We start from the raw sequence: 115343 nt of genomic DNA, 5'->3' as shown, positions 1-115343 counted from the left end.
TAAAATTTGCTACCCTCATGCTATTACGTATGGGGGTAGTATGAAGTTGTCTATATCTAGCACTAAGTCTGTTTTGTTCTCGTTGTTGTTTGGGGCTTCGAGTATTGCGTATGCTGATGATAAATGTGACGTAGAGTTAGGGCATGGTTTAATTATCACTGATTCGGTGATCCGCATTTTAGACAATGGCCAAACACGTGTTCAAATCAACAATGACAACCAGCTTCTCGTCCGTGGGCTTTGGGTGCAGCTCAATGCGCAGGAAACTCAAGTATTACAAGAGTATGCAAAGGGGATCCGGGATACTGTACCCGAGCTAGTTAACCTTGCTACCGATGGGGTAAACCTTGGCCTGAGCGCCATTGAGCAAGTGGTCGAGGGGATGTCAGATAGCAACCCTGAGGTACTAAAAACACAACTTCAATACGTTGAACGTGCGTTGATGGACAAATTCAAGCGCGGAGAAGACTTCTATTATATTGCTCCTCAATCACTCTCCAAAATTGACGACTTCTTTACCAAGGAGATCAGCGGAAAAATTCACTCCGCAGTGCATGGCTCACTAGGCGCTATTTTGGTATCAGTGGGTGATGCGTTCAAATCTCGAGAAGGTAATATTGAAAGTCGATTCTCGGATATGGGACAGCGCATGGAGATCATCTCTAAAGAAATTGACAAATCTTTACAGCAAAAAGCCGCCCAGCTTGAAGTTAAGGCCAATGAATACTGCGAGTGCCTCAATACACTGGACGAAACAGAAAAGCGCTTACAGGTCATTGTGCCAAGTTTAGCCGCATTTGATTTGGTCCAGATCCGCTCTTAAAGTGTAAATCCATAAATGCGTTTGGCATTGTCAAAGCTTAGCGCTTGCCAAAGCGTCGGATCAATTTGTTGTACCAGTTCGTAATAGTGCGCCCACTGCCTTTGATAGTCATGCTCGATTAAGCACACCGGGTGATTTGATGCAAGCATCACGCGTGTCGGTCCAAACTGCGTTAACAAAACGTCGAGTTGTTGTTGTGGGTTCATTGGTGCATCAAGCAGCTCTTGACCTGAAAATTTAATAAAGCAGTTGTTCAGCTTTGCGAGCTTTTCAATATTGTCCTGCCAATTGTCACGGCAAGTCATAAATCCGGCGTGGTTGATGACTAAACGGCTATTTTTATGCGTTTGATGTATCTCGAACAAGTGTTCACTGACCGCACTATTATGAACTTCAAATTGTGCTTCGAAGTGCAAACCTAACTCGCTTAAATGCTGTATGTTTCGGATCACATTAGGAGACAGTAGGCGCTCGGCATCCTCTCCCTCTGTAATATCTCGTATTGCCGCCAAACTGGGATGGTGTAGTTTTTTAAGCGCCGCGTTAAACAGCTCTGGAGGGTTATCTATTTTAGCGTAAGCGACCGCTTTATAGGGTAATGGTGGAACGACACTTTCCAGCCATTGGAGCTCGTTAATCGGATTGCTATTATCGAACCCAGCTTCAACATGAACACATGCTGCCACTGAAACCGAAGACATATCCTGCAGGTCCGATGGTAAGTGATTTTGTTTTATCTGTTCAATATTATTCCAAGCAGGTGGATTGTGCTTGAGCCATTGGTATTGGCCTTTTTCAAGGTCAAAAAAATGCAAATGTGGGTCGATAATCTTCATTAGCGTGCCGTATAACCGCCATCTATGGTTTGTAAGCTGCCAGTAATGAAGGCAGCATCGTCACTCAGTAAAAATGCAACCAGAGCGGCAATTTCCTGTGGTTGACCGAGTCGTCCTAAAGGTTGTAGTGCCGCCTCTTCCGCGATAATCTCGGCCTTATCAGCACCACTTTTAGCACAATACTTATCAATGGCATTGTGAAAAAGAGGCGTTTCTATGGTGCCTGGGCAAACAGCATTTGCGCGAATATTATACTGCGCGTAATCTAATGCCGTTGTTTTAGCCATAGAAGCCAGCGCGTGCTTAGTTAAGTTGTATGCAAATGAATTTGGCTTGCCAACATGTGCTTGATCTGAAGAAATCAACACTATTTTGCCACTGTGTTGTGTTTTCATACTCGGTAATACAGCTTGTACCGCCGCATATGCGCCTTTTACGTTAAGTGCAAAAAGTGCATCCAGTGTTGCTTCGTCAGTTTGTTCTATGGTGGCACTGAGGTGTTTACCTGCATTTGAAACGAGCGCATCAATGTGGCCTGTTTCGGCGGCAATTTCAGCAATTGTCTGTTTAACTTGCTCAACTTGACTGACGTCACAGTGACGAAATTCACCTGTTTCGCTGTGGGCAATGTCGAGGTTAAACACTCGGTAGTTTTGGCTTTGCAGCTTCTCAACAATGGCTTTACCAATGCCGAAGCTGCCACCAGTGATGATGGCAACAGGTTGCATATATTTTCCTTAGTGATCGTGTCCGCAGCCGCCCGCACCATGAACGTGGCCGTGGGAAAGTTCTTCGGCTGTTGCAGCTCTAACATTCACAACTTCTACATCAAATGTCAAAGTTTTACCTGCGAATGGGTGGTTCAGATCGCAATCAGCATTAAAACGACCGACTTTTACGATAGTTACTTGGTGTCTGCCCTGATTCGAGTCGACAATGGCTGTCATGCCAGGTTTCCAAACTTTACTGTTGCCAAGACCTTGCAAATGCTTGATTGGAATTCGCTGTACTAGACCTTCTTGATATTCGCCGTAGCTGTCTTTAGGCTCAAGAGTCACAGTGAACTTGTCACCAGCTGTTTTACCTTCTAACGCTTGTTCTAAGCCTGGTAACATGCCTTCTTGGCCGTGCAGGTAGCTCAGTGGTTCTCCACTCGTGCTTGACTCAATTTGCTCAGTGCCTTCTGTCAGCGTGTAGTGAAACTCTACCGCGGTATCTTTTGCTATTTGCATATGTGCTCTTTATATCTCTTTGATGTGAGCCCGTATTCTACGCTAGCCCCTAGTCAGGGGGCAAGTTAGGTTGGTTTGTCTTAGGCACTTCTTTGAGCTGTAGAGCACCTTCCAAGACGTCTAAATAACTCGGTTCGTTGGTGTGCGCCTTTGGTTGTGGATTGGCTTGACTTGGTAGATGTAATATCAGCACTTTGCCTGGAGATAAAATACTAGCAGCTTGCAAGTTATTCCAATCAAGTAAGTCTTTTAATGGCACTTGATAATGCTGGCTTAAATCCCACAGTGAGTCGCCGGAAACAATTGTATGATGATGTTCAATGGTGGGCTTTTTAGGTATGGCTTGCTGTTCTAAGTACGGGCTTATTTGGTAGTCAACAGTCAGAGAACGGTTTAAGTTTGCCCGGTTAATCAACAGTGTTTCGCCAACTCGAATGAGGTTACTTTGTTTATTATTTAGCTGCTTTATTTTTTTTACCGAGGTGCCGAACTGGCGTGCAATACCATAGAGTGTGTCGTTTAATTTCACACTGTAGCTGCGACTAAACTGCTCACGATAAAACGGGCTTTGCATCAGCGCTTTTTCTGAGAGTGGAACGAGTATTTTATGGGGGCCTTGCTCTGGGCTTTGGTGTCGCAAAAAGCCGGTATTCAGGTCGTGAAGCTTTTGTTTATCAATGTCGAGTAACTGCGCGAGTACACCAAAATTAAAGGCTTGGCCAACATCCAACATTGTTGTACTAGGTGTGTTATTTAAATTTGGGCGCTTGAACCCTGTTTGGGGGTGCTTGAGCAAATAACTCAGTGCCAGCAGCTTTGGAATATAATCAGCTGTTTCTTTGGGCAGTTTTAGGTGCCAATAATGCGTACTTTTACCAGCTGCTCGATTGCGCTTTATCGCCGCTTTTACACGTCCTTCACCAGTATTGTAAGCAGCAATGGCATGTAGCCAATTACCTTTAAAGGTTTTATGCAGATACTGTAGGTAAGATAATGCTGCATCTGTGGATGCCAGTACGTCGCGGCGTCCATCGTACCAATCATTACTTTGCAAACCAAAATGGTAGGCAGTAGCATCAACTAATTGCCAAACGCCAACAGCGCTTTGCTGTGATACTGCAAGAGGGCGGAAATCACTTTCAACAAAAGGTAAAAGAGCGAGATCAAGCGGTAAGTTGCGCTGCTCTATTTTTTTTACGATATGGTATAGATAAGGTGAAGCTCGGCGATTCACCGTTAGTAAATACTCAGGTTGAGAGAGGTACCATTCTACTCTGGTTTTAAGGCGTGGGTGTGGAGTCTGCTCAAAGCTGAGATTTTGCGCGATGTGCTGCCAAATATCAGGCGCTTTATACGGTTTTGGTGGTTCAGGCTCCGGTTCAACAGTATTTTCAATAGCTTCAGGTACAGACTTAAATGTTTTTTGCGTCAATAAATCTTTCAGCACATCTTGATGGGATGCACTTTGGGTAGGTGTTTGCTTGCATCCTATTACGCTCATTAAAGTGACGCAAAAACAAAATATTACACATAGATTTTTATACTTCATAAAAGTAACGCACAAGAAACCACAATGGGTATTCGATAGTTGAAGTAGCATAGCTCATGATCAGTACTATACCTGTTGATGGTTATTTGTTCAAAAACTAGCGTGTTATTTTTGTTTCAGTGCCTGTTTAAAATATGCATCAAACTGTTCTGAGGAGACGTTATGCTTTAGATAAACTTGGCGTAACTCATTGAGTTGTTGTGGGGTATGAGCCGAGTTAAGTAGCTCTAAAAAAGCAATCGGTAGATGAAGTTGTGACTTTTTATAGGGTTTGCCAAAACTGGGTAATATCCAGTTGAACGAATCGGATTGTTCAATTGAACGCAGTGTGTTGTACCATGCTAGGGTGTTCGACTGTGCAACGTAGGGTAAGGGGTTGACAGTATGCCCTCCGTAAAGGGCCCCATTTTTTGGAGCCTGGATGTATAACCCGCGGCCTTTGTATCCATGCAAAGGTTTTGCGTGCAGTGCAAAGTTTCCTAGTTCTAAATGGAGTGGTTTGTCAATTTCTGTAATTTTAGGGGACTTTAGTGTGCGCCAGCGCACCAATCTCTGTTTGGCTTGTTGTAATTTTGCATGCCAATCGAGTTGTGCAGACTCAGGTGCAGAAGTAATGCGTTTCTCACTCAGTTTTAAACTTTGTTCAAACCCCTGTAATTTTTGTGCAATTTCTTGTTTTAGAGCACTATTGAGTTGGGTGTTTTCATGTGTGTACTTGGCTGTATAAATAACCGCTTCGGGAAACGCGCCTTGCAGTAACATCACACCAGACAATTGCTTTAGGTCTAAATTGGTGGCAAGTACGTAACAAAGTGGCACCGTGAGCTTCGAGCGAATTTGCGCAACAAGCAACTCAATCGCAACGAAGTCCCCATGACTGTCGACTAACGCAGCACATTTGTCTCCTTGGATAAGTGCTTGATTGGGCAGTAAATAACTGGCTTGTTTAGCCGGTTCAATTAAGGTGGTATGTTTGTCTATTTGATGCCATGTGGCAGCGAGTGATTGGATAGGAAGGAGCAGCAGAATAAAGAGGCCAACGCCGATTCTTGATGGCATGTTACTTAGCCCCTAAATGGGCGCCTAATCGCTCAACTAGCTGGTTGCTTTTTGTTCTCGCCGATTGTTGCTCTTGTTCCAGTGCCTGAAAATCGTGACATAGGTGCAGAGCAGCCATTAGTAGGGCGTTTTGATCTGTGCGAACTGTATCTTTGCGTTTCATTTCATCGACACGTGAATTGAGCAGCTCAACAGCATCGACAAGCGCTTGCTCTTGACCTTCAGGACACGAAAACTGGTGACTTTTACCAAGTAAGGTAACAGCCACCTGGCTTACTTTATCTGTCATTAGCTCGCCTGATGAGCACTCTGAAGTTTATCAAGTAGGCTGCTGAGTGTTGTGCTGGTTTCTTTTTGCTTTTCTTCGCGTTCAAGTAACTCTAGCTGCAACGTCTCATTTTCATCAACTAATTTGCTGTTTTGCTCTTTCAATTGATTGATTTGCTGCTCTAGTTGCTCATTTTTGCCAATAAGCTGATCTACCAGTTGTTCGAGTTGTGGAAGAATATCGTTCATTTTAAATGCGCTCTTATCACTGTGTTTTGTCATGCAAATGTAAAGCAAAGTGGGCTTTATTACCAGTATTTGCGTAGCTTTATACTGATTTTTGCGCCGTTTTGAGAGATAATTCCGATAACTTCGTATTTTGTTCATTTGTTATTCATTAAAGTGGTCAGATTTCGGCCGCACGGATTTGAGACGAATTTTCAAAAAACCACTTATAGTCAGTGAATAAGGCATATTATGCTCAGTTATAGACACTCTTTTCATGCTGGTAATCCGGCAGACGTAATCAAGCACTTAGTATTGGCTGAAGTGCTTTCATACATGACACGCAAAGATAAGCCATTTGACTATATAGACACACATTCTGGGGCTGGGTTATTTGAGTTGGCTTCCAGTGATGCACAAAAGACCCAGGAGTTTGAAGATGGGATAGGACGCCTTATGCACTATGCAGGTAGTAACGAGGCAATTATTCGCTACTTAGATATGGTAAAAGGCTTTAACGAGAGCGCCTTAGCCTACTATCCTGGCTCGCCAAAAGTGGCCGAACAATACCTACGCAAACAAGACAAAGGCTGGTTCTTTGAATTGCACCCGCAAGATTTGCCGATATTGCAAAAAAACACGGCACATAAACGTTCATTGCGTGTAAAGGGGGAAGATGGTTTCAAAGGTCTCCTCGGTCTGGTTCCTCCAATGTCTCGCCGTGCTGTAGTGTTGATGGATCCGCCTTACGAAATAAAAACAGACTACCAAAAAGCGGTTAAAACGATTTTAAAAGCGCATAAAAGCTTCACCTCGGGTACATACATGATTTGGTATCCAGTTGTTGACCGAGCTCGTATTGATCAAATGGAAGCTGAACTGATAGCCTCTGGCGTGAAAAATATCCAATTATTTGAATTGGCTACTTCGGCAGATACTGAGGAGCGAGGTATGACGGCATCAGGCATGATAGTTATTAATCCTCCCTATGTGCTTAAAGAAACTATGGATAGTGTACTGCCCGAATTGGTTAAAGAGTTAGCTGCTGATGAAGGGGCATTTCGCAGTATTGAACTGGTTGGTGAGTAACCCCAGCTGTTTGGTCTCCTGATCTTAACCAAGATCAGGTTGGATTTTATTTGCTCCGCTGGCGAACTTTTCATATGCTGAAGCTATGGATGCCAGAAATGCGTGCAAGAGTGAAGGATGTTAATGAGTAGTGAAACTGCCAAGGTAAAAAAAAATGCCGTTCAGTATATCGCTCGCCAAGCTATCTTGAATGGCGAGTTACAGGTACATGCCTACGAGCTGCTATATAGGGACTCCCACAATAATGTGTTTCCCAGTGGCATCAGTGATGGGTTAGCGACGGGTCGGCTTTTTTTTAATTCACTGCTGTTTATTGGTTTAGACAGACTCGCCGCAGGCGCGCTGGCGTTTGTTAACTTCTCTGACGAAACCTTGATCCAAGAACTTCCTAAGCTATTGAGTCCACAAGGCTTAGTGGTTGAGATTGTTGAACGTTCCCAAGATATCGATAGTTTGACTTCTACAGTTACGAAACTCCAAAAAGTAGGTTATCGTTTTGCGCTTGACGATTATGATGGCGATCCTCGTTGGCAACCGCTGTTGGAATTGGTCGATTTTGTGAAGATTGAAGTCGAGCTGCCTATCATCAAAACAACCATGATGGTTAAAAAGCTAAAGCGTCAATATCCGCACTTGCAAGTGATTGTTGAGCGAATTGAAACACAAGAGCAATTTAACTTCATTCGCAGTGCGGGGGCCGACTATTTTCAAGGTTTTTTCTTCGCCAAACCTGAAATGCTTAATCACGGCAATGTTGAACCCTCTAAACTCGCGGTCTTTGATTTATTACGTTGCACTGCGAAAAAGTCGCTCTGCTTTAAAGAAGTGCAAGATCGCGTATCGAAAGATTTGAGTTTGACTGCACGTGTATTACGCCTTGCAAATGCCAAAGCGGGTGAAGATCGTATTGAGATCCGCTCGATATCTCAAGCCGTCATTTATCTTGGTGAAGATGCAATACGTCAGTTTGTGAAAGTACTTGCTTTGAGTGAGCTTGGTGCTGATAAGCCGACAGAGCTAACTAAGTTAGGCTTAAATCGGGCTAAGTTTTTAGAGTTATTTTTGGCCCCTGGTGGCGAAGAAATGGCTGAGCAGGGCTACCTTATAGGTTTGATGTCTGTATTGGATGCCATATTAGATGTAGAGTTGTCCGTTGTGGTGGACGAGTTTTCGCTCGATCCAGACTTAAGCAGTGCACTGCTAAGTTATAAAGGGTTAATTGGTGGTGCACTTCGGCTTGCAATTGAGGTAGAGCGCAATAATCTGACTGAAGCGGAATTGATTTTGAACGCCATTCGCCCAGCCACCGATGTACAAGTGCTATTTGACTTGATCCTTAAGAGCCGTGCGTATGGCGATGAAATGTTCGCTGTGGCGCGAGATGATTTGGACCCGCACGAAAACTAATGCGCTGTGAACCTACCGCGCTTTTTTGTCATTTGGCACAGTATGTGTTGATACAAAGCGACAGTGGTAAGCTTTTCCAATATATCTGTTCTTGTTCAAGATCTGCTGCAAACAAACTATGTTGTTCAAACCAACTTTGATCAAATGACAATTCTACAGTGCTATTGGTAACTGAAAGCGTGTAGTCAGGCACTTGGCTTTTTTGGCGCTTTTGATGAAAGAGGATAGCCAGTCGTAATAAGGTGAGCAGTTTGGCAAACTGGCCTTGCGACTCCAACTCAACGAGTGTATTGAGTTCCGAGGGTTTGATTTTTTTTCGATGGAATCGAATGAGTGCACCGAGCAGCTGTTGCTGTTCTTGCGTAAAGCCTGGCAGTTGGCTATTGCTCACAACATAAGCACTGTGTTTATGAATACCCGAAGAGTTTATCGCAATGCCAACTTCATGTAGTTGTACTGCCCAGCGCAACACTTCAAGGTCTAAACTCTCTAATTGCCAGTGTACTCTAGCGGCTTTGAATAGACGTGTGATGGTGTGGCAAATATTCTGTGCATGCAAGGTATCAACTGCATACTGCTCAGCAAAAGAGGTAATAGTTCGAGTGCGAATATCGAATTCTGCATTTTGGGCCAACTCGTGCAGCAACCCTTCACGCAAAGCATAATCACAGTAAACCATCTGTTCAATATTCAGCTGGTTAAATGCACCGATCAGCACTGCAAGCCCCCCTGCAATACTCGACTTGCGCTCTTCAGGTAACGCTTTTAGATTAATGTTAGCAAGTGACTGAGCTTGAACAAAGTAAGCTCGGATCAACTCTAAAGACGCCAAAGTTAACGTTTTATTGGTAAATAATTCTTCATTAATAGCAGCGAGTGTTTTTATCGTACCTGAGGTACCTAAACACGTTTGCCAGCCAGCCTTGGAGTAACTGGCTGTGATGGCCTCAATATTTTGTTCGGCATGGATGATGGCCTTTTTAAAGCGTTTCTCTGACAGCTTTCCATCTTCGAAAAAAAGTTTACTCATGGTCACGCAGCCAATGTTACGGCTGGTCAGTAATTTATGATGCTGATGTTTGCCAATGATGATTTCTGTGCTGCCACCACCAATATCGATCACTAAGCGGTTGTTTTCGTCATGGATGTAGTTGGCAACACCTTGGTAAATAAGCCTTGCCTCTTCTTGACCAGAAATGACGTTGATTTTGTATGGAAAAACGGATTTTGCTTGTTTGAGGAAGGTGCGAAGATTGCTGCAATTTCTCAGTGTATAGGTGGCCGCAACTTCAACATTTTGTTTCTCAAACCCTTTTAGAGTTGCTGCGAATTGTGCTAATACATGCATTGCTCGCTCGATAGCTGCATCGTCGAGGTCGAAATTTTGATTGAGGCCAGCAGCCAAATACACCCGCTGTTTCTCTTTATGGAGAATTTGCAACCGACCGTCCACCTCCCTTGCTACCACTAAATGAAAACTGTTTGAGCCCAAATCAATGGCTGCAAAAGAGGGGTATGTTGTCATGTTAAATCCTACTGCTTTCCCATTTTTTAATGTGATCGTATATGGCGATCTGTGAGCGAATTTTTTTCTTATTACCACGATTTACATAATTATTTTTTTGTTCACCGTCTATCAAGCGCGCCTTAACGCGATCTCGAAATTGTAGTTCTAATGTATCAATGATCAACTGTTTTAATGCGTCGTCATAAATAGGCACGCCAACTTCAACACGGTGATCTAGATTACGTGTCATCCAATCCGCGGAAGAAATATAAACCTGAGGATCGCCATTATTTTCAAATACCATGACTCTTGGGTGCTCTAAAAAACGATCGACAATGCTGATCACGCGAATATTGTCACTAAAGCCTACAATGCCTGGAACTAAAGCACACATACCACGAATGATCATGCGAATCTTTACACCTTCCATTGCGGCGCTGTAGAGCTTTTCTATCAGCTCTTTATCTACTAAGTTATTGACTTTAACAGTAATACGAGCTGTATTTCCAGCGCGCGCATTTGCTACTTCTTGCTCTATAAGCGAATAAATTTTTTCTCTAGCATTGAGCGGAGAAATCATTAAATGCTTGAAACTGAAAGGGCGATAGCTGGTTTCAATGAATTTAAATACATCGTCACACTCATTACAGATTTCCGGGTGCTTTGTGAACAAGCTAAAATCAGTGTAAATTCGTGCGGTTTTTTCGTGGAAATTACCAGTCCCAATATGAGCATATTTAACGATTTGGCCTTTCTCTTTTCTGTGGATCACACAAAGTTTACTGTGTACTTTCAGTGCAGGTAGACCAACCATGACTTTGATGCCATATTCACTGAGCATTTTAGCCCACTCAATGTTGTTCTGTTCGTCAAAACGTGCTTTTAATTCGACCATCACGGTGACTTTCTTACCATTTTTAGCTGCATTGATAAGTGAAGCTATGAGTTGTGAACGGCTTGCAACACGGTAAATATTGATTTTTATCTGTGTGACTTTTGGATCAAATGCCGCTTGGCGCACATATTCCAGCATGTGATTAAAGGTATGGTATGGATAGTAAAGTAATACATCTTGTTCAGAAATCGCTTTAAATGCACTGTCATGTTTGTCAAACGCGCTGCTTTTTAGGGGGGGTAAAGGTTTATTTTCTAAATAGCCTCTACCAACATTAGGAAAAGCGATAAAGTCTCTAAAGTTACGATAGCTGCCACCAGGGATCAACGCATCTTGCTGTGTCACGCCCAAACGTTTTTTCATCACCTTCATGATGCTATCAGGCATGGCTTCATCATAAGTCAACCTAACCGGCTCTGCATATAAACGCTGTTTGAGGCCTTTGGACATTTTGTCTAACAGACCTTCTTCTAGCTCATCATCGAGGTTGTACTCAGCATCACGGGTCAGTTTGATTTCATAGCCTTCTATATGCTCAAAGGATAAGAAGTTACTAAACACTTCACGCAGATGATATCTAACCACATCGTCAAGTAGCATCAGGGTTTTTTGCCGACGTGTTTTTTCTGGTGGCAAAATAACAAAACGATCGAGGCGATCGGTTGGCAGCTCTAATAGGGCGTGATGATGTTTGTCATTGTCGTTACGCATTTCTACAAACAGATAGGTCATCGTATCGTTGATAAGATCTGAATAGTCTTTATTTTCGGTCAGCAAGATTGGCGATAGATGCTGTAAAACCTGATCGTTAAAGTAGTCGCGTAGCCAAACCTTATGAAAATCCGAAAGCGCTTCGGGCTGTTTTACATGGATATTGTGCGCATTCAAATCCGTGAAAATTTGCTTGTGGATATGATTAAACTTTTTTCCTAAAGACAGTACTTTTTTTTGTATTTGATTTAAAAGAGCTTCGTTTTCTTCAAAATTAGCATCGGGTAAATTGCTCAAAAGTATGCGGCGTTTTACATCAGCGACACGGACACGAAAAAATTCGTCAAGGTTATTAGAAAAAATACCTAAAAAGCGAATACGCTCAATAATCGGGTTATTTTTATCTTTGGCTTCTTGTAAGACTCGTTCATTAAATGACAGCCAACTAAGCTCTTTGGCAAAAAAGCTGATTGCTTTAGGGTCGCTAGATAGTGCGTGCATTTTACATTCCGTAGTAACGATAGCTTATTCTAGAGTATGTCCAGAATGTGACACTTATATGACATTGGGTACAAGCTATGCAGAAAAGAGATATATGGCAGTGGTAAACCTTCCTGCCATATAAAGTTTAGAATGTAATTGAAATATTGGGTTATTTAGAATCAAAGATTAGTCAGGTTCAACATCAACTATCAGGTCGCTGGTGATAGCTTCCAGGGCGTCCACAACATGTTCTTTATCCATTCCTGGCGGTAAACTTACTGTGGCAAATGCACTAAATATGGGCAAACCCCAGTTGGGTGCACTTTGTTGCCTTGAATTCAAGTGCGTGATATTGGCGCCTTTGTGGCGGATCACACTCGAAAGCTCTTGGATTATTCCCGGGCGATCATTACCTGTGATCACCAAGTTTAGTTTTTCAATTTGAGATTCTGGCTGGCTATGTTCGCCATGCTCTATACGGACTTCAAGCTCTGGTAATGCGTGAAGAGCGTCTTGCAAGGTTTGCAAATGTTCTTCTGCAACTTCAACGAGTATAATACCTGCAAATTGTCCAGCTAAGTGGCTTAAATTACTGGTTGCCCAGTTACCATGATGCTGAAAAATTGTGGCAGATATTTCTTCAACGAGACCAGGCCGGTCCTTACCTATAAGTGTTAATACTAACTGCTTCATATCACATGTCTCTTATTATTAAATGCCTTTTGGCGGTGGTGGAAAAGCGATCTATCGCCTGTTAAGCCTAGTAAATGTGGCAGATTTTTCCAATAAGATGACATTCGCTTTGTAAACAAATGCAAATGAAAATACAGTGCATTCAAAGTAGGATTTGCGCAGGCGTAATAAAAGTTAAAAAAAGGCACAAAATCATCATGGCTGATGTAACATAACTGTCATCTTGATGAAATATAATGCGCCGCAACTTGATAATAAAAAGGTGTTTTGATGACTTCCAATCCGCAAAAACCGTCCTTCAAAACGGATAGAAGCCGTCTCTTTAAAGACCGCTTTGCCCAATTTGGCATTACCTCGGGTGGGGTGATGGTATTGGTTGCTTTGCTATTGATCTTCTTCTACTTACTTTATGTTGTACAGCCGATTTTTGAATCTGCAAGTGTGACTAAGCGTACCGAATTAGCCCTACAGAGTGAAAAAGCTTACCTGGGCCTTGGCATGGAGGAGCAAACTGAAATAGCTTATCTACTAGATAGTGCTGGCCAAGTCGACTTCTATCAGATCAAAGGTGACAAAACCGGTGAGCAACTTAGCTCATTAGCCGTTGAGCTAGATGGTCAAGTTAGTAGCTTTGCTCAAAGTGCACCTTTTCTAGGCATTTATGCATACGGCTTGGATAATGGTCAAGTTCAACTGGTTAAGCCAAGTTTTTTAATCTCTTTCCCTGGCAACCAGCGTGTGATGAAGCCGCGACTGAGCTATCCCTTAGATGGCGTGCAGCTAGTCGTTGATGAGCAAGGGCAAGCCATTAAGCAGTTTGCATTTAGCCACTATGAAGATAAAACCGCTGTCATCGCACAAATGGCGGATAAGCGTGTTATTTTTGCATCTTTCAGCGCTGAAGAAAATATGTTCTCTGGCGAGATAGAATGGGCAGTTGAGCGCAGTTTACTGCCGATTGAAGGGCGTGTAGATGAGATATTGATTTCACCAGATACGACACGTGTATTTATACGCTCCGCAAATCAAATTTATGTATTTGACACACGTTTTGCCGACGAAGTAGAGCAAATTCAATTGTTGGCAGCAAACGAAGAAAATGCCAACTTAGTGAATATGAATCTGTTAGCGGGTGCTAACTCACTGATGATCAGCAATGATAATGGTGAAGTTTCACAGTGGTTTGAAGTCAATACAGAGCAAGGTCGTCAATTTGCCAAAATTCGTGCTTTTGAGAGTGTTGTGGGTGCACAAGTTGATATCTTTAGCGAATTCTACCGTCGTACTTTCTTTACTACCACAGATACAGGCGAGCTAGGCTTGTATTATACCACCAGCGAAGCACATTTATGGCAAGGTAAAGTGACAGATGGTGCAATTGAACATTTTGCTGTATCTCCTCGTTCAAACGCTGCGTTATTACTTTCAGGTAATACGTTAAATGTGGTTGAGCTACACAATGAGCACCCTGAAGTGACTTGGTCAGCGCTATGGCAAGAAGTGTGGTATGAAGGTTATCCAGAGCCTGCGTATATTTGGCAATCTACGTCTGCCAGTGATGACTTTGAGTCTAAGTTTTCGTTAGTCCCAATCTCATTCGGTACCATTAAAGCTGCGATGTATGCGATGTTATTTGCTGTGCCAATTGCACTGTCAGCAGCGATTTACACAGCATATTTTATGTCACCAGAGCTACGCCGAGTGGTGAAGCCAACCGTTGAGATAATGGAAGCGCTTCCGACAGTAATTCTTGGCTTTCTTGCTGGCTTATGGTTAGCGCCACTGATTGAAGCGCATTTACCAGCTATTGTTGCACTACTCATAATGCTACCGCTTGCAATTCTAGGAACGGCATTTGGTTGGACCAAGCTACCAAAGCAAATTCGCCATCTATTACCTGATGGTTGGCATTCAATATTGTTGATCCCTGTTGTATTAATCGTCGGTTGGCTTTCATTTGCTATCAGTGACAGCATTGAGGCTTGGATGTTTGGTGGGAACGTGCGCCAGTATCTAACCAATGAGTTAGGCCTGACGTTTGACCAACGTAACTCTTTAGTTGTGGGTATCGCAATGGGTTTTGCGGTTATTCCAACTATTTTCTCTATCGCGGAAGATGCGGTGTTTAGTGTGCCGAAGCACCTGTCAAATGGGTCTCTAGCTCTAGGGGCGACGCAGTGGCAAACTCTAGTGCGCGTGGTACTACTGACTGCTAGCCCTGGTATTTTCTCCGCCGTGATGATGGGTCTTGGCCGTGCGGTAGGTGAAACCATGATTGTACTAATGGCGACGGGTAACACACCGATTATGGACTGGAGTATTTTCCAAGGTATGCGTACATTGGCCGCAAATATTGCCGTCGAAATGCCGGAATCAGAAGTGGGTAGTTCGCACTATCGAATCTTATTCTTAGCTGCATTTGTTCTGTTTATTTTTACATTTATCTTTAACACCGTGGCTGAGTTTGTTCGTCAGCAGCTGCGTGATAAATACAGCTCGATGTAATGGAGTGAAATGACATGGTAAGACAATGGTTTAAGTCAGGATCTCCTTGGATCTGGATGACAGGTGGTGCTGTTAGCATCAGTTTAATCTCGGTCATCGGCTTGTTAGCGATGATCGCATGGAAAGGGTTGAGCTTTTTCTGGCCAACCGAAGTGGTTCAGTTTGAGCTGGAAGGCTCGGTTGCCAAGCAGACCGTGATTGGTGAAGTCTATGATAGAGAAATGGTGCCGAAAACACGCCTAGAAGCGGCGGGTTACGATTTGTCTGACTATCAAGATGAATATGTAGAACGTCTATTGGTAAAAACGGGTAACCGTGAGTTTGTTGAGCTAGATTTCCGCTGGATCTTAACGACAGATATTCAAAGTCGTTCAGTACCAGAAGAAATGGCAGTATTTGAGCGAACCAAAAATGGTAACTTTTATGGCTACGTTGTACGTGTTATCGAAGACGGTCAGGTTGTATCGCAAAACCAAGTGGAGCGATTGGAAGAACTCGTTGAGCGTGCAGTAGAGTTAAACGAAGAGGCGCTGGATTTACAAAATGGTGATATTGGCCATATCAACTATGAGCTAGAGAGACTGCGTTTAAAAGAGCGCGGCTACCAGCTAGACAACGATCTGACGCCTGAAGTTAAAGCCGACTTAGAAGCACAGCGTGCTCAGTTACGTGAAGATTACAAAGTATTTGAAAAGCGTCTATTTGAACTGCGCTCAGATGCTAAGCGAGATTATGTCGTTGTGCGTGATATGCGTGGTGAAGAAGTCACTTTACCACTATACCAAGTACTCGACGTTTGGTTCCCAAATAATATGGGCTTCTTTGCAAAAGTAGGTCATTACTTCTCACAGACAAGTAAATTTATTAGCGATGACCCACGTGAAGCAAACACTGAAGGTGGCGTATTCCCTGCGATCTTTGGTACTGTTTTCATGGTTATGTTGATGGCTGTGATTGTGACACCATTTGGGGTTGTTGCAGCTATTTATCTACATGAGTACGCGGCTAAAAATGCCGTCACCAAAATGATCCGTATTGCGGTAATTAACTTGGCGGGTGTGCCATCCATTGTATATGGTGTATTTGGTCTAGGTTTCTTTGTATATATGCTGGGCGGTTCTATTGACCAGTTATTTTACCCAGAGGCAGCGCCTAGCCCGGTATTTGGTACACCAGGTGTCATTTGGTCAGCACTTACATTGGCAATCCTCACTTTACCTGTGGTGATTGTCTCGACAGAAGAAGGTTTGTCTCGTATTCCAAGTTCAGTACGCCACGGTTCTTTGGCGTTGGGTGCAACCAAGGCTGAAACGTTATGGCGTATTATCGTACCGATGGCGAGTCCTGCAATTATGACGGGTCTGATTCTAGCGGTTGCACGTGCTGCTGGTGAAGTAGCACCACTGATGTTGGTAGGTGTGGTGAAAATGGCTCCAACCTTACCGCTAGATGGCAATTTCCCATATATTCATCTAGATCGTAAATTTATGCACTTGGGTTTCCATATTTATGATGTTGGTTTCCAAAGTCCAAATGTAGAAGCGGCACGCCCACTTGTGTATGCGACAGCTTTCTTACTTGTTACGGTGATCATCGCACTGAATATCACAGCGATTGGCATTCGTAACCACTTACGCGAAAAATTCAGAGCTCTAGAGCACTAATAGTACAGATTTGAAATAGGTATCCTTTTATGATTACAGTAGCGCCACAAGTAAATAATGCAGATGCTAATACGAAATTAGATCTTGCCAACTTGAGCCCAGAGCAAACCGCTTTAGAGATCAAAGACCTTGACCTTTACTATGGTGATAAACAAGCTCTGAGTAAAATCAATATGTTGATCCCCAAGGGTCAAGTAACCGCTTTTATCGGCCCATCTGGTTGTGGTAAATCCACTCTGTTGCGCTGTATCAACCGAATGAATGACTTGGTAGATACATGTCGCATTGAAGGTGAGATCAACCTCCATGGTCAAAATATATATGACAAAGGCGTCGACGTTGCGGCACTGCGCCGCAATGTGGGCATGGTATTCCAAAGACCAAACCCGTTTCCTAAATCAATATACGAAAATGTGGTGTATGGCCTTCGACTGCAAGGCATCAAAGATAAACGTAAACTTGACGAGGTTGTAGAGCGCTCACTACGTGGTGCTGCGCTGTGGGATGAAGTAAAAGACCGTCTTCATGACAGTGCGTTTGGTCTATCAGGTGGTCAGCAGCAACGTTTGGTTATTGCTCGATCTATTGCAATTGAGCCAGAGGTTTTACTACTGGATGAGCCAACTTCGGCACTTGATCCAATTTCGACATTGGTTATTGAAGAACTCATTAATGACCTAAAAGATAAGTATACTGTTGTGATTGTTACACACAACATGCAACAAGCTGCGCGTGTATCTGACCAAACAGCCTTCATGTATATGGGTGAGCTGATTGAGTATTCGGATACCAATACACTATTTACAACACCAACGAAGAAGAAAACCGAAGACTACATCACAGGTCGTTACGGTTAAAAATAGAAGTCTCTGCTGCCCTGATAGGGCAGCGCGATTGGGTTGTTATCAAAGGTAGGGTTTTAGATGGAACACAACATTAATAAGCACATATCTGGCCGCTTTAATGAAGAGCTGGAAAACGTACGAAACCATGTATTGAGCATGGGTGGGCTGGTTGAGCAGCAATTAAACCTGGCACTAGATGCCGTGAGCACAAGTGATGCTGAAAAAGCGCGCAAGGTGAGTGAAAACGACTACAAAGTCAATGCGATGGAAGTGAACATTGATGAAGAATGTACACGCATTATTGCAAAGAGACAGCCTGCTGCAAGTGACTTAAGACTTGTTGTCGCAATTGCCAAAACCATCGCGGATCTAGAGCGCATAGGTGATGAAGCTGAACGCATCGCGAAAGTTGCGTTGGACTCATTTACCAAAGATCAGCAACACTTACTTGTGAATGTCGAAAATATGGGTCGTTTGGTATCTAAAATGCTACACGACGTTCTGGACTCTTTTGCAAGAATGGATGCGCAGTGTGCTTTTGAAGTGCATAAAGAAGATGCCAAAGTGGATCGTGAATATGAAGCGCTTACACGTCAGATTATGACCTATATGATGGAAGACCCGCGCTCGATACCCAAAATAATGGACCTTGTTTGGTCTGTACGTTCGTTAGAGCGCATCGGTGACCGCTGTCAGAATATTGCAGAATACGTAATTTACTTTGTAAATGGCAAAGACATTCGCCATACTTCTCAAGAAGATATCGAAAAAACCCTTTAATCTGGGAATGGATTATTCGAACAAAAATGAACGAATAATCCTAACTTCACGATAAAAATCGTTCACAATTTCGGTTAATGCTGTAAACTTGGCCTCTGCACATGCATATTATTATGATTTAAGGGTCAGTTATGCCTAGTAATGCGTTTTTAGGAGTGTTTGCAAAGTCTCCTATAAAGCCGATTGAAGAGCACATTAAGATAGTGCATCAAGCCAGTGAAAGCTTGATCCCTTTCTTTGAACATGTCTTCAAAGGGGAGTGGACTGAAGCGGATGCACTTCGCGTTAATATTCGTAACCTAGAACGTGAAGCGGATGCGCTAAAGCGAGAAGTACGTCTTCAGCTACCTCGTGGTCTATTTATGCCAGTTGAACGGACTGATTTACTGGAACTTATTACCCATCAAGATAAAATCGCCAACAAAGCCAAAGACATCGCTGGTCGAGTCGTTGGCCGAGAAATGGAGATCCCCGAGTCAATTCAAAATGATTTCGTTGCGTATTTAAGCCGTTGTGTAGACGCTACGAAGCAGGCCTCAAAAGCTATTAACGAACTGGATGAGCTGTTAGAAACAGGCTTCAGAGGTCGTGAAGTTGTATTAGTCGAGAAGATGTTGAGTGAGCTAGATGCCATTGAACAAGACACCGACGATATGCAAATTAAAATTCGCCAAGAACTTCGCCAAGTCGAAGCTGAACTTAACCCGGTAGATGTGATGTTCCTATACAAAATCATCGAGTGGGTAGGTGAGCTTGCCGATATTGCTGAGCGTGTAGGTGCGCGCCTTGAGGTGATGTTAGCACGCTGATCTTGATCAGCGACAGTTTATAAAGAAGTACACCGTTGTTACTCTCAAAGCGTAGACTAGAGAGCGGCGGTGTTGTGTTTGTTTAATGGTTATTTATATGTCATCTCGTTAAGACAGTGAGAGATAAGTATATAAATACACAATCAGTGTTTTAAGAACACTAAAGGTTTTTCAATGGATATCATTGCTTCTCATGGCTCGATGCTAGTTCTCATCGCAGCGGCAGTTGGTTTCTTTATGGCTTATGGTATTGGTGCAAATGATGTTGCAAATGCCATGGGTACTTCAGTGGGGTCGAAAGCGCTCACAATCAAGCAGGCAATCATCATTGCGATGATTTTTGAATTCGCGGGTGCTTACCTTGCCGGTGGTGAGGTAACATCAACGATCCGTAAAGGCATTATTGATGCAGCACCATTCGCTGAGATACCAGAACTAATGATTCTGGGCATGATCTCTGCGTTGTTTGCAGCAGGTACATGGTTATTGTTAGCGTCGGTATTGGGCTGGCCTGTATCAACTACACACTCAATCATTGGTGCAATCATTGGTTTTGCTTTGGTCGCAGTAGGTAGCGAAGCTATCCAATGGGGCAAGGTTGCAGGTATCGTGGGTAGCTGGATTGTCACCCCTGCGATTTCAGGCTTCATAGCTTATTTGATCTTTATGAGTGCGCAAAAGCTGATTTTCGATACTGACAAGCCACTAAGTAACGCTAAACGATTTGTACCGTTCTACATGGGTCTAGCTGGTTTTGTAATGTCTTTAGTCACGATTAAGAAGGGTCTAAAGCACATTGGTATTAATCTGGGCACCTTTGAAGGGTATGCGCTTGCGGTTGGTATCGCGGTAATCATTGGCCTGATTGGTAAAGTTGTTATTGCACGCATGAAAATGGATCCAAATGCTGACAAGCAAATGCAGTTTAACAATGTAGAAAAAGTGTTTGCTGTATTAATGGTCTTGACCGCGTGTTGTATGGCATTTGCACACGGTTCAAACGACGTTGCGAACGCGATTGGTCCATTGGCAGCGGTTGTTAACATTGTTGAGAACAACGGTGAAATGGCGAAAAAGGCTGCGCTTGCATGGTGGATTTTACCTTTGGGTGGCTTAGGCATCGTAGTTGGCCTTGCTGTACTTGGTAAGAAAGTAATTAAAACAATAGGTGAAGGTATCACGCATTTGACACCGAGCCGTGGTTTCGCAGCTGAACTTGCAGCGGCTTCTACAGTAGTGATCGCTTCAGGTACAGGTTTACCTATTTCGACCACGCAGACGCTGGTTGGTGCCGTACTAGGTGTGGGAATGGCACGTGGTATTGCGGCATTGAATATGGGTGTGATTAGAAACATTGTGGTTTCTTGGGTTATCACATTGCCAGTCGGTGCAGCCCTTGCTATTGTTATATTCTACATTTTGAGAAGCGTGTTCGGCGTTTAACAAAAAACAGACTTTTAGCTTGAAAAGATCTCAGCGCCAGTGGTGTTGGGGTCTTTTTATTTATGGGTATATCAGTGAATAACTTACCAAGTATAAAACAATTACAATACCTCATTGCAGTTCATCAACAACAACACTTTGGTCGTGCGGCTGAGGCGTGTTTTGTTGGTCAGTCAACGCTGAGCAGTGCAATCCAAAACTTAGAAGAAACGCTTGGCTGTCAGTTAATCGAGCGGGAAAATCGCAGTTTAATGTTTACTGATGTGGGTGAAGAAGTCGTTGCTCGTGCAAAAAAGATCATTGATGACTCTATCAGTGTGGTGGAATTAACAAAGAGTTTTAAAAACCCATTATCAGGAAAGCTGGTACTGGGATTAATCCCGACGATTGCCAGTTTTATTGCCGCGCCTCTATATGCGTATTGTCAAAGTGTCTTTCCCAATCTCCAGTTGGTACTGGTAGAAGATACCAGCGATAGGCTGCTAGATAAATTAGAGCACGGTCAGATTGATATGGGCATATTGGCACTACCTTACCGAACAGATAAATTTCATACTCAAGTATTGACGAAAGATCACTTTTCTTTAGTGCACCATAAAGACTATGAAATCCCTGATGCGCTGGAAGATTTTAACCTCTTACCTAAAGACAGTGTGTTCTTATTGGAGCGAGAGCACTGCATGACCGGTCATGCATTGAGTGCATGTAACTTGACTCGAAGTGAATGTATTAATCCATTTGAGGCGGCAAATTTGCACACACTGTTAAGCATGGTTGAGTACCAAAATGGGGTGACCTTTTTACCACAAATGGCATTAAATGCCGGTATTTTGCAAGGCAAGCCTATGATCACATTGCCACCGCAAGCTGATGCATATAGAGAAATAGGATTGCTGTGGCGTAAAACCACAGGCCGTATCCGTGATTTTAGGTTGTTTAGTAATGAGGTTGGTGAGTTCATTAAAAAGCAGTGCCAATAACACTGCTTTTGATTAAATGAAGAAGCATTTTTTAAGTCGAACTGAGCTTGCTCTGTGACATAATATTGGGTAGAAATAATAAGTACACCCAAACAACTAAGTTAAAATACGGTATAAACCCTAATACTGTAAACAACTTAGTTGGATACCCTTTTTGTTTGGCGCAGCGGTAACATTGTAATGTGATCAAACAATGCACCAGTGATAGAAACAGAATAAACTGAAACATACTTATCTCCCCGAATTCCATTACGAGATGTGCTCAAATCCATTGTATGTCTTCTACTTATATGTAAATAAGTAAAATAAGAAGACATTCATTGCGAACTTTTATTATAGTTGAGTTTTTTAGGGGCTGCAGCGACTTTTTTCCCCATTTTAATTAGCATGCTGTTTTTAAGGATAAAATAGTTTTCATAGCTTGCTTTAACTGCTCAACAGGAAGTGGTTTAGAGATATAGTAACCTTGTCCATAATCCACACCAATGTTTTTTAGTTCATCAAAAATTTCTTTACTTTCAACGTATTCTGCGACTGAACACTTATCCAACGAGTGACTAATATCATTGACAGCTTTAACGAGCGCAAGGTCAATAGGATCGTTTAACATATCGCGGACAAAGGATCCGTCAATCTTTACATGTTGTGCAGGTAGCTGTTTCAAGTAACTAAATGTACTGAACCCAGTGCCAAAGTCATCAATTGAAAAGTGACAGCCAAGTTGATTCAACTGGTTGATCATAGCTTGTGTTGCACTGAGGTTATTAATACTTGCCGATTCAGTAATTTCAAAAATAATACAGTGTGCAGGGACTTGAAAGTCTCGCAAACATGCCTGTATATGTGGCATTAAGCGTTCATCCAGAAATGACTGGGCAGAAAGGTTCAGGGAAATCTGATGTAGTTCAGGATGATTAGCAACAGCTCGAATGCTTTCTCTGATAACGGATTGGTCCATTAAATAAGTATCATTGAGCAACTCCAAAGCTGGAATAAATTGATTGGGGTATATTAATTTATCGTCAATAACTAAACGTAACAAAGCTTCAAAGTAGGCGATTTTATTAAGTTTAAAGTCCCAAACCGGTTGATAGTGTAGCTCAAATTGATTGTTCTTAAGCGCTTCGCGAACACTATGACCCCACTCTAAACCCGTTTGCAGAGTACTATTTTTGGCATCTTCTTTGGTGTAACAATGAACAAGATTACGGCCAAGGTTTTTTGCAATATAGAGAGCGATATCTGATTGTTTAAGGCACTCGTTGGGATCGCAGTTGACCCGGGAAATTTGCGTCAAGCCTATGGAGCAGCTGATCGTATAGCTGGCTTCTTCGGAATGAAATTGATGGCCTTCAATTGCACTGCAAATACTTTCAGCCATCATATGGGCATCTAATAAGCGTGTGTTTTTCAATAAAATTGCAAACTCATCACCACCGATCCGGAAGATTAAGTGTTCTTGGTTGATATGTGCTCTAAATAATTGCGCCACTTCTTGTAAGACAATATCACCCTGCTGGTGGCCTTTACTGTCATTAATTATCTTGAAATGGTCTAGATCAATGTAAATCAGCGCGTGCTCGATATCATCTTTGAGTTGTGCATCTTTGCAAAAGTGATTGAGCTGTTGATCAAAAAAGTAACGGTTGTGCAAGCCCGTTAGTGTGTCGTGTAATGCTAAGTGGCGTAGCTGTAACTCGGCTTCTTTGCGTTCGTGAATATTATCTATTGTGGCTGTGATTGAGGCGATATTTGTTTGATTTTTAATTAGCTGAAAACGGCACTCAACCCATACAGATGCGCCAGAGTGATGGAGCAATTGGAGCTCAACGGTCGATGTATAAGGGCCGCTAAGCACCTCTTCAATGGCTTTGTTTAAGGCGGGCAAATCACTCTTTTGAACATAATCACAAAGACGTGTTGCCAAAGTTGATTTTAACTTATGGCCGGTCAATTGCTCCCAAGCAGGGTTAATAAAGCGAATACAGCCTGTAGCATCCAGTTCAAGAACCACTGTGTTCAAATGCAATAAAATGCGTTGGTGTGCTGAAAACAGTTCTTTATAACTTTGTTCTCGGCGGCTAAGCTGTTCTACTTTATGGGCAAATTCCGCATAACTCACCATAAAGTCTTCGCGCCTCGCAGCATGATCGCAGACCTTACTAAGGACAGATAAATTGTAGGGGACGCGGACGAAGTCTGTTACCCCCAATAGCAACAGTTGTTCTGCATAGTCTGCATTTTGATTGTCAATTATGGTGACAATAGCTTGGCTGGGCTTATGCTGCAGTATGTTCTCAACAAGTTCTTTGGTGGTTTCTGCGCGTGTAGATGTTGCATCTAGCAACACAATTGAATAGTCATTTTGTAAAAACTCTGAGAGCGCCGCGTTTTCAGAGGTTACCGGGTTACATGTAAAGCTCAGCGCCAATTGTTCGCTAATATCGGCCGCTTTTTGTTCATTGGGCTCAAGTAATAACAAGTTTAAACGGCTACTCTTTTCTAAATGAGTGGACAACACATTGGCCAAGACTTGTGGCAGTACATCGTGACGTTCCAAAGGCAAGACTGCATCTATGCTATAGCTCCGAGCGGTGGTTTCAGCTATTCGTTCGCAATAAGTCGGGGGAATTAACACGATAGGTGTATTCTTGGGTGTTTTTAGCAATCCAGAGCGGATCATGCGAGAAAAGCGCCAGCCGTCTATTTTCCCAACATTTAAGCCGCTTATAACCAAATCAACGGCTTGTTGTTTCAGTACCTGCAAAGCCGCTTGTGTATCATTAAGTTCTATTATTTGAAATACATTGAGCTTTTGTAACGTTCTTATTACGGTTTGACGCTCACCATGATCTGCATTGACGAGTAATAAAGTAAGCTGTTTAGCCATGGCGTTACGACCCCAAACCCATGTTTTAAGTTTTTAAATGTTGCCCAATATTGCTTATTTATATGTTTTATATTGCTTTTTAAGCAACATGCCAAGACTTGCTCGAGCATCTTGGCGAGTTCTAACACATATAAATCAGTCCGTAGAGTAATGCTATTTGGCAAAGCTGACAAGAGGTGAAAAAGTATGAATAGATCATGTTTGTTGCTTGATTTCGTTATCTTGCAGCACTAGACTTGCCGCCTTATTGCACGAATATGAGGTCTGATATGCGCGTTGCTGACTTTAGTTTTGAACTTCCAGATGAATTGATCGCTCGCCACCCGAAAGCAGAGCGAACGAGTAGCCGTCTTTTAACATTGAATGGAAATAGCGGTGAATTAGAGCACAAGATATTTAAGGATATTATTGATCTGATTGAGCCTGATGATTTAATCATTTTCAATAACACCAAAGTGATCCCAGCTCGTATGTTTGGTCAAAAATCTACAGGCGGTAAAGTCGAAGTTTTAGTTGAGCGCATTTTAGATGAGCACCGTGTACTTGCACATGTTCGTTCTAGTAAATCACCTAAGCCGGGTGCCGAGCTGATCCTTGAAGGCAAAGCAAATGCAACCATGGTTGCCCGTCATGGTGAATTATTTGAACTGGAGTTCAAAGGTGAACACTCAGTTCTAAATATTTTAGATGAAATAGGCCATATGCCACTACCGCCTTACATAGATCGCCCAGACGAAGAAGGGGATAAAGAGCGTTATCAAACCGTATATGGTGAAAAGCCTGGCGCAGTTGCAGCACCTACTGCTGGTCTGCATTTTGATGATAGTTTGATGGCGCAGCTTAAAGACAAGGGCGTAGATATGGCCTTTGTTACTTTGCATGTAGGCGCAGGGACTTTCCAACCAGTTCGTGTTGATGATGTGCAAGAGCATCATATGCACTCTGAATATATTGAAGTTCCAGATGAAGTTGTTGATGCAGTTGCTAAATGCAAAGGCCGTGGTGGCCGCGTTATTGCCGTGGGTACAACGTCGGTAAGGTCTTTAGAGTCGGCTGCAAAAGTTCACGGCGGAGAACTAAAAACATTCTACGGCGATACCGATATTTTTATTTATCCAGGTTATAAGTTTAATGTTGTCGATGTGATGATCACCAACTTTCACTTACCAGAGTCAACATTGATCATGCTAGTCAGTGCGTTCTCAGGTCAAGAACATATCATGAATGCCTATCAGCAGGCGATCGCTCAGAAATATCGCTTTTTCAGCTATGGCGATGCGATGTTTTTAACTAAAAAACAATAATATAGTTTTTAAAAGCCGGCTAATTGCCGGTTTTTTCATATTTACACCCCGCCTTTTTTGGTTGTGACTTTATTTATTCCTTTTTAGCCCCAATATTAGAATTGCGCGGGCTTTATTGATAGAATCTGACGGTTTATATGGCCCCATTGCAAATGAGAGTCACAGGTTGAGTTTTGTTGGACTGTTTTTCCGACACGAGGTAGTTATGAAATTTGAATTAGATTGCACACATGGCAAAGCACGTCGCGGACGTTTGGTATTTGATCGCGGCGTTGTAGAAACACCTGCATTCATGCCTGTTGGTACATACGGCACCGTAAAAGGTATGACGCCAGATGAATTGAAAGATACAGGTGCACATATTTGTTTGGGTAATACGTTTCATTTGATGTTACGCCCTGGCACTGAAATCATTAAACAGCACGGTGATCTGCATGACTTTATGAATTGGGATAAACCAATTTTGACCGATTCAGGTGGTTTCCAAGTATTTAGCCTAGGTGCAATGCGTAAAATTTCTGAAGAAGGTGTACTGTTCAAGTCACCAGTCAACGGTGAAAAGATCATGTTGTCTCCTGAAAAAGCGATGGAAGTACAGCGCGATTTAGGCTCAGATATCGTGATGATATTTGACGAATGTACGCCTTATCCTGCAACTGAAAAAGAAGCTAAAGACTCCATGGAGTTATCATTGCGTTGGGCGAAGCGCTCAAAAGAAGCCCATGCAGATAACCCGTCAGCTTTATTTGGTATTATTCAAGGTGGTATGTATCCAGAGCTGCGTGCTGAATCACAAAAAGGTCTAGAAGAGATTGGTTTTGATGGTTATGCGCTAGGTGGACTATCTGTGGGCGAGCCAAAAGAAGAAATGGTTAAAATTTTGGATCACTGCGCCTACAAAATGCCGGAACAAAAACCACGTTATTTAATGGGCGTAGGTAAGCCTGAAGACCTAGTAGAAGCTGTACGCCGCGGTATTGATATGTTCGACTGTGTAATGCCGACACGAAATGCGCGTAATGGCCACTTGTTTGTTACCGACGGTGTGATTAAAATCCGTAATGCTGTTCATAAAACAGATACAAGTCCGCTTGATGCAGAGTGTGATTGTCATACGTGTAAAAATTACTCGCGTGCCTATTTACATCACTTAGATAAGTGTAATGAAATACTAGGTGCGCGTTTAAATACCATTCATAACTTGCGTTACTATCAACGTTTGATGGAAGGTATGAGAAATGCCCTAACTGAGGGCACATTTGATGAGTTTGTCGCTGACTTTTATGCGCGTAGAGGACTACCTGTACCTCCTCTTGCTGATGTAGAAGCAGAATAACAGTTTTATATAAAAAATTAGATGAGGAAAAGCAATGAGCTTATTTATTTCTAGTGCCCATGCAAGCACAGCGGCAGCAGCGCCAGCAGGTGGTGGCATGGAAATGCTGATCATGTTAGCTATTTTCGGTTTGGTATTTTATTTCCTAATTTACCGTCCGCAAGCGAAGCGTGTTAAAGAGCATAAAGACCTAATGGGTGCACTTGGCAAAGGCGATGAAGTCTTAACGTCAGGTGGTCTGGTTGGTAAAGTTTCGAAAGTTGCTGAAGACAAGGATTTCGTGGTAATTGCCTTGAATGATCAAGTTGAAGTAACTGTACAAAAGTCAGCAGTGGCAGCAGTTTTACCTAAGGGTACAATGAAGTCGCTATAACAATAACAAAGGGATAATCCAGTGCTAAACAAGTATCCAATGTGGAAATATTTACTTGTACTCGCTGTATTGGCCGTGGGCATTCTATATGCCACCCCTAATATGTATGGTCGAGATCCGGCCATACAGATCTCTGGAAAGAAAGGGGCCAGCGCCGATTTAAGCGTGCTTGATCAAGCAAATAAAACATTAAAAGACAATAACTTACCTATCAAATCTGCTGTCCTCGAAGAAGGGCAAGTTCTCATTCGCTTCAAGAATGTAGAAGATCAGCTTAAGGCACAGGATATCCTGCGTGGAACACTAAGCGAAGACTACATTTCTGCAATCAACATGTCTCCAGCGCAACCTGACTGGCTTAAGAGCATTGGTGCAAATCCAATGAAATTAGGCTTGGATCTCAGCGGTGGTGTTCACTTCACCATGGAAGTGGACATGGCGACGGCACTTGGCAAAGCGCTTGAGCAGATGGAACAAGATTATAAGAGTGATTTACGAGGTGAGAAGCTTCGCTATCGCACTATCCGTGAAGTGGCAAATAGTGACCGTATTCAGGTTGTGATGCGTTCTGTCGAAGACAAAAAAGCCGCTGAACGCTTTTTGAAAAGTCGCTACCCAGGCAATGTGTTTGTTAACGACAGCAGTAATGAGTTAGCATTTTTCTCTAGCCTGAGTGATTTAAAGGTTCGTGAACTTCGCGATTACGCCATCAAGCAAAACGAAACCATAATTCGTAACCGTATCAACCAGCTTGGTGTTGCTGAACCAAACGTACAAAGACAAGGTTCTGAGCGCATAATTGTGCAATTACCGGGTGTACAGGACACGGCGCGTGCGAAAGAAATTTTAGGAGCCACAGCAACGCTAGAGTTCCGTGAAGTCGATGACAGAGCGGATACGCGCACAGCTGCACAGGGCCGAGTGCCTGCGGGGAGTGAAGTACTGTATCATAAAGACGGTTACCCTGTTGTGTTGAAAAAACGTGTGATCCTTGAAGGTGTTCATATTACAGGTGCGCAGTCTGGTATGGATGAATATCAGCGCCCACAAGTTAGTATTAACCTTGACAGCAAAGGTGGCGCGAAAATGAGTGCCTTTACTAAACGTGCTGTCGGTAAGAGCATGGCAACCGTGTTCATCGAATATAAACCTTCCGGTAAGAAAGATGAGAATGGTAAAGCGCTGCCACCTATTAAGGTAGAAGAAGTTATAAATGTCGCAACTATTCAATCTCGTTTAAATAACTCTTTCCGTATTACAGGCATTGATAATCCGGCTGAAGCCCATAACTTGAGCTTACTTCTAAGAGCCGGTGCTTTGGTAGCGCCAATTCAAATTGTTGAAGAGCGCACGGTCGGTCCAAGCTTGGGTCAAGAAAACATTGAAGCGGGTATGACGGCGGTAGTATTAGGCTTTGCCTTTGTACTTGGATTCATGTTGATGTATTACAAAGGGTTTGGCTTAGTTGCTAACCTGGCACTTGCCGCAAACCTTGTGATGATCATTGGTGTGATGTCGATGATCAGTGGTGCGACACTTACTTTACCTGGTATCGCAGGTATTGTATTGACCGTTGGTATGGCCGTTGATGCAAACGTACTTATCTTTGAGCGTATTCGTGAAGAATTAGCCGATGGACGTAGTCCACAGCAGGCTGTTCACTTTGGTTACGACAGCGCATTCAGTACTATTTTCGATGCGAATATCACAACACTAATCGCTGCAATTATCCTGTTCTCAGTTGGTACGGGTCCAATTGCGGGCTTCGCAGTCACACTTGCGATTGGTATTTTGACTTCAATGTTTACCGCGATCATTGGTACTCGTGCCGTGATCAACGCCTTTATCGGTGGTAAACGCATCAACAAATTGTCGATATAGGAGCGGGCATGCAATTATTAAAATTATCGAGCACGATCCGCTTTATGTCGGCAAGAAAGATGTCGATGGCGTTTTCTGCTTTATTGATTTTGGCTTCTATCGCATCGTTTGTGACCAAGGGCTTAAACTTTGGTCTGGACTTTACCGGCGGTACGGCAGTTGAAGTGGGATTCTCGCAACCTGCGGATTTACCTAAAATTCGTAAAGTATTGGCTGAGAATGGCTTCGCAGATGCCGCAGTGACTTTGTTTGGTTCAAGCCAAGAAGTGTTGGTACGTATCGCACCGCGTGATGATGTCAAAGCTGAGACCATTGGTAACCAGTTGATCGATGCATTGAAATTGGCTGATAGCAGCGTAGAGATGCGTCGTATCGAATTTGTAGGCCCTAGCGTGGGTGAAGATCTAAAGGAAGATGGCGGCTTGGCTATGTTGACTGCACTTTTGTGTATTTTGGTCTACGTAGCATTTCGCTTTGAGTGGCGTTTTGCTATCGGCGCTGTTGCGGCACTATTCCACGATGTAATTTTAACGATGGGACTCTTCTCTTTATTGGGGTTAGAGTTTGATTTGACGATTCTTGCAGCAATCTTGGCCGTTATAGGTTACTCGCTGAATGATACCATCGTTGTATCTGATAGGATCCGTGAAAACTTCCGCAAAGTTCGTATCGACGACACATTGGAAATCATCAACATTTCATTGACGCAGACGATGAACCGTACGCTTGTGACTTCAATCACAACAATCTTGGTACTTATTGCCTTGTTTGTGTGGGGTGGTCAAACAATCCACGGTTTTGCAACAGCACTGTTGTTTGGTGTGTTCATTGGTACATACTCTTCTGTTTATGTTGCAAGCTCCGTTGCGGTTGCAATGGGTGTAAGTAAAGAAGACTTGATCCCAGTCGAAGTAGAGAAAGAAGGTGCAGATTTAGACGCTATGCCTTAATTATGAGTATTTGAGCAGCAATTAGTGCTTGCTCATACAACTAAAGTCTATTTCGATCTGAATCAAAAAGGCCACATTTATTGTGGCCTTTTTGGTTTCAAATTCATGACAAGACTGTATAATGAGAATTGTTATCAATAATATTGAATTGAGGATTGTATGTATAAACAGCTAGGAATTGCATGCGCTGCTTTGGCACTATTTGCATGTTCAGAACAACCAAGCACGCAAGAAGCTAAATCTGAAGCAAAAGCACCTGCAAGTGAAAACGCACTGGGTCAATATAAAACTCAGGCCACTTCATTGTTAGCAAACATTAGGGAACAAAAACCAGCTGCCGCTCTAGAGCAAGAATCGGCAGAGTTAGTAGCAACATCTCGTGATGTGTTAGCAAATTTTGTGACCAAATATCCTCAATGTAAAGATTATCTAGACGCACTTGATAAAGCTGCGGATGTGATCCCTACACTACCTTTGGAAGAGATTGAAAGCGGCTACCACGAAGACGGTAAACTGCCCAAATACAGTGATCCTGTATGTTATCACGCCAAAGATTTGTTGGTGCACCCAGCAACCGTGCAAGCGATTGCTAAATTGGGCTTCACTGAGAAAACTCATTACCAAGACGCAGAGCTAGAAATTGTCGAAGTGATCGCACACTTTGATCAAGTAGAACGTGCTTTGAATTAATCATGTAGTGAGATGAAAGCAATTTGTTTTCATCTCACTTGCTGCCCACAAATTCACCTTCACTCCACATTTATCCCTGAAATTGGTAATTTCCATTGGATTGCAATCTAACTGTCATAAATCTTTGATATTTTGCTCGATTATTGAGCACTTGAATTAAGTTTGGTTGTTTCGGTGGATCCTTTATACGTCATGTTGGATGACATTTTGCAAAACGAAGCTGTATATCCAATGTTTCAACCCATTTTTGATATAGCAAAAGAACAGGTACTAGGCTTTGAAGCATTGAGCCGAGGTAGTTTAGATAACGAGTTGATGCAGCCTGACAAGATGTTTGCAGCTGCCAGTAAATATGACCGACTATCTGAACTGGAACTACTTTGTCGAAAAAAGGCGATTGCACAGTTTGCTGCATTAAATTTACCCGGGAAGCTTTTTCTAAATGTAAGCCCTAAGGCCTTACTCGATCCCCAGCACCCAAAAGGGGAAACTCGCCATTTAATTGAAGACGCTGGATTAAATTGTAACCGAGTAGTTATTGAGGTCACAGAGCAGGACAAAGTGGATGACGGGTTTTTATTGCTAAAAACCATTTCACACTATCGCCAATTAGGTTTCCAAATTGCTATTGATGATTTGGGGGCTGGCTATTCAGGGTTAAAACAGTGGTCCGAATTGTGTCCGGACTTTGTTAAAGTAGATCGTTATTTTATCGATTACTGTGATCAGAGTATCGTAAAAAGAGAGTTCCTTAAATCGATTATCGAACTGGCTAAGGCGACCAACACCGCTGTTATCGCCGAGGGGATCGAGCGAGTGGAAGAATTAAAATTGCTCAAAAAAATGGGCATTATCAATGCTCAAGGCTTTTTGTTGGCTAAACCAAGTCGAGAATCAAATGACTTAGCTGTGAACCCTAGCCATATACTCAACGCACAAATTAAATCTGAACCAACCGTAAGCCAGTTTGAGCAGTCGATGGCCATAGGCTGGTTAGCGCATGATGTCCCTGCTATTCACATGAATACCCAATGTTTGGATGCACATCGGCGTTTTGAACAAAATAAAAGGTTAACAAGCATTGCTGTATTAAACGATATGCGACAGCCTGTAGGGCTGTTACATCGTGACCAATTAACAGAAGTCTTTGCGGCTCCTTATGGTCACGCTCTATTTGACAAAAAACCCGTTGTCAAACTCATGGATAAGCAGCCTTTGATCGTTGATGAGCAACAACAGCTTGACTTTGTCAGTCAACTTATAACCGAAAATGAATTTGATATTAGACGGCATATAGTGATCACCAAAGAGGGTGAGTATATTGGTCTAGCGCCTCTAAGAGATATTTTAAAACACATTACAGAGGATAAGATTCGCCATGCGCAACATGCTAACCCATTGACTATGTTGCCTGGCAACGTTGCAATCAATGAGGCGATTGAACAGCGACTTCGTGCTAAACATACTTTTTCACTGGCTTATATCGACTTAAATCACTTTAAACAGTTTAACGATCTCTATGGCTATGCCAGTGGGGATAGCGTCATCAAGTTACTAGCGGATGTCACCCTACAGGTATGCCAGCACAGCCAGTGTTTTGTTGGTCATATCGGTGGGGATGATTTTATGGTGGTGTTTGACCAAGCCGATGCCGAATGTTTATGTCACCAGATCATTGAGCAATTTGAAGCGCGCTCCAAGGCTTTATTTACTCCTGAACATGTTGCTGCTGGCGGGTATTGGGCGACAAATAGAGAGGGACAAAAACAGTTTGTTCCTTTACTGACTCTTTCAATCGGTTTAGTAACACCAGACGTAGAATCATGTAAAAACAGTCACCAAGTTGCGGCTTTAGCTACTGACGCGAAGAAAGAAGCTAAGCGCTACAGAAATAGCTACTTGTTTGTATGCAATCGACGTAAACCGAGTGCGCCTATGGTGAGGTTAGAAGTTGAAGCCGCTGTTAACTAAATCACGTATGTGGCTCATCAATTAAATTTGGTAGTGGGAATAATGTGTGCAGCCCCAGCTGAGTTTGTTGCTAATTAGCGCAAACATATTGCTTCGTGAATATAAATTGTGAAATATATATACTTAAGGCGAAGAGAAATTCTTTCTTTGTTTATATATAGTGATTTACAACGTCGTAATTGCCGAGCTAATTAGCACGTTTGGGGAACATTATGATCAGACATATTTTTTACTTTTTCCTAATTGCACTTGCCATTACAGTAAGTGCAAGCGATAACCAAAAAGAAACCATCTATGTCGCTAAAGAGCAGCGTCCGCTATACGATCGTGACCTTTTTTTATATGAGTTACTGCAAAAGGCATTAACAGCGGTTGATCACGACGTCAATATTGAACATGTAAAAGTGCACCCACACCAACAGCGGACATTAATGGCGCTCAGTAAAGGACAAGTTGACTTGCATTGGAGTATGACAAGCCCTGCGCGTGAGAAGCTCGCAATAGCGGTAAAATTCCCTTTGTTTGATGGCTTAATTGGCAAACGTGTATTGATCATCCATAAAGCCCAATACGCTCGTTTCAAAGCAGTTACAGAGATAGCGCAGTTAAGTCGTTTTACAGCGGTGCAGGGGCACGATTGGCCCGATACCAAAATACTGTCTAGCAATGGGCTAAACGTAAAACCCATAGTAAATTACCAAGCGATGTTTGATATGGTGCTGGATAAAAAAGCAGATTATTTTCCACGCTCTATTGTCGAGGCACAATCTGAAATCGTAAACCAAAATCATCCGGAACTAATGATAGTGCCAGATTACTATTTATCTTATCCTGCAAGGTTTTATTTTTTCGTCAATAAAGACAAACCTGAATTGGCCAACAAACTAGAAATGGGGTTAGCTAAATTGAAAAGCAGCGGTGCTTACCATGCGCTATTACAGCGTTATTTTGACTTAAATATGTTGTCAAAGGGTCACATGCTGCCGCTAACAAACCCATTTCATTGAAATTATTTAGCGCCTTATTGAAGGGACCTTAAAGTCATACGCCTCTTTGTAAGTTATAAATGTCAACACGACTAAAACACCGCAAAAAAGCGAATAATTTAAGTAGCCGGTGACGTCAAAGGCATAGAAAAAGAACGTCATATCATACCCCTTACCGTTACGGATATAATTCTCTATCAGCGCAAAGAAGCTCATTGCCGCACTGATGAGGCAAAGCCAAGGCAATATACTGTCAGCAAATGTATATCGAATTTTGTGCTTAGGAAAAAGACGTTTAGAGATTTCTACCCGATAAGTTAGCGGCACTAAAATAATGAGTTCTTTGAATAAGTGAACGCCGTAAATTAAGCTATTTTGGATAAGCCTATCTCCGGGAGTCGATACTAAGCTGATCAAGCCAGTCGTGAAGATAATGTTTTCAAATAAGACCGGGATCATCGCAATAAATGAAATGGAGCATATATTAACATCTCTGAGTCTATGCCCAATTAAGAATACCAGAGAGATGATAGAGATATAGGCGAGGAAAAAGAAATAGGTCGCGTCTTGAATAATAAAGATCACCACTACCATTACAACATAAGGTAGTAGTAAATCTTTGAATGCAAACTGTTTTGCCATAAGTGATGCTTATCAGAAAAATAAGTTAAGGGTATTGGCTGGGCTTTTTTTGGCCCGCTTTATTATTTGCAACAAGCGCCTCTCGCTGTGAGTTTCGCTCTTCTGAAAAAGGGTCCGCAGGACCTAATAAACCTGAGCCGCCTGTAATTAAACGGCATTGTTTGTTAGCAATCATCTTCATTGTGATTATCCTTATTTCATTATCGTCTAGTCAGCTATATGAATGTGAGACATTCTCTAGTTTCCAATGGCAATAGGCACAACGCAAAGCCTTACTGCTTTACCAGAAGAAGTATCACCAAAAATCATTAAAAAGAACCAAAAACAAAAATAAAGTTGGTACTTTACGTTCGATTTATTCTGGGCGACTCAATGAATTTAACACCAAATAATTTAGAGTTAAACATTTTTTTACAAAAAAATAGGATGCTAAATTCAGGCCAATTTGTGAAAAAAAATACCCAAAATAGAAAAGGTTAGATGTACCTATTCTACTTTGGGAAAGTGCTTTATGGTAAAAGTGTGAAATTAAAGCTTAAATTTCGCCATTTCACTTTCTAATTGTGCTGCTTGCGCTTTAATACTGTCAGTCGCACTATGGGCTTGCTGCGACACGTTCGCTGTTTGTGCAGCAGTATCAGAGATAGTAACGACCCGCCTTGCGGTGTCTTCTCCAGCCATTAGTTGCTCTTTTGCTGCCAGGGCTATTTGGTCACTCATCTGAGAAATCGCGCTCAGTGAGGTGGCTACGCTGCGCAGTGCTTCGCTGGCTTCATTTGACATCGAAACCGTTTTTTCACTGGTTGCAATACTCAGAGAAACCGAAGATTTGGCCTCCTGTGTCGCTGCTTGCAAGTTACCAATCATGGTATGAATCTCTTCGGTACTTGATTGAGTGCGCTGAGCAAGTTGACGTACTTCATCGGCAACTACGGCAAACCCTCTGCCTTGCTCGCCAGCACGAGCTGCTTCAATTGCTGCGTTTAGTGCAAGTAAGTTGGTTTGTTCTGCAATGCTCTGAATAACACTGAGTACATTGGCAATATTATTCACTTCCTCATCCAGTGCTTGAATATTATTGCCTGCACTATCAATCTGTTGCTCTAGCAGTACAATGGCTTCACTTGCGTTGGCGGTAAGTCGATCGGCGTTTTGACCTTGGCTTTCTGCTTCCTGTACTGAAAAAGCAGCTTGCTCTGCATGTTCTACAACCGTTTGAGCTGATGCCGTTAATTCAGTTATGGCTGATGCAACCATCTGAGTTTCTTCACTTAAGCTTAATGTCAGGCTTTCGAGATCATTAGATCGGGCTTCACCGTCATAACTTTGCTCTTTTAACTTGTCACTGACAATCATAAGTCCGCTGACTACACCTTTTAGACCATCTTGCATATAGCGCATTGCCGCCATAATGCTGTAATCCTTAGCATGAGAAGTATCTATTTGTGATGTGAGATTGCCATGAGAGACATGACGCACGATATCAAGTACTTCATTCAACTCAGCACCAAGTTTATTGGACAGCGATAGTCCATAGCGCGTGACGGTGAAAGTGAGTGCGATTGCAATAATGAGTGACAGTGTGAGTAGCCAGCTAGCGGTTTCCCAATATCTTGCATCAACTTCTTTGTAACTGATGCCTGTGCCAACATACCACCCGAATAGAGAGGTTTTTTGCACCACAGAGGTTAAGTCAACAACTTCTCCATCTCGTCGAGAGTTCCAGTGGTAAGTAATGATACGGTTGGTTTTATTGCCTACCTTGCGCTCTACCAGTCGTCCAATACTGTTGCCACCTGCGTCTTTAAAGTCGTTAAAGCTGGTGCCATGTAGCTGCGGGTCATGGGGAGCCGCAACAAAATTAAGCTGCTCATCGACCACATATACATATTCGGAGTCGTGATATTTATTTTCTCTAAGAATTTGTGCTGCCAGCTTTTTTGCTTCTTGTTCCGTTAATTCGCCAGCTCGCACAAATTGCTCGAATTGTTCTACGATATTGACAGTACTTTTCATCAATTGATTAATTCGAGCGATATTATCCGTTTCACTGGCGTGACGAAGTGATTGCAGCCCGAGCACCGCGATGGAAATTAAGGCGATAAAAATTGCAGCTGCAAAAAATATTATTTTTAGTCTTAAAGTCAGAGTCGAAAACACAATATGCACCTTAGCGAGGAAGTTAAAAGTTTATGGCACTCTACCTTTATGATTTATCACGTTTGAGCGCGCTATGTAAGTAGGGCTTTGCCGTATATAAGTAAAAATTAGATGATTTTTCCTCATATGACGACCTTATTACGACCTATTTTGCATTGATTATGTTTATTTCATGCTCTGTCAGAGGGCGATATTCACCAGCAGAGAGTTTGCTATCAAGTTCAATATCGCTAATTTTTTCTCTATGCAATTCAACAACATGATTTGATACTGCTGCTAACATACGTTTCACTTGGTGATATTTTCCCTCGCAGATAGAGAGGCGCAGTGCATATTTATCAACGGCTTGCGCTTGTGCAGGTCGAGTTAATTGCTTTTCGTTGTGTAAAGCCACACCATGACGCAATTGCTCGAGCGCTTCTTCTGTAATTATTTCTTTTGTTTCAACAAGGTATGTCTTATATTTTTGCTTTTTTGGCGAGGTAATTTGGTGAGACCAATCACCATCATTGGTGATCAGTACGAGCCCCGTAGTATCGATATCAAGTCTGCCAGCGACATGAAAATCTTTTAAGTTCGGTTCATCAAGTAAATCAAAAACAGTAGGGTGTAATTCATCGCTATTAGCGCATACATAGCCTTGTGGCTTGTTTAACATGAAGTATCTTTTACCTAGATATTTCAGCTGCTTACCACTTAATTCGATACTGTCTTCGCGAGTAATTTGAACATCGCTTTTTTTTGTTACAATGCCGTTGATAGACACTTCTCCCTTTTTAATCAGGATTTTTACTTTGCTGCGCGGCAGTTCGTTTATATGGCTAACGAATTTGTCTATTCGGCATGGGAATTTCATCTATTTTCTCTTACTTGATGGTATTGCTAGGTGCACATTATGAATCATTTAATTTTTTCGATAAATAGCTGGGTCTAAATCATAGGGGTGCACACTCAAACTGACGGAGTCAGAAAGTAAGGTGCGCAATGTGTTCAGTAGGGACTCGCTTAGGTGTTGTTTTTGGGTTTGGGTTCTACCTGCCAAGAGATGAACTTGGACATGGACAAAGTCAGTTTTACCATCTCCCAGTATGCATTGCGGAAATGCCACTCGACGAGTTTTAATGGTGCTTGCATCAAATAGGTTTGTATCTATAGTGCTTTGGTGTATGGATTTCAGTAATTGTGAAAAGTCGGTATCTAAAGACGCTGAATGTTCAATAATGATATGTGGCATAAAGTTGTGACTGTTTATTCTTGGTGCTTCATCATAATTGGCTTCTCGCTGTTAGCCAAGTCTAATACCTTAGATCTCAAAGTATGGTCCGTAGAGATTTTGCTACCGTGCTTTTAATGTTACTTTATCATCGTCTTACCTTGCTTTAACTGAATAGGCCTTGGTAAGGTGTTGAGTTATTAACCTCTAGAGATTTCGAAAAAGCGTATGTTATCAATTTTTAAGCCCAAGCCTCTGTTAGAGTCCGCTGAGTCACAATCGCTAATTGATTTATTTCTGTGGGCTGCAGAACATTTTGATAGTGAGTATTTTTTACAAAAAACCCAAATTGTACAGCCAACAGAAAAACACTTTCCTGACAGAGTCACTAGCGTTGAAGAGATGGCACAATCTGTGTTTGAACGAGTGAGAAACTACGCAGGTTTATCTCACTGGCCAATTCAGTTAAGTGCGCCACAACATATGCCAATGCAGCAGGCATTTCCTCAGTTTACATTTTCTGGTGGGCTAAGAGGAGAAGATATTTCGTTGGTGAGCAAACCAACTCAGCCAATTTTGTTGTCTTATAATCCAAACCAAATTAATCAACCACAAGATCTTGTGGCGAGTATGGCTGGTGGTATGGCGCTGATGCTAATTCATCATGTTGGAAAGTTACCGCCAGGTGGACAGCAAAACTTATCTGTGGCGGCAGATGTATTGGCTATATTTATGGGCTTTGGCACCATGTTATGTAACACCGCGTATCATTTTAGAGGCGGGTGTGGCTCATGTTACAATCCGTATGCAAATCGTCAAGCTGCGCTGAGTGAGCAAGAAAGTATATTTTTACATGCTTTAGTATGCCACTTTAAAGGAGATCAACAGGGTGGGAAGCATCTTAAACCGCATTTAAAAGGCATGTATAAAAAGGCGCAAAAACAACTAAATAAAATATTACAAACGTCGCCAGACCCTATGTTACTGGCGCTAGAGGAACGCGGCCGTGGTTGAATATCTAGATGAATTCTTAATCATCGCACTGGCACATTTTTTTGCGGTTGCAAGCCCAGGTCCTGATTTTGCGATTGTTTTGAAGCAAAGTGTCCAACAGGGCAGACGGAATGCACTGTATACAAGCGCAGGTGTCGGTTTAGGGATTTTTGTGCATGTTTCATATTGCCTACTTGGTGTTGCGATACTGTTGGCTAATTCCCCTGAACTCTTCGACTTATTTAAGTATATTGCTGGCGCTTATTTGGCTTATATGGGTGTACAGGCATTACGTGCTAAAAAGAACACGGAACCTGAGCAAGCTATTGGTGCATCGTCTAACACCGAGTCTGATTTTAAAGCTTTGCGACGTGGCTTTTTAGTGAATGCATTAAACCCAAAAGCGACGCTATTTTTTCTGTCTTTATTCACCTTGATGATCGATCCTGAAACCCCTCAATCGATACAAATTTTTTATGGCTTGTATATGGCTTTGGCAACTTGGGTTTGGTTTTCTTTGTTATCAGTGGTTTTATCTAGACCGAAAGTTCGACGGTTTTTCCACCGTGCCGGACACTGGTTTGATAGAGGGATTGGCGTGGTGTTACTGCTTTTGGCAATGCGAGTTGTGATATAGGCAGCGCAATGCAAACTGACGATTATTTTTATTTTGCCTACGGTTCAAATCTTTCAACTTTGCGGCTTAAACAAAGGCTGCCGAATGCACGTTTAATTGGCACAGCCATTTTACAAGGGCACCAACTCACATTTGATATGCTGAGCAAAGACGGTTCTGCCAAGTGCAATATTGCTAGTGCGTCAGCGCCCATGGTTGTCTATGGTGTTGTGTACGGCTTGACTCAATCAGAGATAGTGGAGTTGGATAACATTGAAGGCCCTCGTTATGAGCGTGTAGTGTTCAATGTCGATTTAATGAATCGCAGAACGATTGCAGCCCATTGTTATGTTGCAAATACTTTCGTCAGCAATCAGCTTCCCTTTACTTGGTATAAACAACATGTACTAAACGGCGCTTTGGAACATGGGTTTCCTGCTCCATATGTTGAAAGAATCAAAATGCAAAAAAGCATTGTCGACGAGAATGAAAATAAACATATTTTGGAATTAAACATTTATAAAAAATAAGGCAATACGGATATGAAAAAAGCTTTTTGGCGCAAAGTATGCTGTGCAACAGCCATGTTGATGAGTAACAGTGTTTTCGCTTTGACTGCGCCACAGCTGGCTGAAGTTGAAAAGTCTGTACAGCAAGCTATGGATGATTTTTCAATTCCCGGTCTTGCGATCGGGATTGTCAATGACGGCAAAGTTGTTTTGACGAAAGGGTATGGCGTTCGGCAATTTGGCAAAAAAGGTCTAGTAGATCAACATACCTTGTTTGGGATAGCTTCAAACAGTAAGGCATTTACTGCAACTGCATTAGCGATGTTAGTAGAAGAAGGTAAATTAAACTGGGGAGATCCAGTAATTAAACATTTGCCTGAATTTAAGTTATATGACCAGCAATTAACTGAACAAATAACCATTCGAGATCTAGTTAGTCATCGTAGTGGACTGGCGCTCGGTGCTGGTGATTTGATGATATGGCCAAATACAGATAAGTCGGTAGAAGACATATTGGCCGGGCTAAAGCATATTAAACCTGTGGCGGCATTGCGCACAGAGTACCATTACAACAATTTGATGTTTGTTGTAGCGGGTGAAATAGTTGCAAAAGTCAGCAATATGAGCTGGCAAGACTTTATTGAAAAACGCATTTTTCCTCAAGTAGGGATAGATAACTCATATGCGGGTTTCTCTCGTATTGGAAACACCAATAATAACTTTGCAACAGGGACAATTAAATACAATGGGCAACTGGAAGAGTTTGTCGGTGACTATCTAGAAGATTTCCGAGGAGCAGGTGCTATTGCGTCCAACGTAACGGATATGGCTAAGTGGTTGCAGACACAGGTCAATGCAGGTAAAACGCCTTTAGGAAAACAGCTGATTGATCCGAATATGCATCAATACTTATGGCATCCCCAAATTATGCGCATACCAAAAGAGTCAGATCGAGAGGCATTTAAACAAGATTTTAAAGGGTATGCGCTGGGCTGGGCTGTAGAGAGCTACTTTGGTTATAAGCGCGTAGGCCATATGGGCGGAATACTTGGTATGGGCTCGCAAGTTGCAATGATCCCAGAAAAAGGCTTAGGGGTTGTCATTTTGTCAAATCAGCACGCTTACCCCGCTATCAAAGCTATTACCAATGAAGTATTCGAACAAGCACTAGGTCTAGAACCTCAAGACTGGGTAGCACAAAGCTATCAGAATTATAAACAACAACGCGAGGCGCTATACAATAATCTTGGTCCCGAAAAGGTGACTAACAAGCACGCGAGTTTACCTTTGAGCCACTACACAGGCACCCTTCGCAGTCCTTGGTACGGGGATGTGATTGTGGAAGAAATTGCAGGGCAATTACATATTGATTTTACGCATACTAAACTGTTGAAAGGCACATTGAGCCATCATAATGGCAATACATTTGTGATTAAATGGCATGAGAAGTTATTAGAAGCCGATTCATATATTCACTTCACTATGCATGAGCAACAAGTGAACAGTGCTGATTTGGAGTGGGTAAACCCAGATATTACTGACTTTAGCTTTGACTTCCATAATCTTGGCTTAGTTGCGGTGCCACAAGGTCAATAAGGCAGTACAGGTTACTGGTATATCAAACCAAAGTATCAAAGCATGTCAAACCATGCTTTGATACACTTGGCTTTCAGTTTTTGTAAGGACAGCGATATGCGCACTGCAATAATCTCCCACCCATTGTGCCGCCGACATAAAATGGCGGATGAACACCCTGAATCACCGCAGCGTTTAGATGCGATCTCTGATCGGGTTTTGGCTTCAGGGTTGGACATTGCAGTGGCCCATTTAACTGCACCCAAAGCAGAAACGTCACATTATATGTTGGCACATGATACCGAGCATGTTGAGAGAGTGTTGTCGGCAATTCCCGAACATGGTCTTACGGACTTAGATGGTGATACGGCATTGTGCCGAGAGTCGCTCAAAGCCATAGAGCGGGCCGTTGGTGCAGGTATTTTGGCAGTCGATGAAGTACTTGCTGGGCGCCACGATGCTGCTTTTTGCTCAGTGAGACCCCCGGGGCATCATGCAAGTCAGAGCAAATCAGCTGGGTTTTGCGTGTTTAACAACGTCGCAATTGCCGTAAAATATGCGCAAACTAAAGGGGTTAAGCGCATTGCAATATTGGATATTGACGTGCACCATGGCGATGGCACACAAGCGATTGTAAGGGAGGATCCTAACGTCCTCTTTTGCTCTTTGTTCCAATACCCTTTTTATCCAAATTCTGAAATAGAAAATACCGAAACTATCGTCAATTCGCCACTGCCTGTTGCCAGTGACGGCAATGATTTACGAGCATTGTATAGTCAACAATGGCTTCCTAAACTGCGCGCATTTGGCCCTGAGTTGCTCTTTATTAGCGCTGGATTTGATGCGCATTTAGAAGATGATATGGGTGGTCTCAAGTTTGTAGAAAGCGATTACGCATGGTTTACTCAACAGATTGCGCTATTAAGTAAAGAGCTTGATTGCCTTGGTATCATCTCTTATCTCGAGGGCGGCTATGATTTGTCTTCTCTTGGCCGCAGTGTCGAAACACACATCAGAAACTTAGCTGAATCGTAAGCTTTCTAAACAGTTTCCGCCATTAAACTAAATACCTGTTCTATATCGGTAATGTGTATTTTTGCAGTGCAGCAGTGACCTTCAGAAGCGAGCTTTTGTTGCACTAAAGGCGTTAAATTAGAAAAATTGTCCAATGTTATCGGATCGCCATTGAGCGTACTTGCACTGCCATCCTTAAAAATACATGTGGTTGTTTTTATTTGCTTTTCAGTTAAGTAAAACACACTTTCTTGCAGTGCTTGTGGGCTGTCAACGTACTCTATACTTTGGTCGAATATCAGCACTAATGGGTATGATTTAATCGTCATTATTTGTTCTCAGTCAAAGTTAGCACTAGGTAGCCAAGTATACTCAAGATGGTAGTTAGAATGCGAGGAAAGTGCTTATGATAGGTGACTCACGTCAGCTGAAAATTAAAGACGTGTTTTCGACTAGCTTGTTATCCTGTGATGAATCAACCAGTTTATATGATGCGCTCGTCAATATGCGTCAACATAGCGTAAGTTCCATATTTATCACTCAAGATGGTGAGATAACTGGTATTTGGACAGAATCAGATTGTGTAAAGTTAGATCTTAAACATATTCACCTTACAGAGCTCCCTATAGGCGAGGTTATGACCTCGCCAGTGCATGATATTTTGCTCGATAAAACATTGAGCGAAGCGACCATTAAACTGCATCAACTTGGTATTCGACATTTACTGGTAATTGACTCGAAAAATGAACCAGCGGGTGTGGTTTCACTGTCAGATATAGTTCGCAATCAAGGGTTGGATCACTATCTACACTTTCGCCCCATTGCCGATCATTATGACAGCAATGTCAGTGTATTGGATAGTCAGCAGTGTATCAGTGACGCGATTGAAATTATGCGTAGAGATAAAACAACCGCTGTTTTAGTTCATCACACTGATCTGCAAGAATACGGGATCATTACGCAACGTGATATTGCATACGCGATACTCGATCCGCAATGGCAAATGCCATGTTGGCAGTTGGCGAGTTACCCAATGTTGTCTATGACGCCTGAGGAAAGTTTATTTGATGCTTACCGTATGATGACTGCTAAGTCTATTCGTCACCTTGTTGTCAGAGATACGGTATCAAATGAAGTGATCGGTCTTTTGGCACTGAAAAATGTGCTGACAGAAATTGAAACAGCCTATTGCAGTGAACTTGAGAATGTATTGGCACAGCGAGATATCGCATTACGCAAGTCAGAGAAAAACCTCTACTTAGCGAATCGGATCATTGATGCATCACTCGATGGCATTATGATCACCCGTGGCAGTGGAGAGATCATTCAAATTAACCCAGCTTTTAGTGCTCTGACAGGCTATCAAGACTACGAAGTGATAGGGCAAACTCCGAGCATACTAAGTTCAGGACTCCATGATGAAAACTACTACAACAGAATGTGGGAAGCGCTGAGAGAAAAGGGCGTGTGGCAGGGCGAAATTTGCAATAAAAAGAAAAGTGGGGATATTTATGTCGAGTGGCTCACCATTATTGAAATCAATGATCCCTATAGCGATGAAACGCTATACGCAGCGATATTCAGTGATATTACTGAACGTAAAAATGCAGAAGAAAAAATTGCGCGCCTTGCATATTTTGATGAGCTGACGGGGCTGCCTAATCGACGATTATTTTATGATAGGTTGTCTATGGCATTGGCATCGGCACATCGCGATCAGCATAAAATCAGTGTCATGTTTATCGATTTAGATCGCTTTAAAGAGGTGAACGATACGCTAGGTCATAGTGCCGGTGATAAGCTGCTCACGCAAGTGAGTGAGCGGATCAAAAGTATCCTCAATGAAGGGGATACCTTGGCACGGCTTGGTGGGGATGAATTTGTGGTTTTGCTGACAGAAGTGGTCGATGTGGATTCTGTGGTTAATTTTGCAGATAAGCTGTTATTACAGTTTAATAAGTCATTTGACTTGGGAAACATCTGTGTTGCTGCCACTGCGTCATTGGGCGCATCCATCTATCCAGATGACGGTTTGGATAGTGAGAGCTTATTAAAGCATGCTGATGTGGCTATGTATCGCTCCAAAGAGCTGGGACGAAACTCATTTCAAATGTATAAGGCTTCGATGAATGCACGTTCACTAGAGCGATTATCGATGCAGAGCCGATTTCAAAGTGCACTAGAAAATGGTGAGTTTGAGCTTTATTTTCAGCCTCTAAAATGCCTAGTAAGCAGCCGATTAACCAGTTTAGAGTGTTTATTACGTTGGCATGATCCCAATCTTGGCATGATCTCTCCAGCGCAATTTATCCCACTGGCTGAAGAGTTAGGGTTAATTGTAAAACTGGATGAGTGGGTCATTGATCGTGCCTGTGCACAACTAGCACACTGGAGAAAAGCCAATATTGAAATACGACACTTAGCTATCAATATTTCTGCTCAGCACTTAACACAGGGAGATTTGGTCAGTACTTTACGCTATGCACTGGGTAAATATAACTTGAGTGGAACACAAATAGAGTTAGAGCTTACAGAGTGTAGTTTTGTCAGTAATTTTCAGCGTGCAAAAGCGGTACTGACAGAACTAAAAACAATGGGGGTCAGTATTGCTTTGGACGATTTTGGCACTGGTTATTCAGCTTTAAGTTATTTAACTAAACTACCAATTGATATCTTAAAAATAGATCCAAGTTTTATTGCCAAGATCCCTGATGAATATGGAAACAGCGAAATTGTCAGCGCTATTATTGCGATGGCCAAAGCGCTTAAACTGCACGTTGTCGCTGAGGGAGTAGAAAAGCAGGAGCAAATGCGTTTTTTACAAAAGCTAGGTTGTCATGCGATGCAAGGATATTTGTATTGCAAGCCGCTTACTCAAGCGGCTTGGTATGAGTTTTATCAAGCAGAAAAACTGACTTCGTAAGAGGTGAACTTACGAATGTTGATAACTCCATTGTCAAAGATCAAATACTGGCCTTTAATCCCTTTTAAGATCCCGGTCACAGAGGGGTCTTTGTCAAAATTAAATGAACTGATCTTGGTTGGGTAGTCTTCTACTGGGAAGGCTAGATCAACTACCTCTTCATCGAGGCGCTCGATTGCTGTGGCACCAAACAGCTGTGCAAGTTCATCGAGTTTTTCCTGGATCTGAGGGATCAACTTCTGAGCACTTTGCTTCAGATCTAACTCTGGGTTGATACCTTTGAGCATGTTGCGCCAATTGGTTTTGTCGGCAATGAAATTTGCAAGTGCAACTTCCACCAAACCTGATTGAAGACGAGTTTGTACTTTAAAGATTGGCAACGCCTGTGTTGCCCCTTGATCTATCCAGCGGGTTGGGATCTGAGTGTGTCGTGTTATACCGACCTTCAATCCTGATGTATTCGCCAAATAGACATAGTGAGGGATCATACAGTTGGCTTCTCCCCATTCGGGTTCTCTGCAAGTACCTTGATCATAATGACAAGTTTCCGGCTTCATGATGCACATATCGCAGCTTGCGAGTTTTTTCATACACACAAAACAGTGGCCTTGGGAGTAGCTTTTTTTAGTTTTTTTACCACAACTACAACAATATATATTACCCGTGAAAGTCAAAGTTACTTCCTGGCCAAAGTAGTCATTTAAATTAATTAGCTGATCGCCAATGGGTAGCTGATATTGAATTGGGTTTGTGAGGGTGGCTTTAAGTTTACTTAGTGTGCCCTGCATCTTTACGCCCCTAAAGATGATACAAAAGGAGATCCTAGCAAGTCAGCCAAAAAATACCAATGATAAAATAAAAAAATTATATATTTCAATTGTTTGTAATTGATATTGGTTTTTGTTTTTATTTGCGTTATTTAAATAGAAAATAAAAAAAGCGGCTAATTATAAGCCGCTTTTATATGTTGCCTAATTTGCTTATTGCTCACGTGCAATTGCACGATAAGCAATATCAGTGCGGAACTCCACGCCTTCCCAGTGGATATCCTGGACCAGTGCATAAGCGCGTTTTTGCGCTTCTGTTACTGTGTGCCCTAGTGCTGTAGCACAAAGTACACGTCCACCAGCGGTTACAACAGCATCACCTTGCTGTTTAGTGCCAGCATGGAATACCTTCTCGCCTTCTGAGTAATTTACTTGAAGGCCTGAAATTGCATCCCCTTTAGGGTAGCTTGCAGGGTAACCCTTCGCAGCGAGTACAACACCGACAGCAGCTCTTGGATCAAACTGAATCTCCGTTTGATCAAGCTCTTGACGATTTGCAGCTTCAATCAAAGATACAAGATCTGATTGTAAACGAAGCATGATTGGCTGTGTTTCAGGATCACCAAAGCGACAGTTATATTCAATGACCTTTGGTGTACCGTCCGCTGTTATCATCAAACCAGCATATAAGAAGCCTGTATAAGGGTGGCCTTCTGCAGCCATTCCTTCTACCGTAGGGTAGATCACTTCATCCATAATGCGATTGTGGATCTCTTGAGTTACAACAGGCGCAGGCGAGTATGCACCCATACCGCCCGTATTAGGCCCTTGATCACCATTGTATGCACGTTTGTGGTCTTGGCTGGTGGCAAAAGGTAAGACGTTTTTGCCGTCTACCATGACGATAAATGAAGCTTCTTCACCTTCTAAAAATTCTTCAATTACCACGCGGCTGCCGGCATCACCAAATGCATTACCTGCTAGCATGTCACGGATAGCTTCTTCCGCTTCAGCTTCAGTCATTGCTACAATTACGCCTTTACCGGCTGCTAAACCATCTGCCTTGACTACTATGGGGGCACCTTGCGCTTTGACGTATGCGATTGCAGGGTCAATCTCGGTAAAGGTTTGGTAACTCGCGGTTGGGATTTGGTGTCTAGCTAAGAAGTCTTTAGTAAATGACTTTGAGCCTTCAAGTTGTGCTGCTGCCTGAGTTGGGCCAAAAATGGCGAGGTCTTCAGAGCGGAAGCGATCAACAACACCAATCACCAGTGGTGCTTCAGGGCCAACAATCGTCAAAGATACTTTTTGCTCTTTTGCAAATGCAACAAGCGCATCAAGGTCTTCAACACCAATTGCAACGTTTTCCAATTTTGGTTCTAAAGCAGTACCAGCATTACCAGGTGCTACAAATACAGTTTTTACAGATGGGTTTTGAGCGGCTTTGAACGCAAGTGCGTGTTCACGGCCACCGCTGCCAATGACAAGTACATTCATGGCAAAGTTTCCTATTAAATCTTTTTAAACTTTAAAGTCATTCGGTCGCTTTCCCCAATCGCCTTGTATTGCGCTGACTTTTCATCACCTAGCGCAAGTCTTGGCGGTAGCGTCCAAACACCTCGAGGGTGATTTGCACTATCTAGAGGGTTGGCGTTAATTTCACTGCTTGCTACCAATTCAAAGCCTGCTTTTTTAGCCATTTCGATGACATAGCTTTGCTTCATATAACCTGAACGCTTTTGATCTTCTGTATCACGGTGCTCTGGTAAACGGTGCTCAACCACGCCTAAGATCCCACCAGGCTTAAGCGCCTTATGGAATGCTTTGAATGATTTAAGTACACCTTCGTCACCTGGACGCATATACCAGTTATGTACATTACGGAATGTTAATACCATGTCCGCTGAACCTGCTGGAGCGACATCATGATGCGTCAATGCAGAGAATTCAGTCATTTTGACTTCGCTAAAGCGTGCATCACTTGAAATCTTACCTTTAAATGCGGCCAATGATTTTTTGTAATACTCAACCTCTGAATCGGCCGGGAAGTGTGCTGCGTATAAAGTACCTTGGCCTTTGATTGTTGGCGCTAGGATCTCTGTATACCAACCGCCACCAGGTGCGATTTCAACGACAGTCATATTGGGCTTAAGACCAAAAAACTCCAATGTTTGGACTGGATTACGGTATTTATCACGTGCGCGATTATTCTCAGCGCGTTCACTGCTTTGTGCCGCTTTTGCAATATTTGCATTTGCACTATCAGAGCTCGTTGTACTGCTACAGCCTGTGATTGCAGTGACGATGCCTGCAGCGATTAATGCTTTAATACCTAATTTCATTATTCAGTTCCTTCAAGGTTATTGTGATTGTCTTTTGGTCAGAATACTTTAATTTGGTGCAAACAAAAAGCGCGAAACGTTAAACGTTTCGCGCTTGTCGATTAGTGGCGGAAATGGCGCATTCCGGTGAATACCATTGCCATGCCAGCTTCATCAGCTGCGGCAATAACTTCTTCGTCGCGCATAGAGCCTCCAGGTTGGATCACTGCGGTGATACCAGCCTCCGCAGCAGCGTCGATGCCGTCACGGAATGGGAAGAATGCATCTGATGCCATGACCGAACCTTTCACTTCAAGGTTTTCGTCCGCAGCTTTGATACCCGCGATTTTCGCTGAGTAAACTCGGCTCATTTGGCCTGCGCCTACACCAATTGTCATACCATCTCGAGCATAAACAATAGCATTTGATTTAACGAACTTCGCTACTTTCCAGCAGAATAGCAAGTCTTTTAACTCTTGCTCTGTAGGCTGGCGTTTAGAGACAACTGTTAAGTCACCCAGTGTAACCATACCTTGGTCGCGGTCTTGGATAAGTACACCGCCGTTGACACGCTTGATATCAACACCGGTTGATTTCGCATCCCACTGACCACACTCTAAAAGACGTACATTTTTCTTTTCAGAAACAATCTCAGCAGCTTCTGCAGAAATGCTTGGTGCAATGATGACTTCAACAAACTGACGCTCGATGATAGCTTTGGCTGTCTCAGCATCTAATTCACGGTTGAAGGCAATGATGCCACCAAACGCAGATGTCGGATCAGTTTTAAAGGCTCTGTCATAAGCACTTAAAATGTCTTTGTCTTCAGCGACGCCGCAAGGGTTAGCATGTTTGACGATAACACACGCAGGCGCTTCGAAGCTTTTCACGCATTCAAGCGCGGCATCTGTGTCTGCAATGTTGTTGTAGGATAACGCTTTACCTTGTAATTGCTTCGCTGTTGCTACAGAAGCTTCTTCAATATCATTCTCTACATAGAATGCCGCATCTTGATGTGAGTTTTCACCATAGCGCATATCTTGCTTTTTGGTGAACTGCATATTGATAGTGCGTGGGAACTTAGTTTCTTCGGCAGCTTCCTCTGTGTAATCAGCAACAAGCTTACCGAAGTAGTTTGCGATCATGCCGTCGTATTGCGCCGTGTGCTCATAAGCAGCAATAGCCAGATCAAAACGTGTTTTATACGTTGTTGAGCCTTGGTTTTCTTTGATTTCAGCTAAAACGCGATCATAGTCGCTTGCATTAACCACAATTGTAACGTCTTTGTGGTTTTTAGCTGCGGCACGCACCATTGTTGGGCCACCGATATCAATGTTTTCAATTGCATCTTCTAGGCTGCAGTCAGCTTTTGCAACAGTTTGTGCAAAGGGGTATAAGTTAACTACAACCATATCAATAGCAGAGATACTGTTGTCTGCCATAACTTCTTCATCTTGGCCACGACGCCCCAAGATCCCACCGTGTACTTTAGGGTGGAGAGTTTTCACGCGACCATCCATGATCTCTGGGTGGCCTGTGTAGTCAGATACTTCCGTTACCTGAATGCCGTTGTCGGCTAGGAGTTTACAAGTACCGCCTGTAGAAAGAAGTTCAACGCCTGACTCAGCTAGAGTGCGGGCAAACTCAACGATACCAGTTTTATCTGACACGCTTAATAGTGCGCGACGAATAGGACGATGTATATCCATGATGGTTTTGATTTCCTCAATGATTAGTTAAGGGCTAGCTTAGAAAGGCTGTATTTTAGCTCAACTAGGATGAGAAAACGATGGAAATGATGTTAACGAGATTGAGAAATACTGAACTTTCTATATTGAGGTGGATAAAGTTAGGATTTCAATATTAAAATTGGGCAGGTTGTGACGAATAAAAAGTACTTTCAGTATATCACTGCGTAGGAAAGGGGCTCGAAAACGTCTTGGTAAAGACGTTTTCGAAAAATACGGATTAGTTCATGCCGTACTTTTTAAGCTTCTTACGAAGAGTACCACGGTTGATACCCAGTAAGATTGCAGCACGAGTTTGGTTACCACGTGTGTACGTCATCACTTCTTCTAGTAATGGTGCTTCAAGCTCTGATAAAACTAGCTCATACACATCTTGCACGTCTTGACCATTTAACTGCTTTAAGTAGTGGTGGACAGCTTTTTTAACTGCATCGCGTAGTGGTTGCGGTTTCTCTTGTGACTGAACATGAGCGTTAGTGATAAAAGGAGAAGTCACATTTTGTTCGAACATCTTTATGTCTCTTTCTTAGTTAGCTGCTAGTGTTTCAAAATAGTTTTCTAATGCCTCGATTTGCGCTTTTGGCTCCTCAAGTGCATTGAATACTCGCCTAAATTGACCTTCTTGGTCATGGGACTGCAAGTACCAAGATACATGTTTGCGTGCGATGCGCGCACCCATTGGTTCACCGTAAAACTGATGGAGGTTTACAAGGTGCTCCATCAATATGCCACGCACTTCGGATACTTCCGGTGCAGGCAAGTGTTTTCCAGTTCGCAAATAATAGTCTATCTCTCGGAAAATCCAAGGACGACCTTGGGCGGCTCGACCAATCATGATGGCATCTGCGCCCGTATAATCCAAAACCTGTTTTGCCTTTTCTGGGGACGTTATGTCACCATTTGCAACAACAGGAATAGAAACCGATTGCTTTATCGCTTTGATAGTGTCGTATTCTGCTTCACCTTTATACATGCAAGCACGGGTTCTCCCGTGTACTGCCAGTGATGCAATACGATTGCGCTCGGCTATTTTCGCAATTTCAACACCATTTCGGTTTTCCGGATCCCATCCTGTGCGGATTTTCAAAGTAACAGGTACATCGACTGCGCCAACGACAGCTTGCACTATTTCTTCAACTAGATCTGGATACTGCAATAGTGCAGAACCTGCGAGCTTCTTGTTCACTTTTTTGGCTGGGCAACCCATATTAATATCTATGATTTGCGCGCCATTTTTGACATTGAATTGTGCAGCCTGTGCCATTAGCTCAGGATCTGCTCCTGCAATCTGCACTGAGCGTATTCCCGACTCACCAGAATGATCCATACGGTTCATTGACTTATCAGTTTTCCAAACCTTTGGGTTTGATGACAACATTTCTGATACCGCTAACCCTGCGCCAAGACGCCGACATAACTGTCTAAATGGTCGGTCGGTTATACCAGCCATTGGAGCTACGATTACATTGTTATCAAGTTGGTATGGACCAATACGCACTACTATTCATCTGCCTCATTTCAAGGGGCGCTAAGTTTACGGTTTTTTTTGCAAAAATCAAAGGCTATAAATTGAACATAAGTGTTTTTTTTTTGAACTTTTTGGGTTGACTTTTGGTAACAATATGAAGGGCTACATAAATTGCTGTAAATTTGTTCAAAAAATCTTTTTGGGCTTAATTGGAGTCTGCCGATTGGCTGTAAATAAAGCGTAAAGCCTGTTAAGTTCAGGCCTTACGTGTAATAGATTACTAACTCAGAAGATAGTCGTTACACTTGTTATTGTTTTGTAATTCCGCTAACTCGTGTCCACTCACCCTCTTGCTTTATTGCGTCTAAATCAATATGTGGGGCGTATACGTCTGCGACAGATTGCGCTTGCTCTTCTAAGATACCTGACATGGCGATTGCACCTTTTGGCTTCAAAAAGCCCAGAATAATTTCATGGAGCTCGCGTAGTGGTTGTGCCAAGATATTTGCAACAACAATGTCGGCTTTAAAGTCAGGCTGGTTTTCCGGTAAATAGACTTCTAGCTTGTCAGCGACGCCATTTCGCTCCGCGTTATCTCTGCTTGCTACCAGCGCTTGTGGGTCGATATCTATGCCGATAACACGCTCAGCGCCAAGTTTGATAGCAGCGATACCTAAAATACCTGAGCCACACCCAAAATCGACAACCGTTTTACCGCTTAGATCCTGTGCCTCAAGCCACTTTAGACATAGTGACGTGGTTGCATGTGTGCCTGTACCAAATGCTAACCCAGGATCTAAAAGTACGTTTACTGCGTCAGGTTCCGGTATGTCACGCCAACTAGGACATATCCATAAACGTTCACCAAACTTGATTGGATGGAAGTTATCCATCCACTCTCTTTCCCAGTCTTTATCTTCTAGCTGCTCGACTTTATATTTTGGCGCTTCGGCCATATTGTCAGTTAGGTAGTCAACGACGGATTGCATATCATGGGTCGCTTCAAACAAACCTATCACTGTTGTTTCAGGCCATAAAATGACTTCTCCTGGCTTAGGCTCATAGACAGGGTTATTTTGGCTATCGATGAATGTGACAGATGGGCACCCAATGTCCATCAGCAAATCACTGATCAGGTCTGCCGTTTCTTTGTTAGCATCTATTCGGATTTGGATCCACGCCATAGTGTTGTTCCTATTAAACTTTTATCATCTATTGATTGCGCGCAACATTTCACGGCTATTACACGTGATAAAGAGCGCGACAGATTGCGTGTATATGGACTATAAGCTTATTCCAGCAGTTGTAGGGATACACACATTTTATTCAAATAAAAAGGCCGCATAATGCGGCCTTTTTCTGTATTTATTACTCTTAGCCTTTGACGTCTAAGAAGCTTTTCAGCAGATCAGAACGAGAAGGGTGGCGAAGTTTGCGCAAAGCTTTCGCTTCAATCTGACGAATACGCTCTCGGGTTACATCAAACTGCTTACCAACCTCTTCTAACGTGTGGTCAGTGTTCATATCAATACCAAAACGCATACGAAGTACTTTTGCTTCTCTTGCAGTTAAGCCTGCAAGTACTTCATTGGTGGCACCACGAAGGCTTTCCATTGTTGCAGAGTCAATCGGAGATTCAATGGTTGTATCTTCGATGAAATCACCTAAGTGCGAATCTTCATCATCACCAATAGGTGTCTCCATTGAAATCGGCTCTTTGGCAATTTTTAACACCTTACGGATTTTATCCTCTGGCATCATCATGCGCTCAGCTAATTCCTCAGGACTAGGCTCTCGACCCATTTCCTGTAGCATCTGGCGAGAGATACGATTAAGTTTATTAATCGTTTCAATCATGTGCACTGGTATACGAATGGTTCTAGCTTGGTCTGCAATTGAACGCGTAATGGCTTGTCGGATCCACCAAGTCGCATAAGTTGAGAACTTATAACCACGACGGTATTCAAATTTATCAACCGCTTTCATTAGACCAATGTTACCTTCTTGGATCAGATCCAAGAATTGTAGGCCACGGTTGGTGTATTTTTTAGCGATTGAAATTACAAGACGTAAGTTAGCTTCAACCATTTCCTTTTTCGCACGGCGGGCTTTCGCTTCACCTATGCTCATACGGCGGTTGATGTCTTTGATGCGCTCGACACTCAGACCAGTACTTTCTTCAATGGCTTTAAGTTTATTGACGCAGCGCTCGATTTCAGGCTTAACCTCACGAAGTTTATCTGAATGTTTTTCTCCAGATGCGATTTCTGCATCAATCCAAGCGACATCAGTTTCGTTGTTAGCAAAATGCTTAACGAACGTTTTCTTCGGTAACTTAGCAATCTGAACAGCTTGCTTCATGATGATACGCTCTTGAACACGTACTTTGTCCATCATTTCTCGCATGTTATTAACCATGCGGTCAAACTGCTTAGGTACTAATTTGAATTTACGGAATAGCTCGCCGATTTCTTTGATTGCAGCTTGAGAATCTGGGTGGCTACGACCTTTGTCTTCGAAACATTGACGTGCACTGGTATATAAAGAACGTAACTCTTCGAAATGTTCACGGGCAACTTCAGGATCTGGCCCTGATTCACCTTCTTCCGAATCATCGTCTTCATCACCTTCATCGTCTTCGTCGTCTAAGTCTTCTTCACTTAGTTCAGAACCAATATGGGTTGCTGAGATGGTTGCTTCATCATCTTCCAGTGAGTCAAAAAAGCCAGTAACGATGTCGCTTAGGCGCATCTCTTCAGCTTCGTATTTGTCCCACTGTTCAAGTAAATACGTGATTGCTTCAGGGTATTCAGCAACAGAGATCTGTACCTGATTTATTCCCTCTTCAATACGCTTTGCTATTAGTATTTCGCCTTCCCGAGTCAGTAGTTCAACGGTGCCCATTTCACGCATATACATACGTACAGGGTCAGTTGTTCTGCCAATTTCTTTTTCTACCGTTGCTAGCGCAGCTGCCGCCGCTTCTGCTGCATCCTCGTCGGTGGTTGTTTCTTGCATCATCAGCTCATCGGCATCAGGGGCTGCTTCAGAAACCTGAATACCCATATCATTTATCATGCTAATGATATCTTCGACTTGATCCGAATCTATGATGTCTTGTGGAAGGTGATCGTTAACTTCTGCAAAAGTTAAGTAACCTTGCTCTTTACCTTTCTGAATCAGAAGTTTGAGTTGTGACTGAGGAGATTGATCCATAGAGATTTTTGCTTCCACTCTGATAAAGTTTATACAACGGGCGCCAGCTAAAAACAGCGTTATTTTGGTTGACGCAGTGAATAGAACATTATAACACCAAAAATTAATTTTGACCAGTTCTACGAGAGCCTAAAGCTTGTGTTAATAACGCACACTCCAGTCGTTCATCGCTACTTAGGCCTTCTGTTTTGTCTTTAATAAGTAAGGTCTCAAGTCGCAAATTTAAACACTGATCTTCAATAAATTTAAATGTATGTTTAAATTCATCCTCTAAAGCTTCTTCATGAATATTATGCTGCCAAGTGGCTAGCTTTTTTAGAGCCTCATAATCTTGGCCATTTCTAAAAGATTCTAAAATGTGTGCGGTGGTATATTGAGTGTTTTCTAAACATGTCTGTTGTAACCTTAAAAACAACGCCATGCCAGGTAATTGCATATGTGCAAGCTCGGGTAAATAGTCGACGCTTTGCGCAAGCTGGGGGTGTTGTAACAATAAACCGATAGCACGGCGCATCGGTGTTACCTTAAACTTTCGTTCAATGGTATGTTGTTTTTTAGGGGTCGAAAGCTTAGCTGTGAGCTGCTCGCGTGTGCGCCCGATCAATCTTGCTAATGTAGTGAGCAGAGATTCTTGGTAAAATTCACTGGGTATTTTATTGATCAGTGGGATCGCTTCTGCAAGTAACTTGGCTTTTCCAGCATCAGTTGTTAGGTCGCATTGTTCAGATAGTCTATTAAAGAGGACTTTACTGTAATCATCTGCGCTTAATAGCCTTTCTTCGAAACGTACTTTTCCTTCTTTTTGCACCAAAGAATCAGGATCTTCTCCATCGGGTAAAAATACAAACCCAAGTGATTTACCATCTTTGAGATTGGGTAAAGCATGTTCAAGTGCACGCCATGCGGCATCTCGTCCAGCTCTATCACCATCGTAACAGCACACAACTTTATCAGTATTTCGAAACAATGTTTGCATATGCTCAAGGGTTGTCGCAGTACCAAGAGCAGCGACTGCATAGTCAATACCATATTCTGAAAGGGCTACTACATCCATATATCCCTCTACGATAAGCACTTGTTCTAGTTTTTTATGTGCTTGTTTTGCTTCGTAGAAACCGTACAGTTCAAAGCTTTTGTGGAATATTCTGGTTTCTGGTGAGTTCAAATATTTCGGGCCTTGATCTTGACCCATAACTCGACCACCAAATGCGATAACCCGGCCTCGTTTGTCACGAATAGGAAACATCAAACGGTCACGGAAAAAGTCGAATTGCCTACCAGGTGTCTTTTCACTTGCCAGTTTTAATTCTACAAGTTGTTGCCGCTGTGACGGGTTGCGTGCAAGCTTACCAATTAAGGCATCCCACTCAGGCGGCGCATAGCCGATTTGAAATTTGCTGACTGTTTGTTCTGAAAGCCCTCGCCCTCTGACATAGTTTTGTACTTGCGCTGCATTACTATGTGTATTTAATTGCTGCTGGTAAAAGCGGGTAGTGTGCATCATCAAGTCATAGTCTGACTTCTTTTCTTCAAAGCTTCGTTGTGGTCCGCCGATCCCTTGTTCTCTCGGGATCTCAAGGTTGTACATACTAGCGAGTTCTTCAATGGCATCAACAAACTCAAGTTTGTCGTACTCCATCAAAAATGAAATGGCATTACCATTCGCACCACAACCAAAGCAATGATAAAACTGCTTATCTCTAGAAACGGTAAATGACGGGGATTTTTCATTGTGAAACGGACAGCAGGCCTGATAATCTTTTCCTGCTTTTTTTAGGCCAACACGACCGTCAATTAATTCGACGATGTCAGTTCTAGCCAATAGGTCATCGATAAACTGTCTTGGAATTTTGCCAGCCATAGTTTTCCTAACGCTTATACGAAGAAACCGAGCACGAGGCTCGGTTTACTAATTTCATACATTTGTATGTGGGTAATTATGCGCTTAATCTTTGTTTAATTAAACCAGAGATTTTGCCCATGTCGGCACGACCTTCCGCTTTCGCTTTGATCATACCCATTACTTTACCCATGTCTTGCATACCAGCTGCGCCTGTGTCAGCGATTGCAGCATCGATCATCTCAAGTACTTCTTCTTCAGACAAAGGCTGAGGTAAGAATGACTCAAGCACTGATATTTCACCAGCTTCGATTTGTGCTAAGTCTTCTCTTCCAGCATCAGTATACTGTGTGAAAGAGTCTTTACGCTGTTTAACCAGTTTAACCAACACCGAGGTGATACCAGCATCATCTAACGTTGTCTGGTTATCAATTTCGCGTTGCTTGACTTCAGCTAGAGCTGCTCTGATAGCCGTAAGACGAGGTTTGTCTTTGGCTTTCATTGCTTCCTTTTGGGCGTCTTTTAGCGTCGCTAATAAGCTCATATGTACAAGACCAAATGTTAATTAGTATAGTTTAACGCGACGTGCGTTTTCACGAGAAAGCTTCTTCATGTGACGCTTTACAGCTGCTGCTTTCTTACGCTTACGCTCTGCAGTTGGCTTCTCATAGTGCTCGCGACGACGAACTTCTGAAAGGATACCTGCTTTTTCACATGAACGCTTGAAACGACGAAGTGCTACGTCAAACGGTTCGTTTTCTCTTACTTTAATTACTGGCATTAAAAATTCACCTACCTAAATAATGAGCTTGGCTCAAATTGACCGAAAAATGGTCAATTGGTTCAAAAATGGTGCGGTATTGTAAGCCGAAGCGAGACCGCGTGTAAAGATCAAATTATAGCGGATCTCAATAATTGTGTCATGTACTAATATCCGTGGGCTATTTAAGATGCTGATATGTCAGTTCGACGAAAAAGCATGCAGCTCACTTGTCCTGCCTTTTTCTCTTTTAGCAACTGCCAGTTAGCTGGAAAATTTGGTTGTGCTTCTTTCTCAAATTCAACATAAATTAGCGAATCATGATTTAGCCACCCAGCGCTTTCGAGCAATTCGCAACAGGGAGAAACAAGGTTCTTTCTAAAAGGAGGATCGAGATAAACAATGTCGAAATTGCGTTGTTGTGAGTTGTTACTCAAATAATCTAATGCATTACTGTTTATGACCTGTGCGTTATCCAACGCAAGTGTTTGTATATTTTGTTTGATTTGGGCTGCGGCAGTTTTGTCCAATTCTATAAAGGTTGCATGATTGGCAAATCGCGAAAGGGATTCAAAACCTAAGCTGCCAGAGCCGGCAAAACAATCAAGAACATCTGCATCTCGGGTGTCAGCCATTAGCCAATTGAATACAGTTTCTTTAACTCGATCGGTCGTAGGCCGAAGGCCTTCAACATCTTTAACTGGTAATTTTCGGCCTTTAAATTTACCGCTAATAATTCGAATGTGGCCATCCGTTCGAGTTTGAGGCTTTCTTTTTTTCATATATTTTCACTATCGAGTTGGTTGTGCTCGATTATAAAGTTTTCATCTACTTGGAACATGATACACTACGCGCATATTATGGCGTTAACTTAGTGATTATAACAATTATCGCAAAGTCTTTTATGTGATTATTAATGTCTTTGTACAAGCCCTAGAGTCTAATAAACACTGGTAATAAGTGCAGCGCAGTCAATGCGACCTGCACAGCGTTGTGCTTTATGGTGGTGATCATAGATACGGTTATGGCGACTAAATCACGATACAAACTTTAATGGTATTAGTTGGTTATGGGAAAGAAAAACAAATTTTTATCTTGGTTGGGATTTGGTAAATCCGACAAAGAACAAGCAGAGCGTGAAGAAGCAGAACGTTTAGCCAAAGAGCAGGCAGAGCGTGAAGAAGCAGAGCGTTTAGCCAAAGAACAGGCAGAGCGTGAAGAAGCAGAGCGTTTAGCCAAAGAACAGGCAGAGCGTGAAGAAGCAGAACGTTTAGCCAAAGAGCAGGCAGAGCGTGAAGAAGCAGAGCGTTTAGCCAAAGAGCAGGCAGAGCGTGAAGAAGCAGAACGTTTAGCCAAAGATCAGGCTGAGCGTGAAGAAGCAGAGCGTTTAGCCAAAGAACAGGCAGAGCGTGAAGAAGCAGAACGTTTAGCCAAAGAACAGGCAGAGCGTGAAGAAGCAGAGCGTTTAGCCAAAGAACAAGCTGAACGTGAAGAAGCAGAACTTTTAGCCAAAGAACAGGCAGAGCGTGAAGAAGCAGAACTTTTAGCCAAAGAACAGGCAGAGCGTGAAGAAGCAGAACGTTTAGCCAAAGAACAGGCAGAGCGTGAAGAAGCTGATCGTTTAGCCAAAGAGCAGGCAGAGCTTGAAGAAGCAGAACGTTTAGCCAAAGAACAGGCAGAGCGTGAAGAAGCAGAACGTTTAGCCAAAGAACAAGCTGAGCGTGAAGAAGCAGAACGTTTAGCCACAGAACAAACAGTGCATGAAGAAGCAGAACGTTTAGCCAAAGAACAAGCTGAGCGCGAAGAAGCAGAGCGTTTAGCCAAAGAGCAGGCAGAGCGCGAAGAAGCAGAGCGTCTTGCTAAAGAGCAAGCTGAGCGCGAAGAAGCAGCGCGTCTTGCTAAAGAGCAAGCTGAACGCGAAGAAGCAGAGCGTCTCGCTAAAGAGCAAGCTGAGCGTGAAGAAGCAGCGCGTCTTGCGAAAGAGCAAGCTGAACGTGAAGAAGCAGAACGTCTTGCTAAAGAACAAGCTGAACGTGAAGAAGCAGAGCGTTTAGCCAAAGAACAAGCTGAGCGTGAAGAAGCAGAACGTCTTGCTAAAGAGCAAGCTGAGCGCGAAGAAGCAGAGCGTTTAGCCAAAGAACAAGCAGAGCGTGAAGAAGCAGAACGTCTTGCAAAAGAGCAAGCTGAGCGTGAAGAAGCAGAACGTCTTGCTAAAGAGCAAGCTGAACGTGAAGAAGCAGAACGTCTTGCTAAAGAGCAAGCTGAGCGTGAAGAAGCAGAACGTCTTGCTAAAGAGCAAGCTGAGCGTGAAGAAGCAGAGCGTTTAGCCAAAGAGCAGGCAGAAGCAGAAAAACCAAAGAAGAAAGGCTTTTTTGCACGTTTAAAACAAGGTCTTTTGAAAACCAAAGAAAATATTGGCTCTGGCTTTGCGTCGATATTCCGAGGTAAAAAAATTGATGATGATCTGTTCGAGGAACTAGAAACACAGTTACTAACAGCTGATTTGGGCGTTGAAACGACCATGAAGTTGATTGATAACTTGACGGATGCAGCTGATCGCAAGCAATTAAAAGATGGCGATGCGCTATACGAGTTGATGAAAAGTGAAATGGCTGAGATCTTAAAAGATGCAGAGCAACCACTTGAAATTAATTCGGGTAAAAAACCTTACGTCATTCTAATGGTAGGTGTAAATGGAGTCGGTAAAACGACGACCATAGGTAAAATGGCGAAGCAATTCCAATCGCAGGGGAAATCTGTGATGCTGGCTGCTGGTGATACGTTCCGTGCAGCGGCGGTGGAGCAGTTACAAGTTTGGGGTGAGCGAAATGATATCCCTGTAGTCGCACAGCATACTGGTGCCGATAGTGCTTCTGTTGTATTTGATGCCTTTCAAGCCGCACAGGCTCGCAATGTCGATGTGCTAATCGCTGATACGGCAGGCCGTCTACAAAATAAAGACAACCTTATGCAAGAGCTTGAAAAAATTGCGCGAGTAATGAAAAAGCTAGATCCTGAAGCGCCTCATGAAGTGATGTTAACAATTGATGCGGGCACCGGACAAAATGCAATTAGCCAAGTTAAACTATTTGATCAGGCTGTTGGTTTGACGGGTATTACCTTGACCAAGCTAGATGGTACAGCTAAAGGTGGGGTTATTTTTGCGGTTGCGGATCAATTTAAGGTGCCAATTCGCTATATTGGTGTCGGTGAAGGAATCGATGATTTGAGAACCTTTAAGAGCGATGACTTTATCGAGGCACTATTTAGCCAAGATGATGAGAAGTAACAGCTAAGAGTTAGAAAGCGCCCACTTAGTCGAGGCGCTTTTTAACTTTAAGGATGGAGCGTACGCATTTTGTAGGTCGCATATGATTAAATTTGAACAAGTAAGCAAAACTTACCCTGGTGGTCACCGAGCTCTAGAAAAAGTAAGTTTCGAGCTTGGCAAGGGTGAGCTGGCCTTTTTAACAGGCCACAGTGGCGCAGGAAAAAGCACGCTACTGAAGTTGATAAGCTTAATGGAGCGCCCCTCTGCAGGAAAAGTATCTATTAACGATGTCGATTTAAACAGTATCTCCAATCGCCAAGTCCCTTTTGTTCGTCGTGATATCGGTATTATCTTTCAAAACCATCGATTACTTGAACGTTATAATGTTTTCGACAACGTTGCACTACCTCTGGTAATTGAAGGTACACACAGAAAGCATATTACTAAACGTGTTCATGCCGCATTGGACAAAGTTGGGTTATTGGACAAAATAAAGTGTCAACCTAGTACATTGTCTGGAGGAGAGCAGCAACGAGTCGGTATTGCCAGAGCAATTGTAAACTCTCCGCCTTTGCTGCTAGCAGATGAGCCAACAGGTAATTTAGATCCAGAGTTATCAATGGAAATTTTAAGCTTGTTTGAAGATTTTAATCGTCATGGTACATCTGTGCTTATCGCCACCCATGATTTGGGTTTGATTGCCCGTATGAAGTACCGTAGCTTGACACTTGATCATGGTCGCATGCTGCAAGACCCTCTAGCCATTGACCCTCTTAAAGGTGACTTTATCGGGGGGGCACTATGAGTTTGTTATTCAAAGGCCGCGGTAACCAAGTTAATAGCCAAGATAAATCTTTGGTTTTAAAGTTGTACTTTTTTGTACTGACCATTTTCCGGCACGGTATACACAGCCTCGGTGAGATGTGGCGCACACCCATGGCCTCTATGATGACGATTTTGGTTTTGGGCTTAAGTTTAACTTTACCGACAACGTTGTATGTAGTGGTAAAAAATGTCCAGAAAGTCAGTAGTGGGTTTCAAGAAGCGGCAGAGATATCTCTGTTTGTAAAAGAAGAGACGAGTGCTCAAGAGACTCAAACATTGGTAAAACGACTAGCGCTTTACCCCGAGGTAGAATCGGTCAGCTTTATTTCTCAATCTCAGGCATTAGAAGAGTTCAAGCAAATCTCGGGCTTTGGCCAAGCGTTAGATTATTTAGAAGAAAACCCCCTGCCCAGTGTGGTATTGGTGACACCAACCAAGCGTCACCGAGGCGCTGAAAGTGCTCAAGTATTATTAGAAAAACTTGAAAGTGAGCGTGAGGTTGAGTTTGGTAAATTAGATATTGAATGGCTTGAACGCTTGAATGCACTGCTTGGCTTATTAAAAGAAAGTGTCTTCACAGTGGGAGTCTTATTGCTAAGTGCTGTGGTGTTGATTATTGGCAATACTATACGCTTATCGATTATGGACAAAAAAGAAGAGATCCAAGTATTGAAGCTTGTCGGGGCAACCAATACCTTTATTCACACTCCTTTTTTATGGACAGGGATATGGTACGGTATCGTTGGAGGATTGGTCGCTTTTATATGTGTTGTTTTGATGTTGTGGTGGCTTGAGTCTGCTGTATCTCTTGTTGTTGGTGTTTACCAAAGTAACTTTGTATTGGAAGGATTAAACCTCTCAGAACTGTCTCTCTTGCTTATGTTAGCTATTTTTCTCGGTTTTATCGGATCCTATCTATCAGTACAAAAATATATCCGAGAGATCGAGCCTGAAAAGGTGTAATTTTTATTGTTTAGCAGACTTGTTTGAAACAAGTCTGCGTTGATTTCCCCGCTACTTGCTACCACGTTAAAAATCAGTGATTATTAACTCTTTAAATATCAATGGTTTATTTGTTCATTTATTGTTAATAATAAAAAGCTTGATCTTTGGTCAGGAAAAGTAGTAGATTGCAGTTAGCACTCTAAGGGTTAGAGTGCTAAAATAGACTAAGAATTTATCACTGAGGTGAAAAATGAGTAAAGACACATATGCAATGGCATTAACAGTAGGACAGCAAAGTGCAAGTATTGAAGGGTATTTGCAGGCTGTTAGCACTATCCCTATGCTGGATGCTGAAAAGGAACACAAGCTTGCAACTCGTCTTCATGAAAATGGTGACTTAGATGCAGCTAAACAGCTCATTATGTCTCACCTCAGATTTGTAGCGCACATCGCAAAAAGTTACTCAGGGTATGGTTTACCACAAGCAGACCTTATTCAAGAAGGTAATATTGGTTTGATGAAAGCGGTAAAACGATTTAATCCTACTGTAGGTGTTAGATTGGTTTCTTTTGCCGTACATTGGATTAAAGCCGAAATCCATGAATATGTACTTAAAAATTGGCGAATTGTGAAAGTTGCTACTACTAAAGCACAGCGCAAATTATTTTTTAACCTTCGTAAAAACAAAAAACGTTTGGGTTGGTTCAACCAAGAAGAAGTAAGTACTGTGGCTTCAGAGTTGGGTGTTAGCGAAAAAGAAGTACGTGAAATGGAATCTCGCATGAGCGGGCAGGACATGGGCTTTGATTTAGGCTCTGATGAAGATGAAGGTACGCAAAGCGGCAACTTCTCACCAGTACAATACTTAGCAGATTCGAACAGTGATATTGCTGAAGTGATCGAAGAAGAGCAGTTTCAGCAGCAGTCACAAAATCGCTTGTTGGCAGCAATGAAAACGCTAGATGAACGCTCTCAAGACATCGTTGCAGCAAGATGGTTAGCCGAAGACAAGGCCACACTACAAGACTTAGCTGATAAATATAGTGTTTCTGCTGAACGCGTTCGCCAGCTAGAGAAATCAGCAATGAAAAAACTACAGGCTGCTATGAGCTAAGACTCACTAGTAATAATTCTAAGAATACCGCCCCAATAATGGGGCGGTATTTTTTTGTGTCATAAAAAATTGAGCTTACAAGTGTACGCTTATTTGATTATAATACACCGTTCAAGTTATAGGAGCGCTGAGTTTGTTAGCTTTATTACGAATTTTGGCTATGGCCATATTTATTGTTTTTAGTTGTATTTTTGGTTTGGCGCTATGTATTGTCAGGCCGTTTCACCGAAATAACGTGCATATTATCGCCTCTTGGTTCGGCTCTATGGCTAAAGTCATCGGTGTAGATCTGGTGATAGAAAGAGAGCCCGGCGTCGCTAAGGTTGGGCCTGCACTGTATGTGGCAAACCATCAGAACAACTATGATTTGTTCACATTGCCAGCTGTAGTGCCACGCAATACAGTGAGCATGGGTAAAAAAAGTCTGAAGTGGATCCCATTTTTCGGTCAGCTTTATTGGTTATCGGGCAATATTTTAATTGATAGAGCTAACCGCTCAAAAGCAGTTGGTACGTTGGACAAATCAGTTGAGAAGATCAAACAAAAAGGCTTGTCACTGTGGATGTTTCCCGAGGGAACTCGTAGTTATGGCCGCGGGCTTTTACCTTTCAAAACAGGGGCTTTTCATGCAGCCAAGAATGCTCAGGTTCCCATTATTCCAGTCTGTATGAGCTCGACTCAAGATAAAATTAAACTAAACCGCTGGAACAACGGTAAAGTGTATATTTCGATGTTGGCCCCAATTGAGTTATCAGATGATTGCTCTGCAAGAGAGCATGCAAATAGTATTCATGCTAAAATGGCCGATAAAATCGCACAATTAGATAAAGGTGAATAAAGCTGATGGAAAATTGGCAAGAGATCAGTGAAGACATCGTAGAATCACTACTTGAAGATGGCTCTAACCCGGAAAAACTTTACGAAGTAGAGCACCACTTTGTATGTGAAGACTTTGATAAACTGGAAGAGGCAGCTTTAGCGGCCTTTAAGCTCGGTTATGATGTTGAAGAGCCAGCAGAGCTAGAACTTGAAGATGGCGGAAAAATCTGGGGCTTTGACATTGTTGTAGAAGCAGAGCTCAACGCAGAAGTTATCATGGAGGATGTCTCTAAGTTGGTAGCCGTTGCTGAGCAAACTGGCGTTGAATATGATGGTTGGGGTACTTACTTCCAAGATTGATCACGTCTCGCTTATAGCAAAAGAAAGAAATGGATTTCTCTCTACCTCTAATTACTAATCCTTTATTCTTGTATTTATATCTAGTAGTAGACAATTTAGTCGTAACTATGCATATTATTGCGGTTTGATTAAAAAAGCTTCTCTAAGGAACCATGCACGCAACTATTCCCATCAGTGAACTTGTACCAGGTATGTTTGTAGATAGTGTCCACAAATTAAAATCTGATGCAGAAATTAAATTAAAGTCACGGGGGATGGTGCGTAATTCGGCGATTATTTCCAAGCTTGAGGCTGATGGCGTACTCGAACTTAATATTGATGTTGCCCAAAGCCAAGTACCAGTGCCTGAGCGCTTTATCAGTGCGCATGTTGCCAACGTAGAAGGAAAGCATATAGGGCTGCAGGATGAGGCTGCTCAGGGAGCTGATGAGGAGGTACTATTAACTTCTCATGGCAATCAAGCTTTACCTACAGCAGAGGTGTTTTCAGCAGCATTAAATCAGTTTGAAGTGCAAAACAAAAAACTACAATTGCTTTACGGCAACATCTTAGGTGGTGAAGCGCTGCAGATGCATCTCGTTAACGATATTTGTCAGGAGATCATTGCTTCAGTTACTCAACACAGCAATGTTATGGCGATATTGACGCGACTAAAAGACAAACGGAGCTTTAGTTGGCGTCATATGATCAACAGCACAATTTTGATGACTATATTTGCCAAGTATTTAGGCCTTAAACCACATGTTGTCGAACAAATGGCGATGGCTGCAATGCTACATGATATTGGTAAAAGTAAAGTGCCACAGAGCATTCAAGAGAAAAAGTCACCGCTGACTGAAAACGAAACGCGTCACATGCAAAAGCATGTTGCTTATTCAGTTGCAATGATAAAGGAAGAAAGGGGAGTAACTCCATTGATTATCGACATGGTAGTGAATCACCATGAGCGACTAGATGGCAGCGGTTTCCCAAGAGGGCTGGATGGGGAGCGGCTTAGTAAAGCTGCAAGGGTAATGGCAATTGTGGATACTTATGCGACACTCACCACACAACAGCCGGGTAGCAATGCGATAGAGCCTGTCCACGCACTTAGGTTCTTACTCTCAAATAAAAACCAGTTTGATGCTGTGCTTGTGCAAAAATTTATAAAATGTATTGGTATTCATCCGGTGGGCACAATTGTGAAGCTGACCAATGATCGTTTGGGGCTGGTTATGGCTGGTAATGATGCTTTACCGACTTCCCCCGTTGTAAGAGTATTTTACAACGTAAAGCATATGCACCAAGTGACATTGAAAGATTTAGATCTAAGTGCGAGAGATGATGTGAAAATTGTCGCCAATGTTAAACCTCTCGATTATCAAATTAATTTATCCCGTCTGTTGCAAGAGAGTTTGCTTGTTTAGCTTGTTTGCAACGCTTTAGCTTTTGCACTTTTGCAGACAACAGCGCACCTGCTAGACAACTAGACATCAATACAATCCAGAGCAATGTGCCTTTTTCGCTATGTAGTGCAAAGCAACAGCAAGCTAGTGCAGCCAAAGCAGCAAGAATAGCGCCCAGCCAATAATGATTAACGGGGTTGTCACATTGTCCTGCTCTTTGACAGGCACAGTAATTTGCTTTGCATAAACAGTACACGCTGACGCCTGAAAACAGCAGCGCTGCCATAATCAATAACACCATCATGGTATTTCTCCTCACATTGATGGCAAAGAGTATATGTGAAACTCGCCCTTGGTTCAATGATATTGAGAATTAGTCTCATTTAATGTTTTCTCTGAGGTGATTGAATTGTGGTCTGACTTGTTATTAAAAGTAATTAAAAGTTTTTATTTTGCGCAATCAGCTAGGTAAAAGTGTCAAAGTTGAAGATTTTTAATGTATGTTTCTGTAGTGTGTCGAGCCATTAATTTTATTGCAATTCAAAATAAAGAGGCAAGAATGAACAGAATTATGGTTGCACTATTAGGTGCAGGTGCAATGATCACATCCACGCATAGTTTGGCTGCTGCGTTTCAGTTAGCCGAGCAAAATGTGTCGGGTTTAGGTAGAGCATATGCAGGAGAGGCCAGTGTAGCAGACGATGCATCGGTAGTTTCTCGAAATCCAGCACTAATGAGTAAATTACAAGGAACACAGGTGAGTGTTGCTGCCATGTATGTAAAGCCTGATGTTAGCTTACAGGGCATTAGTACTAATAATGGGATACCAGCATCAGCGCTGGATAACAACAGCATCGCGCCTAGTGCAACTGTACCGAGTGCGTTTGTCACTACACAGCTCAATGACAAATGGTCGCTAGGTGGTGGTATGTACTCTCAGTTTGGCCTCGCAACAGAGTTTGATGATGACTATGTTGCCGGTCAAATCGCGGGGGAAACGGAAATTGTGACCATTAACTCTGGCATTGCAGCCTCTTATCAAGTAAATGATAAGTGGACCTTGGCACTCGGCCTGAACCATGTTTATGCTGATGCTAAAATCTTAAGAAACTTAGGCGCAAACAGGCTGGGTATTTCAAGTAATACCGAAGTTGTCAATCTTGAAGGAGACGACACAGGGTTTGGCTGGAATGTAGGCGCAGTCTATAACATTGACGCAGACAATCGTTTTGGTTTTCATTATCGAAGTGAAACAGATATCACTTTTAAGGGCACTTTCAGCAATCAGTTACCGGCAGTCGCCCCCTTCAATGGCACGGCTGGAAAGGCTTTATCTGGCAGCGTCGCGATCACGTTGCCGGCTATTGCAGAGGTATCCGGTTCTCATCAGTTAAATAAGCAAACCGCACTGCATTACAGTATTTTGTGGACTGGATGGAATAGCTTTCAGACACTGGCGGCGAATGTTGATAACGTAGGCACAGTGTTTAGCAAAGATGAGAACTTTAGTAATTCACTACGCTACTCGATTGGCACAGATCACCAGTGGAGTGAAGATTTAAAACTGCGAGCGGGTTTTGCGTATGATGAATCACCTGCAGATGAACATCATATGTCTATCTCTATTCCGGATACAGATCGCATTTGGTATTCGTTTGGTGCTGAATACCAATTGAGTAAAGTTGCGAGTGTAGATATTGGTGTGAGTATTATTCGTGGCAAAACTCAGCGTTTTGTTGAAAAAGACAACTCGGGTAGTGAGTGGGGCTTTAAATCAAAAGGCCATGCATCTGTATTTGGTTTACAGTACAACCACACACTTTAAACACTGAGTTGGTTTGAAATAAAAAGGGCTGCATTTGCGCAGCCTTTTTTTATAGTTTGTCTTTTAATTGATAAAGCAATGCATGCGCTTGCTTTGGTGTAAGATCATCTGGATCGATTGACTCAAGGAAACGTTCAACTTCCGATGGTTCTGGACTCAAAACAAGGTTGTGTTGCTGAGGTGAACTGGCTGGTGTACTGTCTACGACACTTTGATGTTGTTCGAGCAGAGTAAGCTTTTGCTTGGCGAGCTTGATGACTGCTTTTGGTACGCCAGCCAAGCTTGCTACTTGTAATCCAAAGCTTTTGCTCGCTGCGCCATCAAGTACAGTATGTTTAAAAGCAATGGTATCATTGTGTTCTACTGCATCTAAATGAACATTGACTAACCCAGACTGCTGCTCAGCAAGTTCGGTCAACTCAAAGTAGTGAGTTGCGAATAAGGTTTTTGCTGAAATCCTATTTGCTAAATAATCAGCAGTGGCGTATGCAAGCGATAGACCGTCATAAGTACTTGTGCCTCGGCCTATTTCATCCATCAATACTAGAGACTGCTCTGTTGCATTATTTAGAATGGTTGCCGTTTCTGTCATTTCGACCATAAATGTTGAACGGCCGGAAGCCAGATCATCGCTGGCACCAATACGTGTAAAGATACGGTCAACTTGGCCTATTTGAGCGCTGCTTGCAGGTACAAAGCTGCCTATATGAGCCATTAACACGATCAGTGCGGTTTGGCGCATGTAGGTTGATTTACCGCCCATATTTGGACCTGTGATCAACAGCATTTTTCTTTCTTTGCTCAGATGAACAGGGTTTGCGATAAAAGGCTCATTGCTGACGTGCTCCACGACAGGGTGACGACCCGCCTGGATATCAATTCCGTCGGCCGATGTCAGGTCAGGTTTGCAATAGTCTAGTGTCTGGGCGCGCTCAGCTAATGTATTGAGCACGTCTAAATCAGCAAGTGCAGCGGCCATTGTTTGTAACTGTTCTAGATAAGGTGCAATTAACTCGAACAATTGTTCATATAATTGTTTTTCTAAAGCCAGTGCTTTTGACTGGCTACCAAGCACTTTGTCTTCATGCTCTTTTAGCTCAGGAATGATGTAGCGTTCATTATTTTTCAGAGTTTGGCGTCGGATGTACTCAGGCGGCGCAAGATGAGCGCTGGCCTTACCAATCTCAATGTAGAAGCCATGTACCTTGTTATAGCCAATTTTCAGAGTGCTAATGCCGGTGCGTTCGCGCTCGCGCTCTTCAAGTTGATCGAGGACATCAGTCGCGCCTTCACTCAGCGCGCGCCACTCGTCTAACTCGGCATTGTAGCCTGTTGCTATGACACCGCCATCTCTTATTAATACAGGCGGGTTGTCTATGATCGCACGCTCTAATAAATCTTGTAAATGCGGTAGCTCAGGAGATTGGGCCTTGATCTGCTGAATGCGTACATCATTACTCTCGTTGAGAAGTTGATGAAGAGGTGGTAGTGCTTGAAGGGCACTGCGAAGACGAGTTAAGTCTCTCGGCCTAGCATTACATAGAGCAAGCCTTGCAACTACACGTTCAATATCCCCAATTTGGCGTAAAGCATCGTATAATTCCATGCCTAAATGCATATCAATGATACTTGAAATGGCATTTAGACGACCGTTTAGCTCATCTCTGTCTCTGATTGGCGTATGAATGCGACGTTTGAGCAATCGAGAACCCATAGGGGTGGCAGTTTTATCTAGTACTTGGGCAAGCGTATTGTCGATAGAGCCAGATAAATTTAGAGTCAACTCTAAGTTTTTTCGTGTTGCCGCGTCGAGAATAACGGCGTGCTCATTTTTTTCCAGCGTAATTGCTCTTATGTGGGGCAATGCTGTGCGTTGAGTATCTTTGACGTATTGCATCACACAGCCAGCCGCAATTAAGCCCGCGGTCGCATTTTCAACACCGAAGCCAATTAAATCTTTGGTTTCGAATTGTTGGCAAAGCAAATGCCTTGCTGTATCTAAATCAAACTCCCAGTCTGGACGACGGCGGCTACCTTTGACCTGCTCAAGTACAATGAGATTTTGGAATGATTCTGGGTATAAAAGCTCGGCCGGTTGCAAACGTTGCAAAGTTGAGATCAGTGCTTCATCTGTAGTGAGCTCGACAATATTAAATCGACCGGAGTTGATATCTAAATAGGCAACACCATATTTGCTTTTGTCTTGCCACACGGCAGCAAGCAGATTGTCTTGACGCTCTTGCAACAGCGCTTCATCGGTGACTGTACCGGGAGTGACAATGCGCACTACTTTACGCTCAACTGGTCCTTTGCTAGTTGCAGGATCACCGACTTGCTCACAAATAGCGACTGACTCGCCCATTTGCACGAGCCGTGCAAGGTAATTTTCAACCGCATGATAAGGTACGCCCGCCATAGGGATAGGGTTTCCACCAGCTTTACCGCGGTGTGTTTGCGAAATGTCGAGTAATTGTGCCGCGCGAACGGCATCATCGAAAAATAATTCGTAGAAATCACCCATACGGTAGAATAGCAGGATCTCTTGATGTTGGGCTTTGATCCTAAGATACTGCTGCATCATAGGTGTTTGTTGCTTTATAGTATGTTCAGAATAAAGATCTAATGACATGCTTCTACCTAAGGTTTTTTGTATGGAAATACACACTAAAATCGCCGCACTTGCGGCACAATTGGGCGCTATTCTAACGAATAAAAGCTTCGTGATCACTACCGCTGAATCTTGCACGGGTGGTGGAATTAGTTATGCGCTCACAGATACACCAGGAAGCTCTGCCTATATCGATCGCTGCTTTGTGACTTATAGCAATGAGGCTAAGCATGAATTGTTGGGCGTATCACAACAAACGCTAGTTGAGTATGGGGCTGTTAGTGAACAAACAGTTATAGAGATGGCGGCGGGGGCGAGAATAGCTGGTAACGCCGATGTCGCAATATCGGTATCGGGCATTGCTGGGCCGAGTGGCGGCAGTCAAGACAAACCAGTGGGTACTGTATGGTTTGCAGTAGATATACAGGAGAATACACATACATTTATCCAAGTATTTCCCGGAAGTCGAGCAGAAGTTAGATTGCAAGCCATTGAATTTATTTTAGAAAAAATAATTTCTTTAATAAAACAGTAAAAGGCTCTTGATACTGTAATTCTATACAGTATACTTGTTCGCATTACGCTAGATTGGAGAAACAGATGAACGATAACAAACAAAAAGCATTAGATGCTGCATTGTCGCAAATTGAGCGTCAATTTGGTAAAGGATCAATCATGAAGCTGGGTGATAGCCAAGCTTTAGACATCGAGTCAGTATCAACTGGTTCATTGGGACTGGATATTGCTTTGGGTATCGGCGGTCTGCCAACTGGTCGTATTGTTGAAATTTATGGACCTGAATCATCAGGTAAAACAACCTTAACACTGCAAACTATTGCACAAGCGCAAAAAATGGGTAAAACCTGTGCGTTCGTTGATGCAGAACACGCTCTTGACCCTGTATATGCAGAAAAACTGGGTGTTAATGTTGACGAATTATTGGTGTCTCAACCTGATACTGGTGAGCAGGCACTAGAAATTTGTGACATGTTAGTGCGCTCAGGTGCAGTAGATGTGGTCGTCGTTGACTCGGTTGCAGCGCTAACACCAAAAGCAGAAATTGAAGGTGACATGGGTGATTCTCACGTTGGTCTTCAGGCTCGATTAATGTCACAAGCATTGCGTAAGTTGACTGGTAACATTAAGCGTTCAAACACACTTTGTATCTTCATCAACCAAATCCGTATGAAAATTGGTGTGATGTTTGGTAACCCTGAAACAACCACTGGTGGTAACGCACTTAAATTCTATGCATCAGTACGTTTAGATATCCGCCGTATCGGTTCTGTGAAGGAAGGCGATGAGGTTGTAGGTAACGAAACGCGTGTTAAGGTTGTGAAAAACAAGGTTGCACCGCCATTTAAACAAGCAGAGTTCATCATCATGTATGGTGAAGGCTCTTCAAAGCAAGGTGAATTGATTGATCTTGGTGTTAAGCACAAGTTAGTTGACAAAGCAGGTGCTTGGTTTAGCTACAATGGCAATAAGATTGGCCAAGGTAAAGCTAACTCAATTAAGTTCTTAAAAGAAAACGTAGCGATTGCTGACGAGATTGAAGGCAAGTTACGTGAAATGTTGCTACTTCAAGCGACAATTAAAGATGAAGAAGGCGAAGATAAAGGCCTTGCAGACCTAGAAGATCAGCTATAACTCTTCCTATCTAGCGCATTTTCTAGAGTAAAAAGCCGCTTTTAAGCGGCTTTTTCGATCCTCGGTGTTTGTCTATGTTAAACACTGATAAGTCTTTGCTTGCTAGGTTACACTGCGCCGTCAAAGTCGAATTGTCGCCAAGATTCATAGACAAAAACAGATACAGCGTTGGATAAATTCATGCTGCGGCTATCTGGCTTCATTGGAATTCTGAGCCTTTGTTCTTCAGGTAGCGAAAAGATAATTTCCTCAGGCAATCCTCGTGTTTCAGGACCGAATAGTAAGGTATCGCCAGCTTGGTATTTTGGTGCGTGATGGTATGCTTTACCTTTTGTCGTACAGGCAAAAACGCGCTTTGGTTTGCGTTGCTCCAAATAAGCTTCGTACGACGGGTAGCGTTTTACTTCACTGAATTCATGGTAATCCAGTCCTGCGCGTCTTACTCGTTTGTCGTCCCAATCAAATCCCAGCGGCTCAATTAAATGTAATGAGTAGCCTGTATTGGCACATAAACGAATGATATTACCCGTATTTGGTGGGATCTCAGGTTGATATAAAACGATGTCTAACATGATTAACCTCTAACTCAATTTGAGCGCAGTATAGCTTATTGGACGTTGAGCAACTAGGAAATAAAGCCAGTTGTATGAAGCGTTATATTTTGGAGGTTATCAAATATATAGCATAGTCTGTATGTTTGCAGTGTGGTTGCTATTTACCAAAGAGGAGCACTAAATATAGGTAAATCAATGTTTTTTTGATGCAAAGTTTCTATCTAGCGATTAAATTATCGTATGATGAGAAGGTGGTCTTCTGCGTTATTAAGGGGGAAGTGTGGCGCAAAACTATGATGCATTAGTACGTTTTTCCAGCATTTTTACCATTGTAATGGCTGGTGTAATGATTGCTGCAAAAGCTTGGGCGTGGTTGTCTTCGGGCAGCGCAGCTATGTTGGGCTCTTTGACAGACTCGATGTTGGATGTGACGGCATCACTGATGAGCTTTTTTGTTTTAAGCTATGCGCTTCGTCCTGCGGATGACGATCATAGATTTGGCCACGGCAAAGCCGAGGCGCTGGCCGGGCTTGGTCAGGCGGCATTTATTTCCGGCTCAGCATGTTTGCTTGCTTTTCATGGGGTAGAGCGCCTATTTAACCCCGTTGATATCAATCAAAGCTTGTTGGGTGTGTGGGTAAGTTTATTTGCTATTATGTGCACTTTGTTGGTGGTTGTCGTTCAACATCAAGTGGTCAAACGGACACAATCGCTCGCCATTAAAGCAGATTCAATGCATTACAAAGGGGATATTCTTCTCAACATTGCGGTGTTGATCGCTATGATGCTCAGCCATTATCACATCGGTTGGGCTGATCCTGTATTTGCAATTGGTGTCGCGATATATTTACTGTATAACTGCTGGGGGATTGCGCGTGAAAGTGCTGATCATCTTATGGATAAAGAGCTCCCTGAAAGTGAAAAGGCAGACATTATTGCCATCGCCAACTCCCACGCGGCAGTATATGGCGTTCATAATCTAAGAACGCGGCAAAGTGGTAAAGTAAAGTTTGTACAACTCCATCTTGAACTTGACGATGATATGCCGTTAATGGAAGCGCATCAAATCGCTGACGAAATTGTTGCTCGGATCCAAGCTAATAGCGAAGGCGAAATAGACGTGTTGGTACATCAAGACCCAGTTTCTTTGAGTGTGACGGACTCGGCAAACTCATAACATTGGGCTAAAACAGCCTGACGGATCGCATCTATTTCACACAGGAGTTCATGTTTACCCGGATAAGTTTTTACGAAACACTGCTCTTGCCGTGCTGCAAAGCGGCTATGTGCATCACTATTTACGATGCTGTCATGCTCTGCGCTGGCGATGCTAATTGGGATTGATATTTGTTGTTTGTTAGTGTTTGCTGTTTCCGCCAGTGCAGCATAAAGCCAACCAAAGCTCACCCCCCCCAATTGCAATACATTGTAGGTATCATACAGTGATCTAAATTGTTGATATCGTACGCTGCAGCCTGTGAGTTCATTGTCAGAAAAAGGCTTTGACTGGTAAGGTTGTTGGCCAATAGCAAACTGTTGAGATTGGCCAAGTTTACAAGCAACATTGGCCACCCACTTTGCAAACCATACCGGATAGGGCGCAGTATTGATTGCAAACATTGGTGCTGATAAAAATGCGCCTTTGGCGGTCGTGTTTGGTGTATGAGCAAGATAATTTCGTACAATGGCGCCACCCATGGAGTGGGCTAAAAATAGCCAATTGTTGGTATAGGGGAGTACTTGTTTAGAAATGATTTGCTCGAGCACTTCTCTATATTGTTTAAAATGATCTATATGGCCTATCTGTCGATTCGCGAGTAACCGGGATGAGAACCCTTGGCCTGGGTGGTCAAAGGTGACGACCCCAATATTATTATTGCCAAGCTCCCACAGCAGTTCTTTATATTTGTAGGCACTTTCGATGCGACCGTTTACCAACAGTAAGGTGTATTTTGCGTGTTCAGGAATTTGACGTAGATAAAATATCTCGCCAAATGGCGTCGTTATATTCCCTTTGGTACATGATTGCCAATGTTGTTCAATGGCTGATTGATTGTCGAGAAGTGAAGTACTGTGACTATAAAACATTAGGGTTGCTGCAATGGAATTGTTAAGGTCACACTCAGACCTTGCTGATTTTTAAACTCAATATGACCATGATGCACTTTTATCGCATGTTGTGCAATTGCCAAGCCCAGTCCAAATCCACCCATTTTACTGCTATCAGGTGTTCTCGATTGAGAGGCTCGATAAAAAGGGATACACAACTTATCTAGCATTTCGTCACTGACACCCGGACCATCATCACAGACATGGATTACCAAATTTTGCTCTTGAATATGGCAGATAATACTTACTTTAGAAGTTGCGTATTTTAATGCGTTGCGAATAATGTTCTCTATCGCCCGATTGAGTAAAATGCCATCGCCATGTATTACCACTTCTGGTAATTCATTGGTGCTCAATAGCTTGCTGAGTTGTTGGCTTTCAAACTCGGCATCGTTAATGATGGGAGTCAGCAAATCAAAAAGAGAGATAGGGTGAGGTTCAAAATGATTGTTCCCTGATTCCAGTTTGGAGAGTTGCAAAATATCACTTAACATATGCTCTAACAGTTGAGACTCTTTTTCTATTCGCTGTAGGTAACAGTCAAGATCGCCGCTCGCTTTGCCCGCAGCAATACCTGTTGCCATTTGCAAGCGGGTGAGCGGGGAGCGAAGTTCATGTGAAATATCTGCGAGTAAACGTTTTTGGCTGAGCACTTGGGATTCAAGCTGTGACGCCATCGTATCGAAGTCCTTTCCCAATTGCCCCAGCTCATCTTGGCGACGGATATCTACGTTAGCACGTGCATCAAGTTTTCCATGAGCAAGTTTTGCGGCGGCCAATTGTAGTTGCCGGATAGGTTTGAGTAGCCCTCTGGCAAACCAATAACTGAGTAACATACTCGCAAGTAACAATACCAAGAGCTTCAACCATTGTGGCATTAGCCGGACTTTCAAAAATAGGTCACCTTCACGATTGTCTAGCACCATAAATAGCTGGAACTCGTCACCACGAAGTTGAACTTTTAATGGGCCATATGCGCGAAACTTCTCGGTATTGATGACCTTGGGCTCACCATCAATCGCAAAGTTTAAAAGTGCTAAGTCATACTCATACAAGGTTTGTGTACTGACAAGGCTTTTCTCTGCCTCACGGTGTTTTAAGTAAACTTTGGCACGCCTCGCATGTCGCCGATTGGAGATCACATGTTCAATTGATTTTTCTGGCGCTCGCTCAATATGCCGCTTAAGTGACTTTTTAAGGTGGAATAAGTTTTTTAGCATTGGTGGTGAAATATCTTTTGTCGCCAGCATGTCTGGCTGTAACAAACTGATGCTGATCAGCAGCAAAATTGTGCACAGGACAGTCAGCCAGAACCAAAAAAATACTTTAATTGCTAAAAACTTTTTCATATTAAGCCGTTAAAAAAATATACCCAGATCCACGTAAGGTCTTAATAAATGTATGACTACTGTGTTGAGCCAGTTTTTTACGTACATTGCTGACGTGCATATCAACGGAGCGATCGTATGCAACCAATGGACGCCCGAGAACACTTTGACATAGAGTTTGTTTACTGACGACTTCCCCGGCAGCTTTCATCAACTGGTATAACACTTCATACTCTGTTCCCGTAAGCGAAATAGGATGGTTGTTTAAACAGACCGTTCTTGAAGCCATATCCAATATTAGGCCATGTATTTCTAGTTGAAGATGTGAATTGTTTTGTGTGAGGTGCGCGACGCGGCGAGTGATGGCTTTGATCCTAGCGAGTAACTCTCTGTGATTGAAGGGCTTAGGTATATAATCATCGGCTCCTAGTTCAAGGCCAAAGATACGGTCAAAATCATCGCCTTTTGCAGTCAGCATTATCACTGGCGTCATCTTTTGTGCTCTTAGCGCTTTAAGTACTTCAAAACCATCTTTTTTGGGCATCATTACGTCTAACAGTATGACTGCATATTCATTTGTTAACGCACTTTGTAGACCCTGTTCCCCATCATATTTGCACTCGACGGTGAATTGCTCTCCCTCTAAGTATTCGGATAGCAGTTCACAAAGCGATTGGTCATCATCGATGATCAGGACAGAAGTACTCATAAATCTTTTTAACCTATTGTTGGAGTATTCATTTTACTTAACTATAAAAGGCTTCGAATTGAATTTACACTTCTTTACTCATCATGACGGTAAATTGTCAGGTTTAATATTGTTTGCACATTTTTAAGGAAAATAACGGAGGTGAGAAGTCTTGTTAATTACTTTTGACAAAACTTTACGTAGGCTTGACGTTGCTTTTCTTTCGGCTTGCTAAAGTAAACCCTGTCGTTAAACAGGACGCTCTCAATTAAAAGGAGTAAGAGCGACTTATCGCATACCAGCAATCAACCGGAGATACTTTGATGAATAAATTAGCCAGCCTATTACTAGCCAGTTGTATGAGTGTGGGTATGATCCCACTGAGTGCTTTAGCAGGTGACGCAAACGGTCATGAGCTTAAAGCAAAACATCACCATATGAAGCCGTTTGCACATTTAGAAAAGCGACTATTGTCGGAAAAAGCCATACGTCACCTTGCATTGACGCAAGAGCAGCAAACAAAATTAAAGACAGTTTTTACTACTTATAAAGCGCAGCTAGAAGATTTAAAAGAGTCTTACCCAGAGAAACCGCGGCAAGCATTTAAGTCAATCATCGAAGCTGAAACTTTTGATAAAGCACAGGCTCAGTTGTTGCTAGAAACACACTCACCAAAAAAACAGGCATTTATGCTGACTATGCTGGAAGCGAAGCATGCTATCCATCATATTCTCACCGAAGAGCAGCGCGATAAAATTGCGAAAAGAAAACGTAAATTCCTTGCCAGAATGCATCACAAAAACGATCAATAAAGCCTATTTTTGGCCGAACACAGCTGTTCGGCCAAACTATTTATTTAAGAAACAATAGCAGTTGGTTCCCAGCAGCGATGGTATTGTTTTCACCTTCGAAGATATTGCTCGTATTTTTGCTAATTACGGCTCCATCCAACCACTCGTAAACTTCTTTGTTGAAGGTAACCAACATTTCAACAGGAAAGTCATAGTCAGTTGGAAGTACCATTAGTACATTGGCAACTTCATCTATGATCAGCGCACCATCGTTAAACTCGACGCAAAAGTACAGGTTGTTCGCGACTTCCTTAAACCCGTTGGCAATATGCTCTAGGCGCTCTTTGCTTTTTCCTTGGGATTGCAATAATCCAAGCTCAACGTCCACTTCTTGAATAGATTCGACCAGTGAAGAAACGTCTTCGTCCTCAATGGGGTTTTCGCGCCAAAAATCATCTGCACTGAGCACGCCTTTGTCTACCTTGTGTCCCAAAGCCCCCATTTCATCTGGGGAAAAGTCGAAAAAGGCATCTTCAAATAAGTCTGCATTTTCGTCAGTTCTCAGCCCACCTGCATAAATTTTTTGGTTGTCTTTCAATGATTCTAAGACGTCTTTACTCTGCGCGTCTTTGTCTTTTTTGGTGGTTGAAAGGTAAAAATCTTTAAAGCTCTCATTACTTTTCTTAACTTGCTTCGCTAGGCGGTGGAAGTTGCTTAAATCCTTTTGCATAGAGATGTAATGAGTGACGTCACCCTGCTCATTTTTAATTTCAGAAATATTCCACTCCACAGGATACATGCTGCCATCTTTGCGGTAATTAATAGATGCGCCATAAAAAAAACCTTTTTCTTGTAATGCGGGAGTGAGTTTATCTATTACCCGTCGATTACTTTTTGGTCCTTGAAGTATTCGAGGGGATGTTCCTACCAACTCGGCCAGTTCGTATCCGGTATGGCGACAAAATACAGGGTTTGCATAAATGATCCGATAACCTGCACTTGGATCTGCGTCGGTAATCACTATTGCGTGATGAGAATGCATTAGGATTTGTTTTAACAACTCCAATGGAGAGCATTCGTTAAGCATTTGACTAAAAAACAGCATTTCTTCCATGTTTTTGGATTGGTGTGGCATGAGCAGGCCTTTATGTGGCTGTACAGTTGGATCTAAGTATTGTCTGGAACAGTCAAAAAGCCAAAAAATAGCAGAAAAACGCACAAAGTTACCCCTCTTCGATAGAAGAAGGGCAACAGCAATAGAGATTTAATTTTTGACAAATCTTGAAAGAAAGAGGAACTAAGAGACCATGGAATACCGGGCTTTCAAGGTTTTGTCTTGCTATCGTCTATATTATTGGCCTCGTTTGGATTGAAATTGGATTGCCGGAAAGCTTTCTAAATGCCGGATAAGCGCGGTTTGCGTACCTGTATTATTTAGGTATAAATCGATGAACTGCAAACTGGCTGAGTTTACGATCTCTGTGACTAGGTAAGGATCTATACTTCCCAAATATGCTTGGTTTCTATCTTGTGGAAAAACATAAGGGTAGTCAGAAAAATCCCAGTGTAGAGCACCGTCAATTTGCATCATGTAAGTGTCGGCGAGTTGTTGTTTGAATACTACGCTGTGGTCCGCACTTAACGGCAGCTCCGAGTGCATCATTAAATACGGCTTTGTAGAGGGCACGGTCGGCGATAAATTAAAATGGAGTCCATCAAAATTGATGGCTGCTTTGCATTGATATACCTGTTCGCAAAAGGCAGCTACAGTTGGGCCACCAAATGAGAGTCCAACGGCGGCTAAACGGGATAGGTCAAGTTTACCTTTAAAGGTTTGTAGGTGTTCGCCCAGATAATGCATCCCCCAATATTGTCCATATTGTAGGCGAGTCATTTGATCAAGTGCGAAGTGCATATCATCAACCCAAGTGCTGAGTGCTTTTCGATCGCCCTCGGTCCAACTCATCAATTGGTATACGCGCGCGACTTGTTCATCACTGAGCTCGATACCGGCCAAAGAGTCTAGCTCGGCAACCAATTCATCAAAGTTAACATCTGCTAGTTCACTAATATAGAAGTCATTCGCTCGCGCATCTGGGTCATATGTGGCACTGCGGTTGTGGCTTTGGGTGACAAACTGAGCATGGTGTGGGTGGCCTACGCTGACCACAATGTAGCCCTTTTGAGCCAGCTCGATCATTAATATTTCTTTGTCTTCCACAGTAGATTGATAACCGTGCGAGTACATCACAATAGGAAAAGGGGTTGAGCGGTTGGCAAGAGGCGCATTTTTATATAATTCAAAAGGTAATGTTTTTAGGTATTGGTGTAATTGCCGATCAAAGTTGGATGGAGTAGCAGTTGAATAAGGGAATTGATCTGTGTGGTAGTGTAGGTAGCTAGTATTTTCCGGCGCAGAGGTCGTGGTTGGGTACCAAATCTTGATCAGTATATCGCGATAGTCTGCATAATTTGGCGTTAACTTTTCCGTACGGCTGTAATCTGTTGCGGTAAAATAAGTCACACCAACTGAGTAGTTTGTTGCAACTGCGTAACCGCTGAAGAGGGTAACGTAAAGCAAATAAAATATGCTTGTGATTGAGTGCTTGAACATAGCAACTTTCCTTATCATGTTGTATCGAAATCTATATTGATAAAAATATTCATTTAAATGCAAGTGCGATTTTGAGGTTGTTTATTGAGCTAACGATAAGGTTTTATTTTTCAGGTATTTGATAAACATGAAACTTTATCAATTTAAAGGGCGTATAAGTGTTAATCGTTTTGGGTGGTTAAGAGAGTAGACGGAGAGACGATAAATATAACAGATGAACTCGGCGATATAAGGAAGCAAACCAATGTACTCCTGAAATAGGTTCTAGCGCATCAGAACCTATTTTCAGAATTAATAGATAGCAGCATAAGCAGTTAAGAGCTTTGGTGGCTTCTTATTTTTGTAATTAACTCGCTGAGATCAATAGAGCAAAATGCACAAATGGCAAAAAATTGATTTAGCTTTGGTTGCCCTACATCTCTTTCCCAGTTTTCATAGGTCTTACGACAAACACCGAGATGTTTTGCCATGATTGCGGTTGTTACCCCTTTTTTCTTACGCAGTGCTCTTAGATCATCACCTGTAATATATCTTGCAAAAAAATCCACCATTTCCTCTTCCTTTTAACACCTATTCCGTTACTCAGTTACAATATTTAAAAGACAACCATGTATGACAAGTGTGATTGGCTCTAATCGGTACTCACTTGGTAACAATCTAAAAGTTGTTCTCTAGCTGTTTAACCAATTCAGCGCACAGAGCTATACAGCATGCTCAATTACTATTGGCGCATAAACCATGGGCTACAAAGTACTAACTTCGTATATGAGCTGTAATTTTCACAAATTTTTATCACATTAAATTAATACTGTCTATTGTTCATGCAACAATATGAAATGTTTCATAGAGGGCAAATTTTCCCCTAAGAAGCTATTTAATGAGTAGTAAAGTTCACAGTCTCATTTTACTGATTTTATACTTGCAGCATGTTCGTTGCTTTTAAAATGCTCGTTTTATGTTTTGATACTTATGTATCACCATGATTATATTTGTTTTTTAATGATTATATTAATTTTTCACCAGTTTTTTCACAGCCATGGTTTTTTAGGTGATGAGGTAATCACAGAATAAAGAGAAAGCCTTAAAATACATGTCAAAGTCACAATGTCGGGTGTTTATTGTTGTTAATTAGGCATCAATTGAGGGCTGATACGCTTTACAATGTAATTATTTTAGCGCTGTGATGCGGAGAAGGAGCTGGGATTTGGGTTTAAAAGTAGAGTGACAGCTTATGCAGCCACCCTACATCAAATTAACTGGCAATCCAGCTAGTTGCAGTTGCTAGGATCCCTTCGCTGTCGAGGCCCATTTCGCTGTGCATTTGGTCTTGTGTACCGTGTTTGATAAATTCATCAGGAATACCCAAGTGCTTTACCGGGCGCGCAATATTTTGCTGTGCTAAAAACTCACTGACAGCACTGCCTGCTCCGCCTGCGATGGCATTGTCTTCAAGGGTGATGAAGTGCGTATGAGTTTGTGCCAGAGTGGTTATCAAAGACTCGTCCAGTGGCTTTACAAAGCGCATATCAATAAGCGTTGCATCCAGTTGCTGTGCAACACTGCGTGCGTTGTCCAGTAATGTCCCAAAGTTTAAGATAGCCAGTTTCTGGCCCTCTCGGATGGTATTCGCTTTACCTATTGGTAATTGGACCATTTCTGGGCTTGGCTCAACGTCACCAGCGGAACCTCTTGGGTAGCGCACTGCTGCGGGTTTATCGAGTAAATGCCCTGTGTAGAGCATTTGTCGACATTCATTAAGATCACTCGGAGCCATAATTACCAAGTTGGGAATACAACGCATAAAGCTTAAGTCGTAAGCACCTTGGTGTGTTTCTCCATCAGCACCAACGATACCAGCTCTATCAATTGCAAATAAAACGGGTAGATCCTGAATTGCCACGTCATGAATCACTTGGTCGTAAGCTCGTTGTAAAAAGCTTGAGTAGATGGCGACAACAGGATTGAGTCCTTCGCATGCAAAGCCAGCCCCCAACGTAACTGCGTGCTGCTCTGCGATAGCAACATCAAAGTACTGACTTGGGTGTTCTTTAGAAAAGCGTACCATACCAGAGCCTTCGCGCATTGCTGGCGTGATGGCCATTAACTTAGGATCTTGCTCTGCCATATCACAAAGCCAATCACCAAATACCTTGGAGAATGTAGGGGCGCTGGGTTTCTTTTTAGGAAGGCTGTGCACACTTGGATTGAAGTTGGGCACCGCATGGTAACCGATAGGGTCAGCTTCCGCGGGTTGATAACCTTTACCTTTTTGAGTTTTGACATGCAGCAGTTGCGGACCTTTTAGGTTGCGCATATTTCTCAGAGTATCTACCAACATATCGACATCGTGGCCGTCGATAGGGCCGATGTAGTTAAAGCCTAGTTCTTCGAAGAAGGTGCCAGGGATCACCATGCCCTTTAGGTGCTCTTCCATTTTACTGGCAAGTTCTTTAACTGGGGGGACGCCTGACAGCAGTTTTTTACCGCCTTCACGGATATTAGTATAAAAACTGCCGGATAAAATACGGGCGAAGTGATTGTTCAATGCACCAACGTTCTCTGAAATAGACATTTCGTTGTCATTCAAGATAACCAGCATATCTGATTTAACATCACCAGCGTGGTTCATCGCTTCAAAAGCCATGCCCGCAGTCATTGCGCCATCGCCTATCACTGCTACAGTCTTTCGGTTTTTCCCTTCTTTTTCAGCAGCAATAGCCATAGCAAGCGCTGCCGAAATCGATGTGCTGGAATGGCCAACACTGAAGGTGTCAAATTCGCTTTCTTCGCGGTATGGGAATGGGTGCAAGCCATCTTTTTGGCGAATGGTATGCATTTGTTCTTTACGACCAGTCAAGATTTTATGTGGGTAGGCTTGATGGCCCACATCCCAAACGAGTCTATCAACTGGGGTGTTGTATACGTAGTGGAGTGCGACGGTAAGTTCAACGGTACCTAAACCCGACGCTAAGTGGCCACTGCTCTGTGATACAGAGTCTAATAAATAGCCTCTCAGCTCTGTACTAAAGTCATTCAGCTTGTGCTGAGGTAACTGTCTTAGCTGTTGAGGCTGATCAACTAATGCCAATAATGGATACTTGCTACTATCAAGAGTCATATTATTTGTAATATCCTTAGCAAACCTTGCCCAATTATATACAAAGCTTGCCGATAGTTTTATAAATTTAAAAGGAACTTGTCATTAAATAGTCATTTAGGTCGGTGCGAATATCAATGATCTCGAGCGATTATATACCTTGCTAATTCTGCAAGTAGGCGCGTATCTGCATCAATGTTATCCAATGCAGCTAGCGCTTGGGTGATAAGCGTTTTCGCTTTCTCTTTTGCCCCTTCCATGCCCAGTAATGCCGGGTAAGTTGACTTATTGTGTTCTAAGTCGGACCCTTGAGGTTTACCGAGAGTGTGTGTATCGCCTTCAATATCAAGAATATCGTCTTGGACCTGAAACGCTAATCCAATAGCTAATCCAAAGTCCTTTAACTGACTACGTGTTAAATCTGTTGTGTTTGGCGCACAAAGTGCCCCTAATTCAATGGCGCAATTAAGCAGTGCACCGGTTTTTAATCTGTGTATGTGTTCAAGTGCTTCAATGCTGATCTGCGTGTTTGTTGCGGCAATATCCAGTGCTTGCCCTCCAACCATACCTTGCAATCCAGAGGCTTGTGCCAGTGCTTTAATCATAGCGAGCTGCTGCTGAGCTGGGATATCAAATTGGTGTGATGCAAGTAATTCAAAGGCCAGTGTTTGCAATGAGTCTCCGGCCAATATCGCCTGAGCTTCATCAAATGCAATGTGGCAGGTTGGTTTACCACGTCTAAGATCATCGTCATCCATTGCAGGCAAATCATCATGAACCAGAGAATAGCTGTGAATACACTCGACGGCTGCTGCGGCAATATGCAAATCTTCAATATTGGCACCGAGCATTTCGCCTGTGGCGTAAACTAAAAAGGGCCGCAGTCGCTTTCCACCATTACTAATAGAGTAGAGCGCAGCAGCTTTGGCCGTTGGATCAGTATCCAAGTCTTGTTCAAAATAAGCGTTTATGGTTTTTTCAACATCTTGTTTGGCGATGCTTAATCTTTGATGTAATTCCACGCAGTTAATCTACCTGATCGGAAAACTCGCTCGGCGCGCTAGCTTCGTCATTGGCGAGTAAAATATTGACTTTCTGTTCTGCTTGTTGAAGTTTATGGTTAGAGGCCTGAGTGAGCTTAATCCCTCTTTCAAACTGTTTTAGAGATTGCTCTAACGTTAGCTCTCCGTGTTCCATTTCTTGTACAATGGACTCGAGCTCGTTGACAGCTTCTTCAAAGCTCATATTTTCCGGTTTTTTGACTGCCATATTTTTATTCACTCTCAAGCAAAACTTTAGGAAGCCAATTTTATGGGTTATAAAGATTGAGGTCAAAGTATCTGATAGACTTTTTTATTGGCTATCATTGCAAAATTGATCTGATAGTTTGGGTTAATTCTCGCAATTTAAAGGCTTTTTAATATAATTGAATTAAGTTATTGCAAAACCTGCCGATAACTCAACGTATAAGAATAACTGCGTGATATCTCACGAATAAATGCCTTTGGAGGGTGTGTGGATTTAGCAACCGTTATAGGTATCCTAGGTGCTATAGGCCTTATTGTCATGTCTATGGTACTCAGTAGTGATGGGCAACTTGCCATGTTTTACAATACCCCGTCAGTCGTTATTGTATTTGGTGGCTCTATCTTTATTGTGTTGTCTAACTTTACATTGGCGCAGTTTTTAGGCATTGGTAAAGTGGCTGGTAAGGCGTTTATGTTTAAAATAGAAACGCCAGAGGAATTAATTGAAAAAGCAGTAGAGCTTGCTGATTCTGCACGTAAGGGTGGGTTTCTCGCGCTAGAAGAGGCTGAAATTCCCAATCCATTTATGAGAAAGGGTGTCGATATGCTGGTCGACGGACACGATGCTGATGTGGTTCGAGCAACGCTACAAAAAGATATTGCACTGACTGCAAATCGCCATGAACTAGGTGCTGGATTATTTAAATCACTCGCTGATATCGCACCCGCGATGGGAATGATCGGTACGCTGATTGGCTTAGTTGCAATGCTATCTAATATGGATGACCCAAAAGCAATCGGACCTGCGATGGCTGTTGCATTATTAACGACCCTATACGGTGCGTTTTTAGCCAACGTTGTGGCTATTCCTATCCAAGTTAAATTAGAACTCAGAAAAGACGAAGAAGAGCGCAATCAGCGACTGATCTTGGATGCAATCTTGGGGATCCAAGATGGTCAAAATCCGAAAGTAATTGAAGGCATTTTGAAAAACTACCTGCCAGAGTCTAAACGTGGTGATGGTGGTGAGGAGTAAATAATGTCAGATGAGAACGAATGTAAATGCCCGCCCCCAGGGTTGCCTGCATGGATGGGGACGTTTGCAGATCTTATGTCTCTGCTTATGTGTTTCTTCGTTCTGCTACTGGCGTTTTCTGAGATGGATGTTCTGAAATTTAAGCAAATTGCGGGTTCTATGAAGTTTGCTTTTGGTGTTCAGAACAAGATTGAAGTTAAAGATATCCCCAAAGGTACAAGTGTCATCGCGATGGAGTTTACACCGGGTAAACCCGAACCGACCCCCATTGAAACCATTCAGCAACAAACAGTAGAAATGACCCAGCAAATGCTAGAGTTCCAAGCCGGTGAAGAGAGCTCGGCTGGTGGACGTCAAGAGCAGCGGGGCAATAAGCGCGGTGGTGAATCAGCCAGTACAGCACAAGAACAATCGATGACGCAAGCGGTTGCTGCCGCGGATCAAGAACAGGTAAACGAACTAGTCAAAAAAATCTCTCAGCAGTTAGAAAAGCAAATCATGGACGGGGCGATAGAATTAGAGTCATTAGGCCAACAAATTATCATTAGGATCCAAGAGAATGGCTCATTCCCGTCGGGCAGTGCTTTTTTACAACCTAAGTTCAAGCCTGTAATACACGATATTGCTGAATTACTTAAAGATGTACCGGGGGAGATAACTGTATCTGGACACACCGACGACTTCCAAGTTTCCAATGAGTTATATTTCAATAATTGGGATCTTTCAGCAACCCGAGCGGTTGCTGTGGCGAGCGAAATGCAAACAGTGAGTGGTTTTGACAAAAATAGAATGGTTGTGGTTGGCCATGCAGATACTCGTCCTTTAGTACCAAATGCCAACGATGTGGACAGAAAGCGCAATCGCCGGGTAGAAATATCAATTTTGCAGGGCAAAGCGAAGGAGTCTGATCCTATTGAAGTTAGAAGGGAAAATAACTAGAAAAGATTGCGTCAAAGCGTAATTTGGGCTACCGTATGATAGCTTTAATTTTCAAAAAACATCAAATTTTAAAGGAGTTTATAATGAATGCATTAAATAAATTCAACAGATTTCCAGGTGGTAACGGCAACGGTAATGATACCGGAGAGACAGAACCGAAGTAACTGATAAAATTAAGGTAAAGCGGTGTCTCTAGGCGAATATTTAGATAGTGCTGAGTTTGCTCTAAAATACTTAAACGCTATACTTGAAGTTTCATATATACTGGCTTTCATTTCAGTGTTCATCTATATCCTGAATAAAGATAAGATGGCATTGAGGTATTCGTGCTTGTGCTCGGCATTTTACATCATTGGTTTTTTTACTTTTCATCCATTAATTGAGCACGATCCTGACCGAGTTTATAGGTATATTGTTTGGGCACTGAATGACATTATCTTTATCGCAATAGTCGCCTATTGGGCACTACGAGATAAGATGTATATGTGGCAAAGTATTATGGTGCAACTCGTTGTTTTACCAGCTCCATTGTTACAATTATTCAGGCTTGTTGATATTCATCTAATGGATGCAAGTTATTCTGCTTATTTTTACCGTACTGTATTACCGATCGTTAATTTTATGACAGTAATGCTGTGTTTTGCTCCGCTGGTGATGTATTTTGGCAAGCGGGCTAAGCAATTGACTTGGCTTCAAGGTAAAGAGAAAGAGGGATAGAAACTTAGTCTCTCTTTTAATCCCTCCCGCAACATTTATACCTCTGTTTCTATAATTCCAGCTGATCGATCCTCAATGTTGCATTGCTCGCAGAGAAGCTCAATATTCCCGCAACTTTAACAGTGCTTTTATTGCCAAACTGATCCGGCAATATTACATTGGTTAAATCAAATTTGCAGTTTTCTAAGCCAATATCTTGGTTAACCCCTACTGATAGACAGTGTGTTTCTCTTTCTAACCCAACTTGTTTTTCTTCACAAAAAGCAGGGTCCAATTTATTTACTGCGTTCGATGCGACTGACTGTACTCGGAGAGTGAGATCCAGTGTGGAACTGTTACATGTGAGCTTAACAGCCGTTGTATTGGTGTTCTGGTTGCCAAATGTGATCAGGTTATTGTCTTGATCTCGATAATGAATCGTCAGTTGAGCAGCATCAAAGGGCTGGCTAATAGTGTCAGGTTGACCTTTATTGCGCCAATCCGCCAAAGATGTAAAGTCAGGTAGGGGCGTGTTAAAAATTAGCTCAGGCGCGTAGTAATATAACTCTCCTTGCTTGAAGCTGCTGTTGCTTGCTCCTTGCCAAGTTTCAGCACTGGTAGAACCAAAGGCCGCGGCGGCTAACATACATGGAGCCTTGTCGGATGACAGTGTATGAGTGGCACCTAAAGAGTGTTTATCGGCATAGAGTCTGAATTCTGGTTTAGGTTGTAATGCTTCGCTTTCTGCATGCCAAAACACACTAGAAAACTCAAATTGATTGAGCGAACGTTCAGCTGTGAAGTTTGCGCCACAGTCACTACTTTGTTGTTGTGTTGTCGGTGTATTTGGCTCTGCAGTGTTATCTTTTTGTAGCGGTGTGTCACTTTCACCGCCGCATGCGCTCAGTAGCAATAATGGCACGCAAGCCATTGTAACCCTAGTCATAATTTACTCCTTGGTAACTGAGTCAATTATATTCATATCAGGGAGGTTAAAGCGATACTTGAATTGTAAAAAGTGGTAATGCATTCCTACATTTTTGATATGGATTAGGCTGAGTGCCTAATCCATTTTTGCATTTACCCTAGGGCAGGGATCACGCCAAACATTTGCAGACCTTGCGCTGAAATAATTAATACGCCACATAGACCCGCACATATTAATCCTAGATTGCCACCTTGTACTTGATAACCTGAGTTTTGTACTTTTCGTTGTTGCCAAACCATGGCGACAGGTAGAAAAACGGCTAAAACGACTAAGGCTATCGCAGCGTAACCTAAGGCCATGATAAAGCCTTCTGGGTAGAAGAGTGCAAACCCCAGCGGTGGAGTGAATGTGATCAGTGCGGTTTTTACTCTATCTAACCCTGAATTTTGTTGCTTGAATGCGTCGGCAAAAAAGTCAAATAATCCAAGGCTTACACCTAAAAATGAAGTGGCGAGTGCGAGATCAGCAAAGATAGTCACAAAGGTATGCACTTGGCTATTGTGTGCAATGTTCGAAATCGCGGCGACAAAACCAGGCAAACCAGCACTTTGTAGTAACGCTTCTTGTGCCATGACTCCTTGACTTAACAACTGCCAAAAAACGTAGATAGTTAATGGCAGTGCGGCACCGGCAATCATGACTCGGCGTAAGGTTTTTATGTCTAAACCAACGTATTTGACAATCGATGGAATAGAGCCATGAAAGCCAAATGAAGTAAAAATAACTGGAATAGCAGATAGGATAAGGCCTTGCTCCATTGGCATGTTGAGTAGGTGTTGACCATGGACATAAGGAGTAAGAACAAAGAATAAGCTTGCCAAAACAATGATTTTAATTGTGAATAGTATTCTGTTCAACTTATCAACGGTGCTGGTACCTAGCGCGACGATTGTGGCAACCAGTAGTGCTAAAACAATAGAGCCAACTTGCGGCGCAATCTCCATCCCTGTAAAGCTACTGAGCTTGTCTTGTAGCTGAGAGCCTCCACCTGCGATATAGGCTGCGCATAAAGCGTAAAACAGGAATACCATTGAGAAGTTTGCAATGTATTGGCCTTTTTTACCGAGAATTTGCTTTGCTAAGGTGTTCAGTGTCGCTTCTTTATTTGCAAATTGATGCACTTCTAGCATGAGCAGGGCGGTGTAGGTCATCAGCAACCAAGTTGCAATGATCAATATTAGCGAGGTTGAAAACCCAAGTCCTGCTGATGCAATTGGCAGCGCCAGCATACCTGCGCCAATTGTCGTACCTGCGACAATGAGCATACTACCTAGCGTTTTATTATTAAGCACAAATTGCCCCTATATTTGTGAGAGAAACAGGCACAATATACTGGACTGAGAAAAATTGAAATAGTTTTGCTGCAAATCAAAATGAAAGTTTGTAATTTGTGTTTTACAAAAGTTAACTCACTTTACATGGGTGATGTTAACTTGTTGATTTTATGTGTGGTAAATAATGAGCTGAGAAGGCTGGGTTTTCTCTAGAGACAAAAAAGCCAGCTTGCGCTGGCTTTTTTAAAGAGGCTACTTAGTGCCAAAGTTAGGCATCGTCTTCTACCAATGTCATCAGTGAGGTGTTGCCACCTGATGCAGTTGTGTCGATACTGATGGTTTTTTCAGTTACGAGGCGCCCTAGTAGCGTATCGTAGTACTCAGCACTGATCACAGGCAAGATGGCACCGCTGCGGGCAGCAAGTTGGGTGCTTACATAGCCTTTGCGCTCACAACCATTACCAACGACGGCACCCGCAAGGTGCTCATGGGCCAAGATTGCTGGTAGCTGATTTAGTTTAGCAACCTGAAGTACGCCCTCAGCAATTCCACTATTTAGTAGTTTTTCTCTAAACGCGATCGCTTCTTCATGAAATAAGTCAGATACGACGGTGATAACAGTGTTACCTGCTGCTAAAGCAGTGATCACAGAAAGCACCCAGAAGTTGAAAGAGGTGTCTTTATCTGCATAACAAACCACACAGCCACGCGATTCGTAGCGCAATGTATTTGACTCACCTGTTGGGCCTGGTAATTCAATTACGGTATCTAGACGCTTTTCAACACGGATAAGCTGCTCACGCGCATCAGCCAATGTCTTATTCAAATCATCAGCAAGGGTATCTAAGATCTCGACTTTCGCAAGTTTAGCCAGTAGCTGACGCACCGCTGATACACGATCGTTTAGTGGCATTGCACGCCAAGCCTTCTCGTCACGTTTTGATAGCGACATCATGCGTGATACTTGCTCTTGCGCACCTTGGTAAGCCGTGATCTCTTCGTTATCTACTTTAAGATTAGTCGCCTGAATGTTTTGTTCTGCTTGGTTTTCTTTTACCAAACGGGCAATGTAGTTTGGACCACCTGCTTTTGGACCAGTACCAGAAAGGCCACGACCCCCAAACGGTTGTACCCCAACAACAGCACCAATCATATTACGGTTTACGTAGATGTTACCCGCACGAGATAGCTTAGCGAGGTATTCTGCACGTTCTTCGATACGTGTATGGATACCCATTGTAAGACCAAAGCCTGTGCTGTTTACTTGATCGATCACATTATCGATATCACTGCCCTTAAAGCGGATCACGTGAACACATGGACCGAATACTTCTTTTTTCAGCACTGAAAGGTCACTGATCTCATATAAGCGTGGTGCAAAGAAAAAGTGACCGTTATCGCCCATATCAGGTAGTGAACACTCATAATGTAGTGTTGCATTACCTTTTAGGTATTCAACGTGCTCATTCAGTGCATTCAAGGCTTTCTGGTCAATCACTGGACCCACATCAGTAGACAGATGTGCAGGATCGCCAATGTGCAACTCTTGCATTGCGCCTTTGATCATGTTGATCACTTTGTCTGCGATCTCTTCTTGTACAAACAGTACACGTAGTGCAGAACAACGCTGACCGGCACTTTGGAAACCGGAAGAGATAACATCATCAACAACTTGCTCAGGCAGTGCTGTTGAGTCAACGATCATACAGTTTTGACCACCTGTCTCTGCAATTAGAGGGACTTGATCACCGCCGCGCTCAGCAAGCGTCTGCGAAATACGCGTTCCCGTCTCTGTAGAGCCTGTGAACATCACCGTTTGGACACGTGTATCTGGCACGATGTGCTTACCAACTTCACTACCACGTGCAATAACAGGCTGTACGATGCCTTTCGGTAAACCTACTTCTTCCATTAGCTCAATAGTGCGAAGGGCAACCAAAGATGTTTGCTCTGCCGGTTTTGCGATAACCGTGTTACCTGTAACGATAGCCGCAGCAACCTGTCCAAGGAAGATTGCCAGAGGGAAGTTCCAAGGGCTGATACATAAGATCACACCGCGTGGGCTAAAGCGCTCATCCAGTGCAAGTTCTTCTGCTTTTGCTGCGTAGTAGCGGCAGAAATCAACGGCTTCACGTACTTCATCGATGCCATCTTGGGTGATTTTACCCGCTTCTTTGATACACATCGCAATAAGTTCATCACGATGACGCTCAAGTGCATCACCTGTACGTCGCAGAATTTCTGCGCGCTCGCTTACTGGCGTCTGTGACCAAGTTGCAAAAGCGGCTTCTGCGCTAGCAACAAGCTGCTGCATTTCTTGCGCGTCTTGGTGGCGGATAGAGCCAACTACTTCGCTGTGGTTTGCTGGGTTTAATACCGCTTCGTGACCTTCAGGCACATCTGCTGCTGTGATCAGGTTTTCATCAACCCACTTTTGTAAGTTGTCACGCATTGGCGTGATGTGGTTGATGTTGGTTAAATCTAACCCTTTAGAGTTGTTGCGCTCTTCGCCGTATAGATCGATAGGCAAAGTGATCTGCATGTTGCGCTTGTGCTTAACTCGTTGGATCTTTTCAACCGGATCTTCAAGTAGTGACTCAACAGGCATAGACTCATCAACAATCGCGTTTACGAATGACGAGTTTGCGCCATTTTCAAGGAGACGACGAACAAGGTAAGCAAGTAGGTCTTCGTGCTGACCAACCGGTGCGTATACGCGACACTGCACTTTGTCTTCTGTTACTACTTGGTTGTACAGTGAGTCACCCATGCCGTGCAGACACTGGAACTCGAAGTTATTGAATTCACCATTGGCAAGTTCAAGGATAGTTGCAGCAGAATAGGCGTTGTGCGTTGCAAACTGAGGGAAAATCACTTCACGTGCGTTCATGAGTTTGATAGCACATGCTTTATAAGAGACGTCAGTCGTTGCTTTACGCGTAAATACCGGGAAGTCTTCAAGACCATCAGTTTGCGTCAGTTTGACTTCAGTATCCCAGTAAGCACCTTTTACAAGACGAACCATCATCTTGCGACCAACGCGACGACATAGCGCTTCAAGCCAGTCAATAACCCAAATAGCACGTTTTTGATATGCCTGTACAGCAAGACCAAAGCCATTCCAGTTGCCCAGTGCGTCATCTGAGAATACCGCTTCGATGATATCTAAAGAGATATCCAAACGATCCGCTTCTTCAGCATCTACCGTGAAATTAATGTCATATTGCTTTGCAGCAAGCGCCAATTCTTTAAGCTTAGGCACAAGCTCAGCAATCACACGGTCACGGTGCGTAAACTCATAACGAGGGTGGATAGCGGATAGTTTTACAGAAATACCCGGGCTCTTAATTGGACCACGGCCGTTAGCTGCTTTGCCAATGACGTGAATAGCTGTCATATAGCTGTTGAAGTAACGCTCGGCATCAGCCATTGTGCGCGCGCCTTCACCTAGCATATCGTATGAGTATGCGTAACCTGTTGCTTCTTTCTCTTTGGCGCGTTCAAGTGCAGCTTCAATCGTGGTGCCCATAACAAATTGTTGGCCCATAATTTTCATTGCATACTGCACTGATTTACGAATAGCTGGCTCACCAATGCGACCCATGGTGCGCTTTAGTAAACCAAATTGCTCTTCTTTATTTTTGTCCGCGTAGTTAACCATTTTACCAGTTAACAATAGGCCCCAGCTTGATGCATTTACAAATAGTGAATCACTATTCCCTAAGTGCGAGCTCCAGTCACCCTTGCTAAGTTTATCGCGAATTAACATGTCCTGTGTTTGTGCATCAGGCACACGTAAAAGTGCTTCTGCTAAACACATCAGTACAACACCTTCTTCAGAAGATAGAGAGTACTCTTCTAGTAGTGCGTCTACACCGCCTTGACCGTGTTGGTCTTTACGGATATTTAATACCATCTGACGAGCACGTTCCCATGCGCGAGTACGGGCAGAAACACCGACCTCAGCCAATGGTAAAATGTGATCGATAACAGTTTCTTCATCAATGCGGTAGAAGTCACGGATCTTTTGACGGATCGGACACTGGGTTGTTAAGTCGCCTTGAAATAGCATAGGTTAAACCCTCTATTGAAAACCTAAATACTACAGAAAGCACAGTCTTAGACTGTAGTCGCTTTCTTGCATCGTTATACAGAAACGAATGCTGCGTAATTATGCGGTGGTTAAATTTTAGTCCCTTTATTACCAGATACAAAAAGTTCATCTGAAAAAGGAACAGCTATAAGAATTTCCGAGCATTGTATAGAAAGAGCAGCAGAATGTGCTGTCTTATTTTTATGAATTACGGTAAATTTGCGTTTTATTAGACCTTATCTCAGCATTTTATACTGTATGACGACTTCAATAAAAACCCGCGTTTTAGATCGGATCGACCAAGCCATTTTGGATGAACTGCAAAAAAATGGCCGTATTTCAAATGTTAACCTAGCAAAAGCAGTTAATTTAAGTCCCAGCCCTTGTCTTGATCGCGTAAAAAAATTGGAGTCAGAAGGGTATATAGAAGGATATACAGCGAGACTAAATGCACAAAAACTTGGGCAACAGCTCGTTGCACATGTCGAAATTACTTTGAAAAGCTCGACCGAGTCAGTATTTGAAACATTCAAGCAGCATGTCGTAGAAATACCTCATGTTGTGGCATGCGATATGGTGGCTGGTGGGTTTGATTATTTATTGAAAATCCGAGTGTCGGATATGCGACAGTATCGAGAAGTGCTTGGACAAATTGTGGAAATTCCAGGTGTTGGTACAAATCACACTTATATGGTGATAGAACACGTTAAGGAAGATAGTGGTGTCACAATATTACCAAAAGGTTAATTCTAATCTTTAAATACGGCTTGATTTTGGCTGGGGGGTTACTCTGAAGTCGGGTTCTAATAAATTGAGTGATAGAAGGGTAATTTATTTTTTATATTTTTTTAAGTTACTAATATAATGAAAAAATACTAACTATTTAAAATCTTTTGGATCACGTTTTTTTGGAAAAATATATTACATGGCATTACAGATAGACCCTTTCTATCGCTTTCTTAATTTAGATCAACAAATATTTAACTGTTGTAAAAAATAGGTTTTTATTGGCAGTTTTTTACCCTAGGCTGAATTGACATTTGGCAATGCAAAGGTAAAAAAATGACATCAGCGACGCGTACAAAGGATATTACGCCCTTAGACTCTATTACATTTAAAGTTTTCATAGATGAGCAGCCAATAACTGCGTGCGAAGGTGAAACCGTCTTATCGGTGTTACAAGCGGCAGACATGAAGCGTATTTGTGAGAATGACCGCAAAGTGGTATCTGGAGCATATTGTGCTATGGGTGTGTGCCACTGCTGCCACATTAAGGTCAACAAGCGCTATAAACAAAGAGCTTGTCAAACACTTGTCGAACCAAATATGCAAGTCGAAACCTTGAGTAATCGCTTTAAAGATAAGGGGTTAAACCATGGAAAAGTCTAACCCAGTTGTCATTGTTGGTGGCGGGCCATCAGGTACTGCCGCAGCAGCATTACTCGGAAAATATCGGATCCCATCAGTCATAATTGATGAAGCGCCTAAGATTGGTGGCGTAATATATCGTGGGCCATTACGTAAAACGGCCACATTGCCCCACTTAGATGACAACTTGCAACGCGCGATGAGTGCGCTGCGTCGACGTTACGAAAATTATAAGTCATTCATCGAATTAAAGTTACAAACACGGGTTTTAGGGCCGGAGGGAAAGCAGTCATTATTGTTAAATGAAGGCGGCGGACTGACAACACAAAAGTACGATGAGCTTATACTAGCGACGGGTTGTCATGAGCGCAGTATTCCATTTCCTGGCTGGCAATTACCGGGGGTAATGCTACTTGGAGGTGTTCAATTACAGATTAAAAGCGGGCTGGTAAAACCGGGCACAAAAATGGCGCTAGTAGGTACTGGACCACTGTTGCCACTTGTTGCTTGTCAATTACACAAGGCAGGTGTCAATGTTATCGGTGTATACGAAGCAAGTGCATTTAATAAACTGGCTAAAGAAGCCGTCGCTTTGTTGAACAAACCAAAACTAACGCTGAGTGGCCTCAGCATGATGAGCTATCTAAAAAAACATCAGATACCGTTTTATTATGGCTATGGCGTGGTCAATGCACAGGGCGATGCGCATTTAGAGCGTGTTACTGTTGCTCCTTATGATCAATATTGGCGAGCAGATCTTAGCCAGGCAAAATCAATAGAGGTTGATGCAATTGGCGTTGGCTATGGGTTTGTAGCCCGTACTCAGCTCGCTATGTTGTTGGGGTTAGAGCATACCTATACGAAGGTAAGCGGTTACATTCCCGTACTTAGCAGTGAGTTCGAAAGTAACCAAACAAAGACATATGTTGTAGGGGATAGCACCGGATTGCTGGGCGCTGATGCAGCAATTTGCGAAGGCCAAATTGCTGCATTGAACATCGTAAAGCAGCGCGGAATATTGAGCGCTACTGAAGCGAAAAAAGAACAAGCAAAAATAGCGCGTAAACATGCCAGAATAAAACGTTTTAGATTTGGCTTTGATCGTTTTAGTGAGCGTCAATCTGGTTTGCTTGAGTTAGCGCAAGATGACACTGTGGTCTGTCGCTGCGAGCAAGCTACAAAGAGACAACTTGAACAAGCAATTTCAGAGGGTGTTAAAGATCTGACGACACTGAAAATGCGCACTCGAATAGGCATGGGTGACTGCCAAGGTAAAACATGTAGTAGCTTTGCGCTCGATTTGCTACATCAAGCGGGCCATAACAAAGATACCGGTGTGATAAAGCCACGCTTTCCGCTCGACCCTATCCCTTTTACTTTTATGGAAGAATCATTAAATGAACAAGTATGATGTCATTATTGCTGGCGGTGGTGCTGTAGGGGCTGCATGTGCTTATTTTTTGAGTCGTGATACGGATTTAAAAATAGCCTTAGTTGATATAAAAAAAGCAGGCAATGCGTCGCGCGCTTCGGCTGGTGGGTTGTGGGCTATTGGTGAATCAGTTGGGTTAGGGTGCGGAGTTATATTTTTTAAGACGTTGTCTAAATTACACAGTGAAGCGCAGGGGGAGGAGATCCCAACCATGCGCCCACATCAATTGCCGGACTGCTTTTTTGAATTTGCGCTCAAATCCAATGCCATGTACCCAGAGTTATATGAGGAGTTACGTAATAAACACAGTGTTGATTTTAAGTTTGAGCGTACCGGCCTTAAATTCATCATGTATAACCGTGAAGATGAGTTGTACGCCGATCAAATCGTCAGTGGTATTCCTCATTTGCGCGATCAGATCCGTTGGCTTGATGCCAAGCAACTTAAAGAAGAAGAGCCTTTTGTGACACCTGACGCCATCGGTGCTATAGACTTCATTTGCGATCACCAAGTAAACCCTTATCGTTTAGTTGAATCGTATACAGAGGCCGCTAGACAAAATGGCGTGGAGCTTTTTTTAAATACCGAAATTCAACAGGTACTCAGAGAGGGTAAGCGTGTCGTCGGTATTCAGACTGCTTCAGGTGAGCTGCGTTGCGACACCTTGGTAAATGCAACAGGCGCTTGGGCAAATTCGCTATTTAAACAAGCAACGGGACGCGATATGCCCGTTTATCCTGTAAAAGGGCAAATCGTATTATCTGAACGCATGCCTAAAATTATGAATGGCTGTATCAGTACGAGTGATTGTTATATTGCGCAAAAAGACAATGGGGAGATACTCATAGGTTCCTCTACTGAGGAAAAGGGGTTCGACACCACCAATAGCTTAGACAAAATTCAGGAGTTGTCTCGAGGGGCTATGAAGTGCCTACCCATTTTAAACGAGTCAAATATCAAACGTTGTTGGGCGGGTCTTAGGCCGGGCACGCCGGATGAGTTGCCAATCTTAGGTAAGGTGCCGGGGGTAGAGGGGTACCTCAATGCTTGTGGTCACTTTAGAACCGGTATTTTAACTTCTGCGATTACAGGTAAATTGATCACAGAATTAGTCACAGAGCAACCGACTTCCATTGACTTGACACCTTTTAGCGTCGCACGTTTTTTTGACGAACCAGCCTAATCCATAGCACCTCAAATATAGTTGGCTCGCGGTGAATACTTCGAGCCATATATTCACCAATTTACATTATGTGACAATTATTATGCTCTAATTGATGGATATTTTTATGCTTTTTGTCGCATCAGCCTGACTTTATGAGTGAAATTGTTATCATGTAACAGTCAAATATATATACGAGATAATAATGAAAATTAAGCACTTGTTTGCAGCGATGGCTGCTGTGCTTGGGCCTCTTGCCAGCCCTATGGCGAGCGCCTACAGCACTGAAGATACCCGTTTATTACGCTTTCCTGATATTCACAAAGAACACGTAACTTTTGTTTACTCTGGCGATATTTACGTGGCCAATACCAACACAGGTAAAAGTACACGTTTGACGGATCACATTGGTTTTGAGACGTTCCCTAAGTTTTCACCTGATGGTGAAAAAATTGCATTTGCGGCGGAGTACAATGGTAGTCGTCAGATCTACGTTATTAATCGTGATGGTTCAGGCTTAAAACAGCTTACTTACTACAACGATGTCGGCCCGATGCCACCGCGTGGTGGTTTTGATTATCGTGTTTTAGACTGGACGCCAGATGGCAAACACGTAGTGTTCCGTGCTAACCGCACGCCATGGGGTAAACGTATGGGTCGCCCTTATATGGTACCAGTTGAAGGTGGTTTAGAGCAGCCGCTTGCAATCCCGGAAGGTGGTGGTGGTATGTTATCTGGTGACGGCAGCAAATTTGTATACACGCCAATTGACCGTGAATTCCGCACTTGGAAGCGCTCGCGCGGTGGTCGTGCGCAAGATGTATGGGTATATGATTTAGAAAAAAATACTTCCAAGCAACTGACAACACACCGAGCAACAGATCAGCAGCCAACTTGGGTAAACGACAGCATTTACTTTGTATCTGATAGAGATTACACACTGAACCTTTACAAATATCGTGAAGGTAAAAAGCCAGTTAAAATGACTGATCACAAAGAGTTTGATGTATTGTGGCCATCAGCGGGTCCAGACTCAATTGTGTATGAAAACGGTGGTTATTTATATCGCTTCAATGAAGCAAATAAAATGACGGAAAAGCTGACAATTAATGTTGATGGCGTACGAAAATCAGCACTGCCTTACACTAAAAATGTCAGTAAATTCATCGACTCAATGGACGTTTCTCACGATGGTAAGCGCGCTGTATTTACCGCTCGTGGTGAGATTTTCTCTGTGCCTGTTAAAAATGGGCCCACGCGTAACTTATCACACACGCCAGTAGGCCGTGAAATTGCCGCGACTTGGTCACCAAACGCCCGCTATATTGCTTATTTGAGCGATGTAACTGGTGAATATGAGATTTACCTGAAAGATCGCGCAAATAATAATGCTGTAAAACAACTGACAGACAACGGCACAATTTGGCGATTTGATCCAATTTGGTCACCGGACAACAGTAAGCTTTTGTTTGCTGACAAAGACCATATCGTATGGTGGTTAGATGTCGAAAGTGGCAAATTACACCAAGTAGATCGCGGTCTTCATGACGATGATGGGATCACGCAATATACATGGTCACCAAATAGTAAAGACATCGTTTTTGTTAAAAACAATGAAAACCGCTACTCATCACTTTGGCATTACAATGTCGATAGCAAAAAGCTAAACCGTTTAACGGATGACATGACCTCAGAAGCTAACCCGACGTTCTCTGATGATGGCCAATATATTTATTTCACGTCAGAGCGCGATTATAACTTAGCATTTAGCTCTTACGAATTTGCCTACCTATTTAACCGTGCAACACGTATTTACTCGGTTGCGGTGAATGACAGCTTTAAGCCAATTAATGCGCCGCAAAGTGATGAAACATCGATAGTGAGTGATGAAGAGTCGAATAAGGACAAAGCTGAATCAGATACTCATATTCAAGTAGATGGTTTTATGGCGCGGGTTGTTTCACTACCAGCACCTGCGGGTAACTATCGTGACCTGACAGGTGTTAAAGGCGGCGTTCTTACGCTAAGTGGTGGCGCACTTAAGTTGGTTGAAAACAAGGCTGACGGCAAAATCAGTACGGTTGCTAAAGGTGTCAGCGAGTATAAAGTCTCGGCAAATCGCAAACATGTTATTGCACGCGCGGGCGCTAAGTATAGTGTGATCAAGCCACAGGCAAAGCAGGATTTAAAAGCGAATCAGCTAGATCTTAGCAAGATGAATTTGAAGATCGATCCGCGTGTAGAGTGGTCGCAAATGTATACAGAAGGTTGGCGCACTCTACGTGACTGGTTCTACGACGAAAACCATCATGGACAAGATTGGGATGCACTGCTGAAGCGTTACCAGCCTATGGCCGATGCTGCAGCACATCGCACAGATATTGATTATGTGCTGAGTGAAATTGCTGGTGAAATCAATGCTGGCCACATTTATGTTCAGTCTGGTGATGAGCCAAAAGGCGAGCGTAAAAAACATGGCCTACTTGGTGCTGAAGTGGCAAGCCACCGCTCAGGTTTCGTGACGATTAAGCACATCTTTAAAGGTGAGAACTGGCATGAAGATTTCCGTTCTCCGTTAAACGAAACAGGTGTACGCGCCAGCGAAGGTGACTTCATTTTGGCTGTGAATGGTCGCAATGTGAATGAAGTCAGTAACTTCTATGAACTATTGGAAAATACTCAGGGCGAACAAGTAGAGCTTATTTTGAGTAAGTCACCTAGCTTTGATGACAGCTGGAAAATCACGGTTAAGCCTGTTAAGAGCGAAACCGGTTTACGTTACTTACAATGGGTTGAATCGCGTAAAGCTTATGTTGAGCAGTTATCAGGTGGTCGAATTGGGTATGTACATTTGCCAAATACAGCCTACGAAGGTAACCGTTCGATGTTCAAGAACTTTATGTCACAAACAACCAAAGAGGCGATGATCATTGATGACCGTTACAATGGTGGTGGCTTTATTCCTGAACATGTGATCACTTGGCTAGCGCGTAAGCCGCTTAACTATTGGAAGCGCCGTGGTGTTACACCAACAAAAACGCCACAATTTGCGCATGATGGACCAAAAGCTATGTTGATCAATGGCTATTCAAGTTCAGGCGGCGATGCTATTCCTTATTACTTCCGCCAAGCTGGGTTAGGAAAGTTAATTGGTACGCGTACATGGGGTGGCCTAATTGGTATCTCTGGCAACCCAAGACTTGTAGATGGTGGTCAGGTGATCGCTGCGACGTTCCGTATTCTGGATAATGACGGTAACTGGATCATTGAAAATGAAGGGGTAGTGCCTGACATTGAAGTGATAGACCGCCCTGAACTTATTCAGGCAGGTAAAGATCCATCAGTTGAACGCGCAGTTAAAGAGCTATTAAAAGAGCTTGAAGACAACCCTAAAAAGAAACTAACCGTGCCACCGGCACCGACAAAGTTTATTGACTAAGGTAGTTTAGTGAGTTTATAGACTAGGTAATTATAAAAGGGGCATAGCCCCTTTTTTGTTTAAGGAGAACAAATGAAAGTTGTATTGATCACCGGGGGGAGTCGTGGCATTGGCGCTGCGAGTGCAAAGAGTTTAGCGGCTGAAGGGTATGCTGTTGCTATTAACTATAAATCAAATCACCAAGCCGCTGAGCAGGTAAAAAAAGAGATCCTGTCTGCTGGTGGTAAAGCAGAACTATTTCAGGCTGATGTGAGTGATGAGCGGCAAGTCGTTGATATGTTCAAAGCGATTCAAATGCGTTTGGGGTTAGTAACGCATCTTGTCAATAACGCGGGGGTGTTGCAAACACAAATGCGCGTAGAAGACATGAGCGCCGAGCGCATTAATTGGATGTTGACGCAAAATGTCACGCCGTATTTTATTTGTGCCCGCGAGGCAATAAAGCATATACGTCAGTCTAAACAAGTAAACAGGTGTGCAATTGTGAATGTGTCTTCTGCGGCGTCTTATCTTGGTGGAGCAAACGAATATGTTGATTACGCTGCTGCAAAAGGGGCAATAGATAGCTTTACCACAGGTTTGTCGTTAGAGCTTGCCCCAGAGGGCATTCGTGTGAACTGTGTACGCCCCGGCTGTATCTATACTGATATACATGCCGATGGTGGTGAGCCTGGCAGAGTCGATAGAGTTGCTGAATTATTGCCAATGAAGCGAGGTGGTACAGCACAAGAAGTCGCAAACGCTGTAGTATGGTTATTAAGCGATGGAGCTTCCTATGCGACAGGTACATTTATCGATTTAGCAGGTGGAAAATAACAGGGCTTTTAAGCCCTTTGTACCAGCGCTGATAAAACAGTGGCGCGTTAAGATTGTGAATTACCACCCAAGAAAATGTTCAACCAGATGTGAGTGATGAGCTTTTTAGTATCGGCGTATATGTTTTAAGACATTAACAGTTAGATTCTGTGGTTGGTTTCTCGCTGTTATATAAAGCTGTCGTGCCGTTCAGTTGTATGAAGGGGAGAGTGTTAGGAACATTTTGACGACCTTGGAACTTATCTATCCAATTACTTGTGACTGAGCTAGTATCGGTTGGTATGAGTTTATCAGTTGAGAGAAGATTAGAGATGCTTCCAAAAGTAAAAGTTTCCAAGTCGGTCGTCGCGTCGTTATACATTCTGCCTATTTCAGTATTGGCTTTATTACTCTTGCTGGTGTTCGTCCCTATTGAGCATAAAGTGGGATACTATATAACACTATTTTTTGCTTTATTTTCGATAGTGAATTGTATTTATAGTGTTGTATGCTCCTTTTTTATTCTCAGAGCTTATCACTCCGTATCAAATGCTCGGCACCGTGCATTTGATTATTTAGTACTATGTATATTGAATGTGTTTGCTGGTTATCACTTTTGGAGAAAGATAAAAAGGAAAGAACAAGCTGATGAGATAGAAGTCGATTTGCAGTGGAAGTTCAGTGTACTAGACGTCTTTTATATTGCATGGGTTTTTATTGCTATCGTGAGCAGTAAGCTGATGTACGGTGCGTAGCCATCAAACCTATTAGTTAGCCAAGCCGATTTTTTATCAGTGAATTGATAGTCAGAAAATGTACCAAACAAGCCGCATTGTGCGGCTTGTACATAAACTACGGTTAGAATGTTGCGTAGTTTGCTTGAATGTAGATGTTATTGCCCTCGTGATCACCACAAATACCTGAGAATTGAAGCGGTGTATTGGTATTTTTTGAATGCATGGCCAGATCAAACATACGTTCTGCACCTGGCGAGCTTGCAGGAATATAAGCATAAATTGCAGATGGACAACCCGGTGCTTCCCAAGTTGTATTTACACCGCTTTGTGCAGTTTCATTACTGTCAAATGAAGCAAAGTAATAATATGCATTGCCATGGAATACTTCAACGCGTACTTCCTTGACGATTTTATCTGCAGTTACAACAGTCGCAGCTCCCGGTTGAGCTGCTTGAGCGAAACCTGAAGATAGAACAAGTGACGCGACTAATGCTAATTTTTTCATATTAATATCCTTTGTTTTTTAATTTTAAATCCACTGGTTATTATATTTAAAAATACATTTTTTAAATGGTGGTGTGGTTTTAAGTGATATATTTAATTTATTTATTAATTAATTTATTTTCTTCTTTCAAAGTGGTTTTTATAAATTTATTAATTTATTTCTTACTTTTAAAAGAGTTTTTATAAATTTTTTATTGTTTATGATTTCGATGAAAATCTAAAATGAGCCCATAGAGCTAGGTGGTGTTATCGACATTTTTAACCATGTTTGTTCAAGTTCGTCCATCCGTTTACAAGAACTCTCCAATTATCAATAAAATCTTAATTATGTTTCTTTATTTATGGTTATTATCAAGTTTAGTGATAGGAATTACTCTTGCGTTTGGAGGAAGCCAATGTGCTCTCATCAGCTCAAAACATAGGAGAAAGCGTGGTAAATCGTTGTAAGTTAATTTTAGTTGGTCTGTTTTTATTCAATAGTCATATTGCAAGTAGTAAAGAGCCAGACATACGCGCTATAGAGCAGCTCCAATGGACGCCGTTAAACCCTTTACGTGGAGATGCGAGCCCTCAAGCCGCAGACTTGTGGGGAAACCGCCAAAAAGGCGGTGCCACTGGTTTTTTAGTAAAGTTTAAACCTGAGTTTACTTCACCTCCGCACATTCATAATGTGAGCTATCGAGGCGTTGTTATCAAAGGCCTTGTACATAATGATGATCCTGAAGCTCGTGATATGTGGCTTTCAGTAGGCTCTTTTTGGACACAGCCAGCTGGAGATGCACATATTACTGCGGCAAAAGATCAAGTTAATATCGCTTACATTGAAATTGATAGCGGTCCATATCTAGTACACCCAAAAGAGCAAGCATTTGACAATGGTGAGCAGGCAATGAATGTCGCCTCATCAAACTTAGTTTGGCTTAATGCGAGTGATATAAAATGGACAGACACCAAGTACAATGTGCAACGCGCATTTTTATGGGGTGATACTTCTGTTGGTAATTTAAATGGTAGCCTAATTAAATTACCAGTTGGCTTTTCAGGGAAGCTAGTAAGTGAGGGGGACACCTTTCATGCAGTGGTCATTAGCGGGCAAATAAGGTATGAATCGCAAAGCGTTCCACTTAAAGTCGGCAGTTACTTTGGGCAGAGCAAAGTGCATCGTGTCAAGGCAATACAAGATACCCAAATTTATATACGCACCAATAGTAAAATCCACATTGTAGAAGACAAATAATAAAGGCAGACAAAAACGAAGTTCCTTCGCCCTTATCAAAGAGGGCGAAGATTGATTCCTTATGATTATAATTTCAGATGCTTATAATAATAACTTGTACTATGAAATCGTCCTTCCTGATCAGATACATAATTGGGGATCTGCCCCACTTTAGTGTAACCGGAGGCCTGATAAAATAGCTCAGCTTTGTCTCCACTTTGCGTGTCTAATACGAGAAGCTGAATACCTTGCTTCAAAGCTTGTGACTCTACATAAGCCATTAATTTAGTTGCATACCCTTTTCGATGAGCACGGGGCTGGACTAAGAGTTTTTCTACTTCTGCGCGATGGCGACCGTTTTGCTTGTGGCAGAGTGCCAGCTGCACAGTGGCTTGCACTTCATTGTTATCATACAAGATGTATAAAAGTCTTAGCTTGTTCTCCAGCTCTCTATTAACAGATTGCCAGTACTTAGTAAGAATGTTTGACTCAGACGCTTTGTAAAACCCAAGTGAAGCGCCTGTTTCTATACATGCCTGCAATAATATTGAGAGTTGATTTTGCGTATTATCATCAATACAGCGTAATTGTTTGGTTGTGATCATCTTATTTCTGGATAGTGAGTTGGTTAATTTCAATTTCTAACGCTCGCAGCTGCTGTTGCAATTTTTCTTTCTTTTTAAATAGTTTATCGAGCTGTGTATTCGGTGGGGTGTTGTGTGCACGTACGGCGCGGTATAGAGCCTGTTTAGAGACCTGACATGATGTCGCAGTATCGCTGATACTAAAACCATGTTTATGGACCAAGTCCACTGCATGTCTGAGAACTGAGCTGCGCTTAATTTGGGACGCGTCCATGACTGATTTCCTGCTTTCATATTAAAGCTAGGTATAAGAAAGAACAGTGCCAAAAATTAAAAGTAAATATTTTCATATGCTTACTGTTCTTTAGTAGGGAGTTTTGCGCTATTTAGGGGCTTTGTTTCTAAACTTGCACCAAATAGAGGCAAAATGCTGATCTATGCAACGAGGAATATGCATATAGATGCTAGAAACTCAGTACTAACTTTGTACCAAGTATTTGATTGGTTCTCGAATTAGGGTACACATATTATATGAGCACCCCTGATTTTTACAATTACAGTGCTGAATATTTAAACTGGTTGGTATTGGATGGTGTCAGTAATGTTAAAGATTTGCGAGCGTGGCGGGTTATCTTTCTCTTGTACTGTTCTGTATCACATAATACTTCAATTAAAGAGTAGTAACGGTTATTACCCTGTTTAGCCAAAGTTTTAATTAACCAAGCGACGCCATCTAAAGTCAGAGCATTTGACGAATGTCGATTTTGCCAAATTGTATTAGCTATTTGATCCAACTGTTCAACAGTAAGCTCATCCATTTGATAGTACTTTTTTGCAATGTGCTGGAGAGTCCCTCCTTGGGTGGAGAGCAGCTCATTCAAATTGGTTGATTTACTAATCGAAATTTGCGGCTTTACATGAATCACATAGCCAGCTTCTTGACCATATGCAGTAAACCTGACGACTCCTAACCCTTTGTAACTATATTCGTAATACGCTTGGCGTGCAGAGAATAGGTTTGCTTTCATGTAATTTTTAGAACTAGGTTCTCCCAGTTTGGCTGTTACCCTGCCTACACTTTCCCCGCCTTTAATCTGTGCAAATTGCTCAGCTAGGTCGCTGTTTAAGGCATAGGTTTTATTAGTTAGACTATAGTATTCTGCGGCAGATAGTTGTTTTGGTTCACTGCCTTGCTCTTCAATGTAAATAACGGGCGACACTATTTTGCCAAATAGGTCTTCTATCCAAACAGCTGAGCGACTTTCATTTAGCTCCCCCCCAACGATGTAATGTGTGTTTTCTTCTGGTATGAAAGAGATATCACCACGAACTTCAAAACTCGATCCCGAATTAAATAGCTGATTAATCGGTGCTGCGAAAACAGTTTGACCAACTAAATGAAGCTTTTGAGATAGGGTCGTGACTTGATGAGTATAACCTCGCGCTCTGAGGTTGGAACCTTGGCCTGATGTTGCAGAAAAAGTACTATTGGCAGCATTATACACACTTTTCCCATCTACCTTGGATATATAAAACATATCAGCTGAACTTCTTCCCTTAATTTGAAAGCTGTCATCCACCTTAGATACTGGCCCTGTATAGTTTTCAGGGATTGGATTGTGTGTAGTTTTACATGCTGCCAAAAATAAGCAGGTTATTAAAAGTAAGTATCTCATTTCTGTGCTCTATGATTTATATGAAAATTTAAGGGGTCATGCTTTGCAGCGTTATTTTAACATCAGCAGCATTTTGTTCCCATTATTTATTGTTTTTATGAGAATTATTATAAAGTTCTAGCTGAGTATGTATCTGGATTTTATATTGGAGTCTTCATTACCTATCGGCATCCATAAGTACAAAGTACAGCCCGCAAGGCAATTTGGGTTGGTGTTAAGCGCTTCACTTGAGTTGCCAATTGCTCCTTAGCAGAGCAACCGCTATACAATGAAATAGCTAGAAGGGTAGGAAGAGGTTTTCAGTTAGAAAAATGCCTTTTCCATTTTGGATGAGATATAACTTTTACTGTTAACTGCGCCTACTAAAAGTAAAAGTAACCCAACAAACAGCCAAACAGGCGTGTGACCGTGCTTACTAAAAAAGCTATGGCCGGATATCAGTTTTAATTCTGTACTTAGTATATCACTGGTAAATTGCGGGATCGTAATCTGCTGGTTTGAGATTGGGTCGTAGACGCCACTTATTCCATTGTTGGTCACCCTGACAAGAGGTCTTTGTAGTTCCAGTGCACGCATTCTTGCAATCTGCATATGCTGGTGTGGGCCATGAGAATCTCCAAACCACGCATCATTACTCACAGTAAATAAGATATCAGACGCATGGGTGTAGTTTCCTCGTACAAGCTCACTAAATGCTATTTCGTAGCAAATAGCTGGTAAAACATGTATTCCATTGGCGACTAGGTTATTTTGCACAGCGTCACCGCGAGAAAAAGAAGACATTGGCAGATCAAAAAGAGGTGCAAGTGGTCTAAGCAAATCTTCAAAAGGAACAAATTCGCCAATTGGCAATAACTGATGTTTTTGGTATCGATTACGGTGGAGATAGCGATACTGCCCTTCACTGTCATCACGTTGCTTTTTCCCCAAGACAATGAGGGTGTTGTACACATTGCGAGTATCAAACTGGTAATCAGGAATACCTGTAATTAAGGCGGTATTGTTAAACGCGGCAGCTTTGTCCAAATTAATCAGATAATCAAAAGCATAATCTTCGATTTCAGGGATAGCGGCTTCTGGCCAAACAACCAAATCAGCATCCGTCCAATTTGGACGAGTCATATCTTGGTATTTTGACATAGTAGGCCAAAACTGTTCGGGCTCCCAGCGCAAGCTTTGGGCAATATTTCCCTGCACTAACAGGGTTTTGAGCTGTTGGCCACTATAGCGTGTATCTGAAGTTTGTGTAGTGAACAAATACAGTAGTGCGATAGGAAGTAAAGTGGCGGCAGCGGCTTTGTAACGCTGATAACGTATTAACCAGTAAAGTGCGTAGCTCAATGCGACACATATTAAGGTCAGTCCAAACTCTCCTATCCAAGGAGCGAGAGTTTTAAGCGGTGAGTCTGTAAGCGTATAGCCAAAGCTAAGCCATGGAAAGCCGGTTAATAAGCTCCCTCTTAGATACTCTGTGATTGCAAACCCGCTGATAAGGAGCGCTAGTTTTTGCCAATGTTGTTTGCCGTAGCGGGCTGCAAAGGCAAATGCCAAAGCTGGATAAATTGCTAAATAGGCACACAGTAAGGCCATTGCTAAAATGGAAGCAAAAATAGGTAAGCCGCCAAATTGTGCAATAGACACATGGACCCAGCTAATACCTATAGCAAACCACCCAAAACCAAATAGAAAACCGTACTTCGCCGCTTGTTTTGGAGTCGGTTGATCAGTAACGTAAATGGCAATGGCAAGGCACAACAAGACTAATGGCCAAATACCAAATGGGGCATATGCAAAGGTTAATGCACAGCCTGCGCTTAACGCAAGCCATGCATACTTATCTTTTACGAGTGAGATAAGCTTATTCAGCGGTGTCTTCAACATGCTCTGTTTTCGGAACAGTGACCTGAAGTTGTAGTATACGACGGTTATCTGAGTTTGTTACTTTAAACTGCAGCGGTTCGACATCAATGATTTCACCTTTGCTCGGCATATGGCCAAATGCGTGTAAGATGATCCCACCTATGGTGTCTGCTTCTTGTGTATCATATTCAGTTTTAAAGTACTCATTAAACTCATCAAGAGGTGTTAATGCCTGTACATTAAATACGTGTTTTGAGAGCTGGCGAATATCTTGTTGCTCATCCTCGTCATCATGCTCATCCTCTATCTCACCGACAATGGTTTCGAGAATATCTTCAATGGTAACAAGACCGGAGACACCGCCATATTCATCAATGACAATTGCCATATGGTAGCGCTTTTGTCTAAATTCGTTGAGTAAAGTGTCTACACGTTTACTTTCGGGGACTACAATTGCCGGACGTAAATACTCTTTGATAGCTGGTAGCGTACCATTGCGCTTTAAAATTAAAGGCAATAAATCTTTTGCTAGCAAAATACCTTCTACATGGTCTTTGTCTTCGCATACTACTGGAAAGCGAGAGTGACTTGATTCAACCATGGCTGGAAGTTGCGACTCTAAGTCTTGCTCCACATCAAGGGTTATCATTTGAGATCGAGGTATCATAATGTCACGTACTTTGAGCTCTGAAACGCTCAATACACCTTCCATCATGTCTTTGGTCTCAGGGTCGATAAGTGCTCGCTCTTGAGCATCAGCAATGACTTCTACCAACTCTTCTTTATTTTGGGGTTCCCCTTGCAGCATCTGAGTGATGCGTCCCAGCCAGTTTCTGCTAGAAGAACCCTGGCTACTTTGCGAGTTATCGTCGCTCATTGTAGTTCTTTACTCCAATTAATTAATATCATCACGATAAGGGTCAGCTATTCCCAAATCGGCTAAAAATTCTTTTTCAAGACTTTCCATTTCCATGGCGTCTTGTTCATTTATATGGTCAAAGCCCAATAAATGCAAGCACCCATGTATGACCATGTGAGCAAAATGATCGTGGAAAGATTTCTCCTGCTCCTGTGCCTCACGAAAAACCACCTGAGGACAGATAATTAAGTCACCAACCAAGGGTAATTCAATACCTGGTGGCGCTTCAAATGGGAAAGACAAAACATTGGTCGGTTTGTCTTTGCCACGGTATTGGCTGTTTAACTCTTGGCTCTCAGCTTCGTCGGCAATACGTATTGTGACTTCCGCGTATTCTCTATACGGTAGAAGTGCTTTTTCGGCCCAGTTTTGAAACTGTGCCTCATTGGGCAGATTGTCAAACTCGCAGGCCAGCTGCAAATCTACATCAACACTCATGATTCAGGACCCTGTTGTTCAGTAGTTTGTTGTCTTGCTTTTTGCTTTGCGACTTTTTCTTGACGCTCTTGCTCTTCTTTTGCTTCATATGCTTCCACAATTCGTGCCACAACTGGGTGACGAACTACATCGTGTGATTTAAAGAAGTTAAATGATATCTCATCGACATTGCTGAGTACTTCAATGGCATGACGCAGACCTGAACGTGCGCCCCTCGGTAAGTCAACCTGGGTAATATCACCTGTAATAACGGCTTTTGAATTAAAACCGATACGAGTTAAGAACATTTTCATTTGTTCAGTTGTGGTATTTTGGCTCTCATCTAGGATGATAAAGGCATCGTTCAATGTTCTACCGCGCATGTATGCAAGTGGTGCTACTTCTATGACATTTTTTTCAATTAAGCGTTCAACTTTTTCGAAACCAAGCATTTCAAATAAGGCGTCATAAAGAGGGCGCAAGTAGGGGTCAATTTTCTGAGTTAAATCACCAGGTAAAAAGCCCAGTTTCTCTCCCGCTTCTACGGCAGGCCGAGTAAGAAGAATACGTCTTATTTCTTGTCTTTCTAACGCATCTACAGCGGCAGCGACTGCGAGGTAGGTTTTACCGGTACCTGCAGGGCCAATACCAAAGCTAATGTCATGGGTTAGGATATTGGCGACGTATTGACTTTGATTTGGGTTACGCGGTTTGACGACACCGCGTCGAGTTTTAATAAAGACCTCTTTTCCCCAAACGTTAGGCGTATCTTGTTCCAGACAATTTGCTTCGGTAATTGCCAAATGCACGTTGTCAGGCTCAATGTCTTTGGATTTGCCTTTTACTGGCTGAGTATCAACATACAGAGACTTTATAATGTCCACAGCGGCTTTGGCTGTGACTTGATTGCCTGTGACTTTAAACCAATTGTCTCTATGTGCGACTTCGACACCTAGACGGCGTTCAATTTGTTTTAGATTATCGTCAAAAGGACCACAAAGAGAAGAGAGGCGGTTATTGTCGGCAGGTTCTAGATAAAACTCAATATTCTTTACTTGATTGCTCAAAATGACTTCCTAAGATTGAATGCGCCAGCAAAGTGCTGGCGCAAAACAGATGTTCTATGGTGTAAAGGTTGCAACACCAATCTCATTGGCTTCAGGCTCTGAAGGCGCTCTGCTTAAGATATCTGACGGTGCAACATCACGGCGCAAGTCCATTTCAGACTCAGTACGAATTAACTCGCCACGTAGTGAGTTAGGTAGCGCCTCTGTAATACGTACGTCAACGAATTGACCGATCACTGAATGTGGGCCTTCAAAGTTCACAACACGGTTGTTCTCTGTACGCCCGCGCAGTTCCATTGGGTTCTTTTTCGAAGGACCTTCAACCAAAATACGTTGCTCAGTATCAAACATCTTACGGCTGATATCTTGTGCCATTTGGTTGATACGGTTTTGTAAAAGATACAGACGCTCTTTCTTTTCTTGCTCAGGTACATCATCAGGCAAGTCTGCCGCTGGGGTTCCAGGACGCGCTGAGTAAATGAAGCTGAAGCTCATATCAAAGCCAATCGCGTTGATAAGGTTCATTGTTTCTTCAAAGTCAGCTTTGCTTTCGCCAGGGAAACCAATGATGAAATCTGAACTCATACTTAGGTTTGGACGGATCTTACGCAGTTTACGGATAGTTGACTTGTACTCAAGCGCGGTGTGGCCTCGCTTCATTAGGTTAAGTACGCGGTCTGAGCCACTTTGTACAGGTAGATGCAGGTGATCTACTAGCTCAGGCACATCTTTATAAGCTTCGATGATGTCTGGCGTAAACTCAACTGGGTGAGAAGTCGTATAACGGATGCGGTCAATACCATCAATGGCTGCGACGTAACGCAATAGATCTGAGAAGTAGCATACTTCACCGTCATGCATCTCACCGCGAAATGCATTTACGTTTTGACCCAAAAGGTTTACTTCACGTACGCCTTGCTCTGCAAGCTGAGCAACTTCTAAAATAACATCATCAAGAGGACGACTTACCTCTTCACCACGTGTGTAAGGAACTACGCAGAATGTACAATATTTAGAACAGCCTTCCATGATCGATACAAATGCACTAGGGCCTTCAGCTTTCGGTTCTGGTAGGCGGTCAAATTTTTCGATTTCAGGGAAAGAAATGTCAACAACAGAACCTTCTTTGCTCTGAACCTGCTTAATCATTTCAGGTAGACGGTGAAGTGTCTGAGGACCGAATACGATATCAACAAAAGGTGCACGTTGACGGATTGTGTCACCTTCTTGAGAAGCTACGCAGCCACCCACACCGATAACCAAATCAGGATTATCTTCTTTTAATAGTTTCCAACGACCCAATTGGTGAAATACTTTCTCTTGTGCCTTCTCTCGAATTGAACACGTATTGAGTAGGATCACATCCGCCTGTTCAGCTTCCTCTGTCAGCTGATAGCCATTGGTGGCATCAAGCAGATCCGCCATTTTCTGGGAGTCATATTCATTCATTTGACAGCCCCAGGTTTTGATATGCAATTTTTTACCCATTGAAATAAAGCCTCGTTTTCAATTCGATGATCAGCACAACGTCTTGCCAGTTAATAAAATACCCCTACAACTGGCAAACACTTACTAAAATAGCTTAAAAAGAGGCGTATTTTATCTGACCTATAGTCACTAGCCAAGTATAGATTTCATCTTTCAAAGTAGGGATCAAGGACGGTTGTAATTATTCGACTACAATCATGCAAAGAGATCTTTTTCTCACTAATTAAGATACAATGTAAATACACCAGCTAATTTAGGCAAATTTATGAAAAATAACGTGTTGATAGTCGGTGGCGGCATGGTTGGCGCAGCTGCGGCAGTGGAGCTTGCCCGTCAAGGATGTCAGGTCACCGTGATTGAAAATAACCCCATAGACCCGATAGCGATACTCGAAGGTGAGCAGGTAGATATTCGCGTATCGGCGATCAACCGTTTTTCGGAAGCATTGTTAGATAAACTCGGTGCCATGCCATTGATACGCCAAAGTCGCAATGCGCCTTATCATCAATTAGAAGCATATGAGCATGGTAGTGAGCATCTTCTGTTTGATAGAGAAGAGGTATCGACATCTCATTTGGGCCACTTGGTTGAAAACAACATAATTCAAGCTTCTTTATGGACGCAGTTTGAAGAAAACAATATCAAAGTGGTGACGGTAAAAGATGCGCCAGTAGCCATTGAGCAACATATTAGTAGCATTGATTTGGTTTATCCTGAGCAACGCTTTAGTGCTGATTTAGTGATTGCTGCAGATGGCGGACGCTCTGCACTGCGTAGCCTTGCGGGTATCGGTGTGACGGGATGGCAGTACCAGCAGCACTGTATGGGGATCTTGATAAAGCTCGATGGCCCACAACAAGTAAAAACCTGGCAGGAGTTTAAACCCACAGGTCCGATTGCGTTTTTGCCTATGCAAGCGCCGTATGCCAATCTGATCTGGTATCACCATGGCTCCGAGTTAAAGCGTTTAAAAGCTCTAACTAATGACGGGTTAAAACAAGAGATCATAGAACACTTTTTTGATTTACCAGGTGATTTTACCGTTGAACAAAGTGCGGTATTTCCACTCGCACGTCAGCATGCCAATCAATACAGTAAAGGACGTTTAGTGTTAGTTGGTGATGCAGCCCATACGATTAATCCGCTTGCGGGGCAGGGCGTTAATCTTGGCTTTAAGGATGTGGCGGCGCTAGGCGGATGTTTACAGGGATTTGATGATGTTGGAGAGCTTGCTAGATTGCATCAATACGAAAAAATGCGCCGTAAAGATAATTTATTGATGATGAGCATGATGGATGCCTGTTATTTCGGCTTTTCAAATGAGATTAAGCCGTTAAAGTCGCTGCGTAGTCTTGCGTTAAAAATGGCGAATAAAGCTGGGCCAATTAAGCGGGAAGTCCTCAAACATGCGATGGGGGGCAGTTTTTAAACTGTGCCAAACAACCCAGTGTAAAAAAGGGAGCAGCAGGCTTCCTTTTTTTATTTCAAAATAAAGCGTAAAAATTGTCTTCGATGAAGAGTCTAAGTATGGATAAAAATAAAATAAAGAAATTGTTGGAATATTAAGAAAGATTTTTTTGATGAAGTATTTTGGAGAGTATTTAAACATGGTGCGGAAGGAGAGACTTGAACTCTCACATCCGAAGATACTGGAACCTAAATCCAGCGCGTCTACCAATTCCGCCACTTCCGCAATGTTTAATAATTATCTTTGAAGATAATTGGCTGGAGTACCAGGATTTGAACCTGGGAATGGCGGGATCAAAACCCGCTGCCTTACCGCTTGGCGATACTCCAACGATGGTAGTTAAAGTTATTTTAGTTCAAACTTTAAGAACATGGTGCGGAAGGAGAGACTTGAACTCTCACATCCGAAGATACTGGAACCTAAATCCAGCGCGTCTACCAATTCCGCCACTTCCGCATAGTGTTATCTCATAAAGAGATGGCTGGAGTACCAGGATTTGAACCTGGGAATGGCGGGATCAAAACCCGCTGCCTTACCGCTTGGCGATACTCCAACGATTATTTCAAATCTTATTGCGTTGGTCCCAGAATTTGAATCTGGGGGTGGATGAGTGAGGGATCAAAACCTCTCTCTTCTGTCCTTACCGCTTCCACTTCGTGTCGAGGCGATACTCCAACAAAGGTAGTTGATTATTTTAGTTCTTATCGAGAACTTGGTGCGGAAAGAGAGACTTGAACTCTCACATCCGAAGATACTGGAACCTAAATCCAGCGCGTCTACCAATTCCGCCACTTCCGCATATTCTATCTCATAAAGAGATGGCTGGAGTACCAGGATTTGAACCTGGGAATGGCGGGATCAAAACCCGCTGCCTTACCGCTTGGCGATACTCCAACAAAGGTAGTTGATTATTTTAGTTCTTATCGAGAACTTGGTGCGGAAAGAGAGACTTGAACTCTCACATCCGAAGATACTGGAACCTAAATCCAGCGCGTCTACCAATTCCG

102 protein-coding genes and 6 tRNA genes are annotated in these 115343 nt (G+C 42.7%); 48 read left to right on the top strand and 60 right to left on the bottom strand.

The genetic code is table 11. The annotated features are described in order from the left end of the window. Window positions 1-40 precede the first annotated feature (40 nt). Window positions 41-823: a YggN family protein gene (locus QNM18_RS07960; protein WP_211011993.1), complete on the top strand. Its 783-nt coding sequence runs from the start codon at window positions 41-43 to the stop codon at window positions 821-823. On the opposite strand, the gene QNM18_RS07955 is transcribed toward QNM18_RS07960, so the two are convergent. From QNM18_RS07955 to QNM18_RS07925, 7 genes are all read right to left on the bottom strand, one after another. Beyond that, complete coding sequence (locus QNM18_RS07955) at window positions 820-1659, bottom strand: amidohydrolase family protein (RefSeq protein ID WP_284136818.1); 840 nt, start codon at window positions 1657-1659, stop codon at window positions 820-822. The genes QNM18_RS07960 and QNM18_RS07955 overlap by 4 nt on opposite strands. Next, on the bottom strand, window positions 1659-2387 hold the full coding sequence (locus QNM18_RS07950) for an SDR family NAD(P)-dependent oxidoreductase (protein WP_284136817.1): 729 nt from the start codon (window positions 2385-2387) through the stop codon (window positions 1659-1661). Before QNM18_RS07950 ends, QNM18_RS07955 begins: the two co-directional genes overlap by 1 nt. Window positions 2388-2396: 9 nt before the next feature. After that, window positions 2397-2891, bottom strand: a complete 495-nt coding sequence (locus QNM18_RS07945; protein ID WP_211011996.1) for an FKBP-type peptidyl-prolyl cis-trans isomerase — start codon at window positions 2889-2891, stop codon at window positions 2397-2399. A gap of 49 nt (window positions 2892-2940) precedes the next feature. Continuing rightward, a complete protein-coding gene (locus QNM18_RS07940; protein WP_284136816.1) occupies window positions 2941-4392 on the bottom strand; it encodes a transglycosylase SLT domain-containing protein in 1452 nt (483 codons plus the stop codon). A gap of 153 nt (window positions 4393-4545) precedes the next feature. Next, window positions 4546-5499 carry a hypothetical protein gene (locus tag QNM18_RS07935; RefSeq protein ID WP_284136815.1) on the bottom strand — a complete coding sequence of 318 codons (954 nt, stop codon included), beginning with the start codon at window positions 5497-5499 and terminating at the stop codon, window positions 4546-4548. A 1-nt stretch (window position 5500) separates the two neighbouring features. Next, complete coding sequence (locus QNM18_RS07930) at window positions 5501-5788, bottom strand: cell division protein ZapA (protein WP_284136814.1); 288 nt, start codon at window positions 5786-5788, stop codon at window positions 5501-5503. Next, the gene (locus tag QNM18_RS07925) at window positions 5788-6015 is read right to left on the bottom strand and encodes a hypothetical protein (protein ID WP_023397427.1); all 228 of its coding nucleotides are present in this window, start codon (window positions 6013-6015) and stop codon (window positions 5788-5790) included. The genes QNM18_RS07930 and QNM18_RS07925 overlap by 1 nt, the downstream gene beginning before the upstream one ends. A 228-nt stretch (window positions 6016-6243) precedes the next feature. Between QNM18_RS07925 and QNM18_RS07920 the strand changes: the two genes are divergently transcribed. Together QNM18_RS07920 and QNM18_RS07915 are read left to right on the top strand one after the other, a co-directional pair. Then, window positions 6244-7080, top strand: a complete 837-nt coding sequence (locus QNM18_RS07920; protein ID WP_211012000.1) for a 23S rRNA (adenine(2030)-N(6))-methyltransferase RlmJ — start codon at window positions 6244-6246, stop codon at window positions 7078-7080. Window positions 7081-7197: 117 nt separating this feature from the next. Continuing rightward, window positions 7198-8487, top strand: a complete 1290-nt coding sequence (locus QNM18_RS07915; protein ID WP_284136813.1) for an EAL and HDOD domain-containing protein — start codon at window positions 7198-7200, stop codon at window positions 8485-8487. A gap of 28 nt (window positions 8488-8515) precedes the next feature. Here QNM18_RS07915 and QNM18_RS07910 read toward each other — a convergent pair whose 3' ends face one another. The 3 genes from QNM18_RS07910 to QNM18_RS07900 all read right to left on the bottom strand — a co-directional run bounded on the left by QNM18_RS07910 (window position 8516) and on the right by QNM18_RS07900 (window position 12776). Further along, on the bottom strand, window positions 8516-10012 hold the full coding sequence (locus QNM18_RS07910) for a Ppx/GppA phosphatase family protein (RefSeq protein ID WP_211012002.1): 1497 nt from the start codon (window positions 10010-10012) through the stop codon (window positions 8516-8518). A gap of 1 nt (window position 10013) precedes the next feature. Beyond that, on the bottom strand, window positions 10014-12101 hold the full coding sequence (ppk1, locus tag QNM18_RS07905; RefSeq protein WP_284136812.1) for a polyphosphate kinase 1: 2088 nt from the start codon (window positions 12099-12101) through the stop codon (window positions 10014-10016). 168 nt (window positions 12102-12269) lie between these two features. Continuing rightward, window positions 12270-12776 carry a glycine cleavage system transcriptional repressor gene (locus QNM18_RS07900; protein WP_211012004.1) on the bottom strand — a complete coding sequence of 169 codons (507 nt, stop codon included), beginning with the start codon at window positions 12774-12776 and terminating at the stop codon, window positions 12270-12272. A gap of 270 nt (window positions 12777-13046) precedes the next feature. On the opposite strand from QNM18_RS07900, the gene QNM18_RS07895 reads away from it, so the two are divergent. The 7 genes from QNM18_RS07895 to QNM18_RS07865 all read left to right on the top strand — a co-directional run bounded on the left by QNM18_RS07895 (window position 13047) and on the right by QNM18_RS07865 (window position 21802). Then, window positions 13047-15281, top strand: a complete 2235-nt coding sequence (locus QNM18_RS07895) for an ABC transporter permease subunit (protein ID WP_284136811.1) — start codon at window positions 13047-13049, stop codon at window positions 15279-15281. Window positions 15282-15295: 14 nt separating this feature from the next. Further along, window positions 15296-16945: a phosphate ABC transporter permease PstA gene (pstA, locus tag QNM18_RS07890; protein ID WP_211012006.1), complete on the top strand. Its 1650-nt coding sequence runs from the start codon at window positions 15296-15298 to the stop codon at window positions 16943-16945. Between the two features lie 29 nt (window positions 16946-16974). After that, a complete protein-coding gene (gene pstB / locus QNM18_RS07885) occupies window positions 16975-17802 on the top strand; it encodes a phosphate ABC transporter ATP-binding protein PstB (protein WP_023397435.1) in 828 nt (275 codons plus the stop codon). A gap of 66 nt (window positions 17803-17868) precedes the next feature. Further along, on the top strand, window positions 17869-18570 hold the full coding sequence (phoU, locus tag QNM18_RS07880; protein ID WP_023397436.1) for a phosphate signaling complex protein PhoU: 702 nt from the start codon (window positions 17869-17871) through the stop codon (window positions 18568-18570). A 131-nt stretch (window positions 18571-18701) separates the two neighbouring features. Further along, window positions 18702-19379, top strand: coding sequence for a TIGR00153 family protein (locus QNM18_RS07875; RefSeq protein WP_284136810.1), 678 nt, complete (start codon window positions 18702-18704; stop codon window positions 19377-19379). Window positions 19380-19553: 174 nt separating this feature from the next. Beyond that, entirely contained in the window at window positions 19554-20822 is a 1269-nt protein-coding gene (locus QNM18_RS07870) for an inorganic phosphate transporter (protein ID WP_023397438.1), read from the top strand. Window positions 20823-20896: 74 nt separating this feature from the next. Beyond that, entirely contained in the window at window positions 20897-21802 is a 906-nt protein-coding gene (locus QNM18_RS07865; protein WP_211012008.1) for a hydrogen peroxide-inducible genes activator, read from the top strand. 31 nt (window positions 21803-21833) lie between these two features. Here the strand turns inward: QNM18_RS07865 and QNM18_RS07860 are convergent, their stop codons facing one another. Both QNM18_RS07860 and QNM18_RS07855 read right to left on the bottom strand, forming a co-directional pair. Then, window positions 21834-22031, bottom strand: coding sequence for a hypothetical protein (locus QNM18_RS07860; protein WP_247687452.1), 198 nt, complete (start codon window positions 22029-22031; stop codon window positions 21834-21836). Between the two features lie 153 nt (window positions 22032-22184). Continuing rightward, window positions 22185-24692 (bottom strand): GGDEF/EAL domain-containing response regulator, encoded by a 2508-nt coding sequence (locus QNM18_RS07855; RefSeq protein ID WP_284136809.1) that lies wholly within the window; start codon window positions 24690-24692, stop codon window positions 22185-22187. A gap of 269 nt (window positions 24693-24961) precedes the next feature. Here QNM18_RS07855 and queA point away from each other — a divergent pair, with 269 nt between their 5' ends. The 8 genes from queA (at window position 24962) to QNM18_RS07815 (ending at window position 34204) form a co-directional block, all read left to right on the top strand. Beyond that, on the top strand, window positions 24962-25996 hold the full coding sequence (gene queA / locus QNM18_RS07850) for a tRNA preQ1(34) S-adenosylmethionine ribosyltransferase-isomerase QueA (protein ID WP_211012010.1): 1035 nt from the start codon (window positions 24962-24964) through the stop codon (window positions 25994-25996). Between the two features lie 205 nt (window positions 25997-26201). Further along, window positions 26202-27332 (top strand): tRNA guanosine(34) transglycosylase Tgt, encoded by a 1131-nt coding sequence (tgt, locus tag QNM18_RS07845; RefSeq protein ID WP_023397443.1) that lies wholly within the window; start codon window positions 26202-26204, stop codon window positions 27330-27332. A gap of 34 nt (window positions 27333-27366) precedes the next feature. Further along, complete coding sequence (gene yajC, locus QNM18_RS07840; RefSeq protein WP_023397444.1) at window positions 27367-27705, top strand: preprotein translocase subunit YajC; 339 nt, start codon at window positions 27367-27369, stop codon at window positions 27703-27705. Between the two features lie 21 nt (window positions 27706-27726). Then, window positions 27727-29586, top strand: coding sequence for a protein translocase subunit SecD (gene secD / locus QNM18_RS07835; RefSeq protein WP_211012011.1), 1860 nt, complete (start codon window positions 27727-27729; stop codon window positions 29584-29586). Window positions 29587-29594: 8 nt separating this feature from the next. Further along, complete coding sequence (secF, locus tag QNM18_RS07830) at window positions 29595-30536, top strand: protein translocase subunit SecF (RefSeq protein ID WP_211012012.1); 942 nt, start codon at window positions 29595-29597, stop codon at window positions 30534-30536. 159 nt (window positions 30537-30695) lie between these two features. Then, the gene (locus QNM18_RS07825) at window positions 30696-31226 is read left to right on the top strand and encodes a hypothetical protein (RefSeq protein ID WP_211012013.1); all 531 of its coding nucleotides are present in this window, start codon (window positions 30696-30698) and stop codon (window positions 31224-31226) included. A gap of 192 nt (window positions 31227-31418) precedes the next feature. Further along, entirely contained in the window at window positions 31419-33197 is a 1779-nt protein-coding gene (locus QNM18_RS07820) for a GGDEF domain-containing protein (protein WP_211012113.1), read from the top strand. Window positions 33198-33409: 212 nt separating this feature from the next. Next, a complete protein-coding gene (locus tag QNM18_RS07815) occupies window positions 33410-34204 on the top strand; it encodes a substrate-binding periplasmic protein (protein WP_284136807.1) in 795 nt (264 codons plus the stop codon). Between the two features lie 6 nt (window positions 34205-34210). Here QNM18_RS07815 and QNM18_RS07810 read toward each other — a convergent pair whose 3' ends face one another. The 5 genes from QNM18_RS07810 to QNM18_RS07790 all read right to left on the bottom strand — a co-directional run bounded on the left by QNM18_RS07810 (window position 34211) and on the right by QNM18_RS07790 (window position 38219). After that, window positions 34211-34825 carry a hypothetical protein gene (locus tag QNM18_RS07810; protein ID WP_211012015.1) on the bottom strand — a complete coding sequence of 205 codons (615 nt, stop codon included), beginning with the start codon at window positions 34823-34825 and terminating at the stop codon, window positions 34211-34213. 25 nt (window positions 34826-34850) lie between these two features. Then, entirely contained in the window at window positions 34851-35006 is a 156-nt protein-coding gene (locus tag QNM18_RS07805) for a hypothetical protein (protein ID WP_211012016.1), read from the bottom strand. A gap of 347 nt (window positions 35007-35353) precedes the next feature. Then, window positions 35354-36985, bottom strand: coding sequence for a methyl-accepting chemotaxis protein (locus QNM18_RS07800; RefSeq protein WP_211012017.1), 1632 nt, complete (start codon window positions 36983-36985; stop codon window positions 35354-35356). A 145-nt stretch (window positions 36986-37130) separates the two neighbouring features. Next, window positions 37131-37841 (bottom strand): 16S rRNA pseudouridine(516) synthase RsuA, encoded by a 711-nt coding sequence (gene rsuA, locus QNM18_RS07795; protein ID WP_284136806.1) that lies wholly within the window; start codon window positions 37839-37841, stop codon window positions 37131-37133. Window positions 37842-37889: 48 nt separating this feature from the next. Next, window positions 37890-38219: a 5-carboxymethyl-2-hydroxymuconate Delta-isomerase gene (locus QNM18_RS07790; protein WP_284136805.1), complete on the bottom strand. Its 330-nt coding sequence runs from the start codon at window positions 38217-38219 to the stop codon at window positions 37890-37892. A gap of 207 nt (window positions 38220-38426) precedes the next feature. On the opposite strand from QNM18_RS07790, the gene QNM18_RS07785 reads away from it, so the two are divergent. The 5 genes from QNM18_RS07785 to QNM18_RS07765 all read left to right on the top strand — a co-directional run bounded on the left by QNM18_RS07785 (window position 38427) and on the right by QNM18_RS07765 (window position 42926). After that, complete coding sequence (locus tag QNM18_RS07785; RefSeq protein ID WP_284136804.1) at window positions 38427-39212, top strand: hypothetical protein; 786 nt, start codon at window positions 38427-38429, stop codon at window positions 39210-39212. Next, on the top strand, window positions 39205-39828 hold the full coding sequence (locus QNM18_RS07780; RefSeq protein ID WP_211012021.1) for a LysE family translocator: 624 nt from the start codon (window positions 39205-39207) through the stop codon (window positions 39826-39828). The genes QNM18_RS07785 and QNM18_RS07780 overlap by 8 nt, the downstream gene beginning before the upstream one ends. An 8-nt stretch (window positions 39829-39836) precedes the next feature. Further along, window positions 39837-40337 (top strand): gamma-glutamylcyclotransferase family protein, encoded by a 501-nt coding sequence (locus tag QNM18_RS07775; protein ID WP_284136803.1) that lies wholly within the window; start codon window positions 39837-39839, stop codon window positions 40335-40337. 12 nt (window positions 40338-40349) lie between these two features. Beyond that, window positions 40350-41912: a serine hydrolase gene (locus QNM18_RS07770; RefSeq protein ID WP_284136802.1), complete on the top strand. Its 1563-nt coding sequence runs from the start codon at window positions 40350-40352 to the stop codon at window positions 41910-41912. Between the two features lie 96 nt (window positions 41913-42008). Beyond that, complete coding sequence (locus tag QNM18_RS07765; RefSeq protein ID WP_284136801.1) at window positions 42009-42926, top strand: histone deacetylase family protein; 918 nt, start codon at window positions 42009-42011, stop codon at window positions 42924-42926. Window positions 42927-42931: 5 nt separating this feature from the next. Here QNM18_RS07765 and QNM18_RS07760 read toward each other — a convergent pair whose 3' ends face one another. Beyond that, window positions 42932-43234: a DUF4144 family protein gene (locus tag QNM18_RS07760; RefSeq protein ID WP_284136800.1), complete on the bottom strand. Its 303-nt coding sequence runs from the start codon at window positions 43232-43234 to the stop codon at window positions 42932-42934. A 77-nt stretch (window positions 43235-43311) separates the two neighbouring features. Between QNM18_RS07760 and QNM18_RS07755 the strand changes: the two genes are divergently transcribed. Further along, on the top strand, window positions 43312-45828 hold the full coding sequence (locus tag QNM18_RS07755) for an EAL domain-containing protein (protein ID WP_211012026.1): 2517 nt from the start codon (window positions 43312-43314) through the stop codon (window positions 45826-45828). Here the strand turns inward: QNM18_RS07755 and QNM18_RS07750 are convergent. From QNM18_RS07750 to rsmD, 12 genes are all read right to left on the bottom strand, one after another. Then, window positions 45804-46616 carry a DUF2797 domain-containing protein gene (locus QNM18_RS07750; protein ID WP_284136799.1) on the bottom strand — a complete coding sequence of 271 codons (813 nt, stop codon included), beginning with the start codon at window positions 46614-46616 and terminating at the stop codon, window positions 45804-45806. The genes QNM18_RS07755 and QNM18_RS07750 overlap by 25 nt on opposite strands. A 192-nt stretch (window positions 46617-46808) precedes the next feature. Next, a complete protein-coding gene (gene purD, locus QNM18_RS07745) occupies window positions 46809-48092 on the bottom strand; it encodes a phosphoribosylamine--glycine ligase (protein WP_211012028.1) in 1284 nt (427 codons plus the stop codon). A gap of 14 nt (window positions 48093-48106) precedes the next feature. Then, on the bottom strand, window positions 48107-48937 hold the full coding sequence (locus QNM18_RS07740; RefSeq protein ID WP_211012029.1) for a class I SAM-dependent methyltransferase: 831 nt from the start codon (window positions 48935-48937) through the stop codon (window positions 48107-48109). Window positions 48938-49038: 101 nt separating this feature from the next. Beyond that, entirely contained in the window at window positions 49039-50625 is a 1587-nt protein-coding gene (gene purH, locus QNM18_RS07735) for a bifunctional phosphoribosylaminoimidazolecarboxamide formyltransferase/IMP cyclohydrolase (protein ID WP_211012030.1), read from the bottom strand. Window positions 50626-50884: 259 nt separating this feature from the next. After that, entirely contained in the window at window positions 50885-51175 is a 291-nt protein-coding gene (gene fis, locus QNM18_RS07730; RefSeq protein WP_010374122.1) for a DNA-binding transcriptional regulator Fis, read from the bottom strand. Between the two features lie 15 nt (window positions 51176-51190). Beyond that, window positions 51191-52162, bottom strand: a complete 972-nt coding sequence (dusB, locus tag QNM18_RS07725) for a tRNA dihydrouridine synthase DusB (protein WP_023397466.1) — start codon at window positions 52160-52162, stop codon at window positions 51191-51193. A gap of 278 nt (window positions 52163-52440) precedes the next feature. Then, window positions 52441-53316: a 50S ribosomal protein L11 methyltransferase gene (gene prmA / locus QNM18_RS07720; protein WP_211012031.1), complete on the bottom strand. Its 876-nt coding sequence runs from the start codon at window positions 53314-53316 to the stop codon at window positions 52441-52443. Window positions 53317-53506: 190 nt separating this feature from the next. Beyond that, on the bottom strand, window positions 53507-55348 hold the full coding sequence (gene rpoD, locus QNM18_RS07715) for an RNA polymerase sigma factor RpoD (protein ID WP_284136798.1): 1842 nt from the start codon (window positions 55346-55348) through the stop codon (window positions 53507-53509). A 103-nt stretch (window positions 55349-55451) separates the two neighbouring features. Beyond that, entirely contained in the window at window positions 55452-57209 is a 1758-nt protein-coding gene (gene dnaG / locus QNM18_RS07710) for a DNA primase (protein ID WP_211012033.1), read from the bottom strand. Window positions 57210-57285: 76 nt separating this feature from the next. Continuing rightward, window positions 57286-57732: a GatB/YqeY domain-containing protein gene (locus tag QNM18_RS07705; protein ID WP_211012034.1), complete on the bottom strand. Its 447-nt coding sequence runs from the start codon at window positions 57730-57732 to the stop codon at window positions 57286-57288. A 21-nt stretch (window positions 57733-57753) separates the two neighbouring features. After that, window positions 57754-57969 carry a 30S ribosomal protein S21 gene (gene rpsU / locus QNM18_RS07700; RefSeq protein WP_010362466.1) on the bottom strand — a complete coding sequence of 72 codons (216 nt, stop codon included), beginning with the start codon at window positions 57967-57969 and terminating at the stop codon, window positions 57754-57756. Window positions 57970-58133: 164 nt separating this feature from the next. Next, on the bottom strand, window positions 58134-58730 hold the full coding sequence (gene rsmD / locus QNM18_RS07695; RefSeq protein ID WP_211012035.1) for a 16S rRNA (guanine(966)-N(2))-methyltransferase RsmD: 597 nt from the start codon (window positions 58728-58730) through the stop codon (window positions 58134-58136). Window positions 58731-59017: 287 nt separating this feature from the next. Between rsmD and ftsY the strand changes: the two genes are divergently transcribed. The 7 genes from ftsY to QNM18_RS07660 all read left to right on the top strand — a co-directional run bounded on the left by ftsY (window position 59018) and on the right by QNM18_RS07660 (window position 66688). After that, a complete protein-coding gene (ftsY, locus tag QNM18_RS07690) occupies window positions 59018-61237 on the top strand; it encodes a signal recognition particle-docking protein FtsY (protein WP_284136797.1) in 2220 nt (739 codons plus the stop codon). A gap of 82 nt (window positions 61238-61319) precedes the next feature. After that, window positions 61320-62024: a cell division ATP-binding protein FtsE gene (gene ftsE / locus QNM18_RS07685; RefSeq protein WP_284136796.1), complete on the top strand. Its 705-nt coding sequence runs from the start codon at window positions 61320-61322 to the stop codon at window positions 62022-62024. Continuing rightward, a complete protein-coding gene (gene ftsX / locus QNM18_RS07680; RefSeq protein ID WP_211012038.1) occupies window positions 62021-63007 on the top strand; it encodes a permease-like cell division protein FtsX in 987 nt (328 codons plus the stop codon). The genes ftsE and ftsX overlap by 4 nt, the downstream gene beginning before the upstream one ends. A 232-nt stretch (window positions 63008-63239) precedes the next feature. Then, complete coding sequence (rpoH, locus tag QNM18_RS07675; protein WP_211012039.1) at window positions 63240-64103, top strand: RNA polymerase sigma factor RpoH; 864 nt, start codon at window positions 63240-63242, stop codon at window positions 64101-64103. 133 nt (window positions 64104-64236) lie between these two features. Further along, on the top strand, window positions 64237-64941 hold the full coding sequence (locus QNM18_RS07670; protein WP_211012040.1) for a 1-acylglycerol-3-phosphate O-acyltransferase: 705 nt from the start codon (window positions 64237-64239) through the stop codon (window positions 64939-64941). A 5-nt stretch (window positions 64942-64946) separates the two neighbouring features. Further along, the gene (gene rraB / locus QNM18_RS07665) at window positions 64947-65282 is read left to right on the top strand and encodes a ribonuclease E inhibitor RraB (RefSeq protein WP_211012041.1); all 336 of its coding nucleotides are present in this window, start codon (window positions 64947-64949) and stop codon (window positions 65280-65282) included. A 152-nt stretch (window positions 65283-65434) separates the two neighbouring features. Then, complete coding sequence (locus QNM18_RS07660; protein WP_284136795.1) at window positions 65435-66688, top strand: HD-GYP domain-containing protein; 1254 nt, start codon at window positions 65435-65437, stop codon at window positions 66686-66688. Here QNM18_RS07660 and QNM18_RS07655 read toward each other — a convergent pair. Next, window positions 66648-66971, bottom strand: a complete 324-nt coding sequence (locus QNM18_RS07655) for a hypothetical protein (RefSeq protein WP_211012043.1) — start codon at window positions 66969-66971, stop codon at window positions 66648-66650. The genes QNM18_RS07660 and QNM18_RS07655 overlap by 41 nt on opposite strands. A gap of 255 nt (window positions 66972-67226) precedes the next feature. Between QNM18_RS07655 and QNM18_RS07650 the strand changes: the two genes are divergently transcribed. Continuing rightward, the gene (locus tag QNM18_RS07650) at window positions 67227-68492 is read left to right on the top strand and encodes an outer membrane protein transport protein (RefSeq protein ID WP_284136794.1); all 1266 of its coding nucleotides are present in this window, start codon (window positions 67227-67229) and stop codon (window positions 68490-68492) included. Window positions 68493-68541: 49 nt separating this feature from the next. Here the strand turns inward: QNM18_RS07650 and mutS are convergent, their stop codons facing one another. Further along, complete coding sequence (gene mutS / locus QNM18_RS07645) at window positions 68542-71121, bottom strand: DNA mismatch repair protein MutS (protein WP_284136793.1); 2580 nt, start codon at window positions 71119-71121, stop codon at window positions 68542-68544. Window positions 71122-71143: 22 nt separating this feature from the next. On the opposite strand from mutS, the gene QNM18_RS07640 reads away from it, so the two are divergent. Together QNM18_RS07640 and recA are read left to right on the top strand one after the other, a co-directional pair. Further along, window positions 71144-71635, top strand: coding sequence for a CinA family protein (locus tag QNM18_RS07640; RefSeq protein ID WP_211012046.1), 492 nt, complete (start codon window positions 71144-71146; stop codon window positions 71633-71635). Window positions 71636-71700: 65 nt separating this feature from the next. Beyond that, a complete protein-coding gene (recA, locus tag QNM18_RS07635; protein ID WP_023398896.1) occupies window positions 71701-72750 on the top strand; it encodes a recombinase RecA in 1050 nt (349 codons plus the stop codon). 107 nt (window positions 72751-72857) lie between these two features. On the opposite strand, the gene trmL is transcribed toward recA, so the two are convergent. Next, window positions 72858-73322: a tRNA (uridine(34)/cytosine(34)/5-carboxymethylaminomethyluridine(34)-2'-O)-methyltransferase TrmL gene (gene trmL, locus QNM18_RS07630; RefSeq protein ID WP_023398897.1), complete on the bottom strand. Its 465-nt coding sequence runs from the start codon at window positions 73320-73322 to the stop codon at window positions 72858-72860. A 262-nt stretch (window positions 73323-73584) separates the two neighbouring features. On the opposite strand from trmL, the gene QNM18_RS07625 reads away from it, so the two are divergent. Next, window positions 73585-74481: a cation diffusion facilitator family transporter gene (locus tag QNM18_RS07625; RefSeq protein WP_284136792.1), complete on the top strand. Its 897-nt coding sequence runs from the start codon at window positions 73585-73587 to the stop codon at window positions 74479-74481. Here QNM18_RS07625 and QNM18_RS07620 read toward each other — a convergent pair. Genes QNM18_RS07620 through QNM18_RS07610 form a run of 3 tightly spaced genes read right to left on the bottom strand, consistent with a single transcriptional unit; the run spans window position 74436 to window position 77450 of the window. Continuing rightward, window positions 74436-75392, bottom strand: a complete 957-nt coding sequence (locus QNM18_RS07620) for an alpha/beta fold hydrolase (RefSeq protein WP_284136791.1) — start codon at window positions 75390-75392, stop codon at window positions 74436-74438. The two genes, QNM18_RS07625 and QNM18_RS07620, sit on opposite strands and share 46 nt — an antisense overlap. After that, a complete protein-coding gene (locus QNM18_RS07615; RefSeq protein ID WP_284136790.1) occupies window positions 75392-76762 on the bottom strand; it encodes an ATP-binding protein in 1371 nt (456 codons plus the stop codon). Before QNM18_RS07615 ends, QNM18_RS07620 begins: the two co-directional genes overlap by 1 nt. A gap of 1 nt (window position 76763) precedes the next feature. Further along, complete coding sequence (locus QNM18_RS07610; RefSeq protein WP_211012049.1) at window positions 76764-77450, bottom strand: response regulator; 687 nt, start codon at window positions 77448-77450, stop codon at window positions 76764-76766. Window positions 77451-77752: 302 nt separating this feature from the next. Between QNM18_RS07610 and QNM18_RS07605 the strand changes: the two genes are divergently transcribed. Next, window positions 77753-78241 carry a Spy/CpxP family protein refolding chaperone gene (locus QNM18_RS07605; RefSeq protein WP_211012050.1) on the top strand — a complete coding sequence of 163 codons (489 nt, stop codon included), beginning with the start codon at window positions 77753-77755 and terminating at the stop codon, window positions 78239-78241. A 40-nt stretch (window positions 78242-78281) separates the two neighbouring features. Here the strand turns inward: QNM18_RS07605 and QNM18_RS07600 are convergent, their stop codons facing one another. From QNM18_RS07600 to QNM18_RS07575, 6 genes are all read right to left on the bottom strand, one after another. Continuing rightward, window positions 78282-79439 (bottom strand): PAS domain-containing protein, encoded by a 1158-nt coding sequence (locus QNM18_RS07600; RefSeq protein ID WP_284136789.1) that lies wholly within the window; start codon window positions 79437-79439, stop codon window positions 78282-78284. Window positions 79440-79571: 132 nt separating this feature from the next. Beyond that, window positions 79572-80834 carry an alpha/beta hydrolase gene (locus QNM18_RS07595; RefSeq protein ID WP_284136788.1) on the bottom strand — a complete coding sequence of 421 codons (1263 nt, stop codon included), beginning with the start codon at window positions 80832-80834 and terminating at the stop codon, window positions 79572-79574. 314 nt (window positions 80835-81148) lie between these two features. Then, a complete protein-coding gene (locus tag QNM18_RS07590) occupies window positions 81149-81385 on the bottom strand; it encodes a helix-turn-helix transcriptional regulator (protein ID WP_023398905.1) in 237 nt (78 codons plus the stop codon). A gap of 701 nt (window positions 81386-82086) precedes the next feature. After that, window positions 82087-83952 (bottom strand): 1-deoxy-D-xylulose-5-phosphate synthase, encoded by a 1866-nt coding sequence (dxs, locus tag QNM18_RS07585; RefSeq protein WP_211012053.1) that lies wholly within the window; start codon window positions 83950-83952, stop codon window positions 82087-82089. A gap of 113 nt (window positions 83953-84065) precedes the next feature. Next, complete coding sequence (gene ispA / locus QNM18_RS07580) at window positions 84066-84953, bottom strand: (2E,6E)-farnesyl diphosphate synthase (RefSeq protein ID WP_284136787.1); 888 nt, start codon at window positions 84951-84953, stop codon at window positions 84066-84068. 4 nt (window positions 84954-84957) lie between these two features. Then, window positions 84958-85200 (bottom strand): exodeoxyribonuclease VII small subunit, encoded by a 243-nt coding sequence (locus QNM18_RS07575; protein ID WP_023398908.1) that lies wholly within the window; start codon window positions 85198-85200, stop codon window positions 84958-84960. A gap of 246 nt (window positions 85201-85446) precedes the next feature. Between QNM18_RS07575 and pomA the strand changes: the two genes are divergently transcribed. From pomA to QNM18_RS07560, 3 genes are all read left to right on the top strand, one after another. Further along, window positions 85447-86214, top strand: coding sequence for a flagellar motor protein PomA (pomA, locus tag QNM18_RS07570; protein WP_023398909.1), 768 nt, complete (start codon window positions 85447-85449; stop codon window positions 86212-86214). A 3-nt stretch (window positions 86215-86217) separates the two neighbouring features. Continuing rightward, the gene (locus QNM18_RS07565) at window positions 86218-87153 is read left to right on the top strand and encodes a flagellar motor protein MotB (protein ID WP_211012055.1); all 936 of its coding nucleotides are present in this window, start codon (window positions 86218-86220) and stop codon (window positions 87151-87153) included. A gap of 186 nt (window positions 87154-87339) precedes the next feature. After that, window positions 87340-87870 carry a hypothetical protein gene (locus QNM18_RS07560; protein ID WP_211012056.1) on the top strand — a complete coding sequence of 177 codons (531 nt, stop codon included), beginning with the start codon at window positions 87340-87342 and terminating at the stop codon, window positions 87868-87870. A gap of 49 nt (window positions 87871-87919) precedes the next feature. Here QNM18_RS07560 and QNM18_RS07555 read toward each other — a convergent pair whose 3' ends face one another. The 3 genes from QNM18_RS07555 to putA all read right to left on the bottom strand — a co-directional run bounded on the left by QNM18_RS07555 (window position 87920) and on the right by putA (window position 94183). Further along, complete coding sequence (locus QNM18_RS07555) at window positions 87920-88795, bottom strand: hypothetical protein (protein WP_284136786.1); 876 nt, start codon at window positions 88793-88795, stop codon at window positions 87920-87922. Between the two features lie 134 nt (window positions 88796-88929). Further along, window positions 88930-90129, bottom strand: a complete 1200-nt coding sequence (locus QNM18_RS07550) for an aromatic amino acid transport family protein (protein WP_211012058.1) — start codon at window positions 90127-90129, stop codon at window positions 88930-88932. A 250-nt stretch (window positions 90130-90379) separates the two neighbouring features. Next, window positions 90380-94183 carry a bifunctional proline dehydrogenase/L-glutamate gamma-semialdehyde dehydrogenase PutA gene (putA, locus tag QNM18_RS07545; RefSeq protein WP_284136785.1) on the bottom strand — a complete coding sequence of 1268 codons (3804 nt, stop codon included), beginning with the start codon at window positions 94181-94183 and terminating at the stop codon, window positions 90380-90382. Window positions 94184-94462: 279 nt separating this feature from the next. On the opposite strand from putA, the gene QNM18_RS07540 reads away from it, so the two are divergent. The 7 genes from QNM18_RS07540 (at window position 94463) to QNM18_RS07510 (ending at window position 103155) form a co-directional block, all read left to right on the top strand. Further along, window positions 94463-94951, top strand: coding sequence for a winged helix-turn-helix transcriptional regulator (locus QNM18_RS07540; protein WP_023398915.1), 489 nt, complete (start codon window positions 94463-94465; stop codon window positions 94949-94951). 315 nt (window positions 94952-95266) lie between these two features. Next, window positions 95267-95593 carry a 2Fe-2S iron-sulfur cluster-binding protein gene (locus tag QNM18_RS07535; protein ID WP_211012060.1) on the top strand — a complete coding sequence of 109 codons (327 nt, stop codon included), beginning with the start codon at window positions 95267-95269 and terminating at the stop codon, window positions 95591-95593. Further along, complete coding sequence (locus tag QNM18_RS07530; protein ID WP_284136784.1) at window positions 95580-96983, top strand: FAD/NAD(P)-dependent oxidoreductase; 1404 nt, start codon at window positions 95580-95582, stop codon at window positions 96981-96983. Before QNM18_RS07535 ends, QNM18_RS07530 begins: the two co-directional genes overlap by 14 nt. After that, window positions 96970-98187, top strand: a complete 1218-nt coding sequence (locus QNM18_RS07525) for an NAD(P)/FAD-dependent oxidoreductase (RefSeq protein WP_211012062.1) — start codon at window positions 96970-96972, stop codon at window positions 98185-98187. Before QNM18_RS07530 ends, QNM18_RS07525 begins: the two co-directional genes overlap by 14 nt. A gap of 184 nt (window positions 98188-98371) precedes the next feature. Next, on the top strand, window positions 98372-101605 hold the full coding sequence (locus QNM18_RS07520) for a S41 family peptidase (protein ID WP_284136783.1): 3234 nt from the start codon (window positions 98372-98374) through the stop codon (window positions 101603-101605). A 72-nt stretch (window positions 101606-101677) separates the two neighbouring features. After that, window positions 101678-102421, top strand: coding sequence for an SDR family oxidoreductase (locus tag QNM18_RS07515; protein WP_284136782.1), 744 nt, complete (start codon window positions 101678-101680; stop codon window positions 102419-102421). A gap of 257 nt (window positions 102422-102678) precedes the next feature. After that, window positions 102679-103155, top strand: a complete 477-nt coding sequence (locus QNM18_RS07510) for a hypothetical protein (RefSeq protein ID WP_284136781.1) — start codon at window positions 102679-102681, stop codon at window positions 103153-103155. 103 nt (window positions 103156-103258) lie between these two features. Here the strand turns inward: QNM18_RS07510 and QNM18_RS07505 are convergent, their stop codons facing one another. After that, the gene (locus QNM18_RS07505) at window positions 103259-103642 is read right to left on the bottom strand and encodes a hypothetical protein (RefSeq protein ID WP_284136780.1); all 384 of its coding nucleotides are present in this window, start codon (window positions 103640-103642) and stop codon (window positions 103259-103261) included. A gap of 429 nt (window positions 103643-104071) precedes the next feature. Here QNM18_RS07505 and QNM18_RS07500 point away from each other — a divergent pair, with 429 nt between their 5' ends. Further along, window positions 104072-104878, top strand: a complete 807-nt coding sequence (locus QNM18_RS07500) for a DUF4437 domain-containing protein (RefSeq protein WP_284136779.1) — start codon at window positions 104072-104074, stop codon at window positions 104876-104878. Between the two features lie 65 nt (window positions 104879-104943). On the opposite strand, the gene QNM18_RS07495 is transcribed toward QNM18_RS07500, so the two are convergent. The 8 genes from QNM18_RS07495 to miaB form a co-directional block, all read right to left on the bottom strand. Continuing rightward, complete coding sequence (locus QNM18_RS07495; protein ID WP_284136778.1) at window positions 104944-105462, bottom strand: GNAT family N-acetyltransferase; 519 nt, start codon at window positions 105460-105462, stop codon at window positions 104944-104946. Window position 105463: 1 nt separating this feature from the next. Continuing rightward, a complete protein-coding gene (locus tag QNM18_RS07490) occupies window positions 105464-105715 on the bottom strand; it encodes a hypothetical protein (protein WP_284136777.1) in 252 nt (83 codons plus the stop codon). Window positions 105716-105995: 280 nt separating this feature from the next. Further along, on the bottom strand, window positions 105996-107117 hold the full coding sequence (locus QNM18_RS07485; RefSeq protein WP_284136776.1) for a hypothetical protein: 1122 nt from the start codon (window positions 107115-107117) through the stop codon (window positions 105996-105998). Between the two features lie 303 nt (window positions 107118-107420). After that, a complete protein-coding gene (gene lnt / locus QNM18_RS07480; protein ID WP_284136775.1) occupies window positions 107421-108998 on the bottom strand; it encodes an apolipoprotein N-acyltransferase in 1578 nt (525 codons plus the stop codon). Next, on the bottom strand, window positions 108976-109854 hold the full coding sequence (gene corC, locus QNM18_RS07475) for a CNNM family magnesium/cobalt transport protein CorC (RefSeq protein WP_023398934.1): 879 nt from the start codon (window positions 109852-109854) through the stop codon (window positions 108976-108978). The genes lnt and corC overlap by 23 nt, the downstream gene beginning before the upstream one ends. A gap of 18 nt (window positions 109855-109872) precedes the next feature. Beyond that, window positions 109873-110334, bottom strand: a complete 462-nt coding sequence (gene ybeY / locus QNM18_RS07470) for an rRNA maturation RNase YbeY (protein ID WP_284136774.1) — start codon at window positions 110332-110334, stop codon at window positions 109873-109875. Next, window positions 110331-111380, bottom strand: a complete 1050-nt coding sequence (locus QNM18_RS07465) for a PhoH family protein (RefSeq protein ID WP_284136773.1) — start codon at window positions 111378-111380, stop codon at window positions 110331-110333. The genes ybeY and QNM18_RS07465 overlap by 4 nt, the downstream gene beginning before the upstream one ends. Window positions 111381-111434: 54 nt before the next feature. Continuing rightward, window positions 111435-112868, bottom strand: a complete 1434-nt coding sequence (gene miaB / locus QNM18_RS07460; protein WP_023398937.1) for a tRNA (N6-isopentenyl adenosine(37)-C2)-methylthiotransferase MiaB — start codon at window positions 112866-112868, stop codon at window positions 111435-111437. 265 nt (window positions 112869-113133) lie between these two features. Between miaB and QNM18_RS07455 the strand changes: the two genes are divergently transcribed. Continuing rightward, window positions 113134-114297 carry an FAD-dependent oxidoreductase gene (locus QNM18_RS07455; protein WP_284136772.1) on the top strand — a complete coding sequence of 388 codons (1164 nt, stop codon included), beginning with the start codon at window positions 113134-113136 and terminating at the stop codon, window positions 114295-114297. A 179-nt stretch (window positions 114298-114476) separates the two neighbouring features. Here the strand turns inward: QNM18_RS07455 and QNM18_RS07450 are convergent. The 6 genes from QNM18_RS07450 to QNM18_RS07425 form a co-directional block, all read right to left on the bottom strand. Next, window positions 114477-114561, bottom strand: a tRNA-Leu gene (locus tag QNM18_RS07450). Between the two features lie 29 nt (window positions 114562-114590). Next, a tRNA-Gln gene (locus QNM18_RS07445) sits at window positions 114591-114665 on the bottom strand. A 42-nt stretch (window positions 114666-114707) separates the two neighbouring features. Continuing rightward, a tRNA-Leu gene (locus QNM18_RS07440) sits at window positions 114708-114792 on the bottom strand. 22 nt (window positions 114793-114814) lie between these two features. Further along, a tRNA-Gln gene (locus QNM18_RS07435) sits at window positions 114815-114889 on the bottom strand. 160 nt (window positions 114890-115049) lie between these two features. Next, window positions 115050-115134: transfer RNA gene (locus QNM18_RS07430), tRNA-Leu, on the bottom strand. A gap of 21 nt (window positions 115135-115155) precedes the next feature. Further along, a tRNA-Gln gene (locus tag QNM18_RS07425) sits at window positions 115156-115230 on the bottom strand. Window positions 115231-115343: the final 113 nt, after the last annotated feature.

Source organism: Pseudoalteromonas obscura (genome assembly GCF_030135505.1).
Classification (GTDB): Bacteria; Pseudomonadota; Gammaproteobacteria; order Enterobacterales; family Alteromonadaceae; genus Pseudoalteromonas; species Pseudoalteromonas obscura.
The sequence above is the reverse complement of the archived record's forward strand: the minus strand, read 5'-3'. Positions and strand labels throughout refer to the sequence as shown.

Bases quoted from the DNA above. Each gene is read 5' to 3' on its own strand.
- QNM18_RS07960 (WP_211011993.1), top strand. From the start codon at position 41: ATGAAGTTGTCTATATCTAGCACTAAGTCTGTTTTGTTCTCGTTGTTG.
- QNM18_RS07955 (WP_284136818.1), bottom strand. From the start codon at position 1,659: ATGAAGATTATCGACCCACATTTGCATTTTTTTGACCTTGAAAAAGGC.
- QNM18_RS07950 (WP_284136817.1), bottom strand. From the start codon at position 2,387: ATGCAACCTGTTGCCATCATCACTGGTGGCAGCTTCGGCATTGGTAAA.
- QNM18_RS07945 (WP_211011996.1), bottom strand. From the start codon at position 2,891: ATGCAAATAGCAAAAGATACCGCGGTAGAGTTTCACTACACGCTGACA.
- QNM18_RS07940 (WP_284136816.1), bottom strand. From the start codon at position 4,392: ATGAGCGTAATAGGATGCAAGCAAACACCTACCCAAAGTGCATCCCAT.
- QNM18_RS07935 (WP_284136815.1), bottom strand. From the start codon at position 5,499: ATGCCATCAAGAATCGGCGTTGGCCTCTTTATTCTGCTGCTCCTTCCT.
- QNM18_RS07930 (WP_284136814.1), bottom strand. From the start codon at position 5,788: ATGACAGATAAAGTAAGCCAGGTGGCTGTTACCTTACTTGGTAAAAGT.
- QNM18_RS07925 (WP_023397427.1), bottom strand. From the start codon at position 6,015: ATGAACGATATTCTTCCACAACTCGAACAACTGGTAGATCAGCTTATT.
- QNM18_RS07920 (WP_211012000.1), top strand. From the start codon at position 6,244: ATGCTCAGTTATAGACACTCTTTTCATGCTGGTAATCCGGCAGACGTA.
- QNM18_RS07915 (WP_284136813.1), top strand. From the start codon at position 7,198: ATGTTAATGAGTAGTGAAACTGCCAAGGTAAAAAAAAATGCCGTTCAG.
- QNM18_RS07910 (WP_211012002.1), bottom strand. From the start codon at position 10,012: ATGACAACATACCCCTCTTTTGCAGCCATTGATTTGGGCTCAAACAGT.
- ppk1 (WP_284136812.1), bottom strand. From the start codon at position 12,101: ATGCACGCACTATCTAGCGACCCTAAAGCAATCAGCTTTTTTGCCAAA.
- QNM18_RS07900 (WP_211012004.1), bottom strand. From the start codon at position 12,776: ATGAAGCAGTTAGTATTAACACTTATAGGTAAGGACCGGCCTGGTCTC.
- QNM18_RS07895 (WP_284136811.1), top strand. From the start codon at position 13,047: ATGACTTCCAATCCGCAAAAACCGTCCTTCAAAACGGATAGAAGCCGT.
- pstA (WP_211012006.1), top strand. From the start codon at position 15,296: ATGGTAAGACAATGGTTTAAGTCAGGATCTCCTTGGATCTGGATGACA.
- pstB (WP_023397435.1), top strand. From the start codon at position 16,975: ATGATTACAGTAGCGCCACAAGTAAATAATGCAGATGCTAATACGAAA.
- phoU (WP_023397436.1), top strand. From the start codon at position 17,869: ATGGAACACAACATTAATAAGCACATATCTGGCCGCTTTAATGAAGAG.
- QNM18_RS07875 (WP_284136810.1), top strand. From the start codon at position 18,702: ATGCCTAGTAATGCGTTTTTAGGAGTGTTTGCAAAGTCTCCTATAAAG.
- QNM18_RS07870 (WP_023397438.1), top strand. From the start codon at position 19,554: ATGGATATCATTGCTTCTCATGGCTCGATGCTAGTTCTCATCGCAGCG.
- QNM18_RS07860 (WP_247687452.1), bottom strand. From the start codon at position 22,031: ATGTTTCAGTTTATTCTGTTTCTATCACTGGTGCATTGTTTGATCACA.
- QNM18_RS07855 (WP_284136809.1), bottom strand. From the start codon at position 24,692: ATGGCTAAACAGCTTACTTTATTACTCGTCAATGCAGATCATGGTGAG.
- queA (WP_211012010.1), top strand. From the start codon at position 24,962: ATGCGCGTTGCTGACTTTAGTTTTGAACTTCCAGATGAATTGATCGCT.
- tgt (WP_023397443.1), top strand. From the start codon at position 26,202: ATGAAATTTGAATTAGATTGCACACATGGCAAAGCACGTCGCGGACGT.
- yajC (WP_023397444.1), top strand. From the start codon at position 27,367: ATGAGCTTATTTATTTCTAGTGCCCATGCAAGCACAGCGGCAGCAGCG.
- secF (WP_211012012.1), top strand. From the start codon at position 29,595: ATGCAATTATTAAAATTATCGAGCACGATCCGCTTTATGTCGGCAAGA.
- QNM18_RS07825 (WP_211012013.1), top strand. From the start codon at position 30,696: ATGTATAAACAGCTAGGAATTGCATGCGCTGCTTTGGCACTATTTGCA.
- QNM18_RS07820 (WP_211012113.1), top strand. From the start codon at position 31,419: ATGTTGGATGACATTTTGCAAAACGAAGCTGTATATCCAATGTTTCAA.
- QNM18_RS07815 (WP_284136807.1), top strand. From the start codon at position 33,410: ATGATCAGACATATTTTTTACTTTTTCCTAATTGCACTTGCCATTACA.
- QNM18_RS07810 (WP_211012015.1), bottom strand. From the start codon at position 34,825: ATGGCAAAACAGTTTGCATTCAAAGATTTACTACTACCTTATGTTGTA.
- QNM18_RS07805 (WP_211012016.1), bottom strand. From the start codon at position 35,006: ATGAAGATGATTGCTAACAAACAATGCCGTTTAATTACAGGCGGCTCA.
- rsuA (WP_284136806.1), bottom strand. From the start codon at position 37,841: ATGAAATTCCCATGCCGAATAGACAAATTCGTTAGCCATATAAACGAA.
- QNM18_RS07790 (WP_284136805.1), bottom strand. From the start codon at position 38,219: ATGCCACATATCATTATTGAACATTCAGCGTCTTTAGATACCGACTTT.
- QNM18_RS07785 (WP_284136804.1), top strand. From the start codon at position 38,427: ATGTTATCAATTTTTAAGCCCAAGCCTCTGTTAGAGTCCGCTGAGTCA.
- QNM18_RS07775 (WP_284136803.1), top strand. From the start codon at position 39,837: ATGCAAACTGACGATTATTTTTATTTTGCCTACGGTTCAAATCTTTCA.
- QNM18_RS07770 (WP_284136802.1), top strand. From the start codon at position 40,350: ATGAAAAAAGCTTTTTGGCGCAAAGTATGCTGTGCAACAGCCATGTTG.
- QNM18_RS07765 (WP_284136801.1), top strand. From the start codon at position 42,009: ATGCGCACTGCAATAATCTCCCACCCATTGTGCCGCCGACATAAAATG.
- QNM18_RS07760 (WP_284136800.1), bottom strand. From the start codon at position 43,234: ATGACGATTAAATCATACCCATTAGTGCTGATATTCGACCAAAGTATA.
- QNM18_RS07755 (WP_211012026.1), top strand. From the start codon at position 43,312: ATGATAGGTGACTCACGTCAGCTGAAAATTAAAGACGTGTTTTCGACT.
- QNM18_RS07750 (WP_284136799.1), bottom strand. From the start codon at position 46,616: ATGCAGGGCACACTAAGTAAACTTAAAGCCACCCTCACAAACCCAATT.
- purD (WP_211012028.1), bottom strand. From the start codon at position 48,092: ATGAATGTACTTGTCATTGGCAGCGGTGGCCGTGAACACGCACTTGCG.
- QNM18_RS07740 (WP_211012029.1), bottom strand. From the start codon at position 48,937: ATGAAATTAGGTATTAAAGCATTAATCGCTGCAGGCATCGTCACTGCA.
- purH (WP_211012030.1), bottom strand. From the start codon at position 50,625: ATGGATATACATCGTCCTATTCGTCGCGCACTATTAAGCGTGTCAGAT.
- fis (WP_010374122.1), bottom strand. From the start codon at position 51,175: ATGTTCGAACAAAATGTGACTTCTCCTTTTATCACTAACGCTCATGTT.
- prmA (WP_211012031.1), bottom strand. From the start codon at position 53,316: ATGGCGTGGATCCAAATCCGAATAGATGCTAACAAAGAAACGGCAGAC.
- rpoD (WP_284136798.1), bottom strand. From the start codon at position 55,348: ATGGATCAATCTCCTCAGTCACAACTCAAACTTCTGATTCAGAAAGGT.
- dnaG (WP_211012033.1), bottom strand. From the start codon at position 57,209: ATGGCTGGCAAAATTCCAAGACAGTTTATCGATGACCTATTGGCTAGA.
- QNM18_RS07705 (WP_211012034.1), bottom strand. From the start codon at position 57,732: ATGAGCTTATTAGCGACGCTAAAAGACGCCCAAAAGGAAGCAATGAAA.
- rpsU (WP_010362466.1), bottom strand. From the start codon at position 57,969: ATGCCAGTAATTAAAGTAAGAGAAAACGAACCGTTTGACGTAGCACTT.
- rsmD (WP_211012035.1), bottom strand. From the start codon at position 58,730: ATGAAAAAAAGAAAGCCTCAAACTCGAACGGATGGCCACATTCGAATT.
- ftsY (WP_284136797.1), top strand. From the start codon at position 59,018: ATGGGAAAGAAAAACAAATTTTTATCTTGGTTGGGATTTGGTAAATCC.
- ftsE (WP_284136796.1), top strand. From the start codon at position 61,320: ATGATTAAATTTGAACAAGTAAGCAAAACTTACCCTGGTGGTCACCGA.
- ftsX (WP_211012038.1), top strand. From the start codon at position 62,021: ATGAGTTTGTTATTCAAAGGCCGCGGTAACCAAGTTAATAGCCAAGAT.
- rpoH (WP_211012039.1), top strand. From the start codon at position 63,240: ATGAGTAAAGACACATATGCAATGGCATTAACAGTAGGACAGCAAAGT.
- rraB (WP_211012041.1), top strand. From the start codon at position 64,947: ATGGAAAATTGGCAAGAGATCAGTGAAGACATCGTAGAATCACTACTT.
- QNM18_RS07660 (WP_284136795.1), top strand. From the start codon at position 65,435: ATGCACGCAACTATTCCCATCAGTGAACTTGTACCAGGTATGTTTGTA.
- QNM18_RS07655 (WP_211012043.1), bottom strand. From the start codon at position 66,971: ATGATGGTGTTATTGATTATGGCAGCGCTGCTGTTTTCAGGCGTCAGC.
- QNM18_RS07650 (WP_284136794.1), top strand. From the start codon at position 67,227: ATGAACAGAATTATGGTTGCACTATTAGGTGCAGGTGCAATGATCACA.
- mutS (WP_284136793.1), bottom strand. From the start codon at position 71,121: ATGTCATTAGATCTTTATTCTGAACATACTATAAAGCAACAAACACCT.
- QNM18_RS07640 (WP_211012046.1), top strand. From the start codon at position 71,144: ATGGAAATACACACTAAAATCGCCGCACTTGCGGCACAATTGGGCGCT.
- recA (WP_023398896.1), top strand. From the start codon at position 71,701: ATGAACGATAACAAACAAAAAGCATTAGATGCTGCATTGTCGCAAATT.
- trmL (WP_023398897.1), bottom strand. From the start codon at position 73,322: ATGTTAGACATCGTTTTATATCAACCTGAGATCCCACCAAATACGGGT.
- QNM18_RS07620 (WP_284136791.1), bottom strand. From the start codon at position 75,392: ATGTTTTATAGTCACAGTACTTCACTTCTCGACAATCAATCAGCCATT.
- QNM18_RS07615 (WP_284136790.1), bottom strand. From the start codon at position 76,762: ATGAAAAAGTTTTTAGCAATTAAAGTATTTTTTTGGTTCTGGCTGACT.
- QNM18_RS07610 (WP_211012049.1), bottom strand. From the start codon at position 77,450: ATGAGTACTTCTGTCCTGATCATCGATGATGACCAATCGCTTTGTGAA.
- QNM18_RS07605 (WP_211012050.1), top strand. From the start codon at position 77,753: ATGAATAAATTAGCCAGCCTATTACTAGCCAGTTGTATGAGTGTGGGT.
- QNM18_RS07595 (WP_284136788.1), bottom strand. From the start codon at position 80,834: ATGTTCAAGCACTCAATCACAAGCATATTTTATTTGCTTTACGTTACC.
- QNM18_RS07590 (WP_023398905.1), bottom strand. From the start codon at position 81,385: ATGGTGGATTTTTTTGCAAGATATATTACAGGTGATGATCTAAGAGCA.
- dxs (WP_211012053.1), bottom strand. From the start codon at position 83,952: ATGACTCTTGATAGTAGCAAGTATCCATTATTGGCATTAGTTGATCAG.
- QNM18_RS07575 (WP_023398908.1), bottom strand. From the start codon at position 85,200: ATGGCAGTCAAAAAACCGGAAAATATGAGCTTTGAAGAAGCTGTCAAC.
- QNM18_RS07565 (WP_211012055.1), top strand. From the start codon at position 86,218: ATGTCAGATGAGAACGAATGTAAATGCCCGCCCCCAGGGTTGCCTGCA.
- QNM18_RS07555 (WP_284136786.1), bottom strand. From the start codon at position 88,795: ATGACTAGGGTTACAATGGCTTGCGTGCCATTATTGCTACTGAGCGCA.
- putA (WP_284136785.1), bottom strand. From the start codon at position 94,183: ATGCTATTTCAAGGCGACTTAACAACCCAGTGTCCGATCCGTCAAAAG.
- QNM18_RS07540 (WP_023398915.1), top strand. From the start codon at position 94,463: ATGACGACTTCAATAAAAACCCGCGTTTTAGATCGGATCGACCAAGCC.
- QNM18_RS07535 (WP_211012060.1), top strand. From the start codon at position 95,267: ATGACATCAGCGACGCGTACAAAGGATATTACGCCCTTAGACTCTATT.
- QNM18_RS07530 (WP_284136784.1), top strand. From the start codon at position 95,580: ATGGAAAAGTCTAACCCAGTTGTCATTGTTGGTGGCGGGCCATCAGGT.
- QNM18_RS07525 (WP_211012062.1), top strand. From the start codon at position 96,970: ATGAACAAGTATGATGTCATTATTGCTGGCGGTGGTGCTGTAGGGGCT.
- QNM18_RS07520 (WP_284136783.1), top strand. From the start codon at position 98,372: ATGAAAATTAAGCACTTGTTTGCAGCGATGGCTGCTGTGCTTGGGCCT.
- QNM18_RS07515 (WP_284136782.1), top strand. From the start codon at position 101,678: ATGAAAGTTGTATTGATCACCGGGGGGAGTCGTGGCATTGGCGCTGCG.
- QNM18_RS07505 (WP_284136780.1), bottom strand. From the start codon at position 103,642: ATGAAAAAATTAGCATTAGTCGCGTCACTTGTTCTATCTTCAGGTTTC.
- QNM18_RS07495 (WP_284136778.1), bottom strand. From the start codon at position 105,462: ATGATCACAACCAAACAATTACGCTGTATTGATGATAATACGCAAAAT.
- QNM18_RS07490 (WP_284136777.1), bottom strand. From the start codon at position 105,715: ATGGACGCGTCCCAAATTAAGCGCAGCTCAGTTCTCAGACATGCAGTG.
- QNM18_RS07485 (WP_284136776.1), bottom strand. From the start codon at position 107,117: ATGAGATACTTACTTTTAATAACCTGCTTATTTTTGGCAGCATGTAAA.
- lnt (WP_284136775.1), bottom strand. From the start codon at position 108,998: ATGTTGAAGACACCGCTGAATAAGCTTATCTCACTCGTAAAAGATAAG.
- corC (WP_023398934.1), bottom strand. From the start codon at position 109,854: ATGAGCGACGATAACTCGCAAAGTAGCCAGGGTTCTTCTAGCAGAAAC.
- ybeY (WP_284136774.1), bottom strand. From the start codon at position 110,334: ATGAGTGTTGATGTAGATTTGCAGCTGGCCTGCGAGTTTGACAATCTG.
- miaB (WP_023398937.1), bottom strand. From the start codon at position 112,868: ATGGGTAAAAAATTGCATATCAAAACCTGGGGCTGTCAAATGAATGAA.
- QNM18_RS07455 (WP_284136772.1), top strand. From the start codon at position 113,134: ATGAAAAATAACGTGTTGATAGTCGGTGGCGGCATGGTTGGCGCAGCT.